This window comes from Methylobacterium sp. Leaf466 (genome assembly GCF_001425565.1).
In the GTDB taxonomy this organism is placed as follows: Bacteria; Pseudomonadota; Alphaproteobacteria; order Rhizobiales; family Beijerinckiaceae; genus Methylobacterium.
Map to the genome: position 1 here is coordinate 1 of NZ_LMRC01000034.1, position 114562 is coordinate 114562.

At 70.5% G+C, this 114562-nt stretch carries 98 protein-coding genes and 2 tRNA genes (1 of these 100 cut by a window edge); 60 read left to right on the plus strand and 40 right to left on the minus strand.

Annotated elements, in window-relative coordinates:
- Nucleotides 1-135: 135 nt before the first annotated feature.
- A partial coding sequence (locus ASG59_RS16235; RefSeq protein WP_244475748.1) for a polysaccharide biosynthesis/export family protein occupies nucleotides 136-1088 on the plus strand: 953 nt, incomplete at its 3' end.
- Between the two features lie 272 nt (nucleotides 1089-1360).
- Here ASG59_RS16235 and ASG59_RS16240 read toward each other — a convergent pair.
- The 4 genes from ASG59_RS16240 to ASG59_RS16255 form a co-directional block, all read right to left on the minus strand.
- Nucleotides 1361-2740 (minus strand): aminotransferase class I/II-fold pyridoxal phosphate-dependent enzyme, encoded by a 1380-nt coding sequence (locus ASG59_RS16240; RefSeq protein ID WP_056410107.1) that lies wholly within the window; start codon nucleotides 2738-2740, stop codon nucleotides 1361-1363.
- Complete coding sequence (locus tag ASG59_RS16245) at nucleotides 2737-10149, minus strand: type I polyketide synthase (protein ID WP_156399279.1); 7413 nt, start codon at nucleotides 10147-10149, stop codon at nucleotides 2737-2739. Before ASG59_RS16245 ends, ASG59_RS16240 begins: the two co-directional genes overlap by 4 nt.
- 584 nt (nucleotides 10150-10733) lie before the next feature.
- Nucleotides 10734-12842 carry a glycosyltransferase family 2 protein gene (locus ASG59_RS16250; RefSeq protein ID WP_082528833.1) on the minus strand — a complete coding sequence of 703 codons (2109 nt, stop codon included), beginning with the start codon at nucleotides 12840-12842 and terminating at the stop codon, nucleotides 10734-10736.
- A gap of 77 nt (nucleotides 12843-12919) precedes the next feature.
- The gene (locus ASG59_RS16255; RefSeq protein WP_056410111.1) at nucleotides 12920-13969 is read right to left on the minus strand and encodes a hypothetical protein; all 1050 of its coding nucleotides are present in this window, start codon (nucleotides 13967-13969) and stop codon (nucleotides 12920-12922) included.
- Between the two features lie 288 nt (nucleotides 13970-14257).
- Between ASG59_RS16255 and ASG59_RS16260 the strand changes: the two genes are divergently transcribed.
- The 6 genes from ASG59_RS16260 to ASG59_RS16285 all read left to right on the plus strand — a co-directional run bounded on the left by ASG59_RS16260 (nucleotide 14258) and on the right by ASG59_RS16285 (nucleotide 17791).
- Nucleotides 14258-14332, plus strand: a tRNA-Val gene (locus tag ASG59_RS16260).
- Between the two features lie 215 nt (nucleotides 14333-14547).
- On the plus strand, nucleotides 14548-15849 hold the full coding sequence (locus tag ASG59_RS16265; RefSeq protein WP_082528809.1) for an arsenic transporter: 1302 nt from the start codon (nucleotides 14548-14550) through the stop codon (nucleotides 15847-15849).
- Between the two features lie 117 nt (nucleotides 15850-15966).
- Nucleotides 15967-16269, plus strand: a complete 303-nt coding sequence (locus tag ASG59_RS16270) for a hypothetical protein (protein ID WP_055882706.1) — start codon at nucleotides 15967-15969, stop codon at nucleotides 16267-16269.
- A gap of 127 nt (nucleotides 16270-16396) precedes the next feature.
- Nucleotides 16397-16771 carry a hypothetical protein gene (locus ASG59_RS16275; RefSeq protein ID WP_055882708.1) on the plus strand — a complete coding sequence of 125 codons (375 nt, stop codon included), beginning with the start codon at nucleotides 16397-16399 and terminating at the stop codon, nucleotides 16769-16771.
- Nucleotides 16772-16871: 100 nt separating this feature from the next.
- On the plus strand, nucleotides 16872-17327 hold the full coding sequence (locus tag ASG59_RS16280) for a DUF2934 domain-containing protein (RefSeq protein WP_082528810.1): 456 nt from the start codon (nucleotides 16872-16874) through the stop codon (nucleotides 17325-17327).
- Nucleotides 17328-17494: 167 nt separating this feature from the next.
- On the plus strand, nucleotides 17495-17791 hold the full coding sequence (locus ASG59_RS16285; RefSeq protein ID WP_056410116.1) for a hypothetical protein: 297 nt from the start codon (nucleotides 17495-17497) through the stop codon (nucleotides 17789-17791).
- Between the two features lie 9 nt (nucleotides 17792-17800).
- On the opposite strand, the gene ASG59_RS16290 is transcribed toward ASG59_RS16285, so the two are convergent.
- The 6 genes from ASG59_RS16290 to ASG59_RS16315 form a co-directional block, all read right to left on the minus strand.
- Nucleotides 17801-18061 (minus strand): hypothetical protein, encoded by a 261-nt coding sequence (locus tag ASG59_RS16290; protein ID WP_244475733.1) that lies wholly within the window; start codon nucleotides 18059-18061, stop codon nucleotides 17801-17803.
- A 159-nt stretch (nucleotides 18062-18220) separates the two neighbouring features.
- On the minus strand, nucleotides 18221-18514 hold the full coding sequence (locus tag ASG59_RS16295) for a hypothetical protein (RefSeq protein ID WP_056410118.1): 294 nt from the start codon (nucleotides 18512-18514) through the stop codon (nucleotides 18221-18223).
- Nucleotides 18515-18602: 88 nt separating this feature from the next.
- Complete coding sequence (locus ASG59_RS16300; protein ID WP_156399280.1) at nucleotides 18603-18950, minus strand: hypothetical protein; 348 nt, start codon at nucleotides 18948-18950, stop codon at nucleotides 18603-18605.
- A 95-nt stretch (nucleotides 18951-19045) separates the two neighbouring features.
- The gene (locus tag ASG59_RS16305) at nucleotides 19046-19549 is read right to left on the minus strand and encodes a peptide deformylase (protein WP_056281213.1); all 504 of its coding nucleotides are present in this window, start codon (nucleotides 19547-19549) and stop codon (nucleotides 19046-19048) included.
- Between the two features lie 19 nt (nucleotides 19550-19568).
- Nucleotides 19569-23840: a translocation/assembly module TamB domain-containing protein gene (locus tag ASG59_RS16310; protein WP_244475734.1), complete on the minus strand. Its 4272-nt coding sequence runs from the start codon at nucleotides 23838-23840 to the stop codon at nucleotides 19569-19571.
- Between the two features lie 101 nt (nucleotides 23841-23941).
- The gene (locus ASG59_RS16315; protein WP_244475749.1) at nucleotides 23942-25879 is read right to left on the minus strand and encodes an autotransporter assembly complex family protein; all 1938 of its coding nucleotides are present in this window, start codon (nucleotides 25877-25879) and stop codon (nucleotides 23942-23944) included.
- 675 nt (nucleotides 25880-26554) lie between these two features.
- On the opposite strand from ASG59_RS16315, the gene ASG59_RS16320 reads away from it, so the two are divergent.
- Nucleotides 26555-26929, plus strand: a complete 375-nt coding sequence (locus ASG59_RS16320; RefSeq protein WP_055882722.1) for a DUF6481 family protein — start codon at nucleotides 26555-26557, stop codon at nucleotides 26927-26929.
- A 73-nt stretch (nucleotides 26930-27002) separates the two neighbouring features.
- Here ASG59_RS16320 and ASG59_RS16325 read toward each other — a convergent pair whose 3' ends face one another.
- Nucleotides 27003-27266: a hypothetical protein gene (locus ASG59_RS16325; protein ID WP_055882724.1), complete on the minus strand. Its 264-nt coding sequence runs from the start codon at nucleotides 27264-27266 to the stop codon at nucleotides 27003-27005.
- A 329-nt stretch (nucleotides 27267-27595) separates the two neighbouring features.
- Here ASG59_RS16325 and ASG59_RS16330 point away from each other — a divergent pair, with 329 nt between their 5' ends.
- Complete coding sequence (locus ASG59_RS16330; RefSeq protein WP_055882725.1) at nucleotides 27596-28168, plus strand: AprI/Inh family metalloprotease inhibitor; 573 nt, start codon at nucleotides 27596-27598, stop codon at nucleotides 28166-28168.
- A gap of 12 nt (nucleotides 28169-28180) precedes the next feature.
- Here ASG59_RS16330 and ASG59_RS16335 read toward each other — a convergent pair whose 3' ends face one another.
- Nucleotides 28181-29875: an outer membrane beta-barrel protein gene (locus ASG59_RS16335; protein WP_056410126.1), complete on the minus strand. Its 1695-nt coding sequence runs from the start codon at nucleotides 29873-29875 to the stop codon at nucleotides 28181-28183.
- Nucleotides 29876-30081: 206 nt separating this feature from the next.
- Between ASG59_RS16335 and ASG59_RS16340 the strand changes: the two genes are divergently transcribed.
- Nucleotides 30082-31101, plus strand: coding sequence for a KpsF/GutQ family sugar-phosphate isomerase (locus tag ASG59_RS16340; protein ID WP_082528812.1), 1020 nt, complete (start codon nucleotides 30082-30084; stop codon nucleotides 31099-31101).
- A gap of 144 nt (nucleotides 31102-31245) precedes the next feature.
- Here the strand turns inward: ASG59_RS16340 and ASG59_RS16345 are convergent, their stop codons facing one another.
- Nucleotides 31246-31875, minus strand: coding sequence for a TetR/AcrR family transcriptional regulator (locus ASG59_RS16345; protein ID WP_056410128.1), 630 nt, complete (start codon nucleotides 31873-31875; stop codon nucleotides 31246-31248).
- A gap of 39 nt (nucleotides 31876-31914) precedes the next feature.
- Between ASG59_RS16345 and ASG59_RS16350 the strand changes: the two genes are divergently transcribed.
- Nucleotides 31915-32364, plus strand: coding sequence for an ABA4-like family protein (locus ASG59_RS16350; RefSeq protein WP_055882730.1), 450 nt, complete (start codon nucleotides 31915-31917; stop codon nucleotides 32362-32364).
- Nucleotides 32361-33179, plus strand: coding sequence for a hypothetical protein (locus tag ASG59_RS16355; RefSeq protein WP_056410130.1), 819 nt, complete (start codon nucleotides 32361-32363; stop codon nucleotides 33177-33179). The genes ASG59_RS16350 and ASG59_RS16355 overlap by 4 nt, the downstream gene beginning before the upstream one ends.
- Before the next feature lie 44 nt (nucleotides 33180-33223).
- Here the strand turns inward: ASG59_RS16355 and ASG59_RS16360 are convergent, their stop codons facing one another.
- Together ASG59_RS16360 and ASG59_RS20730 are read right to left on the minus strand one after the other, a co-directional pair.
- On the minus strand, nucleotides 33224-33514 hold the full coding sequence (locus ASG59_RS16360) for a helix-turn-helix transcriptional regulator (protein WP_056281207.1): 291 nt from the start codon (nucleotides 33512-33514) through the stop codon (nucleotides 33224-33226).
- Between the two features lie 36 nt (nucleotides 33515-33550).
- Nucleotides 33551-33694 (minus strand): hypothetical protein, encoded by a 144-nt coding sequence (locus tag ASG59_RS20730; RefSeq protein WP_156399281.1) that lies wholly within the window; start codon nucleotides 33692-33694, stop codon nucleotides 33551-33553.
- Between the two features lie 66 nt (nucleotides 33695-33760).
- On the opposite strand from ASG59_RS20730, the gene mutL reads away from it, so the two are divergent.
- The gene (gene mutL, locus ASG59_RS16365; protein ID WP_056410136.1) at nucleotides 33761-35707 is read left to right on the plus strand and encodes a DNA mismatch repair endonuclease MutL; all 1947 of its coding nucleotides are present in this window, start codon (nucleotides 33761-33763) and stop codon (nucleotides 35705-35707) included.
- Between the two features lie 33 nt (nucleotides 35708-35740).
- Here mutL and ASG59_RS16370 read toward each other — a convergent pair whose 3' ends face one another.
- From ASG59_RS16370 to rpsO, 3 genes are all read right to left on the minus strand, one after another.
- Nucleotides 35741-36385, minus strand: a complete 645-nt coding sequence (locus tag ASG59_RS16370) for a glutathione S-transferase family protein (protein WP_056410475.1) — start codon at nucleotides 36383-36385, stop codon at nucleotides 35741-35743.
- A gap of 201 nt (nucleotides 36386-36586) precedes the next feature.
- Nucleotides 36587-38794, minus strand: coding sequence for a polyribonucleotide nucleotidyltransferase (gene pnp / locus ASG59_RS16375; RefSeq protein ID WP_056410138.1), 2208 nt, complete (start codon nucleotides 38792-38794; stop codon nucleotides 36587-36589).
- 215 nt (nucleotides 38795-39009) lie between these two features.
- Nucleotides 39010-39279, minus strand: coding sequence for a 30S ribosomal protein S15 (rpsO, locus tag ASG59_RS16380; RefSeq protein ID WP_055882745.1), 270 nt, complete (start codon nucleotides 39277-39279; stop codon nucleotides 39010-39012).
- 283 nt (nucleotides 39280-39562) lie between these two features.
- Between rpsO and ASG59_RS16385 the strand changes: the two genes are divergently transcribed.
- From ASG59_RS16385 to ASG59_RS16405, 5 genes are all read left to right on the plus strand, one after another.
- Nucleotides 39563-40798, plus strand: a complete 1236-nt coding sequence (locus ASG59_RS16385) for a glycerophosphodiester phosphodiesterase family protein (protein WP_056410141.1) — start codon at nucleotides 39563-39565, stop codon at nucleotides 40796-40798.
- Between the two features lie 308 nt (nucleotides 40799-41106).
- Nucleotides 41107-41697, plus strand: coding sequence for a GNAT family protein (locus ASG59_RS16390; protein WP_056410143.1), 591 nt, complete (start codon nucleotides 41107-41109; stop codon nucleotides 41695-41697).
- 143 nt (nucleotides 41698-41840) lie between these two features.
- Complete coding sequence (locus ASG59_RS16395; RefSeq protein WP_056281198.1) at nucleotides 41841-43238, plus strand: amino acid permease; 1398 nt, start codon at nucleotides 41841-41843, stop codon at nucleotides 43236-43238.
- Nucleotides 43239-43339: 101 nt separating this feature from the next.
- Nucleotides 43340-44584: an N-acetylmuramoyl-L-alanine amidase gene (locus tag ASG59_RS16400; protein WP_056281196.1), complete on the plus strand. Its 1245-nt coding sequence runs from the start codon at nucleotides 43340-43342 to the stop codon at nucleotides 44582-44584.
- A 177-nt stretch (nucleotides 44585-44761) separates the two neighbouring features.
- Nucleotides 44762-47185: a penicillin-binding protein 1A gene (locus ASG59_RS16405; protein WP_055882756.1), complete on the plus strand. Its 2424-nt coding sequence runs from the start codon at nucleotides 44762-44764 to the stop codon at nucleotides 47183-47185.
- A gap of 55 nt (nucleotides 47186-47240) precedes the next feature.
- On the opposite strand, the gene ASG59_RS16410 is transcribed toward ASG59_RS16405, so the two are convergent.
- From ASG59_RS16410 to ASG59_RS16420, 3 genes are all read right to left on the minus strand, one after another.
- A complete protein-coding gene (locus tag ASG59_RS16410; RefSeq protein WP_056410144.1) occupies nucleotides 47241-48182 on the minus strand; it encodes a metallophosphoesterase in 942 nt (313 codons plus the stop codon).
- A 268-nt stretch (nucleotides 48183-48450) separates the two neighbouring features.
- A complete protein-coding gene (locus tag ASG59_RS16415; protein WP_055882760.1) occupies nucleotides 48451-48663 on the minus strand; it encodes a hypothetical protein in 213 nt (70 codons plus the stop codon).
- Nucleotides 48664-48949: 286 nt separating this feature from the next.
- On the minus strand, nucleotides 48950-50338 hold the full coding sequence (locus ASG59_RS16420; protein ID WP_056410146.1) for an aminotransferase: 1389 nt from the start codon (nucleotides 50336-50338) through the stop codon (nucleotides 48950-48952).
- A 117-nt stretch (nucleotides 50339-50455) separates the two neighbouring features.
- On the opposite strand from ASG59_RS16420, the gene ASG59_RS16425 reads away from it, so the two are divergent.
- On the plus strand, nucleotides 50456-51001 hold the full coding sequence (locus ASG59_RS16425; RefSeq protein ID WP_055882765.1) for a hypothetical protein: 546 nt from the start codon (nucleotides 50456-50458) through the stop codon (nucleotides 50999-51001).
- Nucleotides 50998-51714: an HAD-IA family hydrolase gene (locus tag ASG59_RS16430; RefSeq protein ID WP_056410147.1), complete on the plus strand. Its 717-nt coding sequence runs from the start codon at nucleotides 50998-51000 to the stop codon at nucleotides 51712-51714. The genes ASG59_RS16425 and ASG59_RS16430 overlap by 4 nt, the downstream gene beginning before the upstream one ends.
- An 11-nt stretch (nucleotides 51715-51725) precedes the next feature.
- Here the strand turns inward: ASG59_RS16430 and ASG59_RS16435 are convergent, their stop codons facing one another.
- Nucleotides 51726-52217 carry a MarR family transcriptional regulator gene (locus ASG59_RS16435; protein ID WP_056410478.1) on the minus strand — a complete coding sequence of 164 codons (492 nt, stop codon included), beginning with the start codon at nucleotides 52215-52217 and terminating at the stop codon, nucleotides 51726-51728.
- Nucleotides 52218-52427: 210 nt separating this feature from the next.
- On the opposite strand from ASG59_RS16435, the gene ASG59_RS16440 reads away from it, so the two are divergent.
- Nucleotides 52428-53207: a DUF1499 domain-containing protein gene (locus tag ASG59_RS16440; RefSeq protein ID WP_055882769.1), complete on the plus strand. Its 780-nt coding sequence runs from the start codon at nucleotides 52428-52430 to the stop codon at nucleotides 53205-53207.
- 112 nt (nucleotides 53208-53319) lie between these two features.
- Here the strand turns inward: ASG59_RS16440 and ASG59_RS16445 are convergent, their stop codons facing one another.
- A complete protein-coding gene (locus ASG59_RS16445; RefSeq protein ID WP_056281188.1) occupies nucleotides 53320-54258 on the minus strand; it encodes an MBL fold metallo-hydrolase in 939 nt (312 codons plus the stop codon).
- Between the two features lie 88 nt (nucleotides 54259-54346).
- The gene (locus ASG59_RS16450) at nucleotides 54347-55294 is read right to left on the minus strand and encodes a DUF2865 domain-containing protein (RefSeq protein ID WP_056410150.1); all 948 of its coding nucleotides are present in this window, start codon (nucleotides 55292-55294) and stop codon (nucleotides 54347-54349) included.
- 422 nt (nucleotides 55295-55716) lie between these two features.
- On the opposite strand from ASG59_RS16450, the gene ASG59_RS16455 reads away from it, so the two are divergent.
- Nucleotides 55717-57066: an Nramp family divalent metal transporter gene (locus ASG59_RS16455; protein ID WP_056281351.1), complete on the plus strand. Its 1350-nt coding sequence runs from the start codon at nucleotides 55717-55719 to the stop codon at nucleotides 57064-57066.
- 173 nt (nucleotides 57067-57239) lie between these two features.
- On the opposite strand, the gene ASG59_RS20735 is transcribed toward ASG59_RS16455, so the two are convergent.
- Nucleotides 57240-57410: a hypothetical protein gene (locus tag ASG59_RS20735; protein ID WP_156387603.1), complete on the minus strand. Its 171-nt coding sequence runs from the start codon at nucleotides 57408-57410 to the stop codon at nucleotides 57240-57242.
- 285 nt (nucleotides 57411-57695) lie between these two features.
- Here ASG59_RS20735 and ASG59_RS20095 point away from each other — a divergent pair, with 285 nt between their 5' ends.
- The gene (locus tag ASG59_RS20095; RefSeq protein ID WP_082494335.1) at nucleotides 57696-57872 is read left to right on the plus strand and encodes a DUF1328 domain-containing protein; all 177 of its coding nucleotides are present in this window, start codon (nucleotides 57696-57698) and stop codon (nucleotides 57870-57872) included.
- 285 nt (nucleotides 57873-58157) lie between these two features.
- Here ASG59_RS20095 and ASG59_RS21345 read toward each other — a convergent pair whose 3' ends face one another.
- Nucleotides 58158-58343 (minus strand): NepR family anti-sigma factor, encoded by a 186-nt coding sequence (locus ASG59_RS21345; RefSeq protein WP_082494354.1) that lies wholly within the window; start codon nucleotides 58341-58343, stop codon nucleotides 58158-58160.
- 372 nt (nucleotides 58344-58715) lie between these two features.
- Here ASG59_RS21345 and ASG59_RS16465 point away from each other — a divergent pair, with 372 nt between their 5' ends.
- A complete protein-coding gene (locus tag ASG59_RS16465) occupies nucleotides 58716-59519 on the plus strand; it encodes a response regulator (RefSeq protein ID WP_055882777.1) in 804 nt (267 codons plus the stop codon).
- 423 nt (nucleotides 59520-59942) lie between these two features.
- Nucleotides 59943-60296 (plus strand): hypothetical protein, encoded by a 354-nt coding sequence (locus tag ASG59_RS16470; protein ID WP_056410151.1) that lies wholly within the window; start codon nucleotides 59943-59945, stop codon nucleotides 60294-60296.
- A gap of 152 nt (nucleotides 60297-60448) precedes the next feature.
- Here the strand turns inward: ASG59_RS16470 and ASG59_RS16475 are convergent, their stop codons facing one another.
- A complete protein-coding gene (locus tag ASG59_RS16475; protein ID WP_055882782.1) occupies nucleotides 60449-60643 on the minus strand; it encodes a KGG domain-containing protein in 195 nt (64 codons plus the stop codon).
- Between the two features lie 356 nt (nucleotides 60644-60999).
- On the opposite strand from ASG59_RS16475, the gene ASG59_RS16480 reads away from it, so the two are divergent.
- A complete protein-coding gene (locus ASG59_RS16480) occupies nucleotides 61000-61443 on the plus strand; it encodes a cyclic nucleotide-binding domain-containing protein (RefSeq protein ID WP_055882784.1) in 444 nt (147 codons plus the stop codon).
- A 16-nt stretch (nucleotides 61444-61459) separates the two neighbouring features.
- Here ASG59_RS16480 and ASG59_RS16485 read toward each other — a convergent pair whose 3' ends face one another.
- Entirely contained in the window at nucleotides 61460-61903 is a 444-nt protein-coding gene (locus tag ASG59_RS16485) for a VOC family protein (protein ID WP_055882786.1), read from the minus strand.
- Between the two features lie 185 nt (nucleotides 61904-62088).
- Here ASG59_RS16485 and ASG59_RS16490 point away from each other — a divergent pair, with 185 nt between their 5' ends.
- On the plus strand, nucleotides 62089-62730 hold the full coding sequence (locus ASG59_RS16490; protein ID WP_056410154.1) for a L,D-transpeptidase: 642 nt from the start codon (nucleotides 62089-62091) through the stop codon (nucleotides 62728-62730).
- Between the two features lie 74 nt (nucleotides 62731-62804).
- Here ASG59_RS16490 and ASG59_RS16495 read toward each other — a convergent pair whose 3' ends face one another.
- Complete coding sequence (locus ASG59_RS16495) at nucleotides 62805-63308, minus strand: DUF892 family protein (protein WP_056410156.1); 504 nt, start codon at nucleotides 63306-63308, stop codon at nucleotides 62805-62807.
- Between the two features lie 236 nt (nucleotides 63309-63544).
- Between ASG59_RS16495 and ASG59_RS20100 the strand changes: the two genes are divergently transcribed.
- The 11 genes from ASG59_RS20100 to ASG59_RS16545 all read left to right on the plus strand — a co-directional run bounded on the left by ASG59_RS20100 (nucleotide 63545) and on the right by ASG59_RS16545 (nucleotide 76782).
- The gene (locus ASG59_RS20100; RefSeq protein ID WP_082494334.1) at nucleotides 63545-63697 is read left to right on the plus strand and encodes a DUF3096 domain-containing protein; all 153 of its coding nucleotides are present in this window, start codon (nucleotides 63545-63547) and stop codon (nucleotides 63695-63697) included.
- Nucleotides 63698-63908: 211 nt separating this feature from the next.
- Complete coding sequence (ppdK, locus tag ASG59_RS16500; RefSeq protein WP_055882844.1) at nucleotides 63909-66578, plus strand: pyruvate, phosphate dikinase; 2670 nt, start codon at nucleotides 63909-63911, stop codon at nucleotides 66576-66578.
- 407 nt (nucleotides 66579-66985) lie between these two features.
- On the plus strand, nucleotides 66986-67234 hold the full coding sequence (locus ASG59_RS16505) for a hypothetical protein (RefSeq protein ID WP_056281181.1): 249 nt from the start codon (nucleotides 66986-66988) through the stop codon (nucleotides 67232-67234).
- A 218-nt stretch (nucleotides 67235-67452) separates the two neighbouring features.
- The gene (locus ASG59_RS16510; RefSeq protein ID WP_055882846.1) at nucleotides 67453-68532 is read left to right on the plus strand and encodes a cell wall hydrolase; all 1080 of its coding nucleotides are present in this window, start codon (nucleotides 67453-67455) and stop codon (nucleotides 68530-68532) included.
- 139 nt (nucleotides 68533-68671) lie between these two features.
- Complete coding sequence (locus ASG59_RS16515; RefSeq protein ID WP_056410158.1) at nucleotides 68672-68932, plus strand: hypothetical protein; 261 nt, start codon at nucleotides 68672-68674, stop codon at nucleotides 68930-68932.
- Nucleotides 68933-69294: 362 nt separating this feature from the next.
- The gene (locus tag ASG59_RS16520) at nucleotides 69295-71568 is read left to right on the plus strand and encodes a glycosyltransferase (protein WP_055882797.1); all 2274 of its coding nucleotides are present in this window, start codon (nucleotides 69295-69297) and stop codon (nucleotides 71566-71568) included.
- Between the two features lie 127 nt (nucleotides 71569-71695).
- Nucleotides 71696-73021, plus strand: a complete 1326-nt coding sequence (locus ASG59_RS16525) for an SLC13 family permease (protein WP_055882799.1) — start codon at nucleotides 71696-71698, stop codon at nucleotides 73019-73021.
- A 223-nt stretch (nucleotides 73022-73244) separates the two neighbouring features.
- Nucleotides 73245-73646, plus strand: a complete 402-nt coding sequence (sdhC, locus tag ASG59_RS16530) for a succinate dehydrogenase, cytochrome b556 subunit (protein WP_055882801.1) — start codon at nucleotides 73245-73247, stop codon at nucleotides 73644-73646.
- Between the two features lie 11 nt (nucleotides 73647-73657).
- The gene (sdhD, locus tag ASG59_RS16535; protein ID WP_055882804.1) at nucleotides 73658-74059 is read left to right on the plus strand and encodes a succinate dehydrogenase, hydrophobic membrane anchor protein; all 402 of its coding nucleotides are present in this window, start codon (nucleotides 73658-73660) and stop codon (nucleotides 74057-74059) included.
- A 28-nt stretch (nucleotides 74060-74087) separates the two neighbouring features.
- The gene (sdhA, locus tag ASG59_RS16540) at nucleotides 74088-75899 is read left to right on the plus strand and encodes a succinate dehydrogenase flavoprotein subunit (protein ID WP_055882807.1); all 1812 of its coding nucleotides are present in this window, start codon (nucleotides 74088-74090) and stop codon (nucleotides 75897-75899) included.
- A 64-nt stretch (nucleotides 75900-75963) separates the two neighbouring features.
- A complete protein-coding gene (locus tag ASG59_RS16545; RefSeq protein WP_055882809.1) occupies nucleotides 75964-76782 on the plus strand; it encodes a succinate dehydrogenase iron-sulfur subunit in 819 nt (272 codons plus the stop codon).
- A gap of 151 nt (nucleotides 76783-76933) precedes the next feature.
- On the opposite strand, the gene ASG59_RS16550 is transcribed toward ASG59_RS16545, so the two are convergent.
- The 3 genes from ASG59_RS16550 to ASG59_RS16560 form a co-directional block, all read right to left on the minus strand.
- A complete protein-coding gene (locus ASG59_RS16550; protein WP_055882811.1) occupies nucleotides 76934-80089 on the minus strand; it encodes a multidrug efflux RND transporter permease subunit in 3156 nt (1051 codons plus the stop codon).
- A gap of 3 nt (nucleotides 80090-80092) precedes the next feature.
- Entirely contained in the window at nucleotides 80093-81268 is a 1176-nt protein-coding gene (locus ASG59_RS16555) for an efflux RND transporter periplasmic adaptor subunit (RefSeq protein WP_156387605.1), read from the minus strand.
- 264 nt (nucleotides 81269-81532) lie between these two features.
- Nucleotides 81533-81883, minus strand: coding sequence for a hypothetical protein (locus ASG59_RS16560; RefSeq protein ID WP_056410160.1), 351 nt, complete (start codon nucleotides 81881-81883; stop codon nucleotides 81533-81535).
- A gap of 377 nt (nucleotides 81884-82260) precedes the next feature.
- On the opposite strand from ASG59_RS16560, the gene ASG59_RS16565 reads away from it, so the two are divergent.
- A complete protein-coding gene (locus ASG59_RS16565; protein ID WP_055882815.1) occupies nucleotides 82261-82860 on the plus strand; it encodes a L,D-transpeptidase in 600 nt (199 codons plus the stop codon).
- Nucleotides 82861-82896: 36 nt separating this feature from the next.
- A complete protein-coding gene (locus ASG59_RS16570) occupies nucleotides 82897-83700 on the plus strand; it encodes a TSUP family transporter (protein WP_055882817.1) in 804 nt (267 codons plus the stop codon).
- A gap of 15 nt (nucleotides 83701-83715) precedes the next feature.
- On the opposite strand, the gene ASG59_RS16575 is transcribed toward ASG59_RS16570, so the two are convergent.
- Together ASG59_RS16575 and ASG59_RS16580 are read right to left on the minus strand one after the other, a co-directional pair.
- The gene (locus ASG59_RS16575; RefSeq protein WP_056410162.1) at nucleotides 83716-84762 is read right to left on the minus strand and encodes a MaoC family dehydratase; all 1047 of its coding nucleotides are present in this window, start codon (nucleotides 84760-84762) and stop codon (nucleotides 83716-83718) included.
- Nucleotides 84763-84806: 44 nt separating this feature from the next.
- Nucleotides 84807-85109, minus strand: coding sequence for a YggT family protein (locus ASG59_RS16580; protein WP_055882822.1), 303 nt, complete (start codon nucleotides 85107-85109; stop codon nucleotides 84807-84809).
- A gap of 122 nt (nucleotides 85110-85231) precedes the next feature.
- Here ASG59_RS16580 and ASG59_RS16585 point away from each other — a divergent pair.
- Nucleotides 85232-85307 (plus strand) — tRNA-Ala (locus ASG59_RS16585).
- Between the two features lie 462 nt (nucleotides 85308-85769).
- On the opposite strand, the gene ASG59_RS16590 is transcribed toward ASG59_RS16585, so the two are convergent.
- The gene (locus ASG59_RS16590) at nucleotides 85770-87902 is read right to left on the minus strand and encodes a fused MFS/spermidine synthase (RefSeq protein ID WP_244475736.1); all 2133 of its coding nucleotides are present in this window, start codon (nucleotides 87900-87902) and stop codon (nucleotides 85770-85772) included.
- A 385-nt stretch (nucleotides 87903-88287) separates the two neighbouring features.
- On the opposite strand from ASG59_RS16590, the gene ASG59_RS20985 reads away from it, so the two are divergent.
- The 4 genes from ASG59_RS20985 (at nucleotide 88288) to greA (ending at nucleotide 92472) form a co-directional block, all read left to right on the plus strand.
- Complete coding sequence (locus ASG59_RS20985) at nucleotides 88288-89727, plus strand: TylF/MycF/NovP-related O-methyltransferase (RefSeq protein ID WP_200938231.1); 1440 nt, start codon at nucleotides 88288-88290, stop codon at nucleotides 89725-89727.
- Nucleotides 89728-90164: 437 nt separating this feature from the next.
- Nucleotides 90165-90863: a hypothetical protein gene (locus ASG59_RS16600; protein WP_244475737.1), complete on the plus strand. Its 699-nt coding sequence runs from the start codon at nucleotides 90165-90167 to the stop codon at nucleotides 90861-90863.
- A gap of 100 nt (nucleotides 90864-90963) precedes the next feature.
- The gene (locus ASG59_RS16605; RefSeq protein WP_056410168.1) at nucleotides 90964-91953 is read left to right on the plus strand and encodes an MDR family oxidoreductase; all 990 of its coding nucleotides are present in this window, start codon (nucleotides 90964-90966) and stop codon (nucleotides 91951-91953) included.
- A gap of 57 nt (nucleotides 91954-92010) precedes the next feature.
- Nucleotides 92011-92472: a transcription elongation factor GreA gene (gene greA, locus ASG59_RS16610; protein ID WP_055885025.1), complete on the plus strand. Its 462-nt coding sequence runs from the start codon at nucleotides 92011-92013 to the stop codon at nucleotides 92470-92472.
- On the opposite strand, the gene ASG59_RS16615 is transcribed toward greA, so the two are convergent.
- The gene (locus tag ASG59_RS16615) at nucleotides 92456-93355 is read right to left on the minus strand and encodes a LysR family transcriptional regulator (RefSeq protein ID WP_056410170.1); all 900 of its coding nucleotides are present in this window, start codon (nucleotides 93353-93355) and stop codon (nucleotides 92456-92458) included. The genes greA and ASG59_RS16615 overlap by 17 nt on opposite strands.
- 158 nt (nucleotides 93356-93513) lie before the next feature.
- On the opposite strand from ASG59_RS16615, the gene wrbA reads away from it, so the two are divergent.
- Nucleotides 93514-94113, plus strand: coding sequence for an NAD(P)H:quinone oxidoreductase (gene wrbA / locus ASG59_RS16620; protein ID WP_056285238.1), 600 nt, complete (start codon nucleotides 93514-93516; stop codon nucleotides 94111-94113).
- A 156-nt stretch (nucleotides 94114-94269) separates the two neighbouring features.
- On the opposite strand, the gene ASG59_RS16625 is transcribed toward wrbA, so the two are convergent.
- Nucleotides 94270-95277: an L-threonylcarbamoyladenylate synthase gene (locus ASG59_RS16625; RefSeq protein WP_055885034.1), complete on the minus strand. Its 1008-nt coding sequence runs from the start codon at nucleotides 95275-95277 to the stop codon at nucleotides 94270-94272.
- A gap of 136 nt (nucleotides 95278-95413) precedes the next feature.
- Here ASG59_RS16625 and ASG59_RS16630 point away from each other — a divergent pair, with 136 nt between their 5' ends.
- The 7 genes from ASG59_RS16630 to ASG59_RS16660 all read left to right on the plus strand — a co-directional run bounded on the left by ASG59_RS16630 (nucleotide 95414) and on the right by ASG59_RS16660 (nucleotide 103865).
- Nucleotides 95414-97177 carry an acyl-CoA dehydrogenase gene (locus ASG59_RS16630; RefSeq protein WP_056410172.1) on the plus strand — a complete coding sequence of 588 codons (1764 nt, stop codon included), beginning with the start codon at nucleotides 95414-95416 and terminating at the stop codon, nucleotides 97175-97177.
- Nucleotides 97178-97238: 61 nt separating this feature from the next.
- Nucleotides 97239-98003 (plus strand): enoyl-CoA hydratase-related protein, encoded by a 765-nt coding sequence (locus ASG59_RS16635; protein WP_056285247.1) that lies wholly within the window; start codon nucleotides 97239-97241, stop codon nucleotides 98001-98003.
- On the plus strand, nucleotides 98000-98854 hold the full coding sequence (locus tag ASG59_RS16640) for an SDR family NAD(P)-dependent oxidoreductase (protein WP_056410174.1): 855 nt from the start codon (nucleotides 98000-98002) through the stop codon (nucleotides 98852-98854). Before ASG59_RS16635 ends, ASG59_RS16640 begins: the two co-directional genes overlap by 4 nt.
- A 174-nt stretch (nucleotides 98855-99028) precedes the next feature.
- Nucleotides 99029-99883 (plus strand): NAD(P)-dependent oxidoreductase, encoded by an 855-nt coding sequence (locus ASG59_RS16645; RefSeq protein WP_056285252.1) that lies wholly within the window; start codon nucleotides 99029-99031, stop codon nucleotides 99881-99883.
- 13 nt (nucleotides 99884-99896) lie between these two features.
- On the plus strand, nucleotides 99897-100901 hold the full coding sequence (locus tag ASG59_RS16650) for a magnesium transporter CorA family protein (protein WP_056285255.1): 1005 nt from the start codon (nucleotides 99897-99899) through the stop codon (nucleotides 100899-100901).
- A gap of 56 nt (nucleotides 100902-100957) precedes the next feature.
- The gene (locus ASG59_RS16655; RefSeq protein WP_056410175.1) at nucleotides 100958-101704 is read left to right on the plus strand and encodes an SOS response-associated peptidase; all 747 of its coding nucleotides are present in this window, start codon (nucleotides 100958-100960) and stop codon (nucleotides 101702-101704) included.
- Nucleotides 101705-101774: 70 nt separating this feature from the next.
- Nucleotides 101775-103865: a prolyl oligopeptidase family serine peptidase gene (locus ASG59_RS16660; RefSeq protein ID WP_055885054.1), complete on the plus strand. Its 2091-nt coding sequence runs from the start codon at nucleotides 101775-101777 to the stop codon at nucleotides 103863-103865.
- A 25-nt stretch (nucleotides 103866-103890) separates the two neighbouring features.
- Here ASG59_RS16660 and ASG59_RS16665 read toward each other — a convergent pair whose 3' ends face one another.
- Nucleotides 103891-104952 carry an SDR family oxidoreductase gene (locus ASG59_RS16665; protein WP_055885057.1) on the minus strand — a complete coding sequence of 354 codons (1062 nt, stop codon included), beginning with the start codon at nucleotides 104950-104952 and terminating at the stop codon, nucleotides 103891-103893.
- A gap of 141 nt (nucleotides 104953-105093) precedes the next feature.
- A complete protein-coding gene (locus ASG59_RS16670; RefSeq protein WP_056410178.1) occupies nucleotides 105094-105594 on the minus strand; it encodes a hypothetical protein in 501 nt (166 codons plus the stop codon).
- A gap of 196 nt (nucleotides 105595-105790) precedes the next feature.
- Between ASG59_RS16670 and argC the strand changes: the two genes are divergently transcribed.
- From argC to ASG59_RS16705, 7 genes are all read left to right on the plus strand, one after another.
- Complete coding sequence (gene argC / locus ASG59_RS16675) at nucleotides 105791-106726, plus strand: N-acetyl-gamma-glutamyl-phosphate reductase (protein WP_056285270.1); 936 nt, start codon at nucleotides 105791-105793, stop codon at nucleotides 106724-106726.
- Nucleotides 106727-106836: 110 nt separating this feature from the next.
- Nucleotides 106837-107307, plus strand: coding sequence for a nuclear transport factor 2 family protein (locus ASG59_RS16680; RefSeq protein ID WP_056410180.1), 471 nt, complete (start codon nucleotides 106837-106839; stop codon nucleotides 107305-107307).
- 711 nt (nucleotides 107308-108018) lie between these two features.
- Entirely contained in the window at nucleotides 108019-108546 is a 528-nt protein-coding gene (locus tag ASG59_RS16685; RefSeq protein ID WP_055885068.1) for a MucR family transcriptional regulator, read from the plus strand.
- Between the two features lie 215 nt (nucleotides 108547-108761).
- Nucleotides 108762-109952: an MFS transporter gene (locus ASG59_RS16690; RefSeq protein ID WP_056410182.1), complete on the plus strand. Its 1191-nt coding sequence runs from the start codon at nucleotides 108762-108764 to the stop codon at nucleotides 109950-109952.
- 240 nt (nucleotides 109953-110192) lie between these two features.
- On the plus strand, nucleotides 110193-111005 hold the full coding sequence (locus ASG59_RS16695) for a transglutaminase family protein (protein ID WP_055885073.1): 813 nt from the start codon (nucleotides 110193-110195) through the stop codon (nucleotides 111003-111005).
- 256 nt (nucleotides 111006-111261) lie between these two features.
- On the plus strand, nucleotides 111262-112368 hold the full coding sequence (gene sfnG / locus ASG59_RS16700; protein WP_055885076.1) for a dimethylsulfone monooxygenase SfnG: 1107 nt from the start codon (nucleotides 111262-111264) through the stop codon (nucleotides 112366-112368).
- A gap of 222 nt (nucleotides 112369-112590) precedes the next feature.
- Nucleotides 112591-113841, plus strand: a complete 1251-nt coding sequence (locus ASG59_RS16705) for an SfnB family sulfur acquisition oxidoreductase (protein WP_056410184.1) — start codon at nucleotides 112591-112593, stop codon at nucleotides 113839-113841.
- A 68-nt stretch (nucleotides 113842-113909) separates the two neighbouring features.
- Here ASG59_RS16705 and ASG59_RS16710 read toward each other — a convergent pair whose 3' ends face one another.
- On the minus strand, nucleotides 113910-114562 hold the 3' portion of the coding sequence (locus ASG59_RS16710) for an outer-membrane lipoprotein carrier protein LolA (RefSeq protein ID WP_056410186.1). 232 nt of this gene lie beyond the right edge of the window; 653 of the gene's 885 nt are visible here — the last part of the coding sequence; its start codon lies off the right edge, out of view; its stop codon occupies nucleotides 113910-113912.

The following is a 114562-nucleotide window of genomic DNA, read 5'->3' on the forward strand; positions in this document are numbered from 1 at the left end:
TCGGGCTGCTCGTCGATCCTGCCTGCGGCGGGTCCGACGACGAGCGCCGTTCTGGAGGGGGCGGACGTGACGACGGCGCAGGGGACGTTCGCGCGCTACGAGATCGTCGACCTCGACGCRGCCGTGATCGAGGCGATGCGGGGCCGGGCGCTCGACAGCCTGCTGGCCTCGTTCGGGGACCGGCGGCCCGCGCTCGAACCGGTGATCGGGGTCGGCGACTACGTCGCGGTCTCGGTGTGGGAGGCGGGCTCGGGCGGCCTGTTCTCGGGGCCGCTGGTGGCCGACCGCTTCTCGGCCGGCTCCAAGTCGGCGATGATCCCCGAGCAGGTGGTCTCGCGCGACGGCGCCATCTCGGTGCCCTACGCCGGGCGCATCCAGGTCGCCGGCCGCCGCACCCAGGACGTCCAGTCCCTCATCGAGAGCGAACTCGCCGGCAAGGCCATCCAGCCCCAGGTGCTCGTCTCGGTCACCCGGCCGATCTCGCAGTCGGTCACCGTCACCGGCGAGGTCGCCGCCGGCGCCCGCGTGCCGCTCTCGGGCAAGGGCGACCGCATCCTCGACGTCGTCGCCGGCGCCGGCGGCGTCAAGGCGCCGGTCAACGAGACCTTCGTGCGCCTCTCGCGCGGCAACCTCACCGCCACCGTGCCGATGACCACCATCGTCTCGAACCCGCGCGAGAACATCTTCCTGCGCCCCAACGACGTCCTCACCCTGGTGCGCGACCCYCAGACCTTCCTCGCCGTCGGCGCGCTCGGCAACGCCACCGAGATCCCGTTCTCGGCCGAGGGCATCACGCTGGCCCAGGCGCTCGCCAAGTCGCGCGGCCTGTCCGACAACCTCGCCGACCCCGCCGGCGCCTTCATCTTCCGCTTCGAGCCCGCCAGCGCCGTGCGCCGCCTCAAGCCCGACAGCCCSCTGCTSGCCACCAACCTCGTGCCCGTCGTCTACCGCATCAACATGCGCGACCCCAACAGCCTGTTCCTCACCCAGGCCTTCCGCATGAGAAACCGCGACCTCATCTACGTCTCCAACGCACCCTTCTCCGAGGTCCAGAAGGTCCTCTCCGTGTTCTCCACCGTCGCGAGCCCNACCCAGGCCTTCCGCATGAGAAACCGCGACCTCATCTACGTCTCCAACGCACCCTTCTCCGAGGTCCAGAAGGTCCTCTCCGTGTTCTCCACCGTCGCGAGCCCGCTGACGGCCGGCGCGGCGGTCTATTCGGGCGTGCGCTGAGAAAGTCGGGGCCCCAACGAAAAAGGCTCCCGGAGACCGGGAGCCTTTGATCGACGAGGCCAGGCGTCGGGCCTGTGCGTCATACCGTTCACGGTTGATCACTTCGTGATGCGGACATGGGCTTCGCTCAGGCGCCGCCGCGCTTGGCCATCAGGCGTTCGATCAGCGATCCGCCCTTCTCCATGTCGGCGAGCTCCTCGGCCACCGCCGTCACCGTCTCGCGGATCTGTTCGGGCGTGTGGTCGGAGGTCATGAAGAACCGCAGCCGCGAGGCCCGCTCCGGCACCGCCGGATGGATGATCGGCTGCACGTTGATGCCGCGCTTGAACAGGCGGTCCGACAGGGTGACGGACTTCAGGGAATCGCCGACGATCACCGGGATCACCGCGAGCCCGAGGCTCGTGCCGGTATCGAGGCCGTGCTTCTTGGCGCAGGCGAGGAAGAGCTGGCCGTTCTGGCGCAGCCGCTCCACCCGCTCGGGCTCGGCATGCATCAGGCCCAGGGCGGCTTCCGCGGCGGCGGCGAGCGGCGGCGACATGCCGACGCTGTAGATGAAGCCGCCGGCCGTGCACTTCAGGTACTCGATCAGGGCGGCCGGGCCGGCGACGTAGCCGCCGCAGGCTGAGAGCGTCTTCGAGAGCGTGCCCATCCAGATGTCGACGGAGCGCGAATCGACGCCGCAATGCTCGGCCAACCCGATGCCGGTCCGCCCGAGCACGCCGAGGCCGTGGGCGTCGTCGACCATCAGCCAGGCGTTGAAGCGCTCCTTGAGGGCGACGAGGGAGGCCAGGTCCGGCGCGTCGCCGTCCATGCTGTAGAGGCCCTCCACCACGATCAGGGCGCGGCGGTGCTCGTGCCGGGTGGCGCCGAGCAGGGTCTCGAGGGAATCGAGGTCGTTGTGCGCGAAGGAGCGGCGCTGCGCGCCCGAGAGCTTGGCCCCGGTGACGACGCTGTTGTGGATGAGCGCATCGTGGAAGATGACGTCGCCCGGCTCCATCAGGGCGCCGATGGTCGTGACGTTGGTGGCATGCCCGCTCACCATCACGACGCAGGCGTCGGTCTCGTAATGCTCGGCCAGGGCCCGCTCCAGGGAGAGGTGCCCGGGGCGCTCGCCGGCCACGATCCGGCTCGCCGAGGACGACGTTCCGAACTCGTCGAGCGCCTTGCGGGCGGCCTCGTTGATGTCAGGGTGCCCGTTGAGGCCGAGGTAGTCGTAGGACGAGAAGTTGATGAAGGTCCGCCCGTCGATGCGCGTGGTCGCGCCGGCACGGGTGTCGTGGACCCGGAAGAACGGGTTGCCGAGCCCGATGAGGTTGGCGGCCGAGCGCTGGAGCTTGAGCTCGCGGTAACCCGGCAGCGATTCGAAGCGCTGGACCGCCGCATCGCCGGAGCCGGCCTCGTTGGCCTTGGCCGCCGGGCGGACCGCGTTGGCGGTGCGCCCGAGCCGATTGGTCACGAAGCCCGCCAGAGCCGCACGACCGCCGTCCGGTCTCGCCGTGTCGGTCATATCAGGATCTCCTTGATGTCGAGGCTGTTCTCTTCCACCAGCGCATGGAAGGGCTGGAGGCTGCGCACGTCGACCCCTTCGCTGGCATGGCGCTGGGCGAGGCTCATGACGGCGGCGGCCGCATCGTCCACCGGGGCGGAGACCGACTGGATCAGCGTCTCGGTCAGCTCCGTGACCGTGAGGCCCGACGAGATGCCGGAGGGCGGCGCCTCGAGGGCGAACCGTTCCTGCAGGCTCGCCCCGAGTTCGACGCCCATCAGGGAGTCGAGGCCGATCTCGGAGAGCTGGCGCACCCGGCTGATGTCGTCCTTGGGCAGGCGCAGGATGCGGGCGATGTCCTCGACGATGGCGTCGGCCACCGTCTTGCGCACCGTGTCGAGATCCTGCGTCTTGAGCAGGGCGCCGATGTGGATCGCGGTGACGGTGCCAGCGTCCATCTGCTGGTCGGAGCCGAGTTCGGCGTAGCTCGGCGAGCGCATGGTCGCCAGGCGCTCGCGGGCCTTGCCCCAGTGCATCGAGGCGATGGCGATCACCGCGTCGTCGGACTCGCGGCCCTGGTTCTCCAGCGCCTCGGCCATCAGGTCGAGGCAGCGGCGGGCGTCCATCGGCGTGACGCCGACACGACCGGCCAGGGTCTCCATCACGGCGCGGTTGCGGGCGAGCACGCCGACGTCGCCGATGGCGCCCCAGGCGACGGCCAGGGCCGGCAGGCCGAGGCGGCGGCGCTGGCGCGCGAGGCCTTCGAGGAAGCCGTTGGCGGCGACATAGGCGCCCTGTCCCGGGTTGCCGATGAAGGTCGTGGCCGACGAGAACAGCACGAAGTAGTCGAGGTCGCGACCGCGGGTCACCGCGTCGAGATGCTCGGCACCCACCACCTTCGGACGCAGGACCGCGTCGAGGGCGGGAGCGTCGATGTTGGCGATCAGGCCGTCCTGCAGCACCATGGCGCCGTGGATGACGCCGGCGAGCCGGCCGCCGTCCGCCTCGATGCCGGACATCAGGTCCTCCACGGCGGCACGATCGGTGATGTCGCAGGCGCGCGCCTCGACGGTGACGCCCTTGGCCCGCAGTGCGGCCACGGCGGCCTTGGCCTCGTCGCTCGCCGCGCCGTTGCGGCCGACCAGGAGGAGGCGGCGGGCGCCGCGGTCGGCGAGCCAATGCGCCGCTTCGATGCCGAAGCCGCCCAGACCGCCGGTGAGGAGGTGCACGCCCTCGGCCGAGACCGTGAACGGTGTCGTGCGCGCCACCATCACGCTGCCGGCCTTGGGCGGCGCGATGACGATCTTCCCCACGTGTCCCGACTGCTGCATCAGGCGGAAGGCGTCCGAGACCTCGTCGGCCGTGAAGGGCTGGTAGGGCAGGGGCTTGAGGCCGCCTTCCTTGAACAGCGCCATCACCTCGCGGAAGAGGCGGGCTCCGTCCTCGCCCTGGTGCTGGAGCACCTGGTCGAGGTCGACGCCGAAGTAGGAGAGGTTCCGGCGGAACGGGCGCAGGCCGATGTGGGTGTTGGCGACGTAGTCGCGCTTGCCCAGTTCGATGAAGCGGCCGAACGGCTTGAGGACGTTGAGGCTGCGCTCCATCGCCTCGCCGAACAGGCTGTTGAGGACCACGCCGACGCCGTCGCCGGTGATGCGGCGGACCTCGTCGACGAAGGCGAGCGAACGCGAATCGAGCACGTGCTCGGCGCCCAGCGCCTTGACCAGGGCGCGCTTCTCCCGCGAGCCGGCGGTGGCGATGACGCGCGCGCCCTTCAGCTTGGCGATCTGCAGCGCGGCGAGGCCGACGCCGCCGGCGCCGCCGTGGACCAGCACCCACTCGCCCCGCCGCAGGCGGGCGCAGGTGACGAGGCTGTAATAGGCCGTGAGGAAGGCCACCGGCACGGTGGCGGCGGCCTGCGCGTCGAGGCCGGGCGGGCTCGGGGCCACCACGAGTTCGGGGGCGACGATATGGGTCGAGAACCCCGATTGCGCGAAGGCGACCACCGGGTCGCCGGGCTTGAACGCCTTGACGCCCGGACCGATCGAGACGACCCGGCCGGCGACCTCGAGGCCCAGGCGCGGACCGGCGAACCCGTCCTCCAGGATCTCCTCGGGCAGCATCGAGAGCGCCCAGAGCACGTCGCGGAAGTTGAGGCCGGTGGCCTCCACCGCAATCTCGACCTCGCCGAGGCCGGGGGCGCGGCGCTCGGCCGGCCCCCAGGCCATCTCGTTGAGGCCGCCGGTATTGCTGCGCTCCAGCCGCGCGGCCGGGGCGGGCACCGCGTCGGCGCCGGGCCGCCGCGCGGCCTGTCCGGGGGTGAAGCGGATGACGCGGGTGCGGTCGTCGTCGAGGACGATCTCGGTCTCGGGGGTGCCCGACAGGATGAGGTCGCGCAGGCGTTCGGCCGAGCGCTTCGACGAACTCTCCGCGGAGAGGTCGACCCGGCGCACGTCGAGATTGGCGACCTCGTTGGCCAGCGTGCGGGTGAAGGCCCAGACGCCGGTCTCGACGGCGCTGCCCTCGATCGTCCCGTCGCGGGTGGCGCCGGGGCAGATCACCCACAGGCGGGTCTGGCGCGAGCCGAGATGCTCGACGCAGCGCTTGAGGCTGAGACAGCGGTCGCGCAGGCGGTCGGAGGCCTCGCCCTCGCGCCCGAAGGCCCCGGCGAGGAACACCACGGTATCGGGGGTGTCGCGCTCGAGTTCGAGCAGCGACTGCTCGGAATCGAGGATGATCGAGACGTGGACGCCGCTGGCGACGAGCAGGGTCGCCAGGGAGGAAGCGGTCTCGGCCGCGAAGGCGTCGTGCGAGCCGATGACGAAGGCGAAGCTCTGGCCCGCGGCCGGGCGCTGCCGGGGCGGCGCCTCCGCCAGGAGCAGGAGGTCGTCGCCGTTGGCCGAGACCGCCCGGTCGACGGCCACGCGCACCAGCCCGGTGTCGCTCAAGGAGCGCTGCCAGCCGGTGATGTCGTCGAGGCGTCCCACCGGCATGTCGGTGTCGGACTGGAACCAGCCCGGCGTCAGGCCGAAGACGAGGTCGCGGAACAGCGAGGCGGCCGGCTCCACGGCCAGGAGAACGCCGCCGGTGGCCAGCGTCTCGGCGAGCCGGTTGAGGAGGCCGCGGTCGCCCCGGTGGAGGACGTCGCTGGCCAGCATCAGGTCGAAGCCGGCCATCGCCAGTTCGGCGGGATCCTCGACGACGGTGACACCACGCGGCAGGGCGAGGCGGGCACGCTCGGCGAGGCGCCGGTCGGCCTCGAACACGGTGAGCTGCGCCTCGATCCCGTCGACGAAGGCGGCGACCTGTGCCGAGAGCGGCCCGAACCCGACCTGGAGGAGGCGCAGGGCGCGGTCGCGCGGCAGGTGGTCGCGGCAGGCGGTGACGATGCCGGCGATCACGTTCGCCGAGGCGCGGGCGGTGGCGCTGCGCAGGACGAACGCATCGAGGGCGTTCTGCGACAGGGTCGGCACGGTATCGAGTTCGTTGGCCAGGAGCCGGCCGACCACGGCGCCGATGTCCGCGACCAGGACCAGTTCGGCCGAGAGCTCGGGATGATCGGACGCGATCCAGCGCATGATCTCGTCGGGCGCGGGCAGCGACACGTCCTTGCGCAGGGTCCAGCGTCCGTTGTCGAGGGTGGCCAGATCGCTGCTCTCCAGGGCGAACAGCGCGTTGTGGACCCACGGGCGCATGGCCTCGGGTACGCGCTCGTCCACCGCCACGGCGCCCGCGCGCTGCAGGCCTTCGGCGAGACGATAGGCGAGGGAGGTGGCCCAGCCTTCGAGAAGGAGGTGGCCGGGCGCCAAGGGCGATTCGGCGGCGGCACGGGCGGCCTTGGCCTGCGGCCGCAGGATCTCGGCGATGCCGGGCAGGCGCGAGGCGGCAATGGCCGTCGGCTCGGTGGCGAGTTCGGGGCGCTGGGCGATCGCGAAGGCGGCCAGATCGTTGCCGCCCTTGGCCCGCAGGGCCTGGAACCGGCCTTCGCGGATGGTGGCGACGACCTCGCCCTCGGCGTCGACCAGGGTAAAGTCGGCCAGGATGCTGCGCTCGTTGCAGCGCCGGGTGTTGATCATCGCACGGGCGATCACCGCGCCGGGCTTCACGAGCCGGATCTCGCCGAACCGCACCGGCACGTAGGCCTTGTTGGAATCCTCGCCGAGGAGATCGGCGAACAGCAGGATCAACCCGTGGAAACAGGCGTCGAGCCGGGAGGGCACCAGCGCGAAGCGCGGGTCGGCCTCGGCCGGCACCAGCTCCGAGACGATGGTGGTCTCGTCGATGCGCGCACTCAGGGCGACCTGCCGGAAGCTCGGGCCGAAGCCGAGGCCGGACGCCGCCGCCCGGCGGTAGAGCTCGGCGCCCGACACCGCATGGTCGGCCGGGACATGGATGTCGACCCGCTTCGGCACCGCATAGGCGCCGTCGACGATCTTGGCCGAGGCATGAAGCTGCCACGGGGAGGCGGTCAGGCGCGGACGGCTGAGGATCTGGATCTGGTTACCGCTGCCCGAGAGGCGGACCGTGACCTCGCGCAGGGAGTCCTCGCCGAACACCATCGGCGACTGGATCTCGAGCTCGGCCAGCACCACGGCGTCGCTGCGGGTCGCCTCGCGGGCGACGCTGAGCGCCATCTCGACGAAGGCGGCGCCGGGCAGGATGGCCTGCCCCTCGATGCGGTGGTCGTCGAGTTCGGGCACGGTGGCGACGTCGACGTGGCCGTGCCAGTCGAGGCCGTCGGGGGCGACCCGCGAGCCGGCCAGGGGATGGAACTGGCGCGCGGTGAGGCCGCCGACGCCCTCGGTGGTCTCGGCGAGGCGGAAGCTGCGGCGCTGCCAGGGGTAGAGCGGCAGCGCGACGTCGCCGGCCGGGTTCTCGCCGAACACCGACGCCTCGTCGACGGCAGCTCCCTGGACGAGGGCCAGCGCCATGGCGCGGGCGATCGGATCGCCGCCGGCCGGCTTGCGGTTCATGACGCCGACGGTGGCGATCTCGATGCCGAGCGGCTCGACGGCGTCGCCGATGTGCGAGAGCAGCGCGGCGCGCGGGCCGACTTCCACGAAGATGCGCGCACCCCGGCGAGTCGCCTCCTGCACCGCCTCGCAGAAGCGGACCGGCTCGCGGATGTTGCGCCACCAGTAGCCGGCGCCGAACTGGTTGCCGGCCAGGATCGTGCCGGTGACCGTCGAGACCATGGCGGTGGTGCCCGCGCGGGTCTTGAGGCCGGCCAGATCGCGCAGCAGCGGCTTCTCGGTCGGGTTCATCAACCGGCCGTGGAAGGGATATTCGAGGTCGAGCTTGCGCCCGCGGCGGCGCTTGCGCGCCAGCGCCTTCATGGCCGCGTCGATGGCGGCCACCGGGCCGGCGACGGTGACGGCCTTGGGGCTGTTGTAGGCGGCGATGTCGAGGGTCGGGTAGTCCTTGAGGAAGACCTCGATCTCCTCCACCGGCGCCAGCAGCACCGCCATGGTGCCGAGCCCCCGCGTCGTCTCCTGGTGCAGGCTGCGGTAGAAGATGACCCGCACGGCCTGTTCGAGACTCAGGATCCCGGCGGCCTCGGCCGCGGCGATCTCGCCGACGCTGTGGCCGAGCACGTAGCTCGGATTCAGGCCCGAGGCCCGCAGGGCGGTGGTGGAGGCGCTGGAGATCGCGAAGATCAGGGGCTGGGAGACGCGGGTCTGGACGAGGCGCTCCTCCAGGTCCTCGGCGAACAAGGCCTCCTTCAGCGACCAGCCCGAGAACGCGACGAAGAGCACGTCGATGCGGTCGAAGGCGGTGCGGAAGACCGGGTTCTCGGCATAGGCCTCGCGGCCCATCCCGGCCCACTGGCTGCCGTTGCCGGAATAGACGAAGGCGACCTCGGCCGAGCGGTCCACGGCGGTGCCGACCACGGCCGCCTCGTGCTCCTCGCCCTCGGCGATGCCGCGCAGGGCGCCGACCACGTCGGCCCGCAGCGGCACGGCGACACGGGCGGACAGGCGCTCGCGGCGATGGGCGGCGCCGGCCGCGACCCGGTCGATCTCGGCCGGCTCGGCCCCATCGAGGCGCTCGGCGTAATCGAGGGCGAGTTCGTTGAGGGCGGCCCGGCTCTGGGCCGACAGCAGCAGGATCTCCGGGGCCCGCGTCTCGCCCGCCGTCGCCGCCACCGGGGCGGCGTCGGTGAGGATCACGTGGGCGTTGGTGCCGCCGAAGCCGAAGGAGTTGACGCCCGCGAACCGCTCGGCGCCGTTGCGCGGCAGGGCCAGGGGCTTGGTCGCCACCGTCAGGTTGAGGTCGTCGAAGGCGATGTCGGGGTTGAGGGCATCGGCGTGGAGCGAAGCCGGCAGCAGGTCGTGCTCGAGGGCGAGGCTGGCCTTGAGCAGGCCGGCGAGGCCGGAGACCGGCTCGGTGTGGCCGATGTTGCTCTTGATCGAGCCGATCGGCAGCGGCGCCTGGCGCGGGCGGCCGAGCCGGCCGCCGATGGCGCCGGCCTCGATCGGATCGCCGACCTGGGTCCCGGTGCCGTGGGCCTCGACGAAGACGAGCCGGTCGAGATCGACCTCCGCGTCGCGGTAGACCGCCTCCAGCAGCTCGCCCTGGGCGTAGCCGGAGGGCAGGGAGATGCCCGTGGTGCGCCCGTCGGAATTGACGCCGCTGGCCGCGATGACGCCGCGCACGGTGTTACCGTCGCGGGCGGCCGCCTTGGCCGAGCGCAGCACGAGGACGACACCGCCCTCGGACCGGACGTAGCCGTCGGCCTGGGCCGAGAACGCGCTGCACAGCCCGCGGCGCGAGAGCATCTGGGCGTTGGAGAAGCAGATGAAGTTGAACGGGCTCGCGAGCAGGTTGACGCCGGCCACGACCGCCGTGTCGATCCGCCCGCTGGCGATGGCCGCCACGGCGGCATCGAGCGCCACGAGGGAGGACGAGCAGGCGGTGTCGACCGTGAAGCTCGGGCCCTTGAGGTCGTAGATGTAGGAGATGCGGTTCGACAGGATCGAGAGCGTGTTGCCGGTGGCGGCATAGGCGTCGCCCGACGCGGTATCGAGGACGCGCAGGTTGCCGTAGTCGAGGGAGGAGGCACCGACGAAGACGCCGATCCCGCTGCCGGCCACGCCCGAGGGGCGCAGGCCCGCATCCTCGAGGGCTTCCCAGGTGAGTTCGAGCAGGAGCCGCTGCTGCGGGTCCATCTGCTCGGCCTCGCGCGGCGAGATGCCGAACACCGCCGGATCGAACGACCAGATGTCGTCGAGGACGCCCGCGGCCCAGGTGTAGCTCTTGCCGCGCTCCTGGGCACGGGGGTGCCCGAAGCGGTCGAGGACCCAGCGATCGTCCGGAATGCGGCTGACGGCGCAGCGGGCTTCGGAGAGGAGCTGCCAGAGGCCGTCCACGCTCGGAGCACCGGGCAGGCGGCACGACCGGCCGATGATCGCTATGTCTGTACGTTGTGTCACGTTCGGTTCGCACACGCTCTTGAACGGGGAACAAAGCCGACCGCCCCCCAAGGTGGCGATCACCGTCACCCTTAGTATGCACTCACGACGCTGTCCAACCCGGGTCCGAATAGCCAAGCCCATTCGGTGGATGAAACGAAAGACCTGTGGCACGTATTCATCAATGGTACCCCCGGGGGATTGCAGGATCGACAGCGCCGATCTTCACTGTAATTTCAGGTTTCGACCTCACCGAAACCTAACAACGGCCATAATCCTCCGACCCGGTCGGGTTCCGCGACCGTCGCGCCGCCGTCGTCCACAGGCGGATGGGCGATGTCAGCCGTCGAGCCGCAGTCGAGGCATCGACGAGGACATGGCTGCGGCGGCCTCATTGGCGCGATGACACGGCGGCCCTGGCACTGGCCGGACGGCGGCATCCCGAACAGGGCGGGGATATCGCGCAACTCTGCCCGAAGCCGCCGCTGTAGTGTCGATGCAGGACGAACGATCGGTCCGAGCCTGGCGAGATCGCGATGCCCGGTGCCCCCGCGAATGCCGGAGCGAGCGTGTTGCGACGCAACGCCGCCGCTCCGAGGGGCCGTTCAGAGGCGAAAATGCGCCGAGACCCGCGACAGATTGGGATTATAGAACGGGTCCGACCGTAGCTGAGGCTCCCAGCGGTCGTGCATCACGCGGATCTCTGCCTCGAACCGCGCCCGCTTCTCGGGCGTGTCCTCGGGTCCGCGGCTCTTCGACTCGTGGTGCATGAGCCGGGCGTGCGGGGTCCACACGATGCGGTAGCCCGCCTGCCTGACCCGCAGGCACAGATCGACGTCGTTGAAGGCGACGGCGAGATGCTCGGCGTCGAACCCCCCCACCTGCGCGAACACGCCGGCCCGCATGGCGAGGCAGGCCCCGGTGACGCCGGACACCTCCTGCGACAGGGTCATGCGCGCGAAGTAGCCGGGGTCGTCGCCATCGAGCCCGAGGTGGCTGTGGCCGGCGACCCCGCCGATGCCGAGCACGATGCCGCCGTGCTGCAGGGTGCCGTCCGGATAGAGGAGCTTGGCGCCGACCGCCCCGACCTCGGGATCGACGGCGATGGAGACGAGTTCGCGCAGCCAGCCCTCCTCGACGACCTCGATGTCGTTGTTGAGGAACAGCAGCACGCTGCCCCGCGCCGCGGCCGCGCCGCGGTTCGAGAGATCCGAGAAGTTGAAGGCTCCCGGCACGCGCACGATCCGCACCCGCGGCTCGTTCGCGTAGCGCGCGAACAGGTCGCGGGTCGCCGGTTCGCGGCTGTCGTTGTCGACGACCACCACCTCGAGCGGGCCGTAGGCTGTGCGCTCGAGCAGGCCGTCGAGGGCGACCGCGAGCAGTTCCGCGCGGTCCCGCGTCGGCACGATCACCGAGACGAGGGGGCTCGGCTGCGGCACCGGCCGGACCAACCGGTTGAAGCCGTAGGGACCGCGCTCGGCCCGCCCGCCCGAGGGCTCCACCACCTCCGCCAGCGCCCGCAGGCGTGCGGCCTCGGCCCGGGCCAGGGCCCTGTCCGAAAAGGTGCCCGAGCCGCCCGCCGCCCGCCAGTGGTAGAGGACCTTGGGGATGTGCCGCACCCGGGCGGGGTCGAGCCCGGCCGACAGCCGCAGCAGCAGGTCGTGATCCTGACTCCCTTCGAAGCCCGGCCGCAGTCCGCCCACCGCCAGCAGCGTCTCGCGTCGCACCACGGTGAGGTGGTTGATGTAGTTCTGCCCGTAGAGCAGCTCGCGGTTGTAGTCCGACTTGAAATGCGGCTCGAACCGGCGGCCGCGTCCGTCGATCTTGTCCTCGTCGCTGTAGACGAGGTCGAGGGCCGGATCGGCCCGCAGGGCCGCGGCGACCTGATAGAGGGCGGTCTCGGCCAGGACGTCGTCGTGGTCGAGGAAGGCGACGTGGCTGCCCTCGGCCATGGCGATGGCGTCGTTGGTCGCCCGCGCGATGTGGCCGTTCTCATCACGCCGAAGGACACGGATGCGGGGGTCGCGCGCGGCGTGGCGGGCGATCAGGCGCGGGACCGCCGGGTCGGTGGAGGCGTCGTCCACGAGGCAGAGCTGCCAGTGCGGATAGATCTGCCGGCGCACCGAGCGCAGGGCCGCGGCCAGGACGCGGGGGGCCGGATCGTAGACCGGCATGACCACGGACAGGAGCGGCGGATCCCGCCACTCCGCGATCTCCTGGCGCAGCCGCCGCCGGTCGGCCTCGTGGAGCGTGTCGAAGCGGCGGATCCATTCGCGATAGGCGGTCTCGCCGCGGTGGCCGAGGGCGCGGGCGAGGAAGCCGCGGGCCCGCACCTTGAGACCGAGGCAGCGCCAGTAGAGCGCCTTCGACGTCAGGGTGGGCTGGCGCAGGAAGGCCTGGAGCAGGAGCGAGGGGCGCCGGCGACGGCGGATCGACAGGTCGGAGACCGAGACCGGCTGGTCGCGCGAGAGCGGCGTCAGGCGCAGGCCGAGCAGGGCGCCGGGCAGGCGTCCGGTCCAGCCGAAGCTGTCGTTGCCCTGGGCCGTCTCGGGCAGGTTCTGGACGACGCTGCCGTCGGGCCCCGAAGAGACGGCATCGAGCAGGAAGCGCCCGACGCCGCCGCTGCCGGCGTCGCGCAGGCGGATCGTCACCCAGGTCCCGGCGAGGCGGCGACCGGCGAGGTCGAGCCAGAAGGTTTGCCCGTCGCGGCTCATGGACAGGGCTTCGCGCCGCCCGACGCCGCGGGACAACCGCACCGAGGGCGGCGACCGGACCACGACCGGACCGTTCGTCACGAGTCGTTCCAGCCCTTGGAGACGGCGTTGAGGACCGCGTCCGACATGGCGATGTCGAAGACCAGCATGTCTTCGGCGAGCTTGACCGCCCGCAGGCGCTCGGCGAGGGCGCGCGCCGCATCGGGAATCGGTGCCGGCGTCGGCACGGGCTCCAGGATGCCGAGGCGGTCGTAGAGGGTGGTCATGAACGCCTTGAAGAAGCGGCGGTGCCCGACGATGCCGACGCGGGACAGAACCTCGATGGCGACGATGGAATTGCCCGGATGCACGCGGTCGTCGGGCAGCTTGGTCCCGCACAGCCGGGTGAGGGGGTTGAAGAGCAAGTGGTAGGCCGGCTCGGGCAGCATCCTGAACAGCCGCTTGAGGCTCTTGGCGTCGTCGAGGGCGTGCCCCGCCACGTATTCGGCCGCCTCGGCGACGCTGCCCAGGCGCCAGCGCTGCCTCGGGTCGGCGGCGACGACGGCGCGGTCCTGCAGCCAGAGGAGGCGGGTGGCCATCTCGATAAAGGGATCGTGGACGAGGAGGGTCGTCAGCGTGTCGTCGCCCTGCAGGAAGCCCTCGTAGCGCGGCAGGATGATCGCGCCCGACTGGAACGAGGAGGTCATCCAGGGGCTCTCGAACAGGACCCGGGCCACCTCCTCCGAAAACCGGCCGACGCCGAAGTAGCTCTGCTGGAAGTGGTCGAACAGCGCCGTCTCGATCACCGTCTCGGGGTGGATGCTCGTGTTGACGAGGACGACCTTCTTGCGGACGACGTTCGGGTGGGGCGCCCGGCGATAGACGAGGACGTTGGTCTCGACGTCGTAGATCTCGACGCGCCGCGCCTGCGCCAGGCCGGGGAACTCGGCCTCCTCCACGACGAAGACGCACTGCCCGGTGGCATGCCAGCCGGCCGCCCGGATGGCGTCGTCCGTCACCCGGGTCGGGATCTCCGCCACGCGCTCGCCCTCGATGACGACGGCGATGCGACCGATCGCGGTCGGGTTGTCGGGAACGACCCAGCCGCGGACGGCATGGCCGAGATCATGATCGACGTAGAACCGCATTCCTCAGCCGCTGACCCATCGCATCACCCGCCTCGTGGGCATCGCATCACGCCCGGCCATCGATCCCCCGTCGTGCGCAGGGGATCGTGCGCAGGGGCTCGTGCCGCTCCCGCGAGCCCATAGCGCACTTTCGCGCAGGATGCAGCGAGGCACCCGCCAGGGGAGGCGGCCGGCCTTCGCTCGGACGACCGCCGCCGATTATCTTGCCGTCCCCGGCCAGCTTGAGCTTGCAACGCCATCGGGCAGAAGCTATAGGCCGCACCTCGCCGGGGCGGATCGCTCCGGTGCGGGCGCGTAGCTCAGCGGGAGAGCACTACCTTGACATGGTAGGGGTCACAGGTTCGATCCCTGTCGCGCCCACCATTCCCCTCCTCGGGAATGGCCGAAGACAACGGGGTCCCTCGACGGGGCCCTTTTTTCTTGTCCGGTTTCCGTCGCACGCGACCGCGCAGGCCCTTCGGACCGCGCAGGCCTCGCACGGCAGGATTGCAGCGGCGGCGGACCTCGCTAGATAGGCTCCCCGGACGATCGACCCGACGCCGCCCGGCCATCCCCTCTCGTCGAAGGCATCCCCGCGGATGGGCGCATCTGGCCTCGCCTCCCACATCCTGGTCTCGACCGTGCCGGGCGCGCATCTGGCGACCTGGGGCATCGCCGCCCTGGCCACCCTCGGCGTCATCCTGCGCCCGTTCGCGTGGCCGGAGGCGGTGTGGGCGGTGCTGGGAGCCGCCGCCCTCGTCGCCCTCGGCCTGATCGCCCCGGCCTCGGCCTGGGCCGGCGTCCTCAAGGGCACCGACGTCTACCTGTTTCTCGTCGGGATGATGCTGCTGTCCGAGATCGCCCGGAAGGAAGGGCTGTTCGACTGGCTCGCCGGCATCGCGGTGCGGCAGGCCAGGGGCTCGGCGACGCGCCTGTTCACCCTCGTCTACCTCGTCGGCGTCGTGGTGACGGTGTTCCTCTCGAACGACGCCTGCGCCGTGGTGCTGACGCCGGCCGTGTTCGCCGCGACCCAGGCGGCCAGGGTCGAGAACCCGCTGCCCTACCTGCTGATCTGCGCCTTCATCGCCAATGCGGCGAGCTTCGTGCTGCCGATCTCCAACCCGGCCAACCTCGTCGTCTACGCGGCCCACATGCCGCCGCTGAGCGAGTGGCTCGCCCGCTTCGCGCTGCCCTCGCTGCTGGCGGTGGCGGCCACCTACGTCGTCCTGCGCCTGACCCAGCGCCGCGTGCTGGCCGCGCAGACGGTGGCCACCGACGTGGCGGCCGCGCCCCTGTCGGGGACCGGCAAGCTCGCCGGCCTCGGCATCGTCGCCACGGCCGGCGTCCTCATCGCGGCCTCGGCCTACGGGCGCGACCTCGGCCCGCCGACCTTCGTGGCCGGCCTCGCCACCACGCTCATCGTCCTGGCGATCCGGCGCGGCGGCCTCGTGGCGGTGGCCAAGGACGTCTCCTGGAGCGTGCTGCCGCTGGTCGCCGGGCTGTTCGTGCTGGTGGAAGCCCTCGCACGGACCGGCGTCCTCGGGATGCTGTCGGACGCGCTCAAGGGAGCCGCCGCCACCGCGCCCGCCGAGGCCGCCTGGGGGGCCGGCGTCCTGGTGGCGCTCGTGAGCAACGCCGTCAACAACCTGCCCGCCGGCCTGATCGCCGGGGCCGCGGTCCAGGCTTCGGACGTCTCCGAACGGGTGGCGGGCGCGATCCTCATCGGCATCGACATCGGCCCGAACCTCTCGGTGACCGGCTCGCTGGCGACCATCCTCTGGCTGACGGCGATCCGTCGAGAGGGCCTGGACGTGGGCGCATGGAGCTTCCTCAAGCTCGGTATCCTGGTCATGCCGCCGGCCCTGCTCCTGGCGCTGGGCGGGCTGCTCCTCGTTCCCTGAACGCCCGATCCCCGCGCGCCGACCCAGCGGATCGGCGCGCGACAGTTCATGGTGCGTTAACCCTGGCGCGACGATCGTCAGGCGGCGGACCGGTCGGCCGGACATGCGGAGGGAACCATGCGGCCCGTTCTCTTCGCCCTCGTCCTGGCGATGCCCCAGGCGGCCTCCGCCGAGGAGCCCCTCGTCCTGCGCATCCGTCCGCACAGCGAGGCGCCCGAGGGCATCGGCAGCGGACGCGGCGAGGCCGACGAGGCCGCGCGCCGCGCCTTCCAGGCGCGGGAGGCGATCTGGGAGCGCAGCAATGCCAGGGCCCGCATCGTCATCGCCTCCATCTGCCGGGGCTGCCTCAAGGACCTCCCGCCCGCCGTTCCGGACCGGAGCGCGGCGCAGCCACAGCCCCGGACCAGCCCGCCCCCGTAGGCCGGGTCGCCTTGCGACATGCGTGCCCTGGCCATCGGCCGCGGCTCCATGCGATCCACGGCGCATCGCGCGCCGGGAATCGTCCCCCTCGCGCCCAGACATCGTCCCACGCCCTCGAGGTGACCCCATGACCCAATCGCACCCCACCAGCGGCCCCGTGGCCGATCCGGACTGCCCGGTGCCCCTGGACCTCCTCGGCTCGGTCTACCGGGCCGATCCGGAGGACCTGCCCGAGATCCTGGCGGCGATCCCCGCCACGACCCGGGCGAAGCTCGCGGTCTACCTCTACGGCAAGAGCCACATGCACCAGCTCGGCCTGACCGTGGCGCGCGCCTGCGAGCGCGAGGACCTGGTGCGGGTGGCCGGCGAGATCGGCTCGGTGGTGCACGGCCAGTCGCAGCTCAAGCCGGCCCGCGCCCCGACGCCGAGCCCCGCCGCCGCGCCGGTTCCCAAGAAGATCAGCCTCGGCGGTTCCTCCGCGAAGGGCCGCAGCTTCGATTGAGCGGCAGTCCTTTGAGCGGTGGTCCTTCGGGAACCGGATTTAAGCGTTCGTTAACCAGCCGCTTCCATCGTTCCGGAGGGTTCCGGACAGGAGAGCGGACATGACAGCCTTGGATCAGCGGGTGCGTGAGCGCGCCTACCACATCTGGGAGAACGAAGGCCGGGTCTTCGGACGGGCCGAGGACCATTGGCTGCGCGCGGAGGCCGAATTCGGCGCCCGCGTCGCGACGGTCGAGTCGCACCTCCTCGTGGTGCAGCCCTCGGTGCCGGCCACCAGTGCGGCGCCGAGCCCGGCCAAGACCCTGAAGGCCCGCCCCGCGCGGGGCGAGGGCGTCGGCGCCAAGGCCGTGACCGCCATCGAGGCGGCGGCGAAGTCCAAGACCGACAAGACGGCGAAGACCGACGACAAGGCCACCAAGACGGTCGCAAAGGCGAAGACCGATTCGGCCAAGGCCTCCGCCACCAAGGCCTCCGCTACGAAGGCCTCCGCTGCCAAGTCCGCGGTCGCGAACAGCACGTCGCAGCGCTCCGCTTCCGCGAGCGCTGCGCTGCACTGATCGCCGCGATCTCGGATCGATGGCGACGGACCGCCCGCCTTCCACTCGGAAGGCGGGCGGTTTCGTTTGCGCAGCCCCCCGAGCCGGATCAGGAACGGGCGACGACCTTGGCCGTTGTCGAGACACCGTAGAACGATCGATACCGCTGCGCGCGAAGGACACCGACGATGCCCCGTAGACCGACCCTGTTTGGCCTTGGCGCCTGTGCGCTCGTCGCCGTCGCGACGGTGGCGGCGTCCTCGCCGGTCGCCGCCGGCGGCTACGGTGGCGGACTCGTCGATGCGGGGCCCATGGCCGGAGTCGGCGGCCGGGCCGCCTGGAACCGGCCCTGGGAATACGACTCCGGCAGCGATAACGATCGCCGACCGGAACTGCCCTACTACCAGCAGGGCCGCGGCCAGCAGACCGGCGGCCCGGCCCGCAACCTGCTTCCGGACGACGGACTGCACCTGATCCCGCGCTGAGGCGGGCCGTCAGCGACCGGCGCGGCGGCTCCTGGTGCGGCCGGAGGGGCGCTGTTTATTCATGCAAACGGTATAGATCTGGCGGCCGACGGCGTAGAGCCCGATGCCCTGGGGGTCCGGCGCGGTGAAGACGCGGCTGCGGGCCTCGTCCCGGCAGGCGGCGTCCTGGGCGCTGCGGATCGGTTGGGACTGGGCGAGGGCGACGTCCGGCACGACGATGCCCGCCATCACGATCGCCGCTCCGACCGCCCACAGGCCGCCCATGGACATCCGCTGCCTTCCTCGCGCCATTTCCACGCCCCCCGATGATCGACCCAGGGTGATCGGTTCGGGCGGGCCGGTAAAGCGACCGCAGGAGACCGGGTCGCGAAAAAACGACGGTCTTTTCGAAAAATGCGTGGCCAGCGCGACCGGATCCGGTCTTTCCCGTTACGGGGCGACCCAGACGCAGGCGTCCGACCCGCTCACCGCCAGGCATTCGAAGGGCGCGCCTCCGATCATCGTGCGCTGACTGACGGCGCCGAGACCGGCCTTCGGAATCAGCCGGCATTGCGGATGGGCGGAAAGATGGGCCGCCGCATCCGTCGCCGAGGTCGCCCCCGCGGTCAGGACCCGCAGGGCGACGAGGGTGTCGCAACCGACGACATCCACCGCCGGCTCCTGCGCGACCGCCGGCCCGGCGATGGCGAGGCCCAGGGTGAACCCCAGGGCCAGGGACGCCATCGGCCGCGCGGGGCGACGGGTCGTGGGTCGGCTGTGGGACGTGGTCGCCATAGGCTCTCGTTTCTCCGTGCGGATCGGGGGAGGGGGTTCAGCGCTTTGTCCGTTCGGCCGGAGCCCGGACGGGCGGCGATGCGGGGCCGGGCGCCACGGCGCCGGCCGGGATCCAGTGGCAGACGCCGGTGCCCTGGAGGGTGAGGCATTCGTACTCGCGTCCGCCCAGGGCGAGGCGTTCGCTCACCGCCACGATGCGGGCCGGTTCGAGGAGGCTGCAGCCGAGGTGGTCGGCCTTCGGATCGGACAGGATGGCCGCCGCGGCCGCGGCATCGTCCTGGCTGCGCTGCGCGAGGATGCGCAGGTTGGCCAGGGACGGGCAGCCGGCGGTCTGGACGGGACGGGCAGGGGCCGCGGCGGCGGCCGAGACGGCCAGACCCGCCACCAAGACAACCGACGTTCGGACCATCGCGCGCATGCGGCCTTGCCTATCACGGGGTCGGTGCGCCCCGCCAGCGGGGGCGATCGCGGCGCCGGCGGCTACGGCTCGGGGCGCCGCAGCTTGGCGAACCGCTTGCGGGCACGGTCGCGGCGCAGGCGCGAGAGCCGCTCGATCCAGAAAATCCCGTCGAGCTGGTCGATCTCGTGCTGGAGGCAGGCGGCGCGAAAGCCGTCGGCCTCTTCCTCGTGCGCGGTGCCGTCGACGGCCCGGTACGCCAGGCGAATCGCGGCGGGTCGCTCCACCTCCTCGCGGATGCCGGGCATCGAGACGCTGCCCTCCTCGAAGACCGCGCGCTCGTCGGAGGCCCAGGTGACCACCGGGTTGACGTAGATCCGCACGTCCTCGCCCGGCTCCATCCGGAGGACGACGAGACGCTCGGACAGGCCGATGTGCGGCCCGGCCAGACCGATGGCCGCCACCCGTCGCAGGGTTCCGACCAGCGCCTCGACCCGCTCGCGAAGGGCCTCGTCGAAGACGCAGACGGGTGCCGCCACCCGGCCGAGGCGCGGGTCGGGATAGAGGACGAGATCGGGGTCGGTCATCCCGACAGGCCCGGTGCGGTCAATATTCCCATTCGGCGCCCACCCCCACCGCCGTGCGGCCGTCGCTGCCGGCCTCGCCCTGCAGCTTGATGCGGCGGGTGACGTCGTAGTCGATGGTGACGGCGGTGTCGGCGGGCTTGGCGCCGGCCTTCACCCCGACGCTGAGGCGCTCGTCGATGTAGCGCGAGGCGCCGAGCGCCGGGCCGCCGCTGGCGCCGGTGGAGACGTCGAGACTGTCGAGGCCCAGGCCCTTGCGGGCCTGCTCGAAGGCGTCGGGCCCGCCGGCGTTGCCGGAGAACTGCGCGACCGCCTGGGCGAGCTGCAGCGCCTGGAAAGCCGAGAGCCCGCCGGCCGCCTTCTTGAACAGCAGGCGCGACAGCACCTCGTCCTGCGGCAGGCTCGGGGTCGAGGTCAGGTCGAAGGTCGGGCGGTTGGCCGGGCCCGAGACGGCGACCCGGGCTGTGACGTCGCTGGCCCTGGTCTCGGCCACGAAGTCGAGGTCGGGGGTCGCGATCTCGCCGCCGAAGGTCAGGCGCCCGCGGGTGAAATCGAGGCGCTGCCCGACGATGCTGAGGCGGCCGCGGCGCATGTCGAACCCGCCCGTGGCGACGGGGTCGCGCGACGAGCCGGTCAGGCGCAGGTCGCCACCGAGTTCGGCGTCGATGCCGCGCCCGCGCACGAAGATGCGGTTGGGGGCGCTGACCGTCACGTCGAAGCTGGCATCGAACGGCGGGGCGGCCTTGCCCTTGCGCCGGACAGCCTGCTCCTGGCGCGCCTTGGCGGCCAGTTGCCGGCGGATCTCCGGGGTCGGGTTGACGTGGCGGATGCCCGGCAGCGGCTGCACCGTGGCCGGCAGGCGGTCGGGTACCGAGACGTCCACCGAGACGAGGTCGATGCGGCCGGAGACCTTGGGGGTCCGCGCCAGCGGCCCGCTCAGGGCGAGGTTGAGGCTGGCGGTGGCGGTGACGAGGGGGGAGGAGACGAGCTCCGCCCTGTCGGCGAGCAGGGTCAGGGTGCCGGGAAATCCGGCGTCCGGGGCGAGCGCGACGCGACCCTGCGCCCGCAGGACACCGCCGTTGCGGGCCTGGGCGGTCAGGCGCTCGACCACGAGGGTGTCGCCCCGCCCGGTCACCCGGCCCTCGATGCCGGTGAAGCGCAGGCCCTGGAGCGGGTCGGTGAAGCTGCCGCCCGTGAGTACGGCGGCCCCCTCCGCGCGCGGGGCGGCGAGCGTTCCGCTCACGCCCGCGTCCACCGCGATGCGGCCGGTGACGCGCTGGCCGCCGGCGCTGAGCAGGCTGTTGGCCAGCGCCGCGTCCAAGGTGCCCTTGGCCTTGAGGGCGAGGTCGCCGCCGGCCGCCACCGGCAGGGAGCCGGTGATCGTAACCTCGGCGCCGCGCCCGGCCGAGAACCGGCCGTCCACGGTGGCGCGGCCGCCGTCGAGGGTGCCGCGGGCCTTGGCGTCGATGGGCGGCAGGCCGGCCTGCCGGGTCTGCGGCGTCACGAGCCGGGAGACGGAGAGGTCGTAGCGTCCCTCCGGCCGGGCCGGGCTGCCGCGCACCACCGCCTCGCCGTCGAGGGTGCCGGCCAGCGTCAGGCTCGGCACCGCCATGCGGGCGATGGACAGGGGCAGGGCGCGGATGCCCACCGTGAGGTCGAGGCTCGACCCGGCACGGCCGGCGAGGCTGACGCGCCCGGCGCCGGCCGAGACGACGAGGCCGTCCAGGACGACGGAGCCGCCGTCGAGGGTGATGGTGGCCGGACCCGCCAGGGCGACCCTGTCGGAGCCCCGCACCACGGTGAAGCGGGACACCTCGATGCGCGTCCGCGCCTCGGGCACGAGCCGGGCGGCCCCGTCGAGGTCGAAGCCGCGCGCCTTGGCCTTGAGGACGATCTCGCTCGCCGCCGGCGTGCCGGTGGCGACGAGGCGGACCGTGTCGATGGTCTGCCCGGCCGCCACCACCCGGTCGGCCTCGAGGCGACCGTCGAGGACGGGGCGGCCGCGCAGGTCGCGCCCCGTGAGATCGGCGTCGAACCGCGAAAGGCCGACCTCGCCGACCCGGAGCGAAGCGCCCTTGCCGACGATACGGGCATCCTGGCGGACGCCGTCCCGAGACAGGGTGACGGCGGCGTCGATGCTGCCGCCGAGCGGGGTCAGCGCCAGGGCGGAGAGGTCGTCGAGGTTGGAGCCGGCAAGGGTGACCGCGGCCTCGGCGAGCCCGGTGGCGCCGTCGAGCGTGCCGCGGCCGTCGGCCCGCACCGAGCCGAGGTTGAAGGCGAAGCGATCGAGCCGCCACTCCTCCGGCAGGACCTTGCGGACCGCGGCGTCGCCGGTGAGCGTCTTGCCGCCGATCTCGCCGCCGAGTCGCAGGGTGCCGTCGAGGGCGCCGGCGAGATCCCTGACCGCCGCGTCGAGGCGCAGGGCCTTGACCGGGCGCCCCATGGCGGTGGCGCTCGGGGCGCTGACCGTGGCGGTGAGATCGGGCCGCTGGAGCGTGCCGCCGAGGCGCGCGTCGACGGCGGCCCGGCCGGAGAGGCGCTCGTCGATCCGGCCGAGGTCGGCCAGGTCGATTTTGGCCCGGACGTCCGCGGCGCGCCCGGTGGCCCGCCCGTCGAGGGCCGCGGTGAGATGGGCGCCCTCAAAGCGCAGGCCCTCGAAGCCGTAGCCGTCGTAGACCTGGAACACTTTTCCGCGCAGCGTCGGCGCGCGTCCTAGCAGCCGGTCGAGGGGCGCGGTCCCGAGGGCGAGGGCGCGGGTGGTGAGATCGAGGTCGGCGCTCACTGCGCGCCGAGCCGGGTCGCCGCTCAAGAGAGCCTTGACGTCGAGGCTGCCCGCGAGCGGCCGGTCGGCCAGACCCGCGAAAGCGGAGAGGTCGGCGAGCGAAGCGGCCACCTTGCCGGTGAGCACGTTCTGGCCGATCCGCCCGGCATAGGTCGCGTTGAGCGTGGGCGCATCGATGGTCAGACCGGTGACGTCGAGGGTCGCGTCGGGGTCGAGCGTGGCGCGCAAGGTCAATGCGGCCCTGGAACCGATGGCCTTGCGCAGGGCCGGGTCGGCGAGCGCCAATCCCTCCACCCTGGCGTCGGCCGCGATGGAGAAACGCTTCGCACCGGTGCCGGAAACGAAGGGCGCCACGTCGAGGTCGGCGGTGACGCGCTCCAGGGCGCTGCCCTGCGCCTTGAGCCCGGCAGCTTTCAGCGCGCCCTTCACGGTGAGCCCGGCGAGCGGCCCCTTGAGGCTGCCGTCGAAGGTCAGGCTTTCGAGTTCGGCGTCGGAGGCCTTGGTGACCCCGCCGTCGGTGGGCAGGGAGCGGGCCGCGATGGTGATGTCGGCGATGCGGTCGGCGCCGAGGGTGCCGCCGATGGTCAGCCGGGCGGTGCGCGAGGCGAGTTCGAGCCGGTCGAGGGCGATCGCCCCGCCGTCGGAAAAGCGCAGGCCGCCGTCGAGGCGGGTCTGGCCGGAGAACACCGCCGCGGCGGGGCCCGGCAGCAGCCCGTCGACCTGCGTGGCGAGATCGAGGGTGAGACGGCGTTCGATCCCGACCCGCAGGATGCGCGCCGAGCCCTTGGCCTTGAGGGAGGGGCCGGCATCGAGGTCGAGCCTGGCGTTCCAGGCGTCGAGGGTGCCCTTGCCGTCGAGGTCGAGGTCGATGGGCGGTGTCCCGGGCAGGCCGGAAGCCTTGGAGAGCAGGCCCCCGGCGGGTTCGGCCAGGGTGGTCTTGAGGTCGAGCCGGTCACCCGTGGGTACGTAGAGCAGGCGGGCGGCGAATGTGCCGGCGGCATCGAGCCGGGTCACGGCGACATCGAGGTCGAGTCCCTCGGCGGGCGGCCCGAGCTTGACCTTGCCGGTGGCGGCCAGCCGCGCCGGCTGGCCGGCGACGGCCTCGCCCAGGACCAGTTCACCGAGCTTGAACGCCTTGACCTCGACCTTCACCGGCAGGTCCGGCAGCAGCGATCCGTCGGGCTCGGGCACGTCGGAGACCGGGGCGGGGAGGGGGCGGCGCAGTACCTCGAGGCGGCCGACCTCCAGGGTCTCGACCTCGAGCCGGCCCGACAGCAGCGCCAGCCGGCGCCAGACCAGGCGCGCCCGGTCGAGCTTCAGCCAGACCCCGTCGCGGTCGCTGATCGCCACGTCGCGGATGGTGGCGTCGGAGGACAGAGCGCCGTCCACAGCGCCGATGGAGACCTGCGAGCCGGGCGTCGAGAGCGCCTTCGAGAGCAGCCCCCCGAGCACGGATTTCTCCGCCTCGTCGGCACGGGTGAGGGAGAAGGGGGTGGCGAGGGCGAGGCACACGACCACGACGATCGCGAGCCACCTCCAGCCCCCGGCAGAGGGGGGAGGGTTGGCGGAGCCGGCCTGACTGGAGCGAGCGAAAACCCGTCCGAAAACACCCATCAGAAGGCCTGTCCCAGGCTGATGTACAGGGCGACCGGGCGTTCGTTGTTGCCCTTGATGCGGTCGAGGGGAAAGGCGACGTCGACCCGGATCGGGCCGATGCCGGTGTAGTAGCGCAGCCCGAGGCCGACGGCGGTGCGGATGCGTTCGTCGAAGTCCGGCAGGCTGCCCGAGAAGGCGGTGCCAGCGTCGAAGAACGGCACGACGCCGATGGTGTCGGTGACCTTGATGCGACCCTCCACCGAGGCTTCGAGCAGGCTCAGGCCGCCCACCGGCAGGTTGAAGGGCCCGCGCGGGCCGAGGGTGCGGTAGGCGAAGCCCCGCACCGAGCCGCCGCCGCCGGCGAAGAAGCGGATGTTGGGCGGCACGTCGGCGAGGTCGGCGCCCGAGATCGAGCCGAACCCGACCCGGCCGGCGATGATGTAGCGGCCAGCCTCGTCGAAGGCGTAGTAGGTCGAGCCCTGCGCCTTGGCGACGAAGATCGAGGGGTCGGATCCGAGGAAGCCCGCATAGGGCGTGGCGGAGGCGGTGAGCCGCACGCCCTTGGTCGGATCGAGCAGGTTGTCGGTGGAATCGTAGGACAGCGAGACCGGGATGCCGACGAGGCGGTAGTCGAGCTTGCCCAGGGCATCCTGCGAGCGCCCGACCTGGCCGTCGACGCCGATCTGGGCGAAGAAGGTGTCCGAGAAACGGTGGCGGATGCCGATGGTGCCGCCCACCGCGTCGGTGACGTAGCTCTGCTGCGCCTCGCGCCCGACGAACAGGTTGGCGACGAGGTCGTTGCGGGTGCCCCACAGGGCCGGCTTGACGAAGGTCGCCCCGAGGCGCCCGCCGATGCCGTTGGAATCGATGCCCGCGAGCTTGCGCTGCGTCGCGTAGAGGTCGTTGCCGAGATAGGAGACGTCCGCGTCGATCCGCAGGGTCTCGCCGCCGCCGAACAGGTTGCGGTTGGCGTAGTAGCCACGCACGCCCGGCCCGTCGACGGTGGAATAGCGGGCCGAGACGCCGATCAGGTTGCGGTCGCGCTCGGTCACGTCCACGAAGATCGGCAGGTTGCCATCGGCGTCCAGCGCCTCGCCCTCGCGGACGCGAACGGAGCCGAGCCCCTCGACGCGCGAGACCGAGCGGCGGATGTCGGCCAGGGCCTTGGGCGAATAGGGGTCGCCCGGCTCGGTGTAGATGAAGGAGCGCACCACCGCCGGATCGATGTCGCTCGTGCCCCGGACCGTGACCGGCCCGAGCCCGGCGATGGGCCCGGGATCGACCACGAAGGTCACGTCCATGACGTGGGCGGCATCGTCCACGACGGGGTCGCGGCCCACGGCCTTGACGAAGGGATGGCCGAGCGAGCGGAAGCGGTCGACGATCTGCGCCTCGCGGGCCAGCACCGTGGCCGAGCGGGCCGGCACCGACGGGTCGACCTCGGTGAAGCGCGGGGGCAGCACCTCCGTCGCGATCGCCCCGCCGCGGGGGTCCCGGACGGTCACCGAGCGCAGGGTGTAGAGCGGCCCGGTCTCCACCACGACCTTGACGGGCACGAGGCTGCGACCGCGGGCGGCCTCCGCCGCGCGCGCGGCGGCGGCGACCGACGCCTCGCCGCCCAGGGTGACGCCCTCGACGACGATGGCGACGCGGCCCTGGTAGTAGCCGTAGCCGGACAGGACGTCGCCCAGGCGCTTGAGGTCGGCCTCGGCCCGGCGCACCACGCCCTCGCCGTCGGGGGGGGCCTCCTGGCGCAGGCGGTGGAGCGAAGAGGTGTCCTTGAGGGCCTGGAGGACGTCGTCCTCCTCCACGCCCTGGAACTTCACGGTGTAGGGCACGGCGGCGACGCTCGGCGCCGGCGGCTCCTCCTCCGAGCCGAACAGACCGAACAGGTCGAAGGCGGCGGCCGGGCGGGGGGCGACCAGAACGCAGCCGACCACGACGCAGGTCGCCACGCGCTGGAGGATCGGCCGATAGCGTGCCACGGGGGACGGGAACTCCCTCAAGCCGGCATCGGAACGGCGCACCGCTCCCATCGTCCCGGCCGCGTCGGCTCAGTCATACCGCCCCCTCCACGACGTCGTGTCGACGCCGTCGCCCTCGTCACGTCGTTGCATTTAGCGGCCCAAACGTAGCGATAAGGTTGCGGGGGAGCAAATCGCCGCGCGTCCGAACGGTGCCAAAACGGACACCTCGGTTCCCGGCTCGGCGAAGGGCGCGCCTGTGGGAACGACGCCGTTCCGGGGGAGGGCGGCACGGGATTTTTCGTGCGCGGGCAGGCGGCTAGCGGGCCGCGACGCAGGCGCCGGGACGACGGGAAAGGCCAGCGGATACGGGCGGGACGAACCCCGGCGCCCGGTCCCGTCGCAGGCGCGGCGTCATCGGGTCACAGTCGGACGCGGGCCGATCGAAGGTGGCGGCCGGTGAAGCCAGGCAACAGTCCGGTGGTTTTCCCGACGAAACGGGGCCCAATGCAGGTCGACGACACACGCTCTGCGTTGATTTCGGGCCTCTCCTGAGGCATATCCATCCCCACTTCCAACCATGAGCAGACACCATGGCGTGGTCCTCAGGGCCGCGCGTCGTCACACGCGGCTTCGCACCGCGCTTCACCACACGAGAAAGGTCATATGGGCGCCTTCGACTATCGGAACTTCGACGACCGCAGGAAGAACTCCGCCAGCGCCAAGCAGATGCTGCTGGAGAAGTTCAAGGCCCGTCCCCCGGCGGATGACCCGGACATGATCGCCAAGGCCGAGGCCCGCGCGGCCATCGCCCGTGCCCGCGACGAGCGGACGCGCGAGCGTGAGGCCGCCCGCATCGCCGCCGAGAAGGCCGCGGCGGAAGAGAAGCGGGCCCGGGAAGAGGCCGAACTCGCCGCCCAGATCGCGCGGGAGGAGGAAGAGACCCGCCTCGCCGCCGAGCGCAAGGCCGAGGAGCTCATCGCCCGCAAGGCGGCCCGCGATGCCCGCTACGCCGCGCGCAAGGCCAAGGCCAGGCGCTGACACCGGGATCTCCGGAACCCGGATCGATGTCGGTTTCGGAAGGCGCGCTCCATCGGGGCGCGCCTTTCGTCGTTCAGGACTCGGAGTCGGACTTCTCGCCGCCCTCGGCCTCTTCGTTCTCGGTCTCCGTCTCGGCGACCTCGGTCTCGGCTTCCGCCGGCACGGCCTCGGCCTCCGGGCGCGGGCCGGACTTGAAGGACCGGCGCGGCGCGTTTCCGCGCTTCATCTGGGCCGGCTTCTCGATGGCGCCGAGGCGCTCGGACAGCTGCTTGGCCCGCTCGTTGAAATCGTTGGTGCTGCGCGACTGGGATGCGCCGCTCTTGAAGGCATTCGCCACTGGGGCCTCTCGGGATGGCCCTTGGCACGAAGGGCGTGCGGGCTTCCCGGTCGCCATAGCACGCTTCGACCGATCGTGCCGGTTATAATGGCAAGGCCCCCGTTCGATCGCGCCGGCGTCAGCGACGTCCGCCCATCGGCATCGCCCGGAGGGTGTTCGGTACGCGGGCGATGGCACCGAGACGAGTGCGGCCTCGACGCCACACCGGCGGGCAAAACCCGCCCTCGCCCGGCTTTGATCCACACGGCTGCGGAGATCGCCTTGCGGCCAGCGCAATTGCCGGTGAGGCAGCGCCAACCCGACCCGTGTCCTGCCGGAAACCGTTCTCGATGCCGCGTCCCCTCTCGACGACCGTCGCCTGCCTCGCCCTCGCCGCCACCCTGGGCGCCTGCGCCTCCCAGCGCTTCGACGGACCGACCCGCAGGGCGCCGAGGCCCCAGGCGGCCCTCGAACCCGCCGTCCCCGCCATCCCCTCGGGCCCGGTGACCTCCGAGCCCCTGGCCCCGCCGCCGGGCGCCAGTGCCGTGCCCGCCGAGATCCCGCCGGTGGCCTCGGCCGCGCCGCCGCCGGTGGCGGCCGAGCCCGTCTACGTGCCGCCGCCGACGCCGCCGGTGGTCTCGGGCGGGCGTTCGTCGGTGGTGGGAAGCTGGAACGCCAAGGACGCCACCGGCGGCACCTGCAAGGTCTCGCTCTCGAGCGCCCCGGCGCTCGACCTCTACAAGGCCTCCGCATCGGGCTGCCCGAACAAGGACCTCTCCAAGGTCACGGCCTGGGATTTTCGCGATGGCGAGGTCTATCTCTACCAGCCCGGCGGCACCGTGACGGCGCGTCTGCGCCAGGGCGGCGGCGCCCTCGACGGCGCGCTGTCGAAGTCGGGCGCCTCGCTGTCGATGGTCCGATAAGGGCTCTCGGTCCTACGGGTTCACCCGCAGGCCGAGCAGCCAGGTGTTGCCGCTGAAGCTCGATCCGCTCGTGGAGCTGTCGATCTGCTGGTAGATGTAGCTGCCGCGCATCGTCAGCCAGCGGTTGAAGCGGTAGTCGAGCCGGGCGGTGGCCGAGAAGCCGCGCTCGTTGATGGCGAGGCGGTCGTAGTCGCTGGCGAGGTAGCCGGCGCCCACGGTGATCGAGAGGTTGCGCAGGAGGTCGTGCTGGACTTCCAGCGTCCCCGCCTGGGTGCGCACGCCGCTCGATCCGGGCAGGCTCGTCTCGACGATGCCGGCGGCGGCGGTGAGCCGGACCGTGGTCAGCGGGCTCGCCGTCCAGATCAGGGAGGCGTTCACCACCGGCGAGGTCAGGTCGCGCAGCCGCGGGTCGTCGTAGGTGCGGTGCTCGAAGCCGGCCGAGACCTCGCCCGAGACCAGCCGCGTCAGCGCGAACACCGCGCCGGCCGAGAGGGTGACCCCGTCGGAGTCACGGCGGATCCCGTTGAAATCGGTCCTCTGGTCGTAGACGCGGGTGTTGCCGAGCACGTCGACGAAGGGCGAGATCACCGGCGAGATCTCGTAGGCCGCCCGCATGCGCAATCCGTACTGGTTCAGGTTGCGGTCGGCCTGGGAGAGGATCGTGCCGTTGGTCAGCCGCGCGTCCTCGAACTCCGAGCGGTCGACGAGACCGCGCAGGCTCACCTGCAGCCGGTTGAAGGTCTCGGTGACGCCCACCGTCGTGCCGTAGCTGGCCACGATCGGCCGGCCGGCGACGGTGGCGTTGAGGTCCGGGCTGCCGGCGCGCAGGGTGTCGACGAGGAAGCGCCCCTCGACGTCGATGCGGGTGTCGCGGTTGGCGTCGATGCGCAGGCGCACGTTGCCTGCACCGTTGGGACGGTCGGCGGCCTCGTTGTCGGGATAGGTGTTGTAGCCGGCGCGCAGTTCGCCGGCGAGTTCGTGGGCCGACCAGTCGCTGCGGAAGTTCAGGTCGCCTTCGGTGCGCAGGGCCAGCGAGCTCCTGGCCGCCCGGTTGACCACCTGTTCCGGGTTGGTGTCGTAGCCGATGCTCTGCTGCACGCTCGGCAGCACCGTGAAGGTGCCGAGGCGCAGGCCCAGCGGGGCATAGGCGTCGTCGACGGCGAGCGGCCGCCGCAGGGCGGCATTGAGCACGGCGCCGGGCGTCGACAGCCCGGCCAGCGGCAGGGTGCCGGGGGAGCCGGCCACGACGGGAAGCGGCACTCCGACGACGGGGTTCTGGACGACGGGCGAGAGGCGCAGGTCCGGCGGCGGGATCTGCGTCACCTGCCGCGTGACCGCGCTCGTGGCCGAGCCGAGCCGGCGCGGCGGCGCCGCGCGCTGGCGCAGGAGGTTGGCCGGCGCCCGGTTGTTGATGCCGCTCGAGGCCCCGCCGATGCGGCCGGTCCCGGCCCGCGTCGCGCCGGTGAAGGCCGATGCCCCCGCCCGTGCGCTCGATCCGCCGTCGAGGCCGCCTCCGCCGGAGGCGTCGCCCGTCGCGGCGTTGCCGGGCGTCGCGGCGGCCGGCGTCGCGATGCCCCGCAGGCCGTCGGTGCCGGTCTGCGCGGATGGATCGGGGATCGCCTGGGCGACGGCCTGCGAGGGTGCCAGCGCCAGCGCGAAGGCGAGGGCGGCCACGGCCTGGCCGTTCCGGATCGGCGTTGCGCGCATCACCGGCCGACGTCGCTCCGCTCATCCCCCGCGCCCGCCGCCGGGGCTCGTCCCCGGCGGCGTCGTGGTTAACCGAGCTACAACGATCGCGGTTAATGCACCGTCAACGGGCGCCGGGCGAGGCGATGCGGCCGCGATCCGACCATTGTCTTGCGCGATAGCGCGATCGCGGCGATGGAACCCGCAAGGCGGAGACACGGGCGGGCATGGTACAGGCGGACCGGATCACGATGGCACCCGAGGGCGGCGACAGGGAGCACAGCCCCGCGGTCGCCTCGGCCCTGCGCACCATCGAGACCGAGCGCGAAGGCCTCGGCGCCCTGATGGAGGCCATCGGCAACGGCCTGGGCGATGCCTTCACGGCGGCGGTGGCGCTGATCGTGGCCGCGCGCGGGCGGGTGATCCTCACCGGCATGGGCAAGTCCGGCCACGTCAGCCGCAAGATCGCCGCGACCCTCGCCTCCACCGGCACGCCGGCCCTCTACGTCCACCCGGCCGAGGCGAGCCACGGCGACCTCGGCATGGTGCAGCCCGAGGACGTGGTGGTGGCCCTGTCGTGGTCGGGCGAGACCACGGAACTCGCCGACATCATCGGCTACGCCCGGCGCTATCGCGTCGGCCTCATCGCCGTCACCTCAAACCCCGCATCCACCCTCGGCCGGGAGGCGGACGTGTGCCTGACCCTGCCGCAGGCCCGCGAGGCCTGCCCCAACGGCCTGGCGCCCACCACCTCGACGGCGATGCAGCTGGCGCTGGGCGATGCGCTGGCCATCGCGCTCCTGGAGGCGCGCGGGTTCTCGGCGCGGGAGTTCGGCATCTATCATCCGGGCGGCAAGCTCGGGGCTTCCCTGCGCCAGGTCCGCGAGGTCATGCATGCCGGAGAGCGGCTGCCCGTGGTCGCGCGGGGCACCGCGGTGCGCGCGGCCATCGCCGAGATCGACGCCAAGGGCGTCGGCTCGGTGGTGGTAGTGGAGGCGGACGGGCGCCTGGCCGGGATCGTCACCGACGGCGACCTGCGCCGCAACATGTTCCGCTCCGACCTCGACGGCCTGCGCATCGAGGCCCTGATGACGGCCAAGCCACGCACCGTGAACCCGGAGACCCTGCTGGCCAAGGCCCTCGAGATCCAGGAATCGATGAAGATCACCTCGATCATCGTGGTGGTGGACGACCGCCCGGTCGGCCTCGTCCACTACCACGACCTGCTGCGCGCCGGCGTCGCCTGAAGACTGCTGCGACGACGCGCGGTCACGCCCGGCCGGCGCTTCATACGAAATCCGTTGGCTTGCTTCGCAATGCGGCTTTCGGCTTCGCTCAGGCGCCGCGCGGGCTCGGTGATACAGTCCCCGCTTATCCAAGCGGAAACCGTCTCACACCACCAGGCACTCCATCACCGGGTCGAGCAGCCGGTCGACTCCGGCCCGCGCGGCCTCCGCAGGCCCGAACACGCCGTCGAGGGCGAGGCGCGCCAGGCCGTGGACCAGCGACCAGCAGGCCACCGCCCGCGGGTTGGGCTCCTCGGGCCACCGTTGCGCGGCCACGAAGGGCCGGTCCGCCACCGCCGCCGCCAGGAGCCCGAACGCCCGCGCCGAGGCCTGGGCGTAGGCGGCGTCCGCCGGATCGATGCGCGCGCAGCGCCACATCGTGTCGAACTCGGCCGGATGGTCGAGGGCAAAGCGCAGGTAGGCGCGGCCCTGGCCGCGGATGCGGGCATCGCGGTCCCCCGCCGCCGCATCGGCCTCTGCGAGCGCGTCGCCGAGCAGGTGGAAGCCGCGCGTCGCCACCGCGGTGAGCAGCCCGCGCGCATCGCCGAAATGGTGCTGGGGGGCGGCCGGCGAGACCCCCGCCCGCCGTGCGGTCTCGCGCAGCGAGAAACCGTCGATCCCGCGCTCGCGCAGGCAGTCCGTCGCCGCGGCGATCAATGCGGCCGGCAGGTCGCCGTGGTGATAGCCCTCGGGCTTGGCCGCCGATCGCTTGACAGTGTCAAGATCATCGCTCATGTTCGATCTGTACGACGTAAAGATTGATCGGATCAAGCCATGATCGCGGCGCCCGCCCTGTTCTCCCTCGCCAACGCGGTCGCCCTGGCCGCCTGGATCGCGCTCGGCCTGTCGCTGTTCGCGCCCCGGTGGCGGCCCTGGACCTTCCTCGTCACCGGCCTCGTCCTGCCGGGGCTGTTCGGGATCGCCTATGGCGGGGCCCTCGCCGCCGGGCTGGCCGGCGGGGCCGGCGGCGGGTTCTCGTCGATTCAAGACGTGCGCGCCCTGTTCGCGAACGACCACGCCCTCACCGCGGGCTGGATCCACTACCTCGCCTTCGATCTCGTCGTCGGCACCTGGATCGCCCGCAGCGGGCTGGCGGCGGGGCTGTCGCCGCTCCTGATCCTGCCCTGCCTCGTCCTCACCTTCCTCGTCGGTCCCCTCGGGCTGCTGCTGGCCCTCGTCATCCGCGCCGGCACGGGGACGCTCGGTGCGGAGGCCCGCCCGTGACCGCGCTCACCGCCCCGTCCTCCCTGCGGTCGCCGATCCCGGCGTTGCGCGCGCGAGCGCCGGAACTCACCGCCTTCGGCCTCGCCTGCCTGATGGCCGGCGCCATCGCCCTGTGCCTGCCGCTCGTCGACGGGCGCCAGTTCGGCGGTGCTTCGGTCTGGCTCAAGCCCGCCAAGTTCTTCGCCTCGATCGGCCTGTTCGCACTGACCTCGGCCTGGTTCACCGGCTACGTGCGGCCCGACCGGCGCCGGTCGCGGCCCCTGCGGATCGCCACCGCCCTGCTGATCGGGGCCGGCGGGATGGAGCTCGCCTACATCACCCTGCAGGCGGGGCTCGGGCAGGCCTCGCATTTCAACACCGGCGATCCCGTGCACGGCCTGCTCTACGCCCTGATGGGTGCGGGCGCCCTGACGCTCCTGGCGACCAAGATCCCGCTCGCCGTCGCGATCGCCCGCCGGCCGGTGGCGGGGCTCGACGCGAGCCTTCGCCTCGCCGTGGTGCTGGGCCTCGCCCTCACCGTGATCCTGGGCGGGGCCGGCGGCATCCTGATCAGCCTGAACCAGGGGACGTCCGTCGGCGCGGCCGGCGCGCGCCTGCCCCTGCTCGGCTGGAACCTCGGCGGCGGCGACCTCCGGGTCGGGCATTTCCTCGGGATGCACGCCGAGCAGGCTCTTCCGATCCTGGCGGCCCTGGCACTCCGCGCCCGCCTGCCGTGGCGGTCGGCGCTGGTGGCCGTGGCGGCGCTGGCCTGGGCGGGGCTGACGCTGGCGGCCATCCTGCAGGCGAGAGCCGGGATCGCCGTCCCGTTCGGATGATAGCGCGGTTTCGATGAGGGGGCCCTCGGCCTCACGAAAGGGCGTCAGGACCCTTGTCCGACGGGTTCGAAACTGATGCGCAGGCTGGTCCCCGTCGCCCTGGCGAAACGTTCGAGTGTCCGCGCCGACGGTTTCGAGCGTCCGGTTTCGAGGCGCGCGATGGCGCTCTGGGAGGTCTCCATCCGCTGCGCCAGTTCCTCCTGCGTCAGCCCCGCCCTCGATCGTGCGGCGATCAAGGCGCGGGCCAGGGCAAACTCCTCTTCGAGGTCGACGTAGGCCTTGCGATAGTCCTCGTCCGTCATCCATTTCGCGTGAAGGTCTGTCATCTTGGTCATGGAACCTCACTCGCCCTCTTGCGGGCCGTATCGAGTTCATGCTGCGGGGTCGTGAGGCAGGCCCTCGAAACCGACGGCCTCGATCAGCATGGCGATCCGCACGAGCCGCGCCCTCAGATCCGCGGGCAGATCCTCGATCTCGGCGTCGACCGCCGCATTCAGGGTCTCGACGCTCCACATGCCGCATTATATCAAAAATGATATCGACCCGTCCATCGGCTTCCTCGCCCCTACGGGATCGATCCGATGGCAACACGCCGTCGCCTCCCCTATGCTCGGCCCGTGCCCCGCTCCGATCTCGCCCCCGTCCGTCGCCTCGATCCGATCCTCGTCGACCGCATCGCCGCCGGCGAGGTGGTCGAGCGGCCGGCCTCGGCGGTCAAGGAACTCGTCGAGAACGCCATCGATGCGGGCGCGCGCGCCATCGAGGTGACGATCGAGGCGGGCGGGCGCCGGCTGATCCGGGTGGTCGACGACGGCGCCGGCATGAGCGCGGACGACCTCGCCCTGGCGGTGGAGCGCCACGCCACCTCCAAGCTGCCCGACGGTGACCTCGGGCGGATCGCCTCGCTCGGCTTTCGCGGCGAGGCGCTGCCGTCCATCGGCGCGGTGGCGCGCCTGTCCATCACCACGCGCACGGACACGGCCGAGACCGGGGCGAGCCTCGTGGTCGAGGCCGGCGTGAAGGGCGAGGTGAGACCGGCCTCCGCCGCCCGCGGCACCCGCGTCGAGGTGAGCGACCTGTTCAGCGCCACCCCGGCCCGGCTGAAGTTCCTCAAGTCCGACCGGGCCGAGACCACCGCCATTGGCGACATCCTGCGGCGGCTGGCGGTGGCGCAGCCGGCGATCCGCTTCACCCTGCGCACCGAGAGCGCGAGCCCGCTGGTCTTTCCCGCCGAGGCCGAGCCCGGCCCGGCCGCGACCCTGCGCCGGCTGGTCGCGGTGCTCGGCGCCGATTTCGGGGCCAACGCGGTCCCCCTGGCGATGGCCCGCGAGGGCTTTTCGCTCACCGGCCACATCGGCCTGCCGACCTACCACCGGGGGGCGGCGAGCCACATCCACTTCACCGTCAACGGCCGGCCGGTGCGCGACCGGCTGCTGCTCGGCGCCGTACGCGGCGCCTATGCCGACACCATGAGCGCCGACCGCCATCCGGTGCTGGCCCTCGCCATCGCCTGCGAGCCGGGCCTCGTCGACGTCAACGTGCATCCGGCCAAGACCGAGGTGCGCTTCCGCGAGCCGGGCCTCGTGCGCGCGCTGATCGTCAGCGCCATCCACGAGACCCTGCGCCAGGCCGGGGCCCGCTCGGCCACCACCGCGGCCATGCATACCCTCGAAACCCTGCGCACCCACGAGACCTTTCGCCCGATGGCGCGCGCGCCCATGAGCGTCCATTCCGGGGCCGGCCCGCATGGCCGTCGCAGCGTCCCGCTGCCGCCGGGGATGCCCTCCTTCGGCGCCCCCGCGGGATACGGCCAACCGCCGCGTCACGACGGTTTCGGCGAGACGGCCCAGTCGCTGTTCCGCGGCGAGGAGGCGCCGCCCGCCGCCGACCTGCGGCCGGACGAGGCGCCCGAGACCGACGGGCATCCCCTCGGGGCGGCACGGGCGCAGATCCACGAGACCTACATTCTCGCCCAGACCGGCGACGGGCTCGTCATCGTCGACCAGCACGCGGCGCACGAGCGCCTGGTCTACGAGCGCCTGAAGCGCCAGCGCGCGGCCGGCGGCATCGCCCGGCAGGGGCTCCTGATCCCCGACGTGGTGGAGTTGGCGCCCGGCGACGCCGCGCGACTGCTCGAGGCGGCACCCGACCTCGACCGGCTCGGCCTCGCCATCGAGGCGTTCGGCCCGGGCGCGGTGCTGGTGCGCGAGATCCCCGCGGTCCTGGCCGGGGCCGCGATCCGCGATCTCGTCATCGATATCCTCGACGGGCTGTCGGAATCCGGCCTGGAGGAGGGCAGCCCCGACGGCGACGAGGGCGGGCCGCTCGGGCGGCGCCTCGACGCGATCCTCTCGCGCATGAGCTGCCACGGCTCGGTCCGGGCCGGGCGCCGCCTGCGCCCTGAGGAGATGAACGCCATCCTGCGCGAGATGGAGGCGACCCCACTCTCGGGCTCGTGCAACCACGGCCGCCCGACCTTCGTCGAGCTCAAGCTCGCCGACATCGAACGGCTGTTCGGCCGGCGGTAACGATATGCGTCGTGATAGGCTGGATCGGAGTCGTCAGGCTGGAGGCTTGGCTCCGCCTGCGGCCTCGATCAGGGCATCGTCGATGGCCGCCGCGCGCCGGGCCGCCGGCCGGGCGTCGAGATGCGCGACATAGGCCTCGAAGGCCGGGCGCCGTTCCAGCAGCCCGAAGCCCATGCCCCAGGAGAGATGCGCGCCCACGTAGAGGTCGGCCGCGCTGAAGGCGTCGCCCACGAGATATCGGCGCCCGGCGATCGCGCCCTCCAGGGTGTCGAGTACCTCGGCCATGCTGCCGTAGCCGACCATGCCCTTGCGCTCGGGCGGCACCGCGACGCCGAGCGCGGTGTTCAGGACCGCCGCTTCCACCGGCCCGGCGGCGAAGAACAGCCAGCGGTAATAGGGGCCGCGGTCGAAGCTGCCGGACGGCGGGGCGAGGCCGGCCTCGGGAAACGCATCGGCGAGATAGGCGCAGATCGCCGCCGTTTCGGTGACCACGGTGTCGCCGTGCCGGATCGCCGGCACCTTCCCCATCGGGTTGACCGCCCTGTAGTCGGCCGCCTTCATCGCGTCGCCGTAGCCGAGGAGTTCGGTGCGGTAGGGCCGGCCGACCTCCTCCAGCATCCAGCGCGCGATCCGCCCGCGCGACATCGGGTGGGTATAGAGGACGAGGTCGTGCGTCATGGGGATCCGCTCCATCGGCTGTCGTCGCGAGGGGCGGCCATGATGCCACGGATCGGGGCGTGGCAGGAGGGACGGGGACACGCCGGGCCGGCCGTTGCGGCCAGGCCGGGCGATGGCGATCGCGCGGCGGGGCAACCCCGCCCATGAAAAAAGCGCGGCCCCGAAGGACCGCGCTTGTTCGAGCACAGCAAGGGCGAGGGTTTACTCGCTGGCGTTGCGGCGTTCGCCGCGCTCCCGGCGGGGCTCCTGGTCGCCACCGCGCACCCGGTCCTGGTCCGCGTTGCGCTCGGCCTTGAGCTTCTCGGTGAGGTCCTCGCCGGTCTCCTGGTCGACGACCTTCATGGACAGGCGGATCTTGCCGCGGTCGTCGGCGCCGAGGAACTTCACCTTCACCTTCTGGCCGTCCTTGACCACGTCCGTCACCTTGGCGACCCGCTGGGCGGCGAGCTCCGAGATGTGGACGAGGCCGTCCTTGGCGCCGAAGAAGTTCACGAAGGCGCCGAACTCCATGCACTTCACGACGGTGCCGTCGTAGATCATGCCGACTTCGGCCTCCGCCACGATCGAGCGGATCCAGTTGTAGGCGGCCTTGATGGCCTTGCCGTCGCTGGAGGCGATCTTCACCGTGCCGGTGTCGTCGATGTTGATCTTGGCGCCGGTCTTCTCGACGATCTCGCGGATCACCTTGCCGCCGGTGCCGATCACTTCCCGGATCTTGTCGGTGGGGATCTGCATGGTCTCGATGCGGGGCGCGTATTCGCCGAGCTCGGGACGGGCGTCGGTGAGCGCCTTGGCCATCTCGCCGAGGATGTGGACGCGGCCTTCCTGCGCCTGGTGCAGGGCGATCCGCATGATCTCCTCGGTGATGCCGGCGATCTTGATGTCCATCTGCAGCGAGGTGATGCCGCTCTCGGTGCCGGCCACCTTGAAGTCCATGTCGCCCAGGTGATCCTCGTCGCCGAGGATGTCGGAGAGCACGGCGTAGCGCTCACCCTCGAGGATGAGGCCCATGGCGATGCCGGCGACGGGCCGGCGCAGGGGCACGCCTGCATCCATCAGCGCCAGCGAGGCGCCGCAGACGGAGGCCATCGACGAGGAGCCGTTGGACTCGGTGATCTCGGACACGACGCGGATCGTGTACGGGAACTCGTGGGCCGGCGGCAGCACGGGATGCACGGCACGCCAGGCGAGCTTGCCGTGGCCGATCTCGCGACGGCCCGGCGAACCCATGCGGCCGGTCTCGCCCACCGAGTAGGGAGGGAAGTTGTAGTGCAGCAGGAAGGTCTCCTTGTAGGTGCCTTCCAGCGCGTCGATGAACTGCTCGTCCTCGCCGGTGCCGAGCGTGGCCACCACCAGCGCCTGGGTCTCGCCGCGGGTGAACAGGGCCGAGCCGTGGGCGCGCGGCAGCACGCCGGCCTCGGACACGATCGGGCGCACGGTGCGGACGTCGCGGCCGTCGATGCGGCTGCCGGTGTCGAGCACGTTCCAGCGCACCACCTTCGACTGGGCCTCCTTGAAGGCGGCCTTGACCTTCTCGGGCGCGTACTTGGCCTCGCCCTCGGCGGGGCAGAGGGCGGCCATCACCGTCGCCTTGACGGCGTCGACGGCGGCGTAGCGCTCCTGCTTGACGGTGTTCTTGTAGGCGGCGCGGAGTTCCGTCTCGCAGATCGACAGGACGGCCTTCTCGACCTCCTCGTTCTCCGGGGCGGTGAAGTTGCGCGGCTCCTTGGCGGCCTTCTCGGCGAGCCGGATGATGGCGTCGATGACCGGCTGGAAATGCTTGTGGCCGAACATCACGGCGCCGAGCATCACGTCCTCGTCGAGTTCCTTGGCCTCGGACTCGACCATCAGGACGGCGTCCTGGGTGCCGGCGACGACGAGGTCGAGGGAGGAGGTCTCCATCTCGGGAACGGGCGGGTTGAGCTTGTACTGACCGCCGATGTAGCCGACGCGCGCCGCGCCGATCGGGCCGGTGAAGGGCACGCCCGAGAGGGTGAGGGCGGCCGAGGCCGCGACCATCGCCAGGACGTCGGGATCGTTCTCGAGGTCGTGGGTCAGGACGGTGATGACGACCTGGGTGTCGTTGCGCCAGCCCTCGACGAAGAGAGGGCGGATCGGCCGGTCGATGAGGCGGGAAACCAGGGTCTCCTTCTCGGAGGGACGGCCTTCGCGCTTGAAGTAGCCGCCGGGGATGCGGCCGGCGGCGTAGGCGCGCTCCTGGTAGTTCACGGTGAGCGGCAGGAAGTCGATGCCGGCCTTGGGCTCCTTGGCGGAGACGACCGTGGCGAGCACGGAGGTGTCGCCGTAGGTCGCCATCACGGCGGCGTCGGCCTGGCGGGCGACCTTGCCGGTCTCGAGGACGAGCTTGCGGTCGCCCCAGATCAGCTCTTCACGTTGAACGTCGAACATATCGTTTTTCCTTGCCATCATGCGGTCGGGCGGACCCGGCGCGGCCAGGGGCAAGATGGCGAGGGGCTTTTCGAAAGCGCGAAAAGCCCCTCGCGATCCTGTCCCCGGCGGTTGCGCCTCCAAGTCGCCCGAGGGTCGCGCGGCCGGACCCATTCCGGCAGCGCGGTTACGAAAACGCGGCCCGGAGCCAGGCTCGGGACCGCGTGGAGACCGCCTTAGCGGCGGATGCCGAGACGCTCGATGAGGCTGCGGTAGCGGGCCTCGTCCTTGCCCTTGACGTAGTCGAGCAGCGAGCGGCGCTGCGAGACCATCTTCAGGAGGCCGCGACGGGAGTGGTTGTCCTTGCCGTGGGTCTTGAAGTGGCCGGTGAGGTTGGTGATCCGCTCGGTGAGGATCGCCACCTGGACCTCCGGCGAACCGGTGTCCTTGCCGCCCTGCGCGTATTCCTTGATGAGCGCGGTCTTGCGCTCTGCCGTGATCGACATCGCTATCCCCTTCGGTTGGGTTGGGTCGGGTTGCGCGGCCACGCGAACGGGAGGCCATGCGACGCTCGGGTCGGGCCGCTGCCGGGATGTCGTCCAGCAGGGTCGCGCCACAAGCGGGTTCGGCCCCGTGCCCGTTGCCGGGTCGAGGCTACGCCGGTCATACACGAAACCACGCGGGACGCCACCCCCGGGCGCGGGACGCGCCCCCCGGGGAGCGGACGTGCCTTCATGCTCCCGTCATCCCGTCGCGCTAGCCGCCGATGCCGGCGAAGAGGGATCAACGATGCGTGCGTTCGCGACGGCGACGGTCCTCCTCCTGGCATTGCTGCTGCCGGCGGCGGCTCAAGGCTCCCGAGCGGCCCAGATCGGGCCGCGCCCGTTCCACCTCGTCGACACCATGAAGCCCGGCCCCCTCAAGGACAGGCTCGCCGCCTGCGGCACGGACCGGGCCTACACCGCCAAAAGCTTCTCGATCTCGCACCGGGGCGCCCCGCTCCAGTTCCCCGAGCACACCCGAGAGGGCGTGCTGGCGGCGGCCCGGATGGGGGCGGGGATCATCGAGTGCGACGTCACCTTCACGAGGGACCGGCAGCTCGTGTGCCGGCACGCCCAGTGCGACCTTCACACCACCACCGACATCCTGGCCCGGCCGGACCTGGCGGCCCGATGCACGAAGGCCTTCACCCCCGCCGATCCGGCCACCGGCGCCAAGGCCTCGGCCACCTGCTGCACCAGCGACCTGACGCTGGCCGAATTCAAGTCCCTGAAACCGAAGATGGACGCGGCCGACCCCGACGCCACCACGCTGGCCGGCTACATGAACGCGACCCCGCGCTGGCGCACGGATCTCCATGCCGCCGGCACCACCCTGATGACGCACAAGGAGTACATCGCCCTCGTCAAATCGCTCGGCCGCCGGTTCACGCCCGAACTGAAGGCGCCCGAGGTGCCGATGCCGTTCGCGGGAACCTACACCGAGGACGACTACGCCCGGCAGATGGTCGACGAGTACAGGCAGGCGGGGATCCCGGCCACGGACGTGTTCCCCCAGAGCTTCCGGCTGCGCGACGTGCTGTTCTGGCTCGAGGCCGATCCCGCCTTCGGCCGCCAGGCCTTCCTCCTCGACAACCGCGACGAGACCGACCCAGGCTTCGATCCCGCCAGGCCCGAAACGTGGAGCCCGAGCATGGCCGATCTCGTCGCCAAGGGGGTGCGGACCCTGGCGCCGCCCCTGTGGATGCTGGTGACGCTCTCGCCGGAAGGGGCGATCGTCCCCTCGGCCTACGCCCGCGAGGCGAAACGCGCCGGGCTCGACCTGATCGCCTGGTCGCTGGAGCGGTCCGGGCCGCTCGCGGCCGGCGGCGGCTCCTACTACCGGTCGGTCCGGCCCGCGATCGACCGCGACGGCGACATGCTCACCCTGCTCGACGTGCTCCATGGGCAGGTCGGCGTGCGCGGGGTGTTCTCGGACTGGCCGGCCACCACCACCTTCTACGCCAACTGCGTCGGGGCCGACTGAGCAGGTTTCGCAAAAGCGGCCACCGTTTTCGCGTCGACGACCTGCGACACACCAATGACCTGAGCGGGGTGAAGCGTTGGCTCGCCAACGCGAACCTGCCGAGGGCGCGCCGCTGGCCCGGAACGTGCCAGCTCCGGAATCCCGCCACCGCCCGGCCGGTGCCGGCCTCCGTACCGGCCTCGGCTCCGCGACCGAATGTGATCGGCTTGACGGTCGCCGAGGTCCGATGTGAGGTGTCACCTGCCCAGGGCGTCACGACAGGCGAGTGCCGGTCCGCCGACATCCAAACGGCCTTTGAAGGTGTGCCGATGCCATTCGAGCCCGTCACCCTGTCCGGGCGGCATGTCGAACTCGTCCCCTTGTCGCCCGACCATGGCCAAGCCCTCGCGGAGGCCGTGCGCGACGGCGAGCTCTGGCGGTTGTGGTACACCGCCATCCCCTCGCCCGAGGCGATGGCGGCCGAGATCGACCGTCGACTCGGCCTTCGGGCAGCGGGTTCCATGCTCCCCTTCACCGTCCTGGACGGCCCCGGCGGCCGACCGGTCGGCATGACGACCTTCATGAACATCGACGCCGCGGGGCCGCGCGCGGAAATCGGCTCGACGTGGTACGCCGCCCGCGTTCAGCGCACCCTGCTCAACACCGAGGCCAAGCTCCTGCTGCTGGCGCACACGTTCGACGGCCTGGGGTGCCTCGCCGTCGAGTTCCGGACGCACGTCATGAACCTGGCGAGCCGCCGCGCCATCGAGCGGATCGGCGCCAAGCTCGACGGCGTCCTGCGCCACCACCAGCGCATGCCGGACGGCACCCTTCGCGACACCTGCGTCTACAGCGTCACGGCGCCCGAATGGCCCATGGTGCGTTCGCATCTGACGTGGCAGCTCGAGAAGCCACGGTAACGTGTCGCGCAGGAGGGGCCCCTGAGTCTCGCGACGAGCGATCCGCCGATGCCGGCATCCGAGCCCCGCGAGCCCAAGCCCCGGAAGCCCAAGCCCCGGAAGCCCAAGCCCCGAAAGGGGTCGGACCCCATGGCAGCCCCATCATGACCGGCCCCTCGCTTTCGACCGAGCCGACCGACGGCGGAGCGCCGCTGCCCCGCACCCTCACCGCGTTCCACCTCGTCTGCCTCGGGGTCGGGGCCACCATCGGCGCCGGCATCTTCGTGCTCACCGGCACGGCGGCGGCGCGCCATGCCGGGCCGGCGCTCACCCTGTCGTTCGTGCTCGGTGGCATCGCCTGCGGCCTCGTCGCCCTGTGCTACGCCGAGCTCGCCGCCGCCATCCCCGCCTCGGGCTCCACCTATTCCTACGCGAAGGCGACGCTGGGCCCCTTCGCCGCCTGGATCGTCGGGTGGGACCTCCTGCTCGAGTTCGCCATGGCGGCGGCGACCGTCGCGGTGGGCTGGTCGGGCTACGTCCAGAGCCTCCTGCGCGATGCCGGGCTCGCCCTGCCGCCGGCACTCGCCGGCGCGGAAGGGGCGGACGGCGTCGTGAACCTGCCCGCCGTCCTGGTGGTGCTCGCCCTGACGGTGCTGCTGATGGGCGGCAGCCGCGGGTCGAGCCGGGTCAACGCCGCGATGGTGGTGGTGAAGGTCGCCATCATCCTCGCCTTCGTCGCCATCGGAGCGTGGCATGTGAATCCCACCCTGTGGTCGCCCTACATCCCCGAAAGCAGCGGCGGCTTCGGTGAGTTCGGATGGAGCGGGGTCCTGCGGGGGGCCGGTGTCGTGTTCTTCGCCTTCGTCGGCTTCGAGACGGTCTCGACCGCCGCCGCCGAGACCCGGAACCCGCAGCGGGACGCGCCGATCGGGCTCCTGGGTGCCGTGGCCATCAGCACGCTCCTCTACGTCGCGGTGGCGGCGGTGCTCACCGGCCTCGTGCCCTACGCCGCCCTCGACGTCGCCGACCCCATGGCCAAGGCCACCGACGCCATCGGGATCGCCGGCCTCTCCCTCGTCATCAAGGTCGGCGCGATCCTCGGGCTGACGACCTCGGCCCTCACCGCCCTGTTCGGGCAATCGCGCATCCTCTACGCCATGGCCCGGGACGGTGCGCTGCCGCCCCTGTTCGCGCGGGTCCACCCGCGCCGGCGCACCCCCGCCCTCGGACAGGCCGTCGTCGGGGTGTCGACGGCGTGCGTGGCCGGGTTCACCCCCATCGACCTGCTCGGCGAACTCGTGAGCATCGGAACGCTGCTGGCCTTCATCGTCGTGTGCATCGCGGTCCTGATGCTGCGGCGGGCCGGACATCCGCGGCCGTTCCGGGCGCCGGGCGGCACGGCGACGCCGGTGCTCGGCATCCTCGCCTGCCTCGTCCTGATGGCGGGCCTACCCTGGGAGACCTGGGCCCGCCTTTCCGCCTGGCTCGGTCTCGGCCTCGTCGTCCACGCGCTCCATCGCCGGGCGGCCGCAGCGCGCGCGGACGGCGGCGTCACCCGCTAGCCACAGGGGGCACGCAACCCGCGCAGGTGCGTTGAGGACCGGTTAACCATTCCGTCGGTATCGCTTAACTCACGCTGCACAAGAACCAGATCGCTGGACCGATGACCGCACGCGCTCGCCTCGTCCTCGCCCTGGCGCTCTCCCTGTGCGCATCCTGGCCGGCCTCGGCCGAGACCGGCGCGGCGCCGGCGGTCGCCATCGGCGCCGACCTCAACGCCGGCGCCAACGGCACCACCAGGCTCACCCTCACCCTGTCGAAGGCGGTGGAGGCGCGCGCCTTCGTGATGGAGCGCCCCGACCGAGTGGTGATCGACCTGGCGGAGGTGAACTTCCAGCTCGGCCCGGAGGCCGGGCGCAGGCGCGAGGGGCTGGTGTCCTCGTTCCGCTACGGCCTGTTCGCGCCGGGACGCTCGCGCATCGTGGTCGATCTCACCCAGCCCGCCACCGTCGGTCGCATCGAGACCACCACCCGCGCCAGGGACGGGGCGGTGCTGCTCTCCATCGAGGTGCAGCGCGCCGACCGCGACGCCTTCCGCCGCGCCGCCGTGGCGAGCGACCCGGCCCCGGCCGGCCGCAAGGCCGCAGCCCTCCCCGAGAAGACCGACCTGCGCCCGCTGATCATGGTCGACGCCGGCCACGGCGGCACCGATCCGGGCGCCATCGCCAGCACCGGCGTGTTCGAGAAGGACATCGTGTTCGGCTTCGCCCAGGCCCTGGTCGGCCGGCTCGAGGCCTCCGGCCGCTACCGGGTGCGGATGACCCGCGACCGCGACGTGTTCGTGCCGCTCTCCGAGCGGGTCCGCCTCGCCCGCGAGGCGAACGCCGACCTGTTCGTCTCGATCCACGCCGATTCGATCTCGTCGGCGCCGCAGGTGCGCGGCGCCACGATCTACACCGGCTCGGAGCGCGCCACCGACACCGAATCGGCCAAGCTCGCGGACCGCGAGAACAAGGCCGATGCCGCCGCCGGCACCGAATCGAACGCCGCCCCGGCCCAGGTCGCCGACATCCTGCAGGAGCTCACCCTGCGCGAGACCCGCGGCTTCTCGTCCGGATTCGCAAAGGGGCTGATGGCGCACCTCGGCCCGGTGATGGAGATGAGCCCGAAACCCCACCGCGAGGCGGGCTTCGTGGTGCTGCGCTCGCCGGACGTGCCTTCGGTGCTGGTGGAACTCGGCTACCTGTCGAGCAAGCGCGACCTCGACCTGCTGCAGTCGGACACCTGGCGCGTCGAGGTCACCGGGGGCATGGCCAAGGCCATCGACGCCTTCTTCGGCAACCGCACAACCCTGACGCGACCCGACAGCACCCGGCGCTCGGCCTCGGTCGCCCCAGTTTCACCATAGAAAGGGTGTGCAAGCGGGGCTCCACGCCAACCCGGTTCGCCGGTCGTGGACGGCTCGGACAGGCCCCGTCGGGGATCCCGCGAGCCGTCGCGCGGCGCACCCGGGCGTAAGGCGGCAAGGCTCCTGCTCCGGCGAAGCCGGGCCTGCGGCCACAGTGCTTTGACGGACAGGACCCGGATGCGCTTCGTCCTTCGTTTCTTCGGCTTCCTGTTCAGTGCCGGCGCGATGCTGTTCGTGCTGTTCGCCGCCGCGGGCGCCTATTTCTACTGGACCTACAGCCAGGACCTGCCCGACCACGCCGCGCTCGCCAAGTACGAGCCGCCGGTGATGAGCCGCGTCCATGCCGCCGACGGGTCGCTGCTGGCCGAATACGCCAACGAGCGCCGGCTCTACCTGCCGATCCAGGCGATGCCCAAGATCGTTGTCGCGGCCTTCCTCTCGGCGGAGGACAAGAACTTCTACAAGCACGGCGGCATCGACCCCGAGGGCGTGGTGCGCGCGGTGCTGACCAATGCCAAGAGCGGCAAGAAGCAGGGCGCCTCGACCATCACCCAGCAGGTGGCCAAGAACTTCCTCCTGACCAACGAGCAGACCTTCGACCGCAAGATCAAGGAGGCGCTGATCGCGCTGCGGATCGAGGCGACCTATTCGAAGGACAAGATCCTCGAGCTCTACCTCAACGAGATCTTCCTCGGCACGATCGTGCCCGGCCGCAATCTGCACGGCGTCGCGGCGGCCGCGCTCGACTACTTCGGCAAGTCGGTCCACGAGCTGACGATCAACGAGGCGGCCTATCTCGCCGCCCTGCCCAAGGGCCCCAACAACTACCACCCCTACCGCCGCACCCAGGAGGCCCTGAGCCGGCGCAACGAGATCATCGGGCTGATGGCCCAGAACGGCTACATCACCAAGGAGGAGGGCGAGGCCGCCCGCAAGACCACGCTCGGCGTCAACCCGCGCGTCGCCTTCGCCAATGCCGCCAACGCCAACTACTTCACGGAAGAGGTCCGCCGCGAGATCACCGAGCGCTACGGCGAGAAGAAGCTCTACGAGGGCGGCCTCTCGGTGCGCGCCACCCTCGATCCGAAGATGCAGGCCTGGGCGCGCCGCGCGCTCCTCGACGGGCTCATCACCTATGACCAGCGCCAGGGCTGGCGCGGGGCGCAGGCCAAGGTCGACCTCGTCGGGCGCGACTGGGGCACGGCGGTGGCCGAGGTGCCGGCGCTGGGCGACGTCGCCCCCTGGCGCCTGGCCGTGGTCCTGAGCACCTCGGGCGGTGTCGCCCAGATCGGCCTGCAGCCGCGCCGCGAGGCCTCCGGCGCCGTCTCCAAGGACCGCGAGACCGGCACCATCGCCGCCGACGGCACCCGCTGGACCGGCCGCTCGCCCTCGGCCGTGCTCAGCGCGGGCGACGTCGTCTACGTCGAGGCGATGGACGGCGGGCGCGGCGCCTACCGCCTGCGCCAGCGCCCGGAGGTCTCCGGCGCCATCGTGGCGATGGACCCCTACACCGGCCGCGTCCACGCCATGGTCGGCGGCTTCTCCTACGACGAAAGCCAGTTCAACCGCGCGACCCAGGCCCAGCGCCAGCCGGGCTCCTCGTTCAAGCCGCTGGTCTACTCGGCGGCGCTGGACAACGGCTACACCCCGTCCTCGATCGTGCAGGATTCGCCCATCACCATCGAGGCCGGTCCCGGCCAGGAGGCCTGGTCGCCCTCGAACTACGACGGCAAGGCCAGCGGCCCCCACACCCTGCGCTACGGCATCGAGCATTCGAAGAACCTGATGACCGTGCGTCTGGCCAAGGACGTCGGCATGCCGCTCATCGCCGAATACGCCCGCCGCTTCGGCGTCTACGACGACATGCTCCCCGTGCTGCCGATGTCGCTGGGGGCGGGCGAGACCACCGTCATGCGCATGGTCACCGCCTATTCGATGCTGGCCAACGGCGGCCGTCGCATCCGCCCGACCCTGATCGACCGCATCCAGGACCGGGTCGGTGAGACCATCTACAAGCACGACGCCCGCAAGTGCCTGGGCTGCGACGCCGACAAGTGGAACGGCCAGGACGAGCCCAAGCTGGTGGACGATTCCGAGCAGGTGCTCGATCCGCTGACCGCCTACCAGATGGTCTCGATCATGGAGGGCGTCGTCCAGCGCGGCACCGCCACGCTGCTCAAGCAGATCGGCAAGCCGCTGGCCGGCAAGACCGGCACCACCAACGACGCCAAGGACGCCTGGTTCGTCGGGTTCTCGCCCGACCTCGCGGTGGGCGTCTACATCGGCTTCGACAAGCCGAAGTCGCTGGGCGACCGCGCCACCGGCGGCGGTCTCGCCGCTCCCGTCGTCCTCGACTTCCTCAAGAACGCCCTCAAGGACAAGCCGCCGACCCCGTTCCGGGTGCCGCCCGGCATCAAGTTGATCCGGGTCAGCGCGTCCAGCGGCATGCGCTCGGGTTCGGGCGAAGGGGCCGGCACCATCCTGGAGGCGTTCAAGCCGGGCACCGCCCCGCCCGACGCCTACATCGCCGCGCCCTCGTCCGCACCCACCGCGGTCCCCGCCGACGCGGACCGGGCCGCACAGGCCGGCGGCCTGTACTGACGCCGAGCCGAATCTCCGGGCCGAAGGGGGGGTCGGTCGTTGACCGGCGCCCCGGTCAGCCCGGGATGTCGGGGAGGGGCCGGGTGGCGGTCCGGTCCGGCGCGCCGAGGTCGATGAGGACGATCTCCGGCGGCACGCCGATGCGCACCGGCACGCGGCTGACGCCGAGGCCGCCCGACACCACGAGGTGACGGTTCTGTTCGACGATGTGGCCGTAGCCGTAGCGCTGGCCGTAGCGCGAGGGGATCACCGGCGAGCGCCCGAACAGCCGGATCTGGCCGCCGTGGGTATGGCCGGCCATGGTGAGCGCGACGCGGGCCGGGACCTTGGGAAAGGCGTCCGGTTCGTGGATCATCAGGAGGATCGGCGCGGCATCGGTGACCTGGGCCAGCGTGCCGGGAATGTCGCTGGGGTTGCGCCAGTCGTGGACCATGTGGAACGGCTGCTGGTCGGCGAGCCCCGCGACCCAGAACGTGCGGCCGTCCTTCACGAGGCGGATGGCGTCGTTCTCCAGGACCGGGATGCCGCGTGCCTCCAGCGCCCGGCGGGCGGCGACGGGACCGCGGCGGTTGGCCTGGGCCACCGGGTCTTCCCACCAGTCGTGGTTGCCCAGGATGCTGTAGGTTCCGAGCGGCGCCTTCAGGCCCTCGACCACCCGTGCGAACTCCGGCAGCGGCACGTCGCGCCAGGCGACGCCGGGCCCGGCCGGATAGTCGCCGAGCATCAGCACGAGGTCGGGCTTGAGGGCGTTGGTGGTCTCGACGATCTCGGCGACCCGGTCGAGGGGCATGTAGGGCTCGCCGATATGGAAATCGGCCAGCACCGCCACGCGCAGGTTCAGGCCGGGCGTCCAGTTCGGCAGCACCGGCGCATAGGGGGTGACGACGAGCCGGAAACGCGGCTCGATCCCGAAGGCGTAGGCACCCGTGGCGCCCCCGAGCGCCACCGCGCCGCCGAGGCCACCCAGGAACTGCCGCCGGCTCGGCAGGATCAGCATCGGCCCTCAACCCCGTGTCAGATGTGGTGCAGCCGACGATCCGACCGCCGATCCATTCGACCGCTCACGCAGGACATCGCCTGCCATCGCGGCTGATTCGCGGCAGGTCGATCCGATGGACCGCCAGCGACGCTAGCGAGCCAAACCTTGACGAACCGACAATCGCGGCGTCGCGAAACCCGCGCATTCACCCATCGCCCGGCGAGGCCTCGCGCGGGGGAGGGCTCGCGCGGGGGGAGGGCTCGCGCGGGGAGGGAGCGTCCGCGCGTCAGACCAGCGGCGCGTCCTCGTGCAGGAGGCGGGCGGCGATGACCGCGCAGCCGTCCTTGCGCACCGCCGGCTTGACCGCGGCCGAGGCCTGGACGGCGGCGGCGAGGGCCGGCAGCGCCACCGGCCGGAAACCGTCGCGGCCGAGGTTCGAGGCGGTCGAGCGGCGCTTGCCCTGGGCGGTGTCGCTCGGGGTCTGGGCTGAGGGGTACATGGAAGACGTGTCCTGTGTGGCCTGGCCGGACCGCCGTCGGAACCTCGCATCCGTTCCGGCGATCGTGGATCGTGCGATGGGTCGCCGCTCACCGACCGGCAACCCAGACGTTCATTAGCCGCCTTGGAAGATGAACGAAAGATTAAGGTGATACGCTTCGCCCGAGACTACAGCCGGTGACGAGTGCGTAGAGGCACGCCGCTGCATTGCGGAAGGCCGATGATGCATTGCACACTATACTTGCGCGACACGGACGATCGCGGCGACATCGTGGCGGGGCGCGACCTCAGAGTGGGGCCGCCTGCAGGCCCTCGGTGGCGATCCACGCCTCAGTGCGGTCGAGGGCACGGGTGAGCCGGTCGAACAGGGTGTCGATCTCCTCGCGGGAGATCACCAGGGGCGGGCACACCGCGACCCGGTCGCCGGCGAGGAAGCGCACGATCAGGCCTTCGGCCTGGGCGAAGGCGACGCAGCGGGCCGCGACGCCGGCCTTGGGCTCGTACTGCCGCTTGGAGCGCTTGTCGGCCACGATCTCGACCCCGCCGATCAGGCCGATGCCGCGGGCCTCGCCGACGATGGGGTGGTCGGCGAGCGCCGACAGCCGCGCCTGGAACTGGGGCGCCTTCTGCGCCACGCCCTCGACGATGCGGTCGCGCTTGAGGATCGCGATGGTCTTGAGGGCGACCGCACAGGCGACCGGATGCCCGGAGTAGGTGGTGCCGTGACCGAAGGTGCCGAGCTTGGCGCTCTGCGAGACCATCAGCCTGTAGAGGGGCTCGTCGATGCTGATGCCGCCCAGCGGCATGTAGCCGGAGGTCACCGCCTTGGCGAAGGACAGGGTATCGGGGCGCATCCCCAGGGCCTCGGACCCGAACCAGGTGCCGAGCCGCCCGAAGCCGCAGATGACCTCGTCGGCGATGAAGCGGACGTCGTAGCGGGCGAGCACCGCCTGGATCGCCGCGAAGTAGCCGGCGGGCGGGGCGATGGCGCCGCCCGCCCCCATCACCGGCTCGGCGATGAAGGCGGCCACCGTCACCGGGTCCTCCGCCAGGATCAGCGCCTCGAGTTCGTCGGCCAGGCGCTGCGAGAACGCACCTTCCGTCTCGCCCGCTTCGGCGAACCGGTAGTGGTGCGGGCAGGCGGTGTGGAGGAAGCCGGGCAGGGGCAGGTCCCAGTCGGCGTGATTGGCCGGCAGGCCGGTCATCGAGGCGGTGGCGACGGTGACGCCGTGGTAGCCGCGCTGGCGGGCGATGATCTTCTTCTTTCTCGGCCGGCCGAGCGCGTTGTTCATGTACCAGGTCAGCTTGACCTGGGTGTCGTTGGCCTCCGAACCCGAGGAGGTGAAGAACACCTTCGAGGTCGGGATCGGCATCAGCTCCTTGAGGGTCTCGGCGAGCTCGATCGCCGGGTCGTGGCTGCGGCCCGAGAACAGGTGCGTGAAGGGCAGGCGCGACATCTGTTCGGTGGCGGCCTCCACCAGTTCCTCGTTCGAATAGCCCAGCGCCGTGCACCACAGGCCCGCCATGCCTTCGAGATAGGGCCGGCCGTCGCTGTCGTAGACCCAGACGCCGTGTCCGCGTTCCAGCACCAACGGTCCGGTCTCGCGGAAGGTCGCGAGGTTGGTGTAGGGATGGATCAGGGTTTCGACGTCGCGGGCCGCGAGGTTCGAGAGCATTGGGTCGCCCATGCCTGGAGGATGCGGGCCGGCTCGGCCCCGTCGTCCCGCCACAGTAACGACCCGCCGTCCCGGCACCAACACGTCCGTTCAGCGCAGCGAATGACCCGAGAAACCATGCTCGATCCCGCCGCCTACGTCGCCACGCCCGCCCCGGGGCGGGCCTGCGGCACCTGCACCCTGTGTTGCAAGGTCTACGACGTGCCCGCCGTGGAGAGCCGGGCCGGGCAATGGTGCCGGCATACGAAGCAGGGCAGGGGCTGCGCCATCCACGAGACCCGGCCCGACCATTGCCGCGCCTTCCACTGCCTCTGGATGACGGAGGCCTGGCTCGGGCCGGAATGGAAGCCGGACAAGGCCAAGATGGTGCTCAGCCTCGATCCGGTGACCCGCAACATGAACGTGCAGGTCGATCCGGGCCAGCCGGCGGCGTGGCGGCGCGAGCCCTACCTCGGCCAGCTCCGGCGCTGGGCGGCGGCGTCCCTGGCCCAGAAGCGCCATGTCCTCGTCCACCTCGACAAGGCCACCACGGTGGTGCTGCCCGACCGCGACGTGGCCCTGGGCGTGATGGAGGCGGGCGACCGCGTGGTCACCCGCGAGCGCATGACCCCGGCGGGGATGGTGATCGAGGTCGAGCGGGTCGCCGATGGTTCCCCGCCGTGAGCCGGCTCGCCGGCATCCTGTTCGACAAGGACGGCACGCTGGTCGATGTCGACCGGACCTGGGGGCCCGCGGCGCACGCGGTGATGATCCGCCTCTCGGGCGGGGAGGGCGCCGCCCTCGATCGCCTCGTCGCCGCGAGCCACTTCGTCGTGGACGAGCGCCGCTTCCTGCCGACCTCGCCGCTTCTGACCGGCGCGGCGGCGGTGTTCGGGCCGCTATGGGCGGCGGCACTGGAGCGCCCGGCGGGCGCGGACTTCTTCGCCGAGATCGAACGCCTGTTCCGGGAGGAGGGCCTGCGTTTCCTGACGCCCATCGGCGAACCGGCCGTGATCGCGCGCCGTCTCGTGGCCGCCGGCTTCGGCGTGGGCATCGCCACGAACGACGCCGAGGCCTCGGCACGGGCGCAGGCCCGCGCCCTGGGGCTCGCGCCGCATTGCGCCTTCGTCGCCGGCCACGATTCCGGCTACGGGCGCAAGCCCGGCCCGGGGATGGTGGACGCCTTCGCCGCGCATCTTTCGGTGCGCCCCGGACGGATCGCCGTGGTCGGCGATTCGGCCGACGACTTCCTGGCGGCGCGGGCGGCCGGGGCGATGGCCGTCGCCGTCCTGACCGGCCCGGCCGGGGACACCGCGCGCGGCTCGCTCGCGTCCCTCGCCGACCACGTCATCGGCTCCATCGCGGACCTGCCCGATCTCCTGGCGGCACTCGGGTAGGGCCATTCCGTTCAGCCGCCGTGGCCCGGCCCTTCGCTGCGTGCCAGGTCCCGCCACTTCAGCACGAGCCGTTCGAACTCGGCGATGTCCTCCGGCGCCAGCCGCCCGAGGGTGCGGGCGACATAGGCTCCCTGGATGGCGATGCCCCGCCCGGCGAGCTCGCTGCCGGCCGGCGTCAGGTGGAGCGCATAGGAGCGCCGGTCACCGGGGATCGCCCGGCGCTCCACCGACCCCGCTTCGACCAGGCGATCGATCAGCCCCGAGACGTTGCCCTTGGTGACGTAGAGCCGGGCGGCCAGGTCCTGCTGGGTCAGACCCTCGCGCTCGGTGAGCGTCGACAGGACGTCGAACTGCGGAATCGAGAGGCCGATCGCGCGCAGTTCCACCGCGACGGCGGCCGACACGCGACGGTTCAGGCGGATGAAGCGGAACCAGACGCGGAGCGGATCGGCGGACGCCGTCACGGGCGAGGTCGAAGCGGTCTGGACCAGCGGTGCGTTCATGATCTGGCCGCTATAGCAGAACCGGTACAAGCCGATAGCCGCATGGGCTTAAGCCGGATGTCCGGGGCGGTGTCTCCAGGATACGGTGGACCGGGATGCGGACCGGCGCGGCTGGCCTCCGCGCCGACGGGGCGCTAAGCAGGGTCGACCACGGCCCCCTCCGTCCGGCCGACACGACCGATCCCGTCCACCAGCGTTCGTGCTTCTCCCATGCGTCGCCTGCACATCGAGGTTCCCGTGACCCGCGCCGGCGCCATGGCCCGGCTGACGGCATGGCTGGCGCTGCTCGTCACCCTGCTGGCGGTGGTGCTGGTGCGCGACCAACGCGCCGAGGCGGGCCCCGCCCTGGTGGCGCTCTCGACGGGCCCGCTGCTGGCGCTGGCGGCGGTGGTCCTGGCGGGGTTCGCCCTGCTGCGGGTCTGGCGCGAGGGCGCGCAGGGGCTCGGCGGTGCCATCGCCGGCCTCGTGGTGGCGAGCCTCGTCCTCGCCTATCCCGCCTTCGCGGCGATCCGCGGACTGCGGCTGCCCGCGCTGACCGACGTGAGCACGGACACCGACAACCCACCGGCCTTTTCGCGGTCGCGCGCAGCCTTCGCGGCGCGCGCGGGACGCTATCCGCCCGACCCCGGGGCGACGGTGCGGGCGAGGCAGCGGGCGGCCTATCCCCAGGTGGCGCCGCTGACCCTCGACATCGGCGCCGACGAGGCCTTCGAGCTCGCCCGCAAGGCGGCGGTGAACAGCAAGTGGCAGATCGTCGAGGCGATCCGTCCCGGCGGCAGGGTCGGCAACGGCCGGATCGAGGCGGTAGCGCGCGGCCTCGTCCTCAACCTCGCCGACGACGTCACGGTCCGGGTGCGGCCCCGCGCCGACGGCGCCCGCATCGACGTGCGCTCCGCCTCGCGCATCGGGCCGCGCGACCTCGGCGCCAATGCCGACCGCATCCGCGCCTATCTCGACGAGGTGACGAAACTCGCCATCGCGGTGAAGTGATACGGTTCCCGCTCGATTCACGCGGGAACCGTATCACCAAGCCCGCGCGGCGCCTGAGCGAAGCCCATTTCCGCATCACGAAGCGATGAACGGGAAATTATGAGGCGTCCCGTCAGCCGGCCTCCGCCACCGGCTCGTAGCGGCCGTCGAGGCGGGGCGGGCCGTCCGTGGCCACGAGGCCGCGTTCGCACAGATCCTCGAGATGGGCGAAGACCGACAGCGCCGCCGCGCCGATGAGTGCCGGGCTCAGACCCTGGTAGATCGCCCGGACGACGGCCAGCACGTCGCGGTCGCCGGCTACGAGTCGGGCGCGGATTGCGGTCTCGCGCTGGCGGCGATGGCTCCAGAGCGCCCGCACGAACCGCCGGGGCTCGCGCACCGGGCCGCCGTGGCCGGGCCAGAACACCGTCTCCTCCCGCTCGCGCAGGGCGTCGAGGGAGGCCATGTAGGCTCGCATCGATCCGTCCGGCGGCGCCACGATGGTGGTCGACCACGCCATCACGTGGTCCCCCGAGAACAGGGCGGAATCCTCGGGGAGGCTGAAGGCGAGGTGGTTCATGGTGTGGCCGGGCGTGGCCACGGCCCGCAGGGTCCAGCCCGGTCCTTCCACCGCCTCGCCGTCCGCCAGCACCCGGTCCGGGCGGTGGTCGCGGTCGGCGCCGGCATCGAGGCGGATCTCGCCCTCGGCGAGCGGCCGGGCCGCGACATGGGGGCCGCAGCCGACGACGGGGGCGCCGGTACGGGCCTGGAGCAGGCGCGCACCCGGCGAATGGTCGCGGTGAGTGTGGGTGACGACGATCTGCGTCAGCCGCTCGCCAGCGATCGCGGCGAGGAGCGCATCGATATGGCCGGCGTCGGCCGGGCCGGGATCGACGATCGCGACCTCGCCGGACCCGACGACGTAGCTGCAGGTGCCGCTCGCCGTGAACGGGCTGCCGTTGGGGCAGACCAGCCGCCGCACCAAAGGGGAGACCCGCTCGGTCACGCCGCTTCGCGGAAGCCCGGCGTCGAGATCCGGCGCGGCGTCCCCATCCTGTCGCTCGTTCGTCATCACGCCTCGGCCCGCATCCTCGCGCCAGCCTTGGGCGCAGATGCCGGAGGAGATCAAGGCCGCCCGGTCGGCAGCAGGGGTCTCGCCCTCAGGGCTTGAACGGCGAGGGCACCACCACGCGCACCGCGCTGAAGGCCGGCTCCACCTCGATCGGAGGAGCGAGGGGCTGGAACCCGCCGACCTGCGCGAGCTGGACGCGGGCGCCGCGCTCGGCGGTACGCAGGGTCTTGCGGAAGGCCCGCGCGTCGGCCTCGCGGCGGATCACGTCGACCTTGGCGTCGATCTCCAGGCGGGCGCGGCGCGACAGACCCTTGGCCTGGCGGAAGTCCACCACCTCGAAGCCGCCGCTGCGAGCCTTGACGACGACACGGGCGCTGGCGTTCGTCGCCACCACGTCACCGGCCCGGAGGGTCAGGTCGCGATCGAGGGGCAGGGGAGCGGCGGCCACGCCCTCGGGCTGGCAGGAGCACTGGTCCACCCGCTTCACCCGGAACAGGTTGGCCGAGGCCAGTCTGGCATAGGGCTGCCCGGTGAGGCTGACGGCGCGGTCGAGCTCCGTCTCACCGCCGCCGAGGGTGTAGAGGGCGGTCGGCGCATTCGGGCAGGCGGCCGCGCAGGCGGCCTGGTGGACCGGCAGGTCGCGCTTGTCCCTCAGGCGGCCCACCGGGAACAGGTAGCCGTCGCAGGCCCGCACGCAGACGGTGCGCGAGCCCAGGGCCGATGCCGTGAGGGCGGCCGAGGCGCGCTCGGCGCGTGGAGGACGCGGCCGTGTCCGGCTCGGGGCTGCGGCCACCGGGCGCGGCGTCCAGCGCGGTGTGGCCGCGGCACCGACGCGACGGGCGTCGGGCAGCGACGAATACCGGCCCGGGCGGGGCGACGGACGCACAACGGGGACCGGTGCGGGGGCGGGGGCTACGCCGAACAACGACTCGAAGAACGCGCCGATGCCGCCGCGCTCGGACGCCTGCACGAAGCTCGTGGCGACGGTCATGCCGCCGAGACCGAGGATCAGCCCGGCGGTCGCCGTCCCGAGCATCTGCCGGCCAGTCTTCGACGGTGCCCAGCGTTGCCAATCCATCCTCGGGATATTCCTCTTCCGGAGTGCCGGCCGGGCCGACGCATCGCGCGATCCCGCGCATCTCGAAGACGATTAAGGGGAGCTTAACGCCTCTTGCAATGGGGCAGGACAACCGAGGGGGAGGACAATCGCGGCGATGCGAAATCTTGGTTAGGTCACGTGGTTACGTGGTTGGGTTAGCGTCACTCCGCCGATCCCGCGCGCGGGCGCCGCCTCGTGGACCCAGGCCGGCGCCGCTCCGGCGGAAGGGCGCGAATCGTGCCTTTCCAGAGCTCCGGCGGCGACAGACTTAGCCGCTTGCCTTGATTATAGCCCATGCTATGAACCGCCACGGCGCGCCCGGGGCACGTCCGACCCGCTTTCTTTGGAAGACCTTCGGCATGACGGACCGCGCGGACCGGGACAAGGCCTGGCAATTCGACCGTGGGACGGAGGCCGTGCCGAGCCTGGGCGCGCTGAACGGCAGCGTGCCGGTCCTGGCCACGGGCTCGTGGCTGCGACGCCTGCTCGGCTTCATGGGCCCCGGCTACATGATCTCGGTGGGCTACATGGACCCCGGCAACTGGGCCACCGACATCGCCGGCGGCTCGCAGTTCGGCTACACGCTGCTGTTCGTCATCCTGCTCTCGAACCTGATGGCGATCGTGCTGCAGGCGCTGGCCGCCCGCCTCGGCATCGCCACCGGACGCGACCTCGCGCAGGCCTGCCGCGACCATTATTCGCGCCCCGTCGCCTTCGTGCTCTGGCTCCTGTGCGAGGCGGCGATCATCGCCTGCGATCTCGCGGAGGTGATCGGCACCGCCATCGCCTTGAAGCTCTTGTTCGGCATTCCCCTGGTGCTCGGCGCGGTCATCACCGCCCTCGACGTCTTCCTGGTCCTGCTGCTGCTGCGCCGGGGCTTTCGCGCCCTCGAAGCCTTCGTGATCGCGCTGCTCGTCGTGATCTTCGTATGCTTCGCCATCCAGATCGCGATGGCGGCGCCGGTGATGAAGGACCTCCTGGCCGGGTTCCTGCCCTCGGCCGAGATCGTCACCAACCCCGCCGCCCTCTACATCGCCATCGGCATCGTCGGGGCCACCGTGATGCCCCACAACCTCTACCTCCACTCCTCCATCGTCCAGACGCGGGCCTATCCGCGCACCGAGGAGGGGCGGCGCGGGGCGCTGCGTTTCGCGGTGACCGATTCGACCATCGCCCTGATGCTGGCGCTGTTCGTCAATGCCGCGATCCTGATCATGGCGGCCTCGGTGTTCCATGCCAACGGCCGCACCAACGTCGAGGAGATCGAGCAGGCCTACGAGCTGCTCTCGCCGCTGCTCGGGGTCGGGATCGCCTCGACCCTGTTCGCGTTGGCGCTGCTGGCCTCGGGCCTCAACTCGACGGTGACGGCGACCCTCGCCGGCCAGATCGTGATGGAAGGCTTCCTGCGGCTCCGCATTCCCGATTGGGCGCGCCGGCTCATCACCCGCGGCATCGCCATCGTCCCGGTGGTGGTCGTCACCGCCCTCTATGGCGAGCAGGGCACCGCGCGGCTGCTCGTGCTGAGCCAGGTGGTGCTCTCGATGCAGCTGCCGTTCGCGGTGATCCCCCTGGTGCGGTTCGTGTCCGATCGGAGCAAGATGGGCGCCCTCGTCATCCCGGGCTGGCTCAAGGGACTGTCCTGGTCGATCGCGGGCCTGATCGTGACCCTCAACCTGAAGCTCCTGTTCGACACCTTTATGGGCGCCTGATTCACGGGCGCCCGATCGCGCCACGCCGCCCAGGGTCATTTCGACCCCTCGAACAGCACTTCGGCCCGGATACCATCCGAGCCGAGCGTTCCGTCATCGACATCAGTCGAGCGAGCCAGTGGCGCTCACCGTCGCCCCTTTTCGCCCGGCCGGGGCATCCGGACCGCGGCAGCCTAACGGATGCGACGCCCGCGCGACACCCGGACGGGAATGGGCTGCGGCGTCGCCACGGCGCCGCCCAGCATCCGGTCGAGGCCCTTCACGAGAGCCTCGGAGGCCGAATCCAAAGCCTTGATGAGGCGTCCGAGGCCGGTCTCGGACGGACGGGTCGAGGGCTGTGTCATGGCATCATCCACAGTGCAGGTGCTGGTGACGAACGCGACGCCGGTATCTCGGTTCCGGCTCCGTGATTGCTCATGTAGTGCGTCCACCTCCAAACGGCAGACCTGAAGGGCGATGCGCCGCACGGGGCCAGTGTGTCGTCGATCCCGCAATGCCGCAATCCCCGCGAGGCGAAAACGTGACGAAAGCACGGCCGCAACCAGGAACCGCCATCGGGACCTGACGTTATGGATGTCAAGAGGTCGCAGCGCCTGCTGCACCCGTTCCATCTTTGAAGGATGACTCCGATGCTGGGTTGGGCCGTTACGTTTCTCGTCGTCGCACTCGTCGCCGCCCTGCTCGGCTTCGGCGGCATCGCAGGCACCGCCATGGAGGCGGCCAAGCTCGTTTTCTTCGTGGCCATCGTCCTGTTCGCCATCTCGGCGGTGATGGGCCTTCTGCGCGGTCGTTCATCGAGCCTCTGACGCCGAAAGCATCCGGGCGGTGAGCACCTCACCGCCCGGATGAGCCCGGATGACATGGCGAAACTCGTGACGGATACGGCTCCCGCTGGAATCGGCCGGGAACCGTATCACAGGGCCTTTGAGGCCTCTGACGATGACTGAAATCCGTTCTGCGTAGCGATTACGGCACCACGGCAAGACAGGTGCTTCGCAACGAGCAAACCGTTCTCGGGTCAGGCCGCAGTCTGCGCGCGAACCGAAGAACGTCGATTCGAACTTTCCTGGAATCCGAACTCCGCTTTGGCTTCAGATGCCGCCATCCGCGCCGGTCTCACCGGCTTCGAGCTTGGCGATGAGATCGCGAAAACGATCGGGGACCGGTTGCTGGACGACTGCGTCGTACATCGTGCGAAGGTGAAGGCCGATCCGTCTCTGAGTGTGATCGCTGAGTTGTCCCGGAGCTATGGAATCGCGACCGGATTCCTTACGCACGTCTCTACCGCCAGGCCCGTCGGCCTTCCCGTCCTCGTTCATGCAGTCGAACCCCTTGAGAGCCGACGGATGGGCGACGCCGTTTTTGTGGCTGGACGAAGCGCTTGACCCATACCGAGACTGCAGCTGCAACGCAGCCGCTCGCGATGGGTTCCGCCGGCTGGAACGGGACCATCGACGTCGGCGTTGAGACCGCGACCGAAAGGGTTCCCGCCGGGCATCACTTGCGACGCTCGGGACATGGCATCATGTAGGGGCCATGCAAAAAGGTCGCGCCTCGTCAAAAAGGTGCGGCCCTGGGAGAAGCTGTCCGGTAAGAGGCAGGCGAGAGCACTGCCTCGGCCGGAAGAACGAACGTCTCAAGGGGATCTAATGTCGACAGCCCAACTCGTGGTGCAGCATCTGCCGTACCTGCGCCGCTACGCGCGGGCCTTGACGGGCAGTCAGGTGGCCGGCGACGCCTATGTGGCCGCGACGCTGGAAACGCTGGTGAACGAACCGGAGACTCTGGGACGCAGCGCCAACGTCAAGGCCGACCTGTTCCGCGTCTTTACGCGCATCTGGAATTCCCTGTCGGTGAACGGGCAGAGCGACCAGGTGCAGCACGACCTTCCGGCGGAGGTCCGACTCGGCCAGATCACGCCGCTGCCGCGCCAGGCCTTCCTCCTCTCCTGCCTGGAAGGCTTCTCGGAAGAGGATGCCGCGATCATTCTCGACGTGGACGTGGCGCAGGTCCGCGACCTCGTCGACGAGGCCGGGCGTGAACTCGCCGCCGACATGGCCACGGACATCCTCATCATCGAGGACGAGCCCCTCATCGCCATGGACCTCGAGGCACTGGTGGAAGGCCTCGGCCACAACGTCATCGGCGTGGCGCGCACCCGCACGGAGGCGATCAAGATCGCGTCCGAGGGGACTCGCCCCGGCCTGATCCTGGCCGACATCCAGCTAGCCGACGGCAGCTCCGGCCTCGATGCGGTCAACGACCTGCTCAAGACCTTCGAGGTGCCGGTGATCTTCATCACCGCCTACCCGGAGCGCTTCCTGACCGGCGAGCGTCCCGAGCCGGCCTTCCTCATCGCCAAGCCGTTCCAGCCCGCCAACGTCTCCGCGGTGATCAGCCAAGCCCTGTTCTTCCAGCAGAGCGCCCGCCGCCGCGACGTCAAGGCCGGCTGAGCGACGCCGTCGAGCGACCGCCGCGACGAGAAAAGGCCCCGGTCCAGAGACCGGGGCCTTTTCACGTTCATGCGCCGGAAGACGCACGATCACGCACAAAAAAACGGGCCGGCGGAAGCCGGCCCGTGGATGAGTTTCCGGCCAATGCACAAGGGGAATGCGGTTGAGGACCAGGCGGCCGGGGTCCTCGAATAACGAACCTGTGCCGAGGCGGTTCCTCCCCGTCGCTTTTTCGAAGGGCGGTGTTTTTGCGCAACATTCGCGCGATCTCGGCGACGATCCGTTAACGAGGTCTGACCCCGTCCCCGCCGGCGGGATACTGTTTTTGCGCCATCGCGGCACAATCGAGGAACCGAACAACCGCGCGCGTGTTGCCCAGACATCCTGTCAAGTTGCCCCTGCAGGTTTTTGGAGGCTGCGACGATGCTACGGTCTGGTGCGCTACTCCTGCTGGCCGGGCCGGCCGCCGTCATCGCCCTCTTCGCGCAGCCTCTGATCCGCGATGGCGTCGATCGGGCGCAAGCCGCTTCGCTGAAAACCAATCGAGTCGCCATCGGCGACGCCGGTACGATCCGTGCCCCTGCGACCGTCAAGGTCGCGGCGGTGGTGCGGTCGGAGGGCCGGCGATCCGTCGTGCCCGCCGCGAACCGGACCGGAACCGACAAAGCCTCCTCGAAGCCGCCGCGGCGGCTCATGAAGGAAGGGTGCGAGGGTGCGATCAGTTCGTTGGCCGGCCCCGAGGCCCGCCGCATGGTGCCTGGCCGCTGCATCGCCTGACGGACATTTCGGTCCCTGTTGAACCGTGATCCCTGTCGGGAAACCGAGCATCGAAAAAAGCCTCCGTCCCAAGTGGGATGGAGGCTTTTTCATTCCGCACCTCGGCCAGCGAACGGCGCTGCCCGATGAGGCTGCGCCGTTCGCCGGAACGGTTACTCGTCGCCGGGACGACCGGTGCCGGTGGACTGACCGCCCTTGCGACCGGCGGCCGAGGCCAACTCCCGGTCCTGCGAGAAAGACCGCTTCTCGGCCGGGACGCTGCGCCCGCCCTTGCTCGCGATCTCGCGCTGCCGCTCCAGATCCATCGACGCGAAACCTCGCTTCGAGGTCGAATTTCCTGATGCCATCAGTGCCTCCTCAGCATGTCGCTCACAGCCTGAACAACCTTCGCCGATATCGATGGTTCCTCCCGCCAGAGCCGGCCGCGCTTCCCGGAACCATACCGGACCCCGAAGGCAGCACAGATCTTGAGAAAGCCGGCATCGATCGGCCGATGCACTTCGCGACATCTTCCCGGCCGCCGCCCCGGATCAAGCTAAGCCGTTTGCCGGACCGACTGATCGAAACGGGGTTAGGAAACGCCCGATCGGACCGCGCCGGTCGCGTCGCGACTGGACAAGGGGCCGGCGACCCGCATGGATGCGCCTGATCGTGCCTCTCCATCCCCTTGCACAGACGAACAGCCCACCGGAGCGCCTACCCCATGACCCTGGACACCGAGGTCCTGTCCCTGCGCCAGGTGCCGATCTTTCGGGAGGTCGAGCCGTCGCGGCTCAAGCTTCTCGCCTTCACGAGCGAGCGGGTGCATTTCGACGCAGGCCAGCGCCTGTTCGCCCAGGGCGACGCGGCCGACGCCGCCTATCTGATCCTCGACGGCTCGGCGGCCGTGAGCATCGACGGGCCGCAGGGGCCCTTCCGCCTGGCGGTGCTCGGGGCGAACGCCCTGGTCGGCGAGATGGGCATCCTGGCCGACCAGCCGCGCTCGGCCACCGTCACGGCGGAGACCGCCACCATGGCCCTGCGCATCAGCCGGGCGGTCTTCCTCGAACTGCTGGCGCAGTTCCCGCAGATCAGCATCGCCGTGATGCGCGACCTGGCGCTTCGGCTGGAGCAGACCAACCAGCAGCTCGCCCAGAGCCGCCGGTGATCGAAAGGCGGGCGGGTCAGGCCGGCGGATAAGTGATGAACTCCATCAGGGAGCCGTCGGGATCGCGAAAGTAGACGCTGACGCCGACGCCTGCGGCGCCGCGACGCTCCACCGGCCCGAGCTCGACGGGGACGCCGTGCCGGGCGAGGTGGTCCACCGCCCCCTCGATCGGGCCGGACCACCGGAAGCACAGGTCGCTGTTGCCGGGCATCACCGGCTTCTCGGCCAGGATCGAGCCCGGCTGGCCGGGGCCGTGGACGTTGAGCTGCACGCCGCCGAAGCGGAAGGCCACCTTCGCCCCCGCCGGCACCACCTCGGCGCCGAGCACGTCGCGGTAGAACGCCGTCGACACCTCCCAGTCCGTGACGTGGATGACGCAATGGTCGAGGTGGATCGCCGGCCCGAGTTCGGCCAGGGCCTCGCCGGCCTGTTCGACGGGGTATGTCTGCGTGTCGGCCATCGCTCGCCCTCGCGGCGCCCTGTCCGGCGGCGCCCGGTCCCCGCTCATAACCCCGTTGCCGCCCAGGGGCGAGCCTTGCTCTCGCCATCCCGTGCCATCGGCCCTGAGGCGCAAAAGTCACATCGCCGGGGGAGGGGAGCGGCTAGTCAGGGGCAAGAGACATCTCACACCCGCCGGACGAGCCCATGACGACACGCCGGATCCTCATCGCCCTCGTCGCCTTCGCGCCGCTGGCCGCCTGCAACGCGCGCGGGCCCATGACGGTGGCCCAGACCGACGAGGCGGCCTGGTACACCGGCACGATGCCGGACAAGCCCTACGACGTCCCCCTGGTGGACACCGACCGGCTCGATCCGAAGTATCGCCGCCAAATCGTGAGCTACAAGGGGCCGGAGCGCCCGGGCACCATCGTCGTCGACATCGACGCCCGGCAGCTCGCCCTCGTCCAGGAGGACGGCACCGCGCGCCAGTACGGGGTCGGGGTCGGCAAGCTCGGGTTCTCGTGGAAGGGGCAGGCCACCGTCGGGCGCAAGGGCGTTTGGCCCGATTGGCGGCCGACCACCACCATGGTCTCCCTCAACCCGGACCTGCCGCGCACCCTCAAGGGCGGCGTCGACAATCCGCTTGGCGCCCGCGCCCTCTACCTCCACCAGAACGGACGCGACATCCTGTTCCGCATCCACGGCACCAACGAGCCTTGGAGCATCGGCGAGCAGCTGTCGTCGGGCTGCGTGCGCATGCTCAACGAGGACATCGTCGACCTCTACGAGCGGGTGCCGGTGGGCGCCACCGTGCTGGTCAAGCGCAACGGCAAGTATCGGGTCTGAGGACCGCCCTTCCTACGGAAAAAGGGCGGGCCGCCTCGTCGGCCGCCCGCCCCTTGGATGACCGATACCGACGATCAGGCCGCGGCGGCGGTGCCCTCGACGTTGATCGTCAACGCGATCTTGGTGAGGAGCTCGTCGGTGCGCTTCTCCTCCTGCAGGGTCTGGTCGAGGAGCTTGGCGGCATCCTTGTGGCCGAGCTGCGTCGCCCAGGTCTTGAGGGTGCCGTAGCGGGCGATCTCGTAATGCTCCACGGCCTGGGCGCAGCCCACGAGCACCGCGTCGGCGGCGGGGCTGCCGGCGAAATCCTCCAGGTCCTCCTCCATCTCGGCGGTGAGGCCCTGCATCGCCTCGCAGGTCTTGGCCCGCGCCGACTTGCCGATCATCTCGAACACCTGCTGCAGGCGCTCGACCTGGGTCGCACTTTCCTCGGCGTGGGTCTCGAAAGCCTGGCGCAGGTCGGCGGATTCGGCGGCCTTGGCCGACTTCTTGAGCGCCTTCACCGATTGGCGCTCGGCGTAATAGACGTCCTTCAGGGTCTCGTAGAAGGCGTCGGCGAGGGTCTTTTCCTTGGCGGCCATGATGGGTGTCCTCGATTGTGTCGCGGGCGATGGCGCGGTCGCGGGCAGGCCTTTGCGATCGAAAGGCAGATGCCTGACCCGAGAACCGGTCCCCAGAGACCCATGTTCCCCGCCCCTCGAATTCCCTGCCCCTCGGATTTCCGGGGGACGCGTTCGACCTCGGCCGTTGCCATTCCGGTCACGCCCGGTGACAGACTCGAGTCTCGGCGTTCGCGCCTCATCCGGAGCCCGGCCCCATGACCGTCACCATCGCCAACCTTCAGCCGATCATCGCCCTCCTCGCCGGCGTGCTGATCCTGATCGTGCCCCGGCTCCTGAATTTCATCGTCGCGATCTATCTCATCCTCGTCGGCCTGATTGGCCTCGGGGTGTTTCGCGCGCTATCCTGAACGGGTGAGGTCTGCGGCAGGCTGCCGCGAAGACCGATGACATTCTGTGAAGATCGTCACGGGGTCCCTCGACGGGCCGGCTGTTCATCGTGCGTTGCGGCATGACATGGTCGAACGCGTCGACGGAGCAACCGCCGCGGGCTCCGAGCCACCGCTCGAACCCGCGCCCGGCCTCCTGAAGGCGGACTTCCTGCAAGCGGATGGGCGATCAATGGCGAAGTGGGTGTATTCCTTCGGCGACGGCAAGGCCGAAGGCCAGTCGTCGATGCGCAACCTGCTCGGAGGCAAGGGTGCCAACCTCGCCGAGATGTCCAATCTCGGCCTGCCGGTCCCTCCCGGCTTCACGATCACGACGGAAGTCTGCACCTACTACTACGACCACGCTCAGCAGTACCCGGCCGAGCTGAAGGCCGAGGTCCAGGCCGCCCTCGACGCGGTCGGCGCACTGACCGGCCGCGGCTTCGGCGACCCCGAGAACCCGCTCCTAGTCTCGGTGCGCTCGGGTGCCCGCGCCTCCATGCCCGGCATGATGGACACGGTGCTCAACCTCGGGCTCAACGACGTCACCGTGGAGGCCCTGGCCAAGGGCGCGGGCGACCCGCGCTTCGCCTACGATTCCTACCGCCGCTTCATCACCATGTATTCCAATGTCGTGCTCGGCGTGGAGCACCATGCCTTCGAGGAGGCGCTGGAGCACTACAAGGACACCAAGGGCGTCAGCCTCGACACCGAGCTCGGTGCCGACGACTGGAAGACCCTGGTCGGCACCTACAAGAAGATCGTGCGCGACGAGCACGGCTCGGACTTCCCGCAGGGCGCGGAAGACCAGCTCTGGGGCGCCATCGGCGCCGTGTTCGATTCCTGGATGATTCCGCGCGCCAAGAAGTACCGCGAGCTGAACGCCATCCCCGCGAGCTGGGGCACGGCGGTGAACGTCCAGGCCATGGTGTTCGGCAACATGGGCGACACCTCAGCCACCGGCGTCGCCTTCACCCGCAACCCCTCCACCGGCGAGCGCGCCCTCTACGGCGAGTTCCTGATCAACGCCCAAGGCGAGGACGTGGTGGCGGGCATTCGCACACCGCAGGACATCACCGAGAAGGCGCGCCTCGAGGCGAAGAGCGAGAAGCCGTCGATGGAACGGGCGATGCCCGAGTCCTACGCGGAACTGGTGCGGATCTACGGCCTCCTGGAGACCCACTACCGCGACATGCAGGACATGGAATTCACCATCGAGAGCGGAAAGCTCTGGATGCTCCAGACCCGCAACGGCAAGCGCACCGCCAAGGCCGCGCTGCGCATCGCCGTCGACCTCGCGGCGGAAGGCCTGATCACCCAGGAGGAGGCGATCGGCCGGATCGAGCCGGCGGCCCTCGACCAGCTCCTCCACCCGACCATCGACCCCAAGGCCGAGCGCAAGGTGATCGCCTCGGGCCTGCCCGCCTCGCCGGGTGCGGCCACCGGCGAGATCGTGTTCAATTCCGAGGATGCCGAGGCCGCCCGCAAGGCCGAGCGCAAGTGCATCCTCGTGCGCGTCGAGACCTCGCCGGAAGACATCCACGGCATGCATGCCTCCGAAGGCATCCTCACCACCCGCGGCGGCATGACCAGCCACGCGGCGGTGGTGGCCCGCGGCATGGGCAAGCCCTGCGTCTCGGGCTGCGGCACCATCCGGGTGGACTACAAGGCCGGCACGCTGTCGGTGGCCGGCACCACCCTCAAGGCCGGTGACCGCATCACCATCGACGGGTCGACCGGCCAGGTGCTGCTCGGCGAAGTGGCGATGCTGGAGCCATCGCTCTCGGGCGAGTTCGCCACCCTGATGGGCTGGGCCGACAAGGTCCGCACCATGAAGATCCGCGCCAACGCCGACACCCCCACCGACGCCCGCACCGCCCGCAACTTCGGCGCGGAGGGGATCGGCCTGTGCCGCACGGAGCACATGTTCTTCGAGGGCGACCGCATCGTGGCGGTGCGCGAGATGATCCTGGCCGACGACACGCAGGGGCGCCGCGCGGCCCTGGCCAAGCTCCTGCCTTACCAGCGCCAGGACTTCGCCGAGCTGTTCACGATCATGTCCGGCCTGCCCGTGACGATCCGGCTGCTCGACCCGCCGCTGCATGAGTTCCTGCCCCACACCGACGAGGAGGTGCAGGACGTCGCCCGGAGCACCGGCGTCTCGGAAGAGAAGTTGCGCCGGCGGATGACCGAACTGCACGAGTTCAACCCGATGCTGGGCTTCCGTGGCTGCCGCCTCGCCATCGCCTTCCCCGAGATCGCGGAGATGCAGGCGCGTGCCATCTTCGAGGCCGCCGTCCAGGCCGCCAAGGAGACCGGCGCACCGGTGACCTCGGAGATCATGGTGCCGCTGGTCTTCACGAAGATGGAGTTCGACCTCGTCAAGGCGAGCATCGACGCCATGGCGAAGGCGGTGTCGTCCGAGACCGGAAGCGAGGTCGTCTACCAGGTCGGCACGATGATCGAGTTGCCGCGCGCTGCCCTGCGGGCGGGCGACATCGCCCAGACGGCCGAGTTCTTCTCCTTCGGCACCAACGACCTGACGCAGACCGCACTCGGCATCTCGCGCGACGACGCGTCGAGCTTCCTCGGGCCTTATACCCAGCGCGGCATCCTCACGGCCGACCCGTTCATCTCCATCGACCAGGAGGGCGTGGGCGAACTCGTGCGCATCGGCGTCGAGCGGGGCCGGGCGGTGCGTCCGGACCTCAAGCTCGGCATTTGCGGCGAGCACGGCGGCGATCCGGCCTCGATCGGCTTCTGCCAGGAGGTCGGGCTCGATTACGTGTCGTGTTCGCCCTACCGGGTGCCGATCGCCCGCCTGGCCGCCGCCCAGGCGGCCCTGGCGGCGCGCAAGACCTGAGCCCCCATCGGAGCCGTCTCCCGTGGCGCCGAGGCGTCCGGGAGACATCGCCCGCGCCACGGCGCAGGCGACTCGCAGGGCGAGGGCTGCCTTGCGGAACGTCATCGCGATGAAAAAGGTGGCGACGCCGATGTCCGGCCGGACATCACGATGCCTGCCACGATCCTTGCCGCGATCCCTGCCACGATCCCTGCCGCGATCCCTGCGATGACGGGCGGCGAAGGCGCGGGACGCCCCGTTGCCGGTGCCCCTCGGAGGGGCCTCGCCGGACGACGAGGAATCGTTCACCAAAAATTTCGTTCTGCGAGAGAACCGATGACGAGTCGGCACGTTGGGTGCTAGTGCCACTCCGACGCGCAGGGTCGATCTCGACCTGCCGGGCGGCATTATCCGCGGGAACGCCGGCCATGAACGACACCCGTCCCACCGACATGTTTCTCGACCAGCCCCCCGTCCCGCTTCCGCGCTCCCTGCAGCAGGCCTACCTCTGGGTGCTCGGCACCGTGAGCATGGCCGGAACGGTGCTGGTGCTGGTGTTCGCCGTCGCGACCCAGAGCAACGCGGATTCCGAGCGGATCGCGACCACGCAGGAGGGTGGCGTGAAGGGCCTCCTGTCCGCCATCGTCGCCACGCACGGACGTCCCGGCGCCATCTGACGCTCCGATCTCGCTCGCAGACCGTGCCACGACGGCACCCGAGCCGGGCGACCCTCTTAACCGCGCCTCAACCATGAACCGCGACGATCATCCGGTGGCCGCGCCCCGAAAGGGCACGGCCACCGGTGGTCCTTGGTTCAGGTTGGTCGAGCGTGAGTACGCAGCGAGGACGGCGGGCCTGCAGGCGCGGATTGATGGCGGCGGCGGTGACGCCGTGGATGACGGGGCTCGGCCTCCTGGTGTCCTTCACCGCCTCGGCGGGGACCGACACCTCGCTCGGGTCGAGCCTGATACCGCAGCACGCGGTGCGGCTGGTGCCGCCGCTTCCATCGGGCTCCGCCCTGATCGGCAACAGCGATGACGCGATGGCCGACGCGTTCGGCTCCGCGCCCCTCCGGCCGGACCTGAAGCGACACGAGGGAGCGGATTCCATGGTCTTTCCGCAGCCGCAGCGGTCGGGCAAGGGCGACGCCGCCGTGGCGCCTGGGCCGAGCTTCGCACGCAGCGCCCGCTCGATGCACGACAGCGGACGCTCGCTCATGAGGCCCGGCCTGTCGGGGCGGATGACCGGCCTGCTGGCGCCCGGCGCCGCGACCTGGAACCCCGAGGAGACGTCGGAACCCGGCTTCCTGACCGCACCCGAACCGGAGACAGACGGGATCGCATCCGCGCCGGCCGCGTCCGACGGATCGACCCCGGCGGTGCCGCGCGCGGTCGCCCTGTCCTCCACGACCCCGGCACCGGCCGACGCGACCCCCGTCGAGGTGGCCGCCGCGACCCTCGCCTTCCCGAGCCGCATGCCCGCACCCGAGCCGGAACAGCCCGCACCGGAGGCGACGGTGCCCGACAACGCCCGCCACCGCTACGCCGACCTGATCGTGCCCGAGGCCCTCGACCGCGAGCAAAGGTGCTTGGCCGAGGCCGTGTACTTCGAAGCGCGCAGCGAGCCGGAGGCCGGCCAGGCGGCGGTGGCCCAGGTGGTGCTGAACCGGGTCAAGAGCGGGCTCTACCCGACCAACGTCTGCGGCGTCGTCTATCAGAACCGCCACCGCTACATGGGCTGCCAGTTCTCCTTCGCCTGCGAGGGCAAGTCCCTGCGCATCGCCGACGGCCCATCCTGGCAGAGCGCCAGCCGCATCGCCAAGGCGGTGATCGAGGGACGCACCTACCTGAGCGAGGTCGGCGGGGCGACCCACTACCATGCCGACTACGTCAAGCCCGGCTGGTCGCGGCGGTTGAAGAAGATGGACGTGATCGGCCGCCACATCTTCTATTCGCTCAAGCGCGGCCAGACCTGATCCGGTCCTGCGGGATCGGGTCCTGCGAGATCGGGTCCTGCGAGATCGGGTCACCGCCTCGGGCTTTGGCTTTTCCCATCGCCTCTGCCACAGACGAAGCGGCCGGCGGTATCCCGCCGGTCGTCGAGGACACGGCGCCATGCCCCGATACTTCTTCAGCACCCATCTCGACGGCGACGTGATCGCCGACCCGGACGGCACGGTCCTGCGCGATGCCGACGCGGCCTGGGAGACGGCGCTGAAGACGGCCCGGGCTGCCCTGCGCCAGGCGGGACGGGACGATCGCCGGCTCCTGGCGGCCGTCCTCGTCGTCACCGACGCGGCGGGCGAGGTCGTCCTGGAATTCCCGTTCGTGGAAGCCGTGACGTCGGTGCCGGACCCGACCGAAGGCGAACGGTAGGGCATCGGAACGACCACCCGCGCGGTCAGGCGCTGCGCCGCGGCGAAGACCGTCCCGGTCGACGCCCCGTCACGAACCGGGTTGACCGTCGTGCGGACGAGCCATACAAGACGTCGCGTCCGTCCTACGTATGCACATGTTATTATTGCGTTATTTCCGATAGACCCAACGCCCGGAGGGTGTATCGCCCGACGTCTGCATCCGGTAGGGAGGGCTCGGTCGATGCGTCCCGGGGCGTTCGACGTTCCGTATGTCGTGCCGCCGGCAGGTCTTCACGTCGACACGTTTCCCTTCGGCGAGTTTCCCTTCGGCAAGTCTTCTCCTCGACAAGTCTTTTCCTCGCAAAGCGTGAGCGCCCTGTCGTGACGGTCGAAAGCCGCCTCAAACCGGCCCATCACGTGGAACCCCTGGTCGAGGGCGTAAGCGGGTTGTGGCGCTCGACGGGACAGGACCCCAATTTCTGGGTGTTGCCGCCCCCGGGCAAGAAGCGGCATCGCGGCGGCTGGACCCGCCTGATCTGCGACCTGCGGCTGCCGACCCCGGCCGATCTCGCACCCTATCCCGCCATCGACCTCGCGACGATCGACAAGTCGAAACTCAATCCGGTCCTCTACGTCGATGACGGCAACGGATTTCGCGAGGATCTCTGCATCGCCCTCGAGGTGTCGAACGGGGGGATCGACAACCTGATTCGCCTGCCGCGCCGGGTGAGGGGCCTGCGATTCGACCCGATGAACGCGCGGGGCGCCTTCGTCCTGTCGGGGCTGCGCATCAGGTCCTTGAGCCTGCCCGCAGCCGTGTCGGAAATCGCCCGCCGGATGATCGCGGGCCTGCCGGAGTCCGAGCGCGCATGGCGTCGCTATGCCCCCGTCGCCCTGCGCTACGCCACGCGGACGAAGCCCGCCCGGGTCTGGCGCACCTTTTTCCGAAGCGCACGGCCCAAACCCGCGCCACCCTCCTACAAGGCCTGGATCGACCTCATCGAGGCGCCCAACAAGCCGACCACGGCCGCCATGCGCGTCGGGATCGCGCAGTTCGCCCGGCGGCCGCTGATCTCCATCGTCATGCCGGTCTACGACACGCCCAGGGTCTGGCTGGAGGCCGCCGTGGCCTCGGTGAAGGCGCAGGCCTACGAGAACTGGGAACTGTGCCTGTGCGACGACCATTCGTCGGCGCCCCACATCCGGCCGATGCTGGAGGCCTTCGTCGCCGGCGATCCGCGGATCAAGCTGCACCGGCGCACCAGCAACGGCCGCATCTCGGCGGCGACGAACGACGCCATGGCGCTCGCCACCGGCGACTACCTGACCTTGATGGACCACGACGACGCCATCCCCGACAACGCCCTCTACGAGTTCGCGCGCGTTCTCGACGAGGACGACAGCGTCGACTTCATCTATTCGGACGAGGACAAGGTCTCGATCGAAGGCGTGCGCTACGAGCCGTTCTTCAAGCCGGACTGGTCGCCCGAGGCCCTCGAGGCCTGCATGTACACCGCCCATCTCGCCCTCTACCGGATGGACATCGTCCGCAAGGTCGGCGGCTTCCGCGAGGCCTGCAACGGCGCCCAGGACTACGACTTCGTACTGCGCTACACCGAGCACGTGCGCAACGTCCGCCACGTGCCGAAGGTGCTCTATCACTGGCGCGCGATCCCCGGCTCCACCGCCCAGCACATGGACAACAAGGACTACGTGATCGACGCCGCCGTCCGCGGCCTCGAGGACCGGGCCCGGCGCACCGGCGAACTCGATTTCGTGCGCCCCGGTGCCTACAAGGGTTGCTTCGAGCTGCGCCGCAAGGTTCGCGGCACGCCGCTGGTCTCCATCGTCATCCCCACGGCCGGGCGCGACAGCGTGATCGGCGGGCGCAGCGTCGATCTCGCGGCCGCCTGCGTCGAGAGCATCCGCAGCCTCAGCACCTACGGCGCCATCGAGATCGTCGCCGTCGACAACGGCGACCTGCGGCCGCAGACGATCGAGGCCCTGGCCGGCCACCGGGTCCGCACGGTCACCTACGGGGAGCCGGGCTTCAACGTCGCCGCCAAGATGAACCTCGGGGCCCGGGCCGCCACGGGCGAGGTGCTGGTCTTCCTCAACGACGACATGGCGGTGATCACCCCCGACTGGATCGAGGCGATGCTCTCGGTCCTGCAGATCGACGGCGTCGGGGCGGTGGGCGCCAAGCTGCTGTTCGAGACCGGCCAGATCCAGCATGCCGGCGTCTCGGTGCTCCATGCCGGGCCCGACCATATCCGGCGCGGCTATCCCGGCGACGATCCGGGCCACTTCTTCAGCACCGTCGGCAACCGAAACTACCTCGCCGTCACCGGCGCCTGCATGATGGTGGACCGGGCCGAGTTCGAGCGCCAGGGCGGCTTCGACGAGCGTTACGCCGTCAACTACAACGACATCGACCTGTGTCTCAGGATATGGGAAGGCGGCCGGCGCATCGTCTATTGCGCCCAGGCCTGCCTCTACCACTACGAGAGCCGCAACCGGGCCCGCACCGTCGATCCGGGAGAACTCGCCCGCTTCCACGAACGCTGGCGGCCGGTCCTGCCCCGCGATCCGTATTACGGCGAGTGGTTCGAGGCGATGCCGCCGACCTTCGAGCTCGACCCGGTCCGGTTCTGACGGACCGCCTTCCTTCGCGTCCGGCGAAGGATCGGAGCGGCACTCTCGTATTGCGAACGATTCGAAACTGCGCGCAAGCTCCGCCCCGGCCGCCGATGGATGACGCGGTCGAGGCGACGATCGCGGCATGCAGGCAGCAGGATTCCTGAGCGAACAGGCAACGGTCGTCGCGACCGGGCTTCTGCTCGTCCTGTGCATGGGCCTGTGGGCGAGCGGCCTCGTGGCCGAGATCGTGACGGCCCTGCTGTTCTTCGCCGTCGCCATGCTGCTGCGGCTGGCGCCGACGGCGACCGTCTTCTCGGGCTTCGCCTCCTCGGCCTTCTGGCTCGTGCTGGGCGGGATGGTGGTGGGGCTGGCGATGACGCGCACCGGCCTCGGCGAGCGCCTGGCGCGGGCGCTGGCCGGACGGCTGTCGGGCTCCTATCCCGGCTTCATCGCCGGCCTCGTCGCCCTGTCCCTGGCGCTGTCCTTCGTGATGCCGTCGAACCTCGGCCGCATCGCCCTCCTCGTCCCGGTGGTGCTGGTGCTGTGCGACCGGTTCGGCCTCCGCCCCGGCCGACCGGGCCGGACCGGCGCGGTGATGGCGGTGGGCCTGGCGACACCGATCCTGTCGGCGGCAGTGCTGCCCGCCAACGTCCCGAACCTCGTGATGTCGGGGACCGCCGAGGCGCAATACGGGCTGCACATCGCCTACCTGCCGTACCTGGTGCTGCACGGGCCGGTGCTGGCGCTGGCCAAGGGCGCACTCCTCGTTCTGGCAACGCTGTGGCTGTTCCCCGACAGGCTCGCACCCCTCGCCGCGGGGGCGGAGGCCCTGCCGCACACGCCATTCAGCCCGGCCGAGCGCCGCCTCGGCGTCGTGCTCGGCCTCACCCTGGCCCTGTGGGTGACGGACAGCCTGCACCATATCGCACCGGCCTGGATCGGGCTCGCCGCCGCGGTGGTTTGCCTGATGCCGCGCATCGGCGTGCTCGGGCCGGAGGCCTTCGGCGCGGTCAACCTGCGCACCTGTTTCTACGTGGCGGCGCTGCTCGGGCTGGTGGCCACCGTCGACCAGACCGGCCTCGGCGCCCGCCTCGGCCATGCCCTCCTCGACCTGGCGCCGCTCCATCCCGGGGAGACCCTTCAGAACTTCGGCGTCCTCACCGGCATCGCGGCGCTGCTGGCCCTCGTCGTCACCGCCAACGGCGCGCCGGCCCTCTACACGGCCCTCGCCGGGGAAATGAGCCGGGCCAGCGGATTGGCCCTCGACGACGTCGTGATGATCCAGGTGATCGGCTACTCGAGCCTGTTCCTGCCCTACCAGGCCCCGCCGATCATCCTCGCGATGCATCTCGGCGGGCAGACCCTGAAGGACGCCACCCGCATCACCGCGCTGCTGGGGGCGATCTCCCTCGTCGTCGTCGCACCCCTGGACTACCTCTGGTGGCAGACGCTGGGGCGTCTGTCATGAACGGCCGTCCTGGCGCGGAGGCGATCACGACGCAGGTTGCAATGCAGCAAATCTGTTTCGCATCGCCGCATGGACGTCTTGCGCGGAGAGCCCGAAGCGATACTCCTTGGAGAGTTTCCAAGACTGGAAAAGCTTCCGAGACTGGGAAAGCTTCCGAGACCGCGCCCGCCGACCCATCGCCCACCGAGACGGCGCCCATCTTCGATCGAGGACGATAAGCCCGATGCCTTCCAGCCCTCGCCCCACGGTCACAGCGCCGCTCTCGCCCCACCTCCAGATCTACCGCTGGACCTGGACCATGGCGATGTCGGTGTTCCACCGCATCACCGGCACCGCCCTCTACGGCGGTACCGCCCTCGTGGCGATCTGGCTCGTGGCCCTGGCCGCGGGCCCCGCCGCCTACGGCTGGGTGGCATGGTTCTTCGGGTCCATCCTGGGGCGGCTCGTGCTGTTCGCCTACACCTGGGTGCTCCTGCACCACATGCTGGGGGGGCTGCGCCACTTCGTGTGGGACGTCGGGCAGGGCTTCGACCGCGACAAGCGCATGGCGCTGGCCCGCGGCACCCTCATCGCCTCCGTGATCCTGACCGTCCTGATCTGGGCGCTCGCCCTCCTGATCCGCTGAGGAGCCGCACCATGGCAAAGACCTCTCCCTCCCTGCGCACCGCCCGCTCCCGGGTGAAGGGCCTGGGCGCGTCCGGCCACGGGGCCGGGCACTGGTGGCAGCAGCGCGTCACCGCCGCCGCCAACGTACCGCTGATGATCGCCTTCGTCGTCGTCATCGCGATGATGGCGGGGCGGCCCTACCCGGAGGCCGTCGCCCTGGTGTCGCACCCCCTCGTTGCGCTGGTCCTGATCCTCGCCGTGATTTCGGTGGCGCTCCACATGAGGATCGGAATGCAGGTCGTCATCGAGGATTACGTCCAGGACAAGGGCCTCAAGTTCGCGGCCCTGTTCGCCAACACCGCCTACACCGTCGCCGTGGCCGCCGCCTGTCTCTACGCGATCCTGCGCGTGAGCCTGGCGCGCCTCGTCTGACCGCAACCGAACCCGAGGGATCTCGCTCATGGCCACCAACGGCAACGGGGCTTCGGCCTACACCATCATCGACCACACCTTCGACGTGGTGATCGTCGGCGCCGGCGGCGCGGGCCTGCGCGCCACGGTGGGCTGCAGCCAGGCGGGCCTGCGCACCGCCTGCATCACCAAGGTGTTCCCCACCCGTTCGCACACGGTGGCGGCGCAGGGGGGGATTTCGGCCTCGCTCGGCAACATGGGGCCGGACGACTGGCGCTGGCACATGTACGACACCGTGAAGGGGTCGGACTGGCTCGGCGACCAGGACGCCATCGAATACCTCGTCCGCAACGCGCCGGCCGCGGTCTACGAACTTGAGCACTGGGGCGTGCCCTTCTCCCGAACGGAAGAGGGCAAGATCTACCAGCGCCCCTTCGGCGGCATGACCACCGAGTACGGCAAGGGCACGGCGCAACGCACCTGTGCCGCGGCCGACCGCACCGGCCACGCCATGCTCCACACCCTCTATGGGCAGGCGGTGAAGAACAACACCAACTTCTTCATCGAGTACTTCGCCCTCGACCTGATCATGGACGAGGACGGGCGCTGCCTCGGGGTCGTCGCCATCGACCAGGCCACCGGCGAGATCCACCGTTTCCGCGCCCAGCAGACGATCCTGGCCACCGGCGGCTACGGCCGCTCGTATTTCTCGGCCACCTCCGCCCACACCTGTACCGGCGACGGCAACGCCATGGTCCTGCGCGCCGGCCTGCCGCTGCAGGACATGGAGTTCGTGCAGTTCCACCCCACCGGCATCTACGGTGCTGGCTGCCTCATCACCGAGGGCGCGCGCGGCGAAGGCGGCTACCTGACCAATTCCGAGGGCGAGCGCTTCATGGAGCGCTACGCGCCATCGGCCAAGGACCTCGCCTCCCGCGACGTGGTCTCGCGCTCGATGACCATGGAGATCCGCGCCGGTCGCGGCGTCGGCAAGGGTAACGACCACATCTACCTGCACCTCGACCACCTCGACCCGGCGATTCTGCACCAGCGTCTGCCGGGCATCTCGGAATCCGCCAAGATCTTCGCCGGCGTCGACGTCACCAAGGAGCCGATCCCGGTGCTGCCGACGGTGCACTACAACATGGGCGGCATCCCCACGAACTATCACGGCGAGGTGCTGACCCTGAAGAACGGCAACCCCGACACGGTGGTGCCGGGCCTGATGGCGCTCGGCGAAGCGGCCTGCGTCTCCGTCCACGGCGCCAACCGGCTGGGCTCGAACTCCCTCATCGACCTCGTGGTGTTCGGCCGCGCGGCGGGCCTGCGCTGCGCCGAGATCGTCGAGCCGGGCCGCCGCCAGATGGATCTGCCGAAGGACTCGGCCGACAAGGCACTCTCGCGTCTCGACCGCTTCCGCTACGCCGACGGCGGCACCCCCACCGCCGAACTGCGCGCCGAGATGCAGAAGACCATGCAGAACAACTGCGCCGTCTTCCGCACCGGCGAAGTGCTGGAGGAGGGCAAGGCCCTGATCCACAAGGTCGCCGCCGGCACGGCCGACATCCGCATCGAGGACCGCTCCCTGATCTGGAACACCGACCTCCTGGAGAGCCTGGAATTCGACAACCTGATCGGCCAGGCGGTGGTGACGATGGAATCGGCGGCCAACCGCACGGAGAGCCGCGGGGCGCATGCCCGCGAGGACTTCCCCGACCGCGACGACAAGGAATGGATGAAGCACACCCTGGCCTGGATGAACGACACCTCGAAGCAGGTCAGCATCGATTACCGGCCGGTCCATACCTATACGATGTCGAATGAGATCCAGTACATCGAGCCGAAGGCGCGGGTGTATTGAGGAAACGGTCTTTGACTTGTTTCCAGTGATGAATCTTTCGAGACGGAAATAGGCACGCCACACCATGGCCGAATTCGCCCTCCCCAAGAATTCCAAGCTCACCGAAGGCAAGACCTGGCCCCGGCCGGTCGGCGCCAACAACCTGCAGGAGTTCCGGATCTACCGCTGGAACCCGGACGACGGCGCCAACCCGCGTGTCGATACCTACCAGGTCGACCGCGACGATTGCGGGCCGATGGTGCTCGACGCCCTCCTGTGGATTAAGGCGAAGGTCGATTCGACCCTGGTGTTCCGGCGCTCCTGCCGCGAGGGCATCTGCGGCTCCTGCGCCATGAACATCGAGGGCCAGAACGCCCTCGCCTGCACCATGGGCATCGACGAGTGCCAGGAGCACGCGAAGGGCAAGAATCCTGGGGCAAAGAAGACCGGCGCGGTGCGGATCTACCCGCTGCCGCACATGCCGGTGCTGAAGGACCTGGTGCCGGACCTGACCAACTTCTTCGCCCAGCACGCATCGATCGAGCCCTGGCTCCAGACCGAGACCCCCGCCCCGGAGGGCGAGTGGAAACAGACACCCGAGGACCGGGCTCAGCTCGACGGGCTCTACGAGTGCATCCTGTGCGCCTGCTGCACCACCTCCTGCCCGAGCTACTGGTGGAACGGCGACCGCTTCCTCGGTCCCGCCGCCCTGCTGCAGGCCTACCGCTGGCTGATCGACAGCCGCGACGAGAACACCGGCGAGCGGCTCGACGCGCTGCACGATCCGTTCCGGCTCTACCGCTGCCACACGATCATGAACTGCGCCAACGCCTGCCCGAAGGGACTGAACCCGGCCAAGGCCATCGCCGAGATCAAGAAGATGATGGTCGTGCGCGACATCTGACCCCTCTCCCTCCGTGGAGGGAAACTGCCCAACGGATGCCGGGCAAGTGAGGGAAACCGCGACGACCTTTCGGGACAGGGGCCTGTGCCCCACTCTCCCGACCCACTTCGTGGGCTGACCCTCCCCCGCAATGGGGGAGGGTCTTTTGGTACTACTCCGCCGGTGCGGGGTGAGCCGAAGGCCTCGCCTCCGCCTCCGTTTCCTCGGCGCCGCGCGGCTTGACGCGGAACAGCCGCATCACGACGACGAAGAACACCGGCACGAACATCACGGCCAATACCGTCGCCGAGATCATGCCGCCGAGCACGCCGGTGCCGATCGCCTGCTGGCTCTTCGAAGCCGCACCGGACGCGATGGCCAGAGGCACCACGCCGAAGATGAAGGCCAGCGAGGTCATCACGATCGGGCGGAAGCGCAGGGTCGCCGCCTCCACCGTGGCGTCGACCAGGGACTTGCCCGGCTTCCAGAGGTCCTTGGCGAATTCCACGATCAGGATCGCGTTCTTGGCCGAAAGGCCGATGATCGTGATGAGCCCGATCTTGAAATAGACGTCGTTGGGCAGGCCGCGCAGGTACACCGCCGCCACCGAGCCGACGACGCCCAGCGGGATGACGAGCAGCACCGAGAACGGGATCGACCAGCTCTCGTAGAGAGCGGCCAGGCACAGGAACACGATCAGGATCGAGAGGGCCAGGAGCAGCGACGCCTGGCTGCCGGCCTCCTTCTCCTGGAGCGATTGCCCGGTCCAGGTGTAGCCGAAGCCCTTGGGCAGCTGCTCCATCAGGCGCTCCATCTCGGCGATGGCATCGCCCGAGGTGTAGCCGGGCTTAGGCTCGCCGGTGATGCGCACCGACTGGTAGCCGTTGAACCCGATGATCTGGGCCGGGCCGACGCTCCACTTCAGGTCGGCGAAGGACGACATCGGCACCATGGTGCCCTGCGCGTTCTTGACGCCGTAGTTCAGGATGTCGGCCGCCTTCAGGCGCTGGCTGTCCTCGGCCTGCACGATGACGCGCTGCATCTTGCCCCGGTTCGGGAAGTCGTTGGTGTAGACCGAACCGAGATTGACCTGGATCGTGTTGTTGATCTCCTCGAAGTCGACGCCGAGCGCAGCGGCCTTCTCGCGGTCGATCACGAGTTCGGCCTGGGGGGCCGGCGGCAGGCCCTCGACGTAGACCTTGGTGAGGATCGGGCTCTTCTTGGCGAGCGAGAGCAGTTGCTCCTGCGCCGCCATCAGGGCCGAGTAGCCCTTCTGCGCCCGGTCCTGCAGGCGGAAGCTGAAGCCCGAGGCGTTGCCGAGGTTGTCGATCGGCGGCGGCTCCAGCGCCTGGATGATCGCATCCTTGTAGCCGGACAGCGCCTTGTTGGTCCCCTCCACGAGGTTGGCGGCGGAATTGGCCGCGTCGCGCTCGCCCCAGGGCTTGAGGGTGACGAAGGCCTGGGACGTGACCTGGCCCTGTCCCGAGAACGAGAAACCGTTCACGATGGTTACGCTCGCCACGCCCGGCTGGGCCAGGAGATGCTCCTCGACCTTCTTCACTGCCGCTTCCGTGCGGTTGAAGGACGAGCCCGGCGGCGTCTGGATGTCCACCGTGAAGAAGCCCTGGTCCTCCACCGGCAGGAAGCCTTCGGGCAGGCGCACGAAGGCGTAGGCGAGGCCGGCGACCAGGATCAGGTAGATCACCATCACCCGCCCGGAGCGGGCGATGAAGGCCGAGACGCCGCGTCCGTAGCGGGCGGTCTCGCGGTCGACGACGCGGTTGAACCAGCCGAAGACGCCGCCCTTGGAATGGCCGTGGCCCTTCTCGATGGGCTTGAGCAGGGTGGCGCAGAGCGCGGGCGTCAGGGTCAGGGCCAGGAGCGCCGAGAAGGCGATCGAGGTCACCATCGCGATGGAGAACTGCCGGTAGATGATGCCCACCGAGCCGGGGAAGAACGCCATCGGGATGAACACCGCCACCAGCACCAGGGTGATGCCGATGATGGCCCCGGTGATCTGGTCCATGGCCTTGCGGGTGGCTTCCTTGGGCGGCAGCCCCTCCTCGTTCATGATGCGCTCGACGTTCTCGACCACGACGATGGCGTCGTCGACGAGGATGCCGATGGCCAGCACCATGCCGAACATGGTCAGGACGTTCACCGAGAAGCCGGCGAGCAGCATGACGGTGCAGGTGCCCATCAGCGCGATGGGCACGACGATGGTCGGGATCAGGGTGTAGCGGATGTTCTGCAGGAAGATGAACATCACCACGAACACGAGGACCACCGCCTCGATCAGCGTCATCAGCACCTTGTGGATCGAGGCGTTGACGGCGGGCGTGATGTCGTAGGGGATGTCCCACTTCACGTTGGAGGGGAAGAACTGCGACAGTTCCTCCATCTTGGCGCGGATGCCCTTGGCGGTCTCGAGGGCGTTACCGTCCGGGGCGAGCGTCACCGAGATGCCCGCGGCCGGGCCGCCGTCGAGGCGGGTGGTGAACTTGTAGTCCTCGCCGCCGAGCTCGATCCGGGCGATGTCGCGCAGGCGCACGGTGGAGCCGTCCGGGTTGGCGCGGAGCACGATGGCGCCGAACTCCTCGGGCGCCGTCATCTGGCCCTTGACGATGATGGGGAAGTTGACCGGGTTGGTGGACGGGCTCGGCTGCGCGCCGACCGCGCCCGAGGCGATCTGGACGTTCTGGTTGGTGATGGCCTTGGAGACGTCCGAGGCGTTGAGCGAGAGGCCGCGCAGCTTGTCGGAATCGACCCAGATGCGCAAAGACCGCTCGGTGGAATAGAGCGTGGCGCGGCCGACGCCGGGGATGCGGCGGATCTCGTTGATGACGTTGCGGATTAGGAAGTCGCCCAGCGCGATCTCGTCCATCGACTTGTCGGGCGAGATCAGGGTGATGATGTTGAGGGTTGCGGCCGAGGCCTCCTCCACCAGGGTGCCCTGCTGGCGCACCTCCGCGGGCAGGCGCGCCTCGATGCGCTTGAGGCGGTTCTGCACCTCGACGCCGGCGAGGCTCGAATCGGTCCCCGGCTTGAACTGCGCCGTGATCTCGACGACGCCGAAGGCGTCGCTGGCGCTCTCGAAGCTCAGGATGTTGGCGGCCCCGTTGAGCTCGTCCTCGATGAGACGCGTGGTGCCGGTATAGAGGTTCTCCACCGAGGCGCCGGGATAGGCGGTGGAGAGGGCGATCGAGGGCGGCGCGATCACCGGATACTGCGCGATCGGCAGCATCGGGATGGCCAGCACGCCGCCCAGGCAGATGAACAGGGCGACGACCCAGGCGAAGACCGGCCGGTCGATGAAGAAGGATGCCATGGCTCAGCGCACCCCGGCTTCCGTGACGGGGGCAGGGGCCCCGGGAGACGCCTTGTCCCCGGCATCCGCCTGCGTGCCCTTGGCTTCGCCGTCGGCGGGAACGGGCTTGACCACCATGCCGGCGCTGATCTTCTGAACGCCCTCGACGACGACGCGCTCGCCCGGCTTGAGGCCTTCGCGGATCAGCCAGTTGTTCTCGACGATCGGGCCGACCTCCACGGGCTGGAGCATCACCTTGTCGTCCTTGCCGATCACCCAGACCTCGGCCTTGCCGTCGTTGGTGCGCTGGATCGCCTGCTGCGGCACGGCGATGGCGTCCTTGTCGATGCCCTGCTTGATGCGGGCGCGGGCGTACATGCCGGGGAAGAGGTCGTCGTTAGGGTTGGGGAAGAGCACGCGCAGGGTGACCTGGCCCGTGCTCGGGTCGGCGGTCACGTCCGAGAACAGGACGCGGCCCGCCGATGGGTAGAAGGAGCCGTCGTCCATGATGAGTTGCGCGTTGGCGCTGTCGTGGGCGAGACGATCGAGTTCGCCGCTGGCGAGATCCCGCCGCAGCTTGGTCAGTTCGCCGACCGACTGGGTGATGTCCACGTAGATCGGGTCGAGCTGCTGGATCGTGGCGAGGTTGGCGGTGCCGCCCTGCTCGACGAGGGCGCCCTCGGTGAGGAGGGCCCGTCCGATCCGGCCCGAGATCGGGGCGCGCACGTCGGTGTAGCTCAGGTTGAGCCGGGCCCTGTCGCGCGACGCCTTGGCACCGGCCACCTCGGCTTCGGCCTGCTTCTGCGCGGCGTAAGCGCTGTCGTACTGCGCCTGGCTGGCGGTCTGGCGGGAGAGCAGCGTCTCGAGGCGCTCGGCCTGCTGGGAGGCAAGGACGAGGGCGGCCTCGGTGCGGGCCAGCACGGCCTCGGCACTGGCGAGATCGACCTGATAGGGAGCCGGATCGATCTTGTAGAGGACGTCGCCCTCCTTGACCTGGCTGCCCTGCTCGAAAGTCCGCTTGACCACGAGGCCGCCGACGCGGGCCCGCACCTCGGCGATCCGCATCGGCGCCACGCGGCCGGGCAGGTCGCGCTGATAGGGGATCGGCTGCGGCTTGACCGTGACGTAGCTGATCTCCGGCGGCGGCGCGGCGGGTGCGGCGGCCTGCTGCTTCTGGTTGCAACCGGTGAGGACGGTCATCAGGAGAGCCGCCGAGACGACGGTCGGCCAGGGCCGGTGGGACGAAGGCACGATCGGGATGCTCCTGAATGAGGCACGCGAGGCGAATGACCGGCGGCATCGGATGAAGCCCGGTCGACGAAGACCCGCGAAACGCCCGCGAGGGTGATCGATAAGAAGCCCCATGCACGCTGCACGCCGGACATGGCGAGGATGCGGCGGCGACGGGGGATCGCGACCGGCCGAAACGGCGCACGGTCACGAGGGCGAGAGCCCAGCGGGAGCCTAGATAGCCCGGGGAGGCCTGTCGGGAAGCCATTGGCCGAGGCGGCCGGCGGGACCAGGTCCCTGCGCCACCCGGAACAGAGCGTCCGCCGCGTCGATGGCGGCCACCGGCTCGCGGACCGCCTGATGAACGCCGACCCCTTCGTCGGCGACCTCGCCAGCGACATGGACCGGCACGAGCCCGTCCATACCCGCGCCGGCGAGATACACCGGCGACGCGCGCCAATGCGGGAGCGGCTGGGTGTCGGTCGGGCCAAAGCCGCCAAAGGACGCGAGAACGATCAGGCCGACCGCAAGGAACCTGAAGAACAAGAGGCCGGACACCCGTGCGCGCACGAACGCGCCACGCACCGGTCCGGCGCCTTGGTTCCTGCGCTCACCCGAGAAATGCGGCGTCGCGACGATGATCCGAGTGGGTTGCACCGGCAGACTCTGGGGCCGCCGCCGCCGGGCCGCAACTCCCTGCGACATTCTGTCGACCCGGCACCGGACCCTGTCGGCCGCTGAAAAAAGACCGATCCGGGGCCGTTCCCGGGCGGATGGCTCGATCCCCGGACGCCTTGCCCGGAGGCCCTGGCCCCCGAACGCCTTGACCCCCGAGTCCGGGCCGGACAAGGCTGGCCCCCGTCACGCGACTCGACCGATCGAGGTCGGGCCGGCCACGGGCCGCCGGGATGGTTTTCGCCCGCCCGAGCCTTGGTCCGCCCCCCACACGAGAGAGAACGACCATGCGCCCCTTTTTCCTGCGCCCCTTTTTCCTGCGCTCTTCCCGCTCGATCGCGGCATCCGCCTTCGCGGCCCTGATCGCCGCCGGTACGCCGGCCCAGGCTGCCAATCCGTTCGACAGCGGCCCGATCGCCGACTTCATGAACATCTTCCGCGAGCAGGCGATCCCGCGCGAGACGGTGGCGTGGAAGGGCTCCGAGAAACCCGGCACCGTCGTGGTCTCGCAAAGCCAACGTCGGCTCTACTACGTGCTCGGCGGCGGCCAGGCCGTGCGCTACGGAGTCGGGGTCGGCCGGCAGGGCTTCTCCTGGTCCGGCCAGAAGACCGTCACCATGAAGCGGGAATGGCCGTCGTGGCGGCCTCCGGCCCAGATGCTGGCCCGCCGCCCCGACCTACCGCGCTTCATGGCCGGGGGACAGGACAACCCGCTCGGCGCCCGCGCGATGTATCTGGGCTCCTCGCTCTACCGCATCCACGGCTCCAACGAGCCGGAGACCATGGGTGCCGCGGTCTCGTCGGGCTGCATCCGCATGACCAACAAGGACGTGGTCGACCTCTACGACCGCGTGAAGGTCGGAACGCGGGTGATCGTGCGCAACTGAGGCGCCCGCCTCCTAGGGCCGTTCACCGGAAACACCATGATCCTCGGCATCGACATCAGCCTGGTCGCGACCCTGTTCGCGGTGGCCGTGGCGGCGGGCTGCGTCGACGCCATCGCCGGGGGCGGGGGGCTCATCACCGTCCCCGCGCTGCTGCTGGCCGGGCTCGACCCCGTGGCGGCCATCGCCACCAACAAGCTCCAGGGCAGCGCCGGGGCGGTCTCCTCCACCATCGCCTTCGCGCGGCGCGGGCTGATCCATTGGCCCGCCGCCTGGAAGATCGCGCTCTGCGCCGGGATCGCCTCGGTGGCCGGCGCGCTGTGCGTCAGCCTGCTGCCGCGCGCCGTCCTCGATGCGGCGGTGCCGATCCTGCTCGTGGGCATCGCCCTCTACTTCGCCTTCGCCAAGCGCATGAGCAGCGAGGACGCGGCGGCCCGACTGACGCCGGGGGTGTTCGCCCTGAGCGTGGCGCCGGCGGTCGGCTTCTACGACGGCGTGTTCGGCCCCGGAGCGGGCGCCTTCTACATGATCGGCTTCGTGACGCTGCTCGGGCTCGGTGTGGTGCGGGCCACCGCCCATACCAAGCTCGCCAATGCGGCGAGCAATCTCGGCAGCCTCGCGCTGTTCGCGGCCGGCGGCCACGTGGTCTGGCCGATCGGCCTCGCCATGGCGCTGGGCGCCTTCATCGGCGCCCAGATCGGCTCGGTCCTGGCGATCCGGCTCGGCGCCCGCCTGATCCGGCCGCTGCTGGTGACCATCGCCTGCGCGATGGCGCTGCGGCTGCTGTCGAACCCGGAGAACCCGCTCAGGCAGGCGGTGACGGCGGCCCTGTCCGCAGGATAAGGCCTGTCGCAACCGTCAGCGCGGAATGAACGCCCAATAATCCAGGTCCAGGATCACGGCCGGGTCGTAGCCGTCGCCGACCATGTGGGGATGGGCGCCGCAAGCCTGGTTCTTGGTGGCGACGGTGCGCAGGCGAAGCGCTCCGATGTCCGTGCGCCCAGGGAGTTCGGCGGTCTCCAGCACCTCGCTCCAGGCATAGACGGTGTCGCCGGCAAACAGCGGCGCCACGTGGCGGCCGGCGTTGATGCCGGCGAGCGCGAAGGCGTTGCCCAACCCGTTGAAGCTCAGCGCGCGGGCGAGCGAGATGACGACGCCACCGTAGATCAGGCGGCGGCCGAAGCGCGTGTCCTTGGCGGCGAACCCGTCGAAATGCACCTTGGCGGTGTTCTGGTAGAGGCGCGTGGCGATCTGGTGCTCGGCCTCCTCGACGGTCATGCCGTCGACGTGGTCGATCTTCTCGCCGACCGTGTAATCCGAGAAGCGGTGCGGGCTGCCCGCCAGATCGAGGTCGTAGGCGGCCGTGTTCAGCGGGGGGAGGGCGCCGGCGAGATCGACCGGGTCGACCACCTTGGCGAAGGTCGGGACGTGCTCCTGCGCGATCGCGGCCTCCGGGTCGCGCTTCCTCACCAGCACCCAGCGGCAGTAGCTCAGCACCGTCTCGCCGTTGGCGTCCGAGCCGGTGGATCGCACGTAGACCACTCCGGTCTGGCGGTTCGAACTCTCCTTGAGGCCGATCACCTCCGAGACCGTGGACAGGGTCTCGCCCGGATAGACCGGCCGGCGAAAGCCGCCCTCGGCATAGCCGAGGTTGGCCAGGGCGTTGAGCGAGATGTCCGGCACCGTCTTGCCGAAGACGACATGGAAGGTCAGCAGGTCGTCGAGGGGGCTCTGCGGATAGCCGATGGCGCGGGCGAAGGCGTCCGACGACTGCACGGCGAAACGGGGGCCGTAGAGCGCGGTGTAGAGGGCGACATCGCCGCTCGTCACGGTGCGCGGGGTGGCATGGCGGATGGTCTCGCCGAGGCGGTAGTCCTCGAAGAAGCGGCCGGGATTGGTCTTCATGCGCGTCGTTCCTGCGAGAATGCCTGCGAGAATGTCGGCCGTCGTCAGCGCGTGTAGACCACCGTCTGGGTCGGGATGAACTCGTGCAGCAGGCGGCTCGCGAACAGGAGCAGGAGCACGAGCACGATCGGCGAGAGGTCGACGCCGCCGAGATTGGGCAGGATGTTGCGGATCGGCCGGAGCACGGGCTCGGTCAGCCGGTACAAGACCTCGCCGATCTGCGACACGATCGGGTTGCGCACGTTCACCACGTTGAAGGCGACGAGCCAACTCAGGACCGCGCTCGCGATCAGGACGTAGATGTAGAGCTGGACCACGGTGTCGAAGAGCCAGATGAAGGCGTTCATGCGCGGTTCCGATGTCCTCGAAGCGGCCCGCCCGGAGGGCACCGGCAGGCGCGGCGGCGGCGGGAATTTTACGGAATTGACAGGCCGAGGCGCCCGAGCCTAGAAGGCTCGCACCTCGGAACGGGGCTGTAGCTCAGATGGGAGAGCGCCGCAATCGCACTGCGGAGGTCAGCGGTTCGATCCCGCTCAGCTCCACCAAGCCGTCCACATGAAATGGAGGGCTGGTGGTTTTGTGGAATAATCATTTGATTTAGGTGGTTTAGGCGGAGCCTCTTTTGGAGGGGCCGTCTTTTTCGTTTACTGCGCCGTTTGAAGCACTGGGCCACGGCCTAGTCTGAGCCAGGCTATAAGCCGTCCCCGCGGATGTACGGCGATAGATGCCGTTTGGCAGGCCTGAGCGCCGGTCGTGGTGCGGCTTTCATCGTCAGCGATGCCGCTCAGCGCATCTGTGGCGGCCGGTGATGCTGACCCTTCCCCCACCGCTTCTACGGACAGGAGTTCAGCTCGCGTTCCGGTCGGCCTGCGCGACTGATCCTCCCCTGTTTTCACGGACACATCGAAATTGAACCGCCCGTGCCGACCTCTCCGACACTCGACCCGCTTCGACCCGATCGCAGACAGGCCCCGCGGGCGACCTCGAGTCCATAGAGGACGCGCCGTTCAGCGCCGAACCTTGTCGACCATGGCTTCGACGATGTTGCTGAAATCGTCACTCCAGGGCGTGCGTCGGTTGTCGGGGATGACCTTCGTCCAGTCGCCGCGCCGATGGAGAGCCTCCAGGTCACCGTCCGTGCGAGCCATCGCGACGACGACGCTCGGAGCGATGAAGGTGCTTTGGGAAAACGTCCTGCCCGAGTCGTCCCGGACATAGGTCACCAATCCGCTGTCGGCAGCTGCGCGAGCGAGGATGTGACGCAACTCGAGATGGTGGTTGGAGATATGGATGACGATCACCCCATCCCGTTCGAGTTTCGAGACATAGAGGCCGAGCGCTTCGCGGGTCAGCAGGTGGCTCGGGATCGCGTCCGACGAGAACGCATCGACCACGATCAGGGCGTTGGCCCCCGTCTGTTCCGCGAGGGTCAGCCGGGCATCGCCGACGACGATCCGGGCTTGCGGGGCACAGGAGCCGAGGAAGCGGAACAGGGTCGGGTCACTCGCGATGCGGACGACCTCGGGATCGATCTCCAGGAAAGTCCACGCCTCGCCGGGGACCGCGTGGCAGGCGAGGCTGCCTGCCCCCAGCCCCACCACCGTGACCGCTCCCAACGTGCCCCCGTGGCTGGCTCGCGATGCCGCGATGGCCGTGCCCATCGCGCCGTCCATTCCGTAGTAGGTCACCGGCTCCGGTCGGCCCAGAAACGGGGTTCCATCGTCGGAGGTCACCCGCATGGCGCCGTGCAGGGTCGTGCCATGGTTGAGCATCCGGAAGCGGCCGTCGCTCGACATGGACAGTTTGTGGATGCCGAAGAACGACCGGAACGCCGTGGTCTCGGACGCCGACCTCTGGAGATGGGCGGTGCTCACGGCGAGGGTCAGACCGGCAAGAGCGACCACGAGCGGCTTGCGCCACTGGGCGATCATCAAAGCGATCAACGCCAGCAGGCCGAAGACGAGCGCCGAGGCTGGCAGCATCGAGACGGTGACGGCAGACCCGGCCGCCAGGAGCGTGGCCGCCAGCACGATACGCCGCCAGCCGTCCCGCGGCGACGTCCGCGACAGTGCCGCCAGGTCCGGCCTGCAGGCGAGCGCCACCACGAGGAGGATGGGATATTCCAGCACCGTGGAGAAGAGGCGCGGTGCGACGAGGGCGCAGAAGATGCCGCCCAGCATGCCGCCGAACGACAGGCAGAGGTAGAACTCCGTCAGCCGCCCGGCCGCAGGCCGGCGTTGGTAGAGCGCCCCGTGACAGATCATGGCGTTGACGAAGAACAGGCCGAGATGGAGTGCCAGCCCGACGAACAGGGACGTCGCGGAGATCATCGGAAACAGCGCCAACGCGGTCCCGATCACCTGCAGGCCGGACAGCACGAGTTGGGACGGAACCATCCGGTCGCGGAACGCCAGGACGAAGGTCAGCAGGAACAAGGCGAGCGGCACCACCCATAGGAGGGGCGCCGCCGCGACGTCGGTGGAGATATGCGCCGTCACCGCCACCAGAAGCCCGGAGGGCACGAAGGCGAGGGCCACCCAGGCGAGGCGCTCGCGCCACAAAGCTCCTGCGTTCGCCGGCGTGGTCGCGAGCAAAGGTATCCGCGCGCTCCGGTCCGTGCCTGCGGCCATGCGCGTTGCCGTCGTGGCGCAGAGAGCGATGACGGCCGCCAGGCCCGCGAAGCCGAAGGTCCAGGCTCGGCTCTGATCCTGCAGGGAAACGAACGGTTCGACCGCAAGCGGATATGCGATCAGGGCCAGGAACGAGCCGATGTTCGACGCGCCATACAGGAAGTAGGGGTCTTCGGCCTGCGGATGGCCCGACCGGGAGAACCAGGCCTGCAGGAGTGGTCCGTTGGCCGAAAGCGCGAAGAACGGCAGTCCCACGGAGGCCAGGAACAGGCCCAGGAGCCAAACGGCCTCTCCGTCTGCCGGCGGCTTTCCCCATCCGGCAGCCAATTGAATGGGCAGTGCCGCAAACGCGCCGACCATCACGAGGACATGGACCGCGGCGGCGATCCGTAGGGGACAGTACCGGACGAGGGCGTGCGCATAGGCGTACCCGAGGAGCAGCAGCGCCTGGAACACCACCATCGCGACGGACCACACCGACGGCGAGCCACCGAGGACGGGCAGCACCATCTTCGTGAACATCGGCTGGATGCCGAACAGCAGCAAGGCCGAGAGAAAGATCGTCGCTGTGTAGAGGCCGAGGAACGCGGCGAGGCGGGCCGAGGGGCCGGATCGGACGGGCCCAGCCTTAACCGTCAGCGTCGTCATCGGCCAAATTCGCTCCGTCCTCCCGCCCTCGATTACCGAGCCGCCGTTAAATCTTGGTGTCGCGCTCGCGACGCGAGCGGAAGTCGGGAGACACGCATCCCGAGAACCGCTCCGGTCCGCATCGGGTCGGGGGTCGCGGTCAGGGGCGCGTTCCTTCGCACGTCGTCGCGCCGGACGGCGTTGACACCCCTGGGAGGGCCATCCACCCTCGGCCGTGTCCGGACCGCCTCGCAGGTGACGATCGACGATGACCGCATATGACTTCGATGGTCTCAGGACGATCCACAACCACGAATTCCTGGACGATGCGGACTTCAAGGGCGCTTACGCCCGCGGGGTCCAGGCGGCGGGACAGGACTACAAGTGGTACTGGCGGGTCCACATCGGCCTGTGGGCCGCGCGCCACGCGTCGAACCTCCAGGGTGATTTCGTCGAATGCGGCGTGAACCGCGGGTTCCTCAGCTCCGCCATCATGCAGATGCTGGATTGGGACACGACCGGCCGCACGTTCTACCTGATGGACACGTTCACCGGCGTCGATCCGCGCTATGTCTCCGACGAAGAACGGAGGAGCGGCGTCCTGGAGCGCACCCAGCGCGAGCGCGACGCGGGATTTCTCGTCACCGGATCGCAACTCGCGCATGCGAATTTCGCAGATTGGCGAAACGTCAGGATCATCGAGGGCGCCATACCCGAAACGCTGCCCCAGGCGACGCCGGAGACGATCGCCTTCATCCACATCGACATGAATTGCTCGCCTCCCGAAGTCGCCGCCCTCGAATACTTCTGGGACAGGATCGTACCCGGAGCGCCGATCCTCCTCGATGATTACGCGTACTACGGCTATCGCACCCAGAAGATCGCGATGGATGCCTTCGCGGCCGCCAAGAACATCACCATCGCATCGCTGCCCACCGGTCAGGGCCTGATGATCAAGCCGGAGTCGGCCTCGCAGGTTGCGCCGCCGAGACGCCTGGAACGACCGTCGTCCAAGACAGACGCGCCCTGGTGCTTCGCCTGCGGCAGCGATCGCTTCCGGCCTGTCCGGCCCGTCCTGTGGGACGCGCTGATCGACGAGTGGCAGCTGTCGGAACACGAGACGCATTACGTCAATCGGCAGCAGGGCGAATGCTGCGCCGACTGCGGCGCGAACCTTCGGTCGATCGCGCTGGCCAAGGCGATCGTGGCGACCCTCGGCACGCAGGAGACATTGAGGGAGTTCGTCGCCTCCAGGGCCGCCTCGCGCATCCGGATCCTGGAGCTCAACGAAGCGGGAGGATTGAGCCAATACCTTCGCAAGATGCCGGGCTACACCTTCGGCGCCTATCCCGAGGTCGACATGCACGCCCTCCCTTACCCCGACGAAAGCTTCGATCTCGTCGTCCACTCGGACACGCTCGAGCACATCGAGAACCCGGCGCATGCGCTGCGGGAATGTGCCCGGGTCCTGAAGCCGGGCGGCGCGATCTGCTACACCGTGCCGGTCATCGTAGGCCGGCTGTCGCGGGGTCGAGCCGGTCTGCCCAAGAGCTATCACGGCAATCCGGCGGAGACGGGCGACGATTTCGTCGTCCACACCGAGTTCGGCGCCGATTTCTGGACCTTGCCGGTGGAAGCCGGCCTGTCGCGCGTGACCATCCACACCATCGGCTTCCCGGCGGCCACGGCGATCAGCGCGGCCCGCTAGCGAGCCGCTCGCGGAGCACCGCCGCCGCCCTGCGGGCGTCACGAAGCGGCCCAAGCTCCGGCATCGGCGGGCGATCCACGCACGGATGGGATGCGACGCGGATGGCCCGCAGCGGTCCACCGACGCCTGCGAAGCGATCGCGACCCGCCAGGTCGCGCGACGGCGACCCTTGCCGATAGCGCGCAGCGATCCTTGCCGATAACGCGCGGCGTGCTCCCGTAGAGCAACGAGTCCCAAAAGGAGATCGCTTAACTGACAATCCCATGATTTACGTAGTCTGCATCGATGGTTAATTTTACCTTCGTTTTCAATAGAGCTTGCGTCGGAGGCAACTTGATTGCTTCTGGTTCGTCAAGAGATGCGCCGATCAGCGCCGCAGTCTTGTCGTTATCGCGTTTCAGCTCGGGGATTCCATCATGGCCGCGCCGGTCACTTCCATGTCGTCAGCCCTCGCCGCCCTGGTGGGCGCCGCCCTCGTCACGTCGGCGGCCCAGGCCGGATGCGCCGGCGCCGAATGCTACCGGCACGTCTCGACCCCGCCGGTCTACGGCGCGGTCTCCGAGCGGGTGCTCGTACGGCCGGCCGAGACCGTCTACCGCACCACCCCGCCGATCTACGAGACGGTGTCCGAGCAGGTGCTGGTGTCCGCTGGCGGGCGCGTCTGGCAGACCAGCCGCGACGCCTACGGCAGCCTCGTCGGTTGCTGGGTCGACGTGCCGCCGCAGTACACCACCCGCCACCGCCGGGTGCTGGTGCAACCGGCCCAATCGATCCCCGAGACCATCCCCGCCGAATACGCCAGCGTCCAGCGCCGCGTCCTCGTCGAGCCGGCGCGGGCCGGATGGGTGCCGGCCCCCGATGCCGGCGGCTTCGGTGCTCCGGCCTATGCGGGCATCGGCCCGGGCTACGGCGCAGGCTACGGCGGCCATCGCGCCGTCGGCTACCGCGGCGCGGAGTACGGACGCCCGCGCCACCGCGGCTACGGCTACCGGGGGGCCGGCTACGGCGCCTACGGTCCGCGGGCCGACCTCGGCGTCGGCTCCATTCCGGACGCGGTCGGCATGACCGGGGCGAGCTCGGCCGACGTCGGCGTCGCCCTCGGATTCTCCACCGGCAGCATCTACGACGGTTACTGAGCGTCCGTCCCGGCGCCTTCCTGCGCGGCCCCCGTCCGGGGGCCGCCTTGATTCAGCGGCGGAGCGCCACACCTCCCCGGGTGACAGGGAGGGACTTCGCATGGGTCAGTTCAAGGCGTGGATCGTCGAGAAGGGCGAGGGCGGCCAGTCCCTGCGCTACGGCGACTTCCGCGATTCCGACCTGATGGAAGGCGACGTCACCGTCCGCGTCACCCATTCGACCCTGAACTACAAGGACGGTCTGGCGATGACCGGCCGCTCCCCGGTGGTGCGGCGCTTTCCCATGATCCCGGGCATCGATTTCTCCGGCATCGTCGAGACCTCGGAGCATCCCGAATACCGCCCCGGCGATGCGGTGGTGCTCACGGGCTGGGGGGTCGGCGAGACGCATCTGGGCGCCTATGCCGAGAAGGCGCGCGTCAAGGGCGACTGGCTTGTGCCGCTGCCCGAGGGCCTCACCCCCGCCCAGGCCATGGCAATCGGTACGGCCGGCTACACCGCGATGCTGTGCCTGATGGCGATCGAGCGCCACGGGCTGACCCCCGCCGACGGGCCGGCGGTGGTGACCGGCGCCTCGGGCGGCGTCGGGTCGGTGGCGGTGGCGCTCCTCGCCCGCGCCGGTTGGCACGTGATCGCCTCGACCGGGCGGGTCGAAGCGGAATCGGCCTATCTCACCGGCCTCGGGGCGGCGCAGGTGATCGACCGCGCCGAACTCGCCGCGCCCGGCAAGCCGCTCGCCAAGGAGCGCTGGGCGGCGGCCGTCGATGCGGTCGGCTCGACGACCCTGGCCAACGTCCTCGCGGCCACCAAGGCGGACGGGGCGGTGGCCGCCTGCGGGTTGGCGCAGGGGATGGACCTGCCGACTTCGGTGGCGCCGTTCATCCTGCGCGGGGTCTCGCTGCTGGGCATCAACAGCGTGACCACTCCCCAGCCCAAGCGCCGCGAGGCCTGGGCCCGCCTCGCCCGCGACCTCGACCTCGATACGCTCGCCAGCATGACGACGCAGGTGGCGCTGGCCGATGTCGGCGGCCTCGCCGAGGACATCCTGGCCGGACGCACCCGGGGGCGCACTCTCGTGACCGTCGGCTAAAGGGAAAAAGCGGGCGTTGCCGGGAACCGATCGTCGCGAGGGCGCATTGCTGGCCTCATGAGCCAAGCATTCGTTCGAGAGCCGGAGGGCGGGGAAGCCTTCGAGGATCTCCCCGACCGCCCCATCTCCCCCCACACCAACTTCGTCACGCCCGAAGGCCTCGCGCAGATCGAGGCGGAGGTGGCCCGTCACCAAGCCGATTTCGCGGCGCTGGGTCCCGACGATAAGGCCGACACCGCCCGCATCACCCGCGACCTCCACTATTGGACGGCGCGGCTCGGCACCGCCGAACTCGTCGCGCCGACGCCGAGCGACGAGGTCCGCTTCGGTTCGCGCGTCGAGATCGAACGCGAGGACGGCACCAAGCAGAGCTACCGCATCGTCGGAGAGGACGAGGCCGACCCGGCGCAGGGCTCGATCGCCTACGTCTCGCCCATGGCCAAGGCGCTCACCGGCAAGACGGTGGGCGACACGGTCGAGGTCAACGGCCACGAGGTCGAGATCACCGCGGTCGGCTGAGACCCTCGATGGCGGGCCTGAGGCCGACGAAGGCCTCGGCCATGAAGTCCATGAAGGCGCGCACCCTCCCGGCGTGCCTCAGGTCGGGGTGGGTGAGGAGCCAGAGACCGGCGGTCAGTTCCGGCACCGTCTCCGACAGGCGAACGAGCGTCGGGCTGGCATCCGCATCCCAACAGGGCAGGGGTCCGACTCCGATGCCGGCCTCGATCGCCTCGCGCAGGCCGAGCACCGTATTGATGCGCATGCCCAAGCGCCCGGACGTCGCCCGTCCGGCCAGGAACCGGGTGAACCGGCCGCCGGCCACCGCCTCGCTCGGACAGACCCACACGCATTCCGACAGCGGCGGCCAGATGCGGTCGGAGCGCCCGTAGACCGCCCATTGGATGGTGGCGAGGCGTCGTCCGACCAGGGTCGCCGGCGGCTCGTCGCTGGCGCGGATCGCCACGTCGGCGTCGCGTCGGGACAGGTTCAACGCCTCCTCCGACACGACGAGGTCGAGGCAGATCAGCGGATACCGTTCGGCGAAGCGACCGAGAAGCGGCATCAGGGTGTTGACGACGAGACCCGCCGGGGCCGTGATCCGCAGTTCGCCCGCCGGCTCCAGGGAGCGTCCCGCAGATTCGCGCTGGAATCGTGCGACCTGCGCCTCCATCCGACCGGCCGCCTCGATCATCGCGATGCCGGCCGGGGTCGCCACGTAGCCGCCCCGGTGGCGCTCGAACAGGCGGGTCCCGGTCTGCGCCTCGATGGCGGCGAGGCGGCGGAACGCGGTGGAATGGTTGATGCCCAGATCCTCGGCCGCCCGCGTCAGCCCGCCGCGATCGGCCACCGCCTTCACCAGGCGAAAATCGTCCCACGCCACTCCCGTGATCGCCAACCCCATGAGCCGTCATCCCCGTCAGCGGCTGCCGGTCTTGCACGCACGCAAACGAACCTTTGCAGGAGAGGGTATTTTCGCAAGGCCCGCGGCGGGCGATATCGGACCGTGCAAGAGGCCCGCGTCGTCGCGCGGCCTCGAAGAGACGTCGGACGGAGAGCGTGATGGCGAAGGTTCTGGTGCTGTATTATTCGTCCTGGGGCCATGTCGAGCAGATGGCGCAGGCCGTGGCCGAGGGCGCACGCGAGGCGGGCGCCGAGGTCTCGGTGAAGCGCGTGCCCGAGCTGGTGCCCGAGGAGGTCGCCAAGCAGTTCCACTACAAGCTCGACCAGGCCGCGCCCATCGCCACCGTGGACGAACTGGCCGATTACGACGCGATCGTCTTCGGCACGCCGACCCGGTTCGGCAACATGGCCGCCCAGATGAAGCAGTTCCTCGACCAGACAGGCGGCCTCTGGGCCCAGGGCAAGCTCGTGGGCAAGGTCGGCTCGGTGTTCACCTCCACGGCGTCGCAGCACGGCGGCCAGGAGACGACGCTGACGAGCTTCCACACGGTGCTCCTGCACCACGGCATGGTCGTCGTCGGGCTGCCCTATGCGTTCCAGGGTCAGAACGGCGTCGAAGCCGTCAAGGGCGGTTCGCCCTACGGCGCCACCACGATCGCCGACGGCGACGGCTCGCGCCAGCCCAGCCCGGTCGAACTCGACGGCGCCCGCTTCCAGGGTCGCCACGTGGCCGGCATCGCGGCCAAGCTCGCGGGCTGACGGTCGAGGCGCCCGGCTTCGTTGGAAGCCGGGCAACAAAAAAGGCTCGGATTGCTCCGAGCCTGGAAGGAAGAAAGGCCATTGGGGGCTGAACTGGCCTTCGTGCATGGATAACGGGCGAAGCCCGGAAGGGTTGCAACGCTCGCGGCAAAAATTTCAGCGGGGGGCGGCGGCCCGTGCGAGGCGGTCGTTGATGGCTTCGCCCAGGCCCGCGTGCGGGATCGGCGCCACCGCGATGACGGCGGCATGCGAGGCGTCGAGCCGACGCAGGGCCGCGAACAATCCGGCGGCCGCTTCGGCGAGGTCGCCCGACGGACTAAGGTTCACCGACGCCACGGCCGCGGACAGGCCGGCGGGACGGTTCGGGCCGAACAGCAGCACGGCCTCGCCCGGCTGCAGCGATCGCGCGTCCAGCCGAACCCGCGCGCGGGGCGCGTAGTGCGACGCCAGCAGCCCCGGCGACAGCGGTGCGTCAGGATCGTCCTCGCGCCCCTCGAGGGCGAGGCCGAGCACCCGCGCGACATCCTCGCGGGTGACGCCGCCGGGCCGCAACAGGCGGGGCGGCCCGCCGAGGCAGGCCACCACCGTCGATTCGACCCCCACCGCCGCCGGGCCGCCGTCGATCACCGCCGCGATACGCCCGTCGAGGTCGGCCAGGACGTCGGCGGCGCTGGTTGGGCTGACCCGGCCTGAGCGGTTGGCGGAGGGGGCGGCGACCGGACGGCCGACCGCGGCGAGGAGATCGCGCGCGATCCCCGAGCCGGGTACGCGCAACGCGACGCTGGCCAGGCCGGCGCGGGCGAGATCGCAGACCGTCGCCCCGGCCGTGGCCGGCACCACCAGGGTCAGCGGGCCGGGCCAGAACGCCCGCGCCAGGGCTAGGGCCGTCTCGTCGAACCGGCCTTCGCGCAGGGCAGCTTCGAGGCTCGCCACATGCGCGATGAGCGGGTTGAAGCGCGGCCGCGCCTTGGCGGCATAGATCGCGGCCACCGCGCGCGGATCGGTGGCGTCGGCCCCGAGGCCGTAGACCGTCTCGGTGGGGAAGGCGACGAGGCGCCCCGCCGCCAGGAGCCGCGCCCCCTGCGCCAGCCCGTCCCGGTCGGCGGCGAGCCGAAGGGTCGGCCCGTGGTCCGCCGGATCGGGGATTGACCCGAGATCGTTCATATATAAACTATCTCTCGTCGTGACGACCGGAGGCGGCGGACGTATGGATGTGCGTCGCGCCGATCCGCGCGTCAAACGGTCCCCGGCTCGCCGGGACGTAAGCACCGCCACAAGACGGTGCCGGAGGAGTGTCGGGATGTCCTATCGCACGCCGGTGGCCGAGATGGCCTTCACCCTGCGCCATGTGGCGGGGCTCGACGAGGGCATCGCGTCGGGGCTCTACGGGGAGCTGACGACGGAGGACGCCGAGGCGATCCTGCAGGAGGCGGCCCGCGTCGCCGATGCGGTGATCGCACCGCTCAACACGGTGGGCGACCGCCACGGCACCCCGCTGGCGGAGGGGGCGATCACGACGCCGCCGGGCTGGCGCGAGGCCTACCGGACCTGGACGGAGGGCGGCTGGAACGGCCTCTCGGCGGAGGCCGATCACGGCGGCCAGGGCCTGCCGCTCCTCCTCAACGCCGCCTGCACCGAGATGTGGAACGCGGCCAGCATCGCCTTCGGCCTGTGCCCCCTCTTGACCGCCGGCGGCATCGAGGCCCTGGCCCGGCACGGCTCGGACGCGCTCAAGGAGCGCTACCTCGGCAGGCTCGTCTCGGGCGAATGGACCGCCACCATGAACCTGACCGAGCCGCAGGCGGGCTCGGACCTGTCCCTCCTGCGCGCCAGGGCCGAGGCGGCGGGCGACGGCAGCTACCGGATCACCGGCTCCAAGATCTACATCACCTACGGCGAGCACGACCTCACCGACAACATCGTCCACCTGGTGCTCGCCCGCCTCAGGGACGCGCCGGCCGGCACCCGCGGCATCTCGCTGTTCCTGGTCCCCAAGGTGCTGCCGGACGGGAGCCACAACGACCTGCGCTGCTCGGGCATCGAGCACAAGCTCGGCATCCACGGTTCGCCGACCTGCTCCATGGCCTTCGGCGACCACGGCGGCGCCACCGGCTGGCTGATCGGCGAGGAGAACCGGGGGCTCGCCTGCATGTTCACGATGATGAACTCGGCCCGCCTCAACGTCGGGCTGCAGGGGGTCGGCGTCGCGGAGCGGTCCTACCGGCAGGCGCTGGCCTATGCCCGCGACCGGCGCCAGGGCCGCGCCCCCGGTGCGGCGCAGGCGAGCCCGATCGTCGAACACGCCGACGTGCAACGCATGCTGCTCACCATGAAGGCCTCTACGGCGGCCGCGCGCGGCATCTGCTACCTCACCGCGCAGGCGCTCGACGCGGCCAGGGGGGCGGAGGGCCAGGCGGCCGCCGACAGGGCCTCGCTGCTGACGCCGGTGGCCAAGGCCTTCTCCACCGACATCGCCAACGAGGTGACCTCGCTCGGCGTCCAGGTCCACGGCGGCATGGGCTTCGTGGAGGAGACCGGGGCCGCCCAGCACATGCGCGACGCGCGCATCCTGGCCATCTACGAGGGCACCAACGGCATCCAGGCGATCGATCTCGTCACCCGCAAGCTGCCGCTGGCCGGCGGCGCCACGGTGCGGGCGCAGATCGCCGGAATGCGCCGGATCGCCGAGGGCGTGCAGAAGGACGCCTCGCCGGCCTTCGGCCACACTGCCGCGCGCCTGCGGGCCGGCATCGAGAGCCTCGACCGGGCGACGAGCTTCCAGGCCAAGGCGCTCGGCTCGAACCGTCCCGACGACGCGCTCGCCGGAGCGACGCCCTACCTGCGCCTGTTCGGGCTGGTCCAGGGCGGCGCCTGCCTCGCCAAGGCGGCGCTGGCGTCGAGCGCCGCCCTGCGCGCGGGCGAGACCGACCCGGCCCATGCCGCCCGCGTCAGTCTGGCGCGGTTCTTCTGCGAGAACCTGCTGACCGCGGCCGGCGGGCTGGAGGAGAGCGTCATCGACGGGGGCGGCTTCACGCAGGATGCAGGGCTGGCGCTGGCGGGTTGAACCGCACGAACTCCCCCCGGGGGAGGGGATGCACGCGAGGACAAACGACCGGGACCCGACCATGAGCGACCACGTCATCATCGACGACATGGCCACGGGCGTGCGCCTGATCCGCCTCGCCCGGCCTGAGAAGAAGAACGCGCTCACCGGCGCGATGTACGACGCCATGCGCGACGCCCTCGAACGGGCGGAAGCGTCGGACGACGTCGGCGCGATCGTCTTCGCCGGCGAGCCCGGGATGTTCACCGCCGGCAACGACATCGCCGACTTCGTGGCGGGCGCGGCCAAACCCTTCACCGAGGCGCCGGCGCTCCGGTTCATCCGGCAGCTGGCCCGCACCACGACCCCGATGGTGGCGGCGGTGGACGGGATCGCGGTGGGGATCGGCACGACCCTGACCCTGCATTGCGACCTCGTCTACGCGAGCCCGGCCGCCCGCTTCCGGATGCCGTTCGTGGAACTCGGGCTGGTGCCGGAGGCGGCCTCCTCCTACCTGCTGCCGCGCCGGATCGGCCTCCTCAAGGCGACCGAACTGCTGCTACTGTCGGAGCCCTTCGACGCCGACGAGGCCCTGCGCCTCGGCCTCCTCAACGCGATCGTCCCGAGCGCGATGCTGCTCGACCATGCGCTCGCCAAGGCCGCCGCCCTCGCCGCGCTGCCACGCGGAGCGGTGCGGGCCTCGCGGCACCTGATCCGCGGCGACCAGGCGGCCGTCGAGGCGGCCCTGGAGGCGGAGGCGGTCGCCTTCGAGGCGCGACTGCGGACGCCCGAGGCGCAGGCGGCGTTCATGAGCTTCCTCACCAAATCCAAGCCGGCCCGGTCGTGACCGCGCCGCCCGATCTTTCACGAAAAATCTGCCTCGTCGCGGGCGCCTCGCGCGGGGTCGGGCGCGGCATCGCGCGGGCGCTGGGCGAGGCCGGCGCCACGGTGGTCGTCACCGCCCGCTCCAGCGAGACCGGGCAGCGCACCGAGGGTCGCGGCGAGTTCGTCGAGGACACCGCTCGCGAGGTCGACGCCGCCGGGGGCCACGGCCACCACTACCTGTGCGACCATACCAGCGAGCGCGCCGTCGACACCCTGGTGCATTGGACCCTGCGCCGGTTCGGACGCATCGACGTCGCCGTCTCCAGCGTCTGGGGCGGCAACGAGGGCTACGACGGCGAGCGCTACGCCGACGGCGCCGAATGGGGCACCCCGTTCTGGCGCCGCTCGGCCGAGCCGTTCTCGCAAGGTTTCGGCAGCGGCCCCTATCCGGCCCTGCTGCTCGCCCGGGCGGTGGCGCCGGCCATGGTCTCGGCGAGGCAGGGCCTGATCGCCTTCGTGTCGTTCGACACCGCGCCCGGCTACCTCGGGGACATCCACTACGACCTGGCCAAGGCCGCCACCAACCGGCTGGCCTTCGCCTGCGCCCAGGAACTCGGCCCCTACGGCGTCACCGCGCTCGGCCTGTCGCCGGGCTTCGTGCGCACCGAGCGCGCCATCGACATCGGCCATGCCGACCGCGCCACCGAAAGCCCGCTCTACGCCGGCCGCGCCCTGGCGGCCCTGGCCGCCGACCCGGCCGTGGCGGCGCAGGCCGGACGCATCCTCCACGCCGGGGACCTCGCCGCCACCTACGGATTCACCGACGCCGACGGCACCCGGCCGGGGCGGTTCCGGGTGGGATCTAGCGAGTAGCGAGTAGCGAGTAGCGAGTAGCGAGTAGCGAGTAGCGAGTAGCGAGTAGCGAGTAGCGAGTAGCGAGTAGCGAGTAGCGAGTTTATGTAAAACGATATCGAACACAACCAACACCCACTATTCGCTACTCACTATTCGCCATTCGCCATTCGCCCCACCAAGAAAGGCCCCACGATGTCCCTCCACGGCAAGACCCTGTTCATCACCGGTGCCTCGCGGGGCATCGGGCTCGCCATCGCGCTGCGGGCGGCCCGCGACGGGGCCAACGTCGCGGTGGCCGCCAAGACCGACACGCCGCACCCGAAGCTCGAGGGCACCATCCATACGGCGGCGGCCGAGATCGAGGCGGCGGGGGGCCGGGCGCTGCCGCTCCTGGTGGACGTGCGCGACGAGGGCAGCGTCGCGACGGCCATCGCCCGGACGGCGGAAACCTTCGGCGGCATCGACATCGTGGTGAACAACGCCAGCGCGATCTCGCTGACGCGCACGCCGCAGACCGAGATGAAGCGCTTCGACCTGATGCATCAGATCAACACGCGCGGCACCTACATGGTCTCGAAATACGCGATCCCGCATCTCGAGAAGGCCGCCAACCCGCACATCCTGATGCTGTCGCCGCCCCTCGACATGGCCGAGAAATGGTTCGCGCCGCATCTCGCCTACACCATGGCGAAGTTCGGGATGTCCCTGTGCGTGCTCGGGCTCGCCGGCGAGTTGCGCAAGCCGGGCATCGCCGTGAACGCCCTGTGGCCGCGCACCACCATCGCCACGGCCGCCGTGAAGAACCTGCTCGGCGGCGACGCCCTGATGCAGGCGAGCCGCACGCCGCAGATCGTCGCGGACGCCGCCCACGCCCTGTTCCTCAAGCCGTCGCGGGAGGTGACCGGCCGCTTCCTCATCGACGACAGCTTCCTGGCGGAGCAGGGTGTCACGGACTTCACACAATACCGGGTCACACCCGGCATCCCTCTTGCGCCGGACTTCTTCGTGCCGGATGCGAGCGTACCGCCCGAAGGGGCCTTCGCCTGAGATCTAGAGCGCCGTGATCTTCATCCACCAGCCCATCGCCGGCGCCGGGCACATGCTGCTCGAGCGCCGCGCCCTCGACCTTCAGGACCCGATCCCCGACGACACCGTCTGGCTCGACATGGTCCGCCCGACCCGGGAGGAAGACCTCAAGGTCGAGGCCTTCGTCGGGATCTCGGTGCCGACGCGCGAGGAGATGAAGGACATCGAGCCCTCGGAACTCCTCTACGTCGAGGACGGCGCCCGCTACATGACCGGACGGGTGCTGAGCAAGGTCGACAGTTCGGAGGAGCCGGGACTGGCCGGCATCACCTTCATCCTCAAGGGCGCGCGCCTCGTCACCGTGCGCTACGAGGAGCCGCAGGCGTTCCGGATGTACACCCAGCGGGCGGGACGGGCGACGGGCAACGGCCCCTCCACCGCCACCTCCGGCGAGACCATCCTCGCCGGGCTGATCGAGACCGTGATCGACCGGGCGGCGGACGTGCTCCAGCTCCAGGGCGAGCGCATCGACCGGCTCTCGGGCAAGATCTTCGAGGAGAAGGCCGACCCGTCCGCGCGCAACACCGCGCTGCAGGACACCCTGCGGGCGCTGGGGCGCCACGGCGACCTCATCTCGAAGCAGCGCGAGAGCCTCGTCTCGATGGAGCGCATCCTGCTCGCCCTCTCGGCGACCTACCGCACCGCCAAGGCCCCGCGCGAACTGCGCGAGGACGTGCGCTCGACCCTGCGCGACCTGCAGTCGCTGGAGGAGCACGCCACCTTCCTGTCCTCGAAGATCCAGTTCCTCCTCGACGCGACCTTGGGCCTCGTGAACCTGGAACAGAACAACATCATCAAGCTGTTCTCGGTCATGGCGGTGGTGTTCATGCCGCCGACCCTGATCGCCTCGGTCTACGGCATGAACTTCAAGGCGATGCCGGAGCTCGAATGGGGCTTCGGCTATCCGATGGCGGTGGCGATGATGGTGGTGGCCGCGGTGCTGCCCTACGTGCTGTTCCGCTGGAAGAAGTGGTTGTGAGCGGACGGAACGGCTCGGGTCCGTTCGCCCGCGACTGATCGGAGGGACGCCTCGTCGTGTGCGGCCGCTTCTTCATCGCCCAGGCGCCGGAGGTGTTCCGGGCCTACCTCGGCTACCCCGAGCAGCCGAACTTTCCGCCGCGCTACAACGTGGCGCCGACCCAGCCGGTGCCGGTGGTGGTGTGCGAGGGCGCGGAGCGGCGCTTCCGGCTGATGCGCTGGGGATTCTGGCCGGGCTGGCTGAAGGACCCGCGCGACTTTCCCCTCCTCATCAACGCCCGCAGCGAGACCATGGCCGAGAAGGCCTCGTTCCGCGGCGCCCTGCGCCATCGCCGCTGCGTGTTCCTGGCCGACGGGTTCTTCGAATGGCGCCGCGAGGGCACGGGCCGGACGGCCACGCGCACGCCCTTCAAGATCACCAGGGTCGACGGGGCGCCGATGGCGCTGGCCGGCCTGTGGGAGACCTGGGCAGGGGCCGACGGTTCCGAGGTCGATACCGCGGCGATCGTCACCACGGGGGCCAACGGCGTGCTGGCGGCGATCCACGAGCGCATGCCAGCGATCCTGGGCGAGGCGGCGATCGCGCCCTGGCTCGACGTCCGGGGCGTCGATTCGGGGCCGGCCGCCGCCCTGTGCCGCCCCTGTCCGGAGGCGTGGCTGCGGATGGAGCCGGTGGGGCCTCGGGTCAACGACGCGCGCAACGACGACGCGGACCTGATCGTGCCGACCGGCGCACCGCCGGCCTTCGTCGCGACCCCGACGGCCCCGCGCTCCGGCGACGCCGGCCAGGGCAGCCTGTTCTGAGGTCCACGCGCGAGGGAGCGGCGACCCGGCCCGTCGCCAGGGCGGCCGGGATCGCCTAGGCTCCACGCCGATGACAAACCCCGCACCGCCGTCGATCGACCCGCGTCCCACCCGCCAGGACCCCGACGACGATCCCCATCTCTGGCTCGAGGCGATCGAGGGCCCGGAGGCGATCGCCTGGGTCGAGGCCCGCAACGCCGAGACCCTGGCGCGGGTCTCCGATGCGACCATGGCCGCCGACGCCCGAGCCGCCCTGGCGATCCTCGACCGACCCGACAGGATTCCCCTCGTCGCTCGCCGCGGCGGCCTCCTCTACAACCTCTGGCGCGACGCCGAACACCCGCTCGGCCTGTGGCGGCGCACCGACGAGGCCGGCTACCGGGCCGGAACGCCGGCCTGGGAGGTCTTGATCGACCTCGACGCCCTGGCCGCGGCGGAGGGCATCGACTGGGTCTGGGCGGGCGCCACCGTCGTCACCGGCAGCCACGACCGCGCCCTGGTGAAGCTCAGCCGTGGCGGCGGCGACGCCGTCGTCATCCGCGAGTTCGACCTGGAGAGCCGCAGCTTCGTGGTAGACGGCTTCGTCCTGCCCGAGGCCAAGGGCTCGTGCGACTGGCTCGACCGCGACACCCTGATCCTGTCGAGCGCGCTGGGCGAGGGCATGGCCACGCGCGCAGGGTATGCCCGCACCGTGCGCCTGTGGGCGCGGGGCACCGACCCCCTCGCCGCGCCGATCCTGTTCGAGACCGCACAGGAGAACATGGGCCTGTGGGGCGGCGTCGAGCACGGAGGGTCGGCCGAGCGCGTGGTCTTCGCCGAGCGCACCGGCTTCTTCGACGGCTACGTCCATCTCGGCGACCGCACCGGGCCGACGGTTCGGCTCGACCTGCCCACCGACGCGGAGGTGGCGCTGCAGGGCGATCGTCTGGCCGTACGCACCCGCACGGAGTGGACGCCCGGCGACCGCACCTTCGCGCCCGACACCGTGCTGGCCATCGGGCTCTCCGACTTTCTCGACGGCGACCGGGGCTTCACCGTGCTCTGGCAGCCCTCCGAGCGGCGGGCGCTGCAGGGCATGTCCTGGGCGGGAGAGCGCCTGATCGTCGACGCCCTCGACGACCTGCGCCCCGGCTACACCGTCCACGAATGGGTCGGGGGCGCCTGGACCTGCCGTCACCTGCCCGGCCTGCCCTCGATCGGCAGCGTCTCGGTCTGGCCCCTCGACGCCGAGCCGAGCGAGTCGGACGGGTCGCTGCTGGCGATGGCGCAGGACCCGCTGACCCCGCCGACCCTGCTGTCGATCGCCCCGGACCTGTCGGCGCCCACGGTCCTGCGCACCACGCCGGCCGCCTTCGACACCTCCGGCCTGCGCGTCACCCGCCACGAGGCCGTCTCGGTAGACGGAACCCGCATCCCCTACGTCCAGGTCGGGCCCGAGGAACGGACCGGACAGGCGCCGGTGCATCTCTCCGCCTACGGCGGATTCCAGGTCTCGCTGCTGCCGACCTACCAGGCGGTGCTGGGCAAGCTCTGGCTGGAGAAGGGCGGCACCGGGGTGGTGGCCAACATCCGCGGCGGCGGCGAGTTCGGCACCCGCTGGCACCAGACCGGGCGGCGCGAGGGCAAGGCCCTGGCGCACGAGGATTTCGCGGCGGTCGCCGCCGACCTCGTCGCCCGCGGCGTCACGCGGCCGGGGCGGATCGCGGCGCAGGGCGGCTCCAACGGCGGCCTGCTCATCGCCAACATGCTCACCCGCCACCCCGAACGGTTCGGGGCCCTGTTCTGCACCATCCCGCTCATCGACATGCGCCGCTACGCCAAGCTCCTGGCCGGCGCCAGCTGGATCGCCGAATACGGCGATCCCGACGATCCGGACGACTGGAGCTTCCTCGGCGCGATCTCGGCCTACCACACGGCCGAGCCCGGCCGGCCCTACCCGCCGATCCTCATCGCCACCACCCGTCGCGACGACCGGGTCCATCCCGGCCACGCCCGCAAGATGGCCCAGAAGCTGCGGGCGATGGGCTACGATCCGGCCTTCTACGAGCCCGCCGCCGGCGGCCACGGCTACGGCAAGGACAACGCCGAGACGGCGAGCTTCCTCGCCCTCGGCATGGCGTTCCTGCGCCGCTCGATCGGCTGGGAGCCGGGGGCCGCCTGAGGGAGACCCGGCCGGCCGTCTCGGGTTAGGGGATGAGCCTGTCCGCGCGCAGCCGTGCGAAGAGCGCGAAGAACGCCTCGTCGGTGGCCTCGTAGGCGCTAAAGCCGAGGCGCCGGCTCTTGCTCATGTCGGTGACCACCTCGACCGGGCGGCCGAGGTCGCCGTCGGTGTGCCATGGCGAGGCGAGGCGGCTCAGGTCCGCCTCCGCGAGCCCGTGGCGACGGGCGACCTCGGCCCAGATCGGAGCGTCCTGCGCCATCTGCTCGGTCAGCGGTCGCACCGTCCCGTCGAAGGGTGCCGGCGTCAGCCCGAACCACTCGGCGATGCGCCCCCACATCCAGCTCCAGCGGAAGACGTCGCCGTTGACGACGTTGAAGGCTTCGTCGGCGGCGGCCGGCGTGGTCGCGGCCCACAGGATCTGGCGCGCCAGGACCGAGGCGTCGGTCATGTCGGTGAGCCCGTTCCATTGCACGGCCGAACCCGGAAACACGAACGGCCGACCGGTCTCCCGGCACAGGCTGGCGTAGACGGCCAGCGTCGTGCCCATGTTCATGGCGTTGCCCACCGCCTTGCCGATGATCGTGTGCGGGCGGTGGACGCTCCAGGCAAAGCCGTCGCGCGCGGCGGCCTCGAACAGCGCATCCTCCTGCGCGTAGTAGAAGTTCGCCAGGTCGAGGCGGTCCTGGTCTTCCCGGAACGGCGTCGGCGGCAGGGTGCCGCTGCCGTAGGCCTCGAACGGACCGAGATAGTGCTTGAGCCCCGTCACCAGGGCGACGTGGCGGACGCTGCCGGCGGGCGCCAGGGCCGCGAGAAGGTCGCGCACGGCATCGCCGTTGACGCGGACCATCTCGGCCTCGGTCGGGCGGCGCATCCAGGTGGAGAGGACGACGAGGTCGGGCGAAAGCCCGGCCACTGCCCTGTCGAGGGAGGCCCGATCCTCAAGATCGGCGGTGACGGCGGCGACGCCGTCCTGCGCGACCGCTCGCCGGGCCAGGCCCGCCACCTCCCAACCCTCCGAGGCCAACAGGGCCGCGGCGGCCGAGCCGACGATGCCGCTCGCGCCGACGATCAATGCCGATTTCGTCATGGGATCTTGCGACTTTCCCGGCCGCTCGGGCCGACACTTTTGGGGGAAGGGCCGGCGGCTCGGTGTCTCTCACGAAACTCCCGCCTCGCCGTCGCGAGCCGGAGGCGAACTCCCGGCGATGGGGAGTTGCGTGAGATGCACTCAGGCGTCCGCCACGGCCTTGGCCAGCTGATCCTTCGACATCGTCGAGCGACCGGAGATGTTCTTGGCCCGGGCCGTCTTCAGAAGCTCGGCCTTCGTCGCTTCGCCTTTACGCGCCGCGGCGGCGGTCTTGGCGACATCGTCCGGCTGCTTGGAGAACTGCTTGCCCTTGGCCGTATCGGCGCGCTTCTTGGCGGTGGAGCGGGCGTAGTCCTTGTCGGAGACCGCCTCGCGGGCGGCCTTGGGCAGGTAGCGCTCACCGGTCTCGCCGCTCTTCTCGCCCGACTTGGTGTCCCACTCCTCGTCGGACCATTGCTTGAGGCTGTTGTCCTTCGTCTTCTCGCCCTCGTAGCCGCCGCCGGCCTCCTTGTAGGCCTTGGTCGCGGCCTGGGCCTTGCGTGCCGACCATTGCCCGGGCTTGGCGCCCTTGGACGAGGCGGTCACCTCGTCCTTGACCTTCTCCCAGAGCTTAGGGTCCGACTTCTCAGCTGTCGTCGACATGTCGCGCCTCGTCTCACCCGCCGACAACCGCCGACCGCGACGCGCCGTTCCGCCGGGCCCTGTGGACGCGGCACCGTCATCAGGATGTCGAAGAGTTGTCCCAAGGCGGCATGTTGACAGGGAAGCCGGCCGCCATCACGTGGCGCCTCACGCCCGGCGTCGGCGCTTTCCTTCGCCAAACCCAGGACGTTTCCTCATGAGCGCGACCCGCAGCGGCACACCCACGGTCTTCATCGACGGCGAGGCGGGCACCACCGGCCTCGGCATCCGCGAGCGGCTGGAGCGGGACGGGCGCGTCGCCCTCAAAAGCATCCCGCACGAGAGCCGCAAGGACGTCGCCGTCAAGCGCGCCCTGATGGAGGCGGTCGACCTCGTCGTCCTGTGCCTGCCCGACGAGGCCGCCCGCGAGACGGTGGCGCTCGCCGACACCATGCCCGGCGGCGGCCCGCGCCTCCTCGATGCGAGCACCGCGCACCGGGTCGACCCCGATTGGGCCTATGGGTTCGCCGAACTCCACAAGGCCCAAGCCGACGTCATCCGCGCCGCGCGCCGCGTGGCCAATCCCGGTTGCTATCCCACCGGCGCCATCGGGCTGATCCGGCCGCTGGTGGAGGCGGGGCTGATCCCGTCCGACCACGCGCTCAGCATCAACGCGGTCAGCGGCTACAGCGGCGGCGGCAAATCGATGATCGAGAACTACGAGGCGGGCAAGGGTGCGCCGTTCCTGCTCTACGGGCTCGGCCTCGACCACAAGCACCTGCCCGAGACCCAGGCCTACAGCCTGCTGACCCGCCGCCCGATCTTCATCCCCTCGGTGGGCGACTTCCGCCAGGGCATGCTGGTGAGCGTGCCCCTCCACCTCGACACCCTGCCCGGGCACCCGAGCGTGGCCGCGATCGAGGCCGCGCTCGCCGCGTATTACGACGGCTGCGACCTCGTGAGCGTGATCCCGACCGCGGGCACCGACCGCATCGAGCCGGAAGCCCTCAACGACACCGACCGGCTGGAGCTGCGGGTGTTCGGCTCCGAGGGCGCCCGCCAAGCCCTCCTCGTCGCCCGCCTCGACAATCTCGGGAAGGGCGCCTCGGGCGCGGCCGTGCAGAACCTCGGATTGATGCTCGGCCTCGACTGACCGATCCGCTTCGTCTCGGATGCCGCTTCGCCGTCACGGGATCGCGGATTGACGCCGCACCCGTCGAAGGGTCACGCTCGACCACCGTATCCGCGGAGACGACGCCAACGATGTCCGAGACACGCCCGCCGCTGCCGCCCTTCACCGCCGAGACCGCCGCCAAGAAGGCACGCGGCGCCGAGGACGCCTGGAACACCCGCGACCCCGAGCGGGTGTCCCTCGCCTATACGACCGATTCCTGGTGGCGGAACCGCTCGGAGTTCCTGAGCGGGCGCGAGGCCATCGTCGCGTTCCTCACGGCCAAATGGCAGCGGGAACACGCGTACCGCCTGATCAAGGAGGTCTGGGCCTTCCACGAGAACCGAATCGCGGCGCGCTTCGCCTACGAGTGGCACGACGAGGCCGGGCAATGGTTCCGCTCGCACGGCAACGAGCAGTGGGAGTTCACCGAGGCCGGACTGATGCGCCGCCGCGAGGCCAGCATCAACGACGTCGCCATCCGCGACGCTGAGCGCAAGTTCCATTGGGAGCACGGTCCTCGCCCGAGCGACCACCCCGGCTTGTCCGACCTCGGGCTGTAGGGCGGCCCCGCCGGCGCGGGTGGCGCCCGGAGCCGGGTTCGATAAAGCCGCGGCCGGACCCTGACTAGAACCTGCTCTCTGTGAGTAACGCCGGGCGAGATGCTTGGGCTCTGCCACGCATCTCGCCCGAGGATATCGTGCGCGGCCGGCGTGCCCGGGCAGGCTGCAGGAGCCTCGGACGACCGGGCCGCCCCCTGTGTCCGGTCTTCGGACACGCGCGCCAAAGTCCTCCTATGTGATTGCCGGCCCGGTCGAATCACCCGAACGTGATGGATCTCCCGAGGGGTCCGCATCGCACGGCTCGCGGCTGGAACGCCGTCCGCGACGGCCGCACGACATCCGCTCGCGGCGGGCGCGGCGCGCGTGGCGGTGAGCCGCGACACGCGGCCCGACCTGCGGGGACGATGGCCGTTTTCCGTCCCCGCACCGGACCGGATCTGCTTGTGCACAACCATTCCGAATCGGTCTTACGTCGATTTCGCTCGCTTCGAACCTCCGGGACGACCGCTTACGACCAGATGCACTCGGACCATCACGGCAACCACTGCGTGATCGACCGAACTGCCGCAGGCTCGATCGCCAAAATCCTGCTCTCAAACCCAAGCAACCACGGAAAACTTCTGTCCGATGGTCATTACAACTTGCTAACATCTCGAACTGAGCTTACGGTGCGAGATATCGTAGATCCGACACGTTAATGGTACCATCATCATGATCAGCATCGACAGCGACGGCAGCCGCCTCATCACTCTGACGGCCGACATCGTCTCCGCGTATGTCAGCAACAACCACGTCCAGAGCGCGGAGCTGCCCAAGCTCCTCAGCGATGTTCATGACGCCATCCGCAGCGTCAGCGGCATCGGCGCCCCGGCCGTCGAGGCCGGCCCGCCCAAGGCGACGCCCCCGGAAATTCGCCGGTCCGTCTCGAACGAATATCTGATCAGTTTCGAGGACGGAAAACAGTACAAGACCCTGCGCCGCCACCTGACCCTGCGCGGCCTCACGCCCGAGCAGTACCGCGTGAAGTGGGGCCTGCCGCCCGACTACCCGATGACGTCGGCGGCCTATTCCGAGCAGCGGTCGGAACTCGCCCGCGCCCTCGGCCTCGGCCAGCAGCGTCGCAAGAGCCTGCCCAAGGCGATCCTGGTCGAGCCCGCTGCGTCCGAGGCCGCGCCGGCCATGGACATCGTCCCCGAGAAGAAGCGCCGCGTATCGCGTAAAGCCCAGGCCGCCGCCTGATCCGTACCGCCCGACCCGACAGGGCGGCCACAGTCGATGCCCGCCCGACAGCCGTCGGGCGGGCATCGACGTGTCTTGCGGCCCCGGCTCGCACCGAGGCGGTGCGGGGCGCCGCCATCACGAAAGGGTTACGGAAGGGAGCCTCGCCATTCATGCTGCGTTGCAACATGAATGTCCGGCGTCGCTGAAGCGCGGCGCCACCGGCTGAGGCGTCCATGCTGTCCCGTCCGCTCCTCGCCCTCTCGGGGGCCTCCTTCGCCATCGGCACCACCGAATTCGTCATCATGGGCCTACTGCCCGAAGTGGCGGAGAGCTTCGCGGTGAGCGTTCCCCTGGCGGGCCTCCTGGTCTCCGGCTATGCGCTCGGCGTGGCGGTGGGCGCACCGATCGTGGCGATCGCCACGGCACGCCTGCCGCGCAAGACCGCGCTCCTCGCCCTGATGGCGATCTTCCTCGTGGGCAACCTCGGCTGCGCCCTGGCTCCGAGCTACGGGCTGCTGATGCTGGCGCGGGTCGTCACGGCCTTCGCGCACGGCGCCTTCTTCGGCATCGGCGCGGTGGTGGCCTCCAACCTGGTGCCGCGCCACCAGCGCACCCAGGCCGTGGCGCTGATGTTCACCGGCCTCACCCTCGCCAACGTGCTCGGCGTTCCCTTCGGCACCGCGCTCGGACAGGCGATGGGCTGGCGCTCGACCTTCTGGGCGGTCTTCGGCATCGGCCTCGCCGCGGCCGCCGCCATCGCGGCATCGGTGCCCTCCGGCCTTCCGGGGTCCTTCGGCGGCCTCGCCGGGGAATTCCGCTCCCTGCGGCGCTGGGAGGTGCTGCGGCCGATGCTGGTGAGCGTGCTGGCCTCGGTCAGCCTGTTTTGCGTCTTCACCTACATCACACCGCTGCTGCGCAGCCGGAGCGGCCTGACGCCGGGGGAGGTGACCGGGGCCCTGTTGATCTTCGGGATCGGACTGACGCTGGGCAACCTCGCCGGCGGGCGCCTGGCCGACAGGCGGATGTCGGCCACCATCGTGGGCGGCTTTGCCGGGCTGGTGGCGGTGCTGGTGCTGTTCGCCTTCACCAGCCGGGCGGCATGGCCGGCGGTGATGACCCTGCCGCTCTGGGGCGCGCTGGTGTTCGCCCTGGTCTCGCCGCTGCAGATCTGGGTGGTGGAGGCGGCCAGCGACGCCCCCAACCTCGCCTCCACCCTCAACCAGGGGGCGTTCAACCTCGGCAACGCCGCCGGGGCGGCCCTGGGCGGAGCCGCGCTGAGCCTGGGATTCGGCTACGGGACGCTGCCGTGGATCGGCGCCGCGGTCGCCGCGGCGGCCCTCGCCCTCACCCTCTCGGGTCGCGTCGGCGTCGCATCACCGGACGGCGAGGGCGCCTTCGACGCCGCGCCGGCGGCGCGGGGATGATCCCCCGCCGATCCGACAGGCCCGGATCGTGCAAGCGACGGGGGCAAGGCGGCGCGGGATCGCCCGGCCGGAACGCATCCTCCCGGCCCGGCGTCTCCTGAACGACGCGCGGCGCCGGGAGGAACGCGCCGACGCCGCCGGTCAACTCCCTCGTCCCTGGACCCTCACGTCTCCTTAGTCCCTATTGCCTCGAAGACCCCATCGTCCCGCCGCACCCTCATCGAGATCGAGTCCGACACCATGAAAATCCGCACCGGCTACGCCATCACCTACGACACGGCACAGCCGACGCCGATGACGCTGATGCTCGACGTGCATCCCTCTCGGGTCCACGACCTGCTGTCGCCGCAGACGATGACCATCGATCCGCCGGTGCCGGCGCACAAATATCTGGATCCCTTCGGCAACACCTGCACCCGCATCCTGGCCCCGGGCGGGCGCATCACGGTCTCGGCGGATTTCACGGTCCGGGATTCGGGCGAGCTCGACCCCTACGTGCCCGACGCCCGCCAGCACCCGGTGCAGGATCTACCCGACGAGGTGATGCAGTTCCTCCTCGGCAGCCGCTACTGCGACACCGATCGGCTCTCCAACGTCGCCTGGTCGCTGTTCGGCGGCACGCCCGAGGGCTGGGCGCGGGTGCAGGCGATCTGCGACCACGTCCACGACCACATCAAGTTCGACTACCAGCAGGCCGACGCCACCCGCAGCGCCTCGCAGGGCTACGAGCAGCGGCTCGGCGTCTGCCGCGACTATGCCCATCTCGCCGTCACGTTCTGCCGCTGCATGAACATCCCGGCCCGCTACTGCACCGGCTACCTCGGCGACTTCGGCGTGCCCCTGACGCCGCCGATGGATTTCTCGGCCTGGTTCGAGGTCTACCTCGGCGGGCAGTGGCACACCTTCGATGCGCGCAACAACATCCGCCGCATCGGCCGCATCGTCATCGCCCGCGGGCGCGACGCCACCGACGTCGCCATCTCCACGAGCTTCAACACCGCGCTCCTCGTGAGCTTCGACGTCCATACCGACGATGTGACCGACGAGGCTTGAGAAAAGAACGGCCTTGCTCCACCGTCATCGCGGTGGGGAATATTCTCGTCGAAAGCCGGACAACAAAAGTAACCGGTTCCTTTGACGAGGACACGACCCTGCGGGATCATGCGGCAGTCGATCGAATGACTGTCCATCTCAACCCCGCGACCGGTGCTCGTCTGCCGATATCGCTCGTCCGGACGCTCCTTCACGGTGCGGACGGGCAGGCGCGGACGAGACCCCGGCGGCGGCGCGAGCCGCAGGAGCCTCCGCCATGTCCCATCACGCCGCCACGTCCGAGCCGATCCGCTTCGCCTATTGGGTACCCAACGTCTCCGGCGGGCTAGTCATCAGCAAGATCCCCCAGCGCACGAGCTGGGACGCCGACTACAACAGGCGGCTCGCGCAGATCGCGGAAGAGGCCGGCTTCGACTACGCCCTGACGCAGATCCGCTTCACCGCCGGCTACGGCGCCGAATACCAGCACGAATCGGTGGCCTTCAGCCACGCGCTGCTGGCGGCGACGACCCGGCTCAAGGTCATCGCCGCCCTGCTGCCCGGCCCGTGGAACCCCACCCTCGCCGGCAAACAGATCGCGACGATCAGCCAGCTCACCGGCGGGCGCATCGCCATCAACGTGGTCTCGGGCTGGTTCTCGGGCGAGTTCCGGGCCATCGGCGAACCCTGGCTCGATCACGACGAACGCTATCGCCGCTCGGAGGAGTTCATCCGGTCGCTGCGCGGAATCTGGACGCAGGACGACTTCACCTTTCGCGGCGATTTCTACCGCTACACGAACTACACCCTGAAGCCGAAGCCCGCCGATCCGCTGCCGGAGATCTTCCAGGGCGGTTCCTCGCGGGCGGCGCGCGACATGGCGGCCCGTGTCTCCGATTGGTACTTCACCAACGGCAACACGCCGGAGGGCGTCAAAGCCCAGGTCGAGGACATCCAGGCCAAGGCGAGGGCCAACGGCCATTCGGTCAAGGTCGGCGTCAACGCCTTCGTCATCGCCCGCGAGACGGAGGAGGAAGCCCGTGCCGTCCTCCAGGAGATCATCGACCACGCCGACCCCGAGGCGGTGAAGGCCTTCGGCCACGAGGCCAAGAACGCCGGCAAGGCCTCGCCGGAAGGGGAGGGCAACTGGGCGAAGTCCAGCCTCACCGACCTCGTCCAGTACAACGACGGCTTCAAGACCAACCTCATCGGCACCCCCGACCAGATCGCCGAGCGCATCCTGGCGCTCAAGGATGCCGGGGTGGACCTGGCGCTCCTGGCCTTCCTGCACTTCCAGGAGGAGGTCGCCCATTTCGGCGCCCACGTCATCCCGCGGGTGCGGGCGCTGGAGGCCGCGCGCGAGCGCCGGGCCGTGGCGGCTTAAGGGTCGTCCAGATCCTCGCGACGCGCGTCCCACTCCGATGTGGGAGGCATCCGAGGGTGGGGGTGGTCCGGTCGGCCTCGCTTGGGGTCGAGGTCCATCCCGCCGCCGCCCGAATCCAATCGTCTCCCCTCAATCGCACGCCGGATCGCCCACGCGGGGGAGCGAGGCGCCGGGGAGCGTCGCCGTCGCCACACCACCGACCATCCAACCCCGGAGATCGTCATGAACATCGCCGTGAACGCCAAGGCGCTCCAGACCGGCCAGGGCAGTCCCGCCGTCCCGCGCCCCGATGGCCCCGCCCACGTCATCCGTGACGACGCCGAGGCGATCCGCATCGCAGAGGCCCTGGCGGTGGCGTTCCGCGAGGGCGCCTCGGAGCGCGATCGCGACAACCGCCGCCCGGTTGCCGAGCTCGACGCGTTCTCGCAGAGCGGGTTGTGGTCGATCAACGTGCCCCGGGCCTTCGGCGGCCCGGAGGTGTCCTACCGGACCCTGGCGCGGGTGATCGCCATCGTCTCGGCGGCCGATCCCTCGATCGGCCAGATCGCGCAGAACCACCTCGGCATCGTCGCCGCGATCCGGACCGTCTCCGACCCGGACCAGCAGGCGCTGCTGTTCGGCGAGGTCCTGGCCGGCACCCGCTTCGGCAACGCCTTCTCCGAGATCGGCACCGCGCGCGCCGCCGACTTCCAGACCCGGTTCGTGGAGGACGGCGACCACGTCGTTGTCACGGGCCGGAAGTTCTATTCCACCGGGGCGCTGCTCGCCCATCTCGTGCCGATCGTCGCCCTCGATGGCGAGGGCCGCCCCTGGTACGCCATCGCCGAGCGCGACGCCCCGGGGCTGACCGTGATCGACGACTGGTCCGCCTTCGGCCAGCGCACCACGGCGAGCGGCACCGTGGTCATCGACGCGGTACGGGTGCCCAGGACCCATCTCGTCCCGGCCTGGAAGGGCTACGCCGCGCCCAGCGCCAACGGCGCGATCTTCCAGGTGATCCAGGCGGCGGTGGATGCCGGCATCGCCCGCGAGGCCCTCGCCGACACCATCGCCTTCGTGCGCACCAAGTCCCGTCCCTGGATCGACAGCGGCCAGGACAGGGCCTCGGACGATCCCCACACGATCCGGGCGGTGGGCGACCTGACGATCCGCCTGCATGCGGCCGAGGCCCTCCTCGACCGGGCGGGTCTGGCCCTCGACGAGGCCGTGGCGGACCCGACTGCGGACAGCGTGGCCGCCGCCCAGCTCGCGGTGGCGGAGGCCAAGGTGCTGACCACCGAGATCGCGCTCCTGGCCAGCAACACCCTGTTCGAGCTCGCCGGTACCCGCTCGACCCTGGCGGAGGCCAACCTCGACCGCCACTGGCGCAACGCCCGCACCCATACGCTGCACGATCCCGTGCGCTGGAAATACGCCATCGTCGGCAACCACGCCCTCAACGGCGTGAACCCGCCCTTCCACGCCTGGAGCTGAGGGGGCTCACCCGCCCGGAAAGGCACGGCCGGACCCGCGTGCGGGTCCGGACCGAAAACCCGTGCCTCCTACTGCTGCAGCTGCTTTTGCATCGCCTTGTCCTCGGCGCGGCCGTAGTTGATGAAGAACTGGCTCGCCTCGACGGTGCGGCCCTTCTGCAGGTTCGAGAGCTGGACCGTGGTCTGGTAGCCCTGCGGATCGGTGATCCGCCACTGGTTGAGAATCTTCATCTCGGAATCGAAGAACAGCTGGATCTTCGAGGTTCCGCCCAGCGTCGAGCGGTCCTCGGTCACGATGCGCACGCCGCCCGGATCGTTGCCGACGTCGGTGACCGTGAGGTCGCGGGCGAGGTCGATCTTTTCGCGCAGCAGGAATTTCAGGGGCGTCTGCGAGATGAAGTAGAGGTCCTGCGTGCCGAGCTTGCGGTCGCGCACCGCCACCGAGGTCCCGTCCGCCACCACCTCGAGGGGCGAGGGCTGATCGTAGTCGAACCGCAGCCGGCCGGGCTTCGACAGGGTGAGCTTGCCGCCGATGCGGCGGCCGTCCGCCCCGATCTGGATGAAGGTGCCCGTCAGCGTGGTGATGCCGTTGAAATAGGCGTTGGCCTGCGCGACCAGGGTCGCGGCGTCCGCCTCGATCGCGGGAGCGGCCTTGCCGGCGGCCTCAGCGGGCCTGGCGGCCGCCTTGGCGGTGGCGGCCCTGTCCTGTCCGGCCTTGTCCT

Coding starts and splice junctions, on each gene's coding strand:
- ASG59_RS16240 (WP_056410107.1), bottom strand. CDS start 2,740: ATGACCGACACGGCGAGACCGGACGGCGGTCGTGCGGCTCTGGCGGGC.
- ASG59_RS16250 (WP_082528833.1), bottom strand. CDS start 12,842: ATGAGCCGCGACGGGCAAACCTTCTGGCTCGACCTCGCCGGTCGCCGC.
- ASG59_RS16255 (WP_056410111.1), bottom strand. CDS start 13,969: ATGCGGTTCTACGTCGATCATGATCTCGGCCATGCCGTCCGCGGCTGG.
- ASG59_RS16265 (WP_082528809.1), top strand. CDS start 14,548: ATGGGCGCATCTGGCCTCGCCTCCCACATCCTGGTCTCGACCGTGCCG.
- ASG59_RS16270 (WP_055882706.1), top strand. CDS start 15,967: ATGCGGCCCGTTCTCTTCGCCCTCGTCCTGGCGATGCCCCAGGCGGCC.
- ASG59_RS16275 (WP_055882708.1), top strand. CDS start 16,397: ATGACCCAATCGCACCCCACCAGCGGCCCCGTGGCCGATCCGGACTGC.
- ASG59_RS16280 (WP_082528810.1), top strand. CDS start 16,872: ATGACAGCCTTGGATCAGCGGGTGCGTGAGCGCGCCTACCACATCTGG.
- ASG59_RS16285 (WP_056410116.1), top strand. CDS start 17,495: ATGCCCCGTAGACCGACCCTGTTTGGCCTTGGCGCCTGTGCGCTCGTC.
- ASG59_RS16290 (WP_244475733.1), bottom strand. CDS start 18,061: ATGTCCATGGGCGGCCTGTGGGCGGTCGGAGCGGCGATCGTGATGGCG.
- ASG59_RS16295 (WP_056410118.1), bottom strand. CDS start 18,514: ATGGCGTCCCTGGCCCTGGGGTTCACCCTGGGCCTCGCCATCGCCGGG.
- ASG59_RS16305 (WP_056281213.1), bottom strand. CDS start 19,549: ATGACCGACCCCGATCTCGTCCTCTATCCCGACCCGCGCCTCGGCCGG.
- ASG59_RS16320 (WP_055882722.1), top strand. CDS start 26,555: ATGGGCGCCTTCGACTATCGGAACTTCGACGACCGCAGGAAGAACTCC.
- ASG59_RS16330 (WP_055882725.1), top strand. CDS start 27,596: ATGCCGCGTCCCCTCTCGACGACCGTCGCCTGCCTCGCCCTCGCCGCC.
- ASG59_RS16335 (WP_056410126.1), bottom strand. CDS start 29,875: ATGCGCGCAACGCCGATCCGGAACGGCCAGGCCGTGGCCGCCCTCGCC.
- ASG59_RS16340 (WP_082528812.1), top strand. CDS start 30,082: ATGGTACAGGCGGACCGGATCACGATGGCACCCGAGGGCGGCGACAGG.
- ASG59_RS16345 (WP_056410128.1), bottom strand. CDS start 31,875: ATGAGCGATGATCTTGACACTGTCAAGCGATCGGCGGCCAAGCCCGAG.
- ASG59_RS16350 (WP_055882730.1), top strand. CDS start 31,915: ATGATCGCGGCGCCCGCCCTGTTCTCCCTCGCCAACGCGGTCGCCCTG.
- ASG59_RS16360 (WP_056281207.1), bottom strand. CDS start 33,514: ATGACCAAGATGACAGACCTTCACGCGAAATGGATGACGGACGAGGAC.
- ASG59_RS20730 (WP_156399281.1), bottom strand. CDS start 33,694: ATGTGGAGCGTCGAGACCCTGAATGCGGCGGTCGACGCCGAGATCGAG.
- mutL (WP_056410136.1), top strand. CDS start 33,761: ATGGCAACACGCCGTCGCCTCCCCTATGCTCGGCCCGTGCCCCGCTCC.
- ASG59_RS16370 (WP_056410475.1), bottom strand. CDS start 36,385: ATGACGCACGACCTCGTCCTCTATACCCACCCGATGTCGCGCGGGCGG.
- pnp (WP_056410138.1), bottom strand. CDS start 38,794: ATGTTCGACGTTCAACGTGAAGAGCTGATCTGGGGCGACCGCAAGCTC.
- rpsO (WP_055882745.1), bottom strand. CDS start 39,279: ATGTCGATCACGGCAGAGCGCAAGACCGCGCTCATCAAGGAATACGCG.
- ASG59_RS16385 (WP_056410141.1), top strand. CDS start 39,563: ATGCGTGCGTTCGCGACGGCGACGGTCCTCCTCCTGGCATTGCTGCTG.
- ASG59_RS16390 (WP_056410143.1), top strand. CDS start 41,107: ATGCCATTCGAGCCCGTCACCCTGTCCGGGCGGCATGTCGAACTCGTC.
- ASG59_RS16395 (WP_056281198.1), top strand. CDS start 41,841: ATGACCGGCCCCTCGCTTTCGACCGAGCCGACCGACGGCGGAGCGCCG.
- ASG59_RS16400 (WP_056281196.1), top strand. CDS start 43,340: ATGACCGCACGCGCTCGCCTCGTCCTCGCCCTGGCGCTCTCCCTGTGC.
- ASG59_RS16405 (WP_055882756.1), top strand. CDS start 44,762: ATGCGCTTCGTCCTTCGTTTCTTCGGCTTCCTGTTCAGTGCCGGCGCG.
- ASG59_RS16410 (WP_056410144.1), bottom strand. CDS start 48,182: ATGCTGATCCTGCCGAGCCGGCGGCAGTTCCTGGGTGGCCTCGGCGGC.
- ASG59_RS16415 (WP_055882760.1), bottom strand. CDS start 48,663: ATGTACCCCTCAGCCCAGACCCCGAGCGACACCGCCCAGGGCAAGCGC.
- ASG59_RS16420 (WP_056410146.1), bottom strand. CDS start 50,338: ATGCTCTCGAACCTCGCGGCCCGCGACGTCGAAACCCTGATCCATCCC.
- ASG59_RS16425 (WP_055882765.1), top strand. CDS start 50,456: ATGCTCGATCCCGCCGCCTACGTCGCCACGCCCGCCCCGGGGCGGGCC.
- ASG59_RS16435 (WP_056410478.1), bottom strand. CDS start 52,217: ATGAACGCACCGCTGGTCCAGACCGCTTCGACCTCGCCCGTGACGGCG.
- ASG59_RS16440 (WP_055882769.1), top strand. CDS start 52,428: ATGCGTCGCCTGCACATCGAGGTTCCCGTGACCCGCGCCGGCGCCATG.
- ASG59_RS16445 (WP_056281188.1), bottom strand. CDS start 54,258: ATGACGAACGAGCGACAGGATGGGGACGCCGCGCCGGATCTCGACGCC.
- ASG59_RS16450 (WP_056410150.1), bottom strand. CDS start 55,294: ATGCTCGGGACGGCGACCGCCGGGCTGATCCTCGGTCTCGGCGGCATG.
- ASG59_RS16455 (WP_056281351.1), top strand. CDS start 55,717: ATGACGGACCGCGCGGACCGGGACAAGGCCTGGCAATTCGACCGTGGG.
- ASG59_RS20735 (WP_156387603.1), bottom strand. CDS start 57,410: ATGACACAGCCCTCGACCCGTCCGTCCGAGACCGGCCTCGGACGCCTC.
- ASG59_RS20095 (WP_082494335.1), top strand. CDS start 57,696: ATGCTGGGTTGGGCCGTTACGTTTCTCGTCGTCGCACTCGTCGCCGCC.
- ASG59_RS16465 (WP_055882777.1), top strand. CDS start 58,716: ATGTCGACAGCCCAACTCGTGGTGCAGCATCTGCCGTACCTGCGCCGC.
- ASG59_RS16470 (WP_056410151.1), top strand. CDS start 59,943: ATGCTACGGTCTGGTGCGCTACTCCTGCTGGCCGGGCCGGCCGCCGTC.
- ASG59_RS16475 (WP_055882782.1), bottom strand. CDS start 60,643: ATGGCATCAGGAAATTCGACCTCGAAGCGAGGTTTCGCGTCGATGGAT.
- ASG59_RS16480 (WP_055882784.1), top strand. CDS start 61,000: ATGACCCTGGACACCGAGGTCCTGTCCCTGCGCCAGGTGCCGATCTTT.
- ASG59_RS16485 (WP_055882786.1), bottom strand. CDS start 61,903: ATGGCCGACACGCAGACATACCCCGTCGAACAGGCCGGCGAGGCCCTG.
- ASG59_RS16490 (WP_056410154.1), top strand. CDS start 62,089: ATGACGACACGCCGGATCCTCATCGCCCTCGTCGCCTTCGCGCCGCTG.
- ASG59_RS16495 (WP_056410156.1), bottom strand. CDS start 63,308: ATGGCCGCCAAGGAAAAGACCCTCGCCGACGCCTTCTACGAGACCCTG.
- ASG59_RS20100 (WP_082494334.1), top strand. CDS start 63,545: ATGACCGTCACCATCGCCAACCTTCAGCCGATCATCGCCCTCCTCGCC.
- ppdK (WP_055882844.1), top strand. CDS start 63,909: ATGGCGAAGTGGGTGTATTCCTTCGGCGACGGCAAGGCCGAAGGCCAG.
- ASG59_RS16505 (WP_056281181.1), top strand. CDS start 66,986: ATGAACGACACCCGTCCCACCGACATGTTTCTCGACCAGCCCCCCGTC.
- ASG59_RS16510 (WP_055882846.1), top strand. CDS start 67,453: ATGACGGGGCTCGGCCTCCTGGTGTCCTTCACCGCCTCGGCGGGGACC.
- ASG59_RS16515 (WP_056410158.1), top strand. CDS start 68,672: ATGCCCCGATACTTCTTCAGCACCCATCTCGACGGCGACGTGATCGCC.
- ASG59_RS16525 (WP_055882799.1), top strand. CDS start 71,696: ATGCAGGCAGCAGGATTCCTGAGCGAACAGGCAACGGTCGTCGCGACC.
- sdhC (WP_055882801.1), top strand. CDS start 73,245: ATGCCTTCCAGCCCTCGCCCCACGGTCACAGCGCCGCTCTCGCCCCAC.
- sdhD (WP_055882804.1), top strand. CDS start 73,658: ATGGCAAAGACCTCTCCCTCCCTGCGCACCGCCCGCTCCCGGGTGAAG.
- sdhA (WP_055882807.1), top strand. CDS start 74,088: ATGGCCACCAACGGCAACGGGGCTTCGGCCTACACCATCATCGACCAC.
- ASG59_RS16545 (WP_055882809.1), top strand. CDS start 75,964: ATGGCCGAATTCGCCCTCCCCAAGAATTCCAAGCTCACCGAAGGCAAG.
- ASG59_RS16550 (WP_055882811.1), bottom strand. CDS start 80,089: ATGGCATCCTTCTTCATCGACCGGCCGGTCTTCGCCTGGGTCGTCGCC.
- ASG59_RS16555 (WP_156387605.1), bottom strand. CDS start 81,268: ATGACCGTCCTCACCGGTTGCAACCAGAAGCAGCAGGCCGCCGCACCC.
- ASG59_RS16565 (WP_055882815.1), top strand. CDS start 82,261: ATGCGCCCCTTTTTCCTGCGCCCCTTTTTCCTGCGCTCTTCCCGCTCG.
- ASG59_RS16570 (WP_055882817.1), top strand. CDS start 82,897: ATGATCCTCGGCATCGACATCAGCCTGGTCGCGACCCTGTTCGCGGTG.
- ASG59_RS16575 (WP_056410162.1), bottom strand. CDS start 84,762: ATGAAGACCAATCCCGGCCGCTTCTTCGAGGACTACCGCCTCGGCGAG.
- ASG59_RS16580 (WP_055882822.1), bottom strand. CDS start 85,109: ATGAACGCCTTCATCTGGCTCTTCGACACCGTGGTCCAGCTCTACATC.
- ASG59_RS16590 (WP_244475736.1), bottom strand. CDS start 87,902: ATGGTGCTGCCCGTCCTCGGTGGCTCGCCGTCGGTGTGGTCCGTCGCG.
- ASG59_RS20985 (WP_200938231.1), top strand. CDS start 88,288: ATGACCGCATATGACTTCGATGGTCTCAGGACGATCCACAACCACGAA.
- ASG59_RS16600 (WP_244475737.1), top strand. CDS start 90,165: ATGTCGTCAGCCCTCGCCGCCCTGGTGGGCGCCGCCCTCGTCACGTCG.
- ASG59_RS16605 (WP_056410168.1), top strand. CDS start 90,964: ATGGGTCAGTTCAAGGCGTGGATCGTCGAGAAGGGCGAGGGCGGCCAG.
- greA (WP_055885025.1), top strand. CDS start 92,011: ATGAGCCAAGCATTCGTTCGAGAGCCGGAGGGCGGGGAAGCCTTCGAG.
- ASG59_RS16615 (WP_056410170.1), bottom strand. CDS start 93,355: ATGGGGTTGGCGATCACGGGAGTGGCGTGGGACGATTTTCGCCTGGTG.
- wrbA (WP_056285238.1), top strand. CDS start 93,514: ATGGCGAAGGTTCTGGTGCTGTATTATTCGTCCTGGGGCCATGTCGAG.
- ASG59_RS16625 (WP_055885034.1), bottom strand. CDS start 95,277: ATGAACGATCTCGGGTCAATCCCCGATCCGGCGGACCACGGGCCGACC.
- ASG59_RS16630 (WP_056410172.1), top strand. CDS start 95,414: ATGTCCTATCGCACGCCGGTGGCCGAGATGGCCTTCACCCTGCGCCAT.
- ASG59_RS16635 (WP_056285247.1), top strand. CDS start 97,239: ATGAGCGACCACGTCATCATCGACGACATGGCCACGGGCGTGCGCCTG.
- ASG59_RS16645 (WP_056285252.1), top strand. CDS start 99,029: ATGTCCCTCCACGGCAAGACCCTGTTCATCACCGGTGCCTCGCGGGGC.
- ASG59_RS16660 (WP_055885054.1), top strand. CDS start 101,775: ATGACAAACCCCGCACCGCCGTCGATCGACCCGCGTCCCACCCGCCAG.
- ASG59_RS16665 (WP_055885057.1), bottom strand. CDS start 104,952: ATGACGAAATCGGCATTGATCGTCGGCGCGAGCGGCATCGTCGGCTCG.
- ASG59_RS16670 (WP_056410178.1), bottom strand. CDS start 105,594: ATGTCGACGACAGCTGAGAAGTCGGACCCTAAGCTCTGGGAGAAGGTC.
- argC (WP_056285270.1), top strand. CDS start 105,791: ATGAGCGCGACCCGCAGCGGCACACCCACGGTCTTCATCGACGGCGAG.
- ASG59_RS16680 (WP_056410180.1), top strand. CDS start 106,837: ATGTCCGAGACACGCCCGCCGCTGCCGCCCTTCACCGCCGAGACCGCC.
- ASG59_RS16685 (WP_055885068.1), top strand. CDS start 108,019: ATGATCAGCATCGACAGCGACGGCAGCCGCCTCATCACTCTGACGGCC.
- ASG59_RS16690 (WP_056410182.1), top strand. CDS start 108,762: ATGCTGTCCCGTCCGCTCCTCGCCCTCTCGGGGGCCTCCTTCGCCATC.
- ASG59_RS16695 (WP_055885073.1), top strand. CDS start 110,193: ATGAAAATCCGCACCGGCTACGCCATCACCTACGACACGGCACAGCCG.
- sfnG (WP_055885076.1), top strand. CDS start 111,262: ATGTCCCATCACGCCGCCACGTCCGAGCCGATCCGCTTCGCCTATTGG.
- ASG59_RS16705 (WP_056410184.1), top strand. CDS start 112,591: ATGAACATCGCCGTGAACGCCAAGGCGCTCCAGACCGGCCAGGGCAGT.